111 protein-coding genes, 1 tRNA gene and 1 riboswitch (2 of these 113 only partly in view) are annotated in these 109,728 nt (G+C 69.1%); of the genes, 48 read left to right on the forward strand and 64 right to left on the reverse strand.

Features of this window, described 5'->3' with window-relative positions; translation table 11 throughout:
• Nucleotides 1-248, forward strand: the 3' portion of a protein-coding gene (gene rfbA, locus EOD73_RS05695; RefSeq protein ID WP_127681670.1) for a glucose-1-phosphate thymidylyltransferase RfbA. Its footprint begins 619 nt before the window's first position; only the last 248 of its 867 coding nucleotides appear in the window; its start codon lies beyond the left edge, outside the window; its stop codon occupies nucleotides 246-248.
• Nucleotides 245-802, forward strand: coding sequence for a dTDP-4-dehydrorhamnose 3,5-epimerase (gene rfbC, locus EOD73_RS05700; protein ID WP_127681672.1), 558 nt, complete (start codon nucleotides 245-247; stop codon nucleotides 800-802). Before rfbA ends, rfbC begins: the two co-directional genes overlap by 4 nt.
• 13 nt (nucleotides 803-815) lie before the next feature.
• Here the strand turns inward: rfbC and EOD73_RS05705 are convergent, their stop codons facing one another.
• Complete coding sequence (locus EOD73_RS05705; RefSeq protein ID WP_127681674.1) at nucleotides 816-1,823, reverse strand: NAD-dependent epimerase; 1,008 nt, start codon at nucleotides 1,821-1,823, stop codon at nucleotides 816-818.
• 87 nt (nucleotides 1,824-1,910) lie between these two features.
• Between EOD73_RS05705 and wecB the strand changes: the two genes are divergently transcribed.
• Nucleotides 1,911-3,017: a non-hydrolyzing UDP-N-acetylglucosamine 2-epimerase gene (gene wecB / locus EOD73_RS05710; RefSeq protein ID WP_127681676.1), complete on the forward strand. Its 1,107-nt coding sequence runs from the start codon at nucleotides 1,911-1,913 to the stop codon at nucleotides 3,015-3,017.
• A gap of 3 nt (nucleotides 3,018-3,020) precedes the next feature.
• Here the strand turns inward: wecB and EOD73_RS05715 are convergent, their stop codons facing one another.
• The 4 genes from EOD73_RS05715 to EOD73_RS05730 form a co-directional block, all read right to left on the reverse strand.
• The gene (locus EOD73_RS05715) at nucleotides 3,021-3,875 is read right to left on the reverse strand and encodes an EpsD family peptidyl-prolyl cis-trans isomerase (protein ID WP_127681678.1); all 855 of its coding nucleotides are present in this window, start codon (nucleotides 3,873-3,875) and stop codon (nucleotides 3,021-3,023) included.
• Nucleotides 3,856-4,587, reverse strand: a complete 732-nt coding sequence (gene ubiE, locus EOD73_RS05720) for a bifunctional demethylmenaquinone methyltransferase/2-methoxy-6-polyprenyl-1,4-benzoquinol methylase UbiE (RefSeq protein WP_127681680.1) — start codon at nucleotides 4,585-4,587, stop codon at nucleotides 3,856-3,858. Before ubiE ends, EOD73_RS05715 begins: the two co-directional genes overlap by 20 nt.
• On the reverse strand, nucleotides 4,584-4,973 hold the full coding sequence (locus tag EOD73_RS05725) for a gamma-butyrobetaine hydroxylase family protein (RefSeq protein WP_127681682.1): 390 nt from the start codon (nucleotides 4,971-4,973) through the stop codon (nucleotides 4,584-4,586). Before EOD73_RS05725 ends, ubiE begins: the two co-directional genes overlap by 4 nt.
• A gap of 68 nt (nucleotides 4,974-5,041) precedes the next feature.
• A complete protein-coding gene (locus EOD73_RS05730; protein ID WP_240660608.1) occupies nucleotides 5,042-6,814 on the reverse strand; it encodes a S8 family peptidase in 1,773 nt (590 codons plus the stop codon).
• 400 nt (nucleotides 6,815-7,214) lie between these two features.
• Between EOD73_RS05730 and EOD73_RS05735 the strand changes: the two genes are divergently transcribed.
• Nucleotides 7,215-9,218 (forward strand): M13 family metallopeptidase, encoded by a 2,004-nt coding sequence (locus EOD73_RS05735; protein ID WP_127681684.1) that lies wholly within the window; start codon nucleotides 7,215-7,217, stop codon nucleotides 9,216-9,218.
• On the opposite strand, the gene EOD73_RS05740 is transcribed toward EOD73_RS05735, so the two are convergent.
• Both EOD73_RS05740 and EOD73_RS05745 read right to left on the reverse strand, forming a co-directional pair.
• Nucleotides 9,219-10,406: an MFS transporter gene (locus EOD73_RS05740; RefSeq protein ID WP_127681686.1), complete on the reverse strand. Its 1,188-nt coding sequence runs from the start codon at nucleotides 10,404-10,406 to the stop codon at nucleotides 9,219-9,221.
• Nucleotides 10,403-11,833 (reverse strand): DNA recombination protein RmuC, encoded by a 1,431-nt coding sequence (locus EOD73_RS05745; RefSeq protein ID WP_127681688.1) that lies wholly within the window; start codon nucleotides 11,831-11,833, stop codon nucleotides 10,403-10,405. Before EOD73_RS05745 ends, EOD73_RS05740 begins: the two co-directional genes overlap by 4 nt.
• 58 nt (nucleotides 11,834-11,891) lie before the next feature.
• On the opposite strand from EOD73_RS05745, the gene EOD73_RS05750 reads away from it, so the two are divergent.
• Complete coding sequence (locus EOD73_RS05750) at nucleotides 11,892-12,785, forward strand: alpha/beta hydrolase (RefSeq protein WP_127681690.1); 894 nt, start codon at nucleotides 11,892-11,894, stop codon at nucleotides 12,783-12,785.
• Between the two features lie 5 nt (nucleotides 12,786-12,790).
• Nucleotides 12,791-13,552: a hypothetical protein gene (locus tag EOD73_RS05755; protein WP_127681692.1), complete on the forward strand. Its 762-nt coding sequence runs from the start codon at nucleotides 12,791-12,793 to the stop codon at nucleotides 13,550-13,552.
• Here the strand turns inward: EOD73_RS05755 and EOD73_RS05760 are convergent.
• Genes EOD73_RS05760 through EOD73_RS05775 form a run of 4 tightly spaced genes read right to left on the reverse strand, consistent with a single transcriptional unit; the run spans nucleotide 13,549 to nucleotide 17,520 of the window.
• Nucleotides 13,549-14,502, reverse strand: coding sequence for a 2-hydroxyacid dehydrogenase (locus EOD73_RS05760; RefSeq protein ID WP_127681694.1), 954 nt, complete (start codon nucleotides 14,500-14,502; stop codon nucleotides 13,549-13,551). The genes EOD73_RS05755 and EOD73_RS05760 overlap by 4 nt on opposite strands.
• Entirely contained in the window at nucleotides 14,499-15,896 is a 1,398-nt protein-coding gene (locus EOD73_RS05765) for a sodium:proton antiporter (RefSeq protein WP_127681696.1), read from the reverse strand. The genes EOD73_RS05760 and EOD73_RS05765 overlap by 4 nt, the downstream gene beginning before the upstream one ends.
• Nucleotides 15,896-16,594 (reverse strand): nitroreductase, encoded by a 699-nt coding sequence (locus EOD73_RS05770; RefSeq protein WP_127681698.1) that lies wholly within the window; start codon nucleotides 16,592-16,594, stop codon nucleotides 15,896-15,898. Before EOD73_RS05770 ends, EOD73_RS05765 begins: the two co-directional genes overlap by 1 nt.
• On the reverse strand, nucleotides 16,591-17,520 hold the full coding sequence (locus EOD73_RS05775; RefSeq protein ID WP_127681700.1) for a histone deacetylase family protein: 930 nt from the start codon (nucleotides 17,518-17,520) through the stop codon (nucleotides 16,591-16,593). The genes EOD73_RS05770 and EOD73_RS05775 overlap by 4 nt, the downstream gene beginning before the upstream one ends.
• Nucleotides 17,521-17,636: 116 nt before the next feature.
• On the opposite strand from EOD73_RS05775, the gene EOD73_RS05780 reads away from it, so the two are divergent.
• From EOD73_RS05780 to EOD73_RS05805, 6 genes are all read left to right on the forward strand, one after another.
• Nucleotides 17,637-18,179, forward strand: a complete 543-nt coding sequence (locus EOD73_RS05780) for a phasin family protein (protein ID WP_127681702.1) — start codon at nucleotides 17,637-17,639, stop codon at nucleotides 18,177-18,179.
• Between the two features lie 155 nt (nucleotides 18,180-18,334).
• Nucleotides 18,335-19,387 carry an SPFH domain-containing protein gene (locus EOD73_RS05785; protein ID WP_127681704.1) on the forward strand — a complete coding sequence of 351 codons (1,053 nt, stop codon included), beginning with the start codon at nucleotides 18,335-18,337 and terminating at the stop codon, nucleotides 19,385-19,387.
• A gap of 15 nt (nucleotides 19,388-19,402) precedes the next feature.
• Nucleotides 19,403-20,992, forward strand: coding sequence for a DUF4178 domain-containing protein (locus EOD73_RS05790; protein ID WP_127681706.1), 1,590 nt, complete (start codon nucleotides 19,403-19,405; stop codon nucleotides 20,990-20,992).
• A gap of 24 nt (nucleotides 20,993-21,016) precedes the next feature.
• Nucleotides 21,017-21,235, forward strand: coding sequence for a DUF350 domain-containing protein (locus EOD73_RS05795; protein ID WP_127681708.1), 219 nt, complete (start codon nucleotides 21,017-21,019; stop codon nucleotides 21,233-21,235).
• Nucleotides 21,236-21,358: 123 nt separating this feature from the next.
• Entirely contained in the window at nucleotides 21,359-22,918 is a 1,560-nt protein-coding gene (locus tag EOD73_RS05800; RefSeq protein WP_127681710.1) for a polyamine aminopropyltransferase, read from the forward strand.
• Between the two features lie 235 nt (nucleotides 22,919-23,153).
• Nucleotides 23,154-24,710, forward strand: coding sequence for an FAD-dependent oxidoreductase (locus tag EOD73_RS05805; RefSeq protein WP_240660609.1), 1,557 nt, complete (start codon nucleotides 23,154-23,156; stop codon nucleotides 24,708-24,710).
• 1 nt (nucleotide 24,711) lies between these two features.
• Here the strand turns inward: EOD73_RS05805 and EOD73_RS05810 are convergent, their stop codons facing one another.
• The 7 genes from EOD73_RS05810 to EOD73_RS05840 all read right to left on the reverse strand — a co-directional run bounded on the left by EOD73_RS05810 (nucleotide 24,712) and on the right by EOD73_RS05840 (nucleotide 30,875).
• Nucleotides 24,712-25,020: an ArsR/SmtB family transcription factor gene (locus EOD73_RS05810; protein WP_127681712.1), complete on the reverse strand. Its 309-nt coding sequence runs from the start codon at nucleotides 25,018-25,020 to the stop codon at nucleotides 24,712-24,714.
• 68 nt (nucleotides 25,021-25,088) lie between these two features.
• Nucleotides 25,089-25,466: an adenosylmethionine decarboxylase gene (gene speD / locus EOD73_RS05815; RefSeq protein WP_127681714.1), complete on the reverse strand. Its 378-nt coding sequence runs from the start codon at nucleotides 25,464-25,466 to the stop codon at nucleotides 25,089-25,091.
• 14 nt (nucleotides 25,467-25,480) lie between these two features.
• Nucleotides 25,481-25,729: a MoaD/ThiS family protein gene (locus tag EOD73_RS05820; RefSeq protein WP_240660610.1), complete on the reverse strand. Its 249-nt coding sequence runs from the start codon at nucleotides 25,727-25,729 to the stop codon at nucleotides 25,481-25,483.
• On the reverse strand, nucleotides 25,723-26,940 hold the full coding sequence (locus EOD73_RS05825; RefSeq protein ID WP_127681716.1) for a molybdopterin molybdotransferase MoeA: 1,218 nt from the start codon (nucleotides 26,938-26,940) through the stop codon (nucleotides 25,723-25,725). The genes EOD73_RS05820 and EOD73_RS05825 overlap by 7 nt, the downstream gene beginning before the upstream one ends.
• A complete protein-coding gene (gene thrC / locus EOD73_RS05830) occupies nucleotides 26,924-28,330 on the reverse strand; it encodes a threonine synthase (protein ID WP_127681718.1) in 1,407 nt (468 codons plus the stop codon). The genes EOD73_RS05825 and thrC overlap by 17 nt, the downstream gene beginning before the upstream one ends.
• Entirely contained in the window at nucleotides 28,330-29,646 is a 1,317-nt protein-coding gene (locus EOD73_RS05835; protein ID WP_127681720.1) for a homoserine dehydrogenase, read from the reverse strand. The genes thrC and EOD73_RS05835 overlap by 1 nt, the downstream gene beginning before the upstream one ends.
• The gene (locus tag EOD73_RS05840) at nucleotides 29,643-30,875 is read right to left on the reverse strand and encodes a pyridoxal phosphate-dependent aminotransferase (protein WP_127681722.1); all 1,233 of its coding nucleotides are present in this window, start codon (nucleotides 30,873-30,875) and stop codon (nucleotides 29,643-29,645) included. Before EOD73_RS05840 ends, EOD73_RS05835 begins: the two co-directional genes overlap by 4 nt.
• A gap of 89 nt (nucleotides 30,876-30,964) precedes the next feature.
• Between EOD73_RS05840 and EOD73_RS05845 the strand changes: the two genes are divergently transcribed.
• The 4 genes from EOD73_RS05845 (at nucleotide 30,965) to EOD73_RS05860 (ending at nucleotide 35,636) form a co-directional block, all read left to right on the forward strand.
• Complete coding sequence (locus tag EOD73_RS05845; protein WP_127681724.1) at nucleotides 30,965-31,336, forward strand: Mth938-like domain-containing protein; 372 nt, start codon at nucleotides 30,965-30,967, stop codon at nucleotides 31,334-31,336.
• Nucleotides 31,337-31,464: 128 nt separating this feature from the next.
• Nucleotides 31,465-31,953 carry a peroxiredoxin gene (locus tag EOD73_RS05850; protein WP_127681726.1) on the forward strand — a complete coding sequence of 163 codons (489 nt, stop codon included), beginning with the start codon at nucleotides 31,465-31,467 and terminating at the stop codon, nucleotides 31,951-31,953.
• 483 nt (nucleotides 31,954-32,436) lie between these two features.
• Nucleotides 32,437-33,846, forward strand: a complete 1,410-nt coding sequence (locus EOD73_RS05855; protein WP_127681728.1) for an alpha-amylase family glycosyl hydrolase — start codon at nucleotides 32,437-32,439, stop codon at nucleotides 33,844-33,846.
• Nucleotides 33,847-33,947: 101 nt separating this feature from the next.
• Nucleotides 33,948-35,636, forward strand: coding sequence for a PhoH family protein (locus EOD73_RS05860; protein WP_127681730.1), 1,689 nt, complete (start codon nucleotides 33,948-33,950; stop codon nucleotides 35,634-35,636).
• A 63-nt stretch (nucleotides 35,637-35,699) separates the two neighbouring features.
• Here the strand turns inward: EOD73_RS05860 and EOD73_RS05865 are convergent, their stop codons facing one another.
• Complete coding sequence (locus EOD73_RS05865; protein ID WP_127681732.1) at nucleotides 35,700-36,308, reverse strand: PEP-CTERM sorting domain-containing protein; 609 nt, start codon at nucleotides 36,306-36,308, stop codon at nucleotides 35,700-35,702.
• A 223-nt stretch (nucleotides 36,309-36,531) separates the two neighbouring features.
• Between EOD73_RS05865 and EOD73_RS05870 the strand changes: the two genes are divergently transcribed.
• Complete coding sequence (locus tag EOD73_RS05870; RefSeq protein WP_127681734.1) at nucleotides 36,532-37,218, forward strand: DUF3047 domain-containing protein; 687 nt, start codon at nucleotides 36,532-36,534, stop codon at nucleotides 37,216-37,218.
• Between the two features lie 16 nt (nucleotides 37,219-37,234).
• On the opposite strand, the gene EOD73_RS05875 is transcribed toward EOD73_RS05870, so the two are convergent.
• Nucleotides 37,235-39,136, reverse strand: a complete 1,902-nt coding sequence (locus tag EOD73_RS05875) for a propionate--CoA ligase (protein WP_127681736.1) — start codon at nucleotides 39,134-39,136, stop codon at nucleotides 37,235-37,237.
• Nucleotides 39,137-39,387: 251 nt separating this feature from the next.
• Here EOD73_RS05875 and EOD73_RS05880 point away from each other — a divergent pair, with 251 nt between their 5' ends.
• Genes EOD73_RS05880 through EOD73_RS05895 form a run of 4 tightly spaced genes read left to right on the forward strand, consistent with a single transcriptional unit; the run spans nucleotide 39,388 to nucleotide 42,229 of the window.
• The gene (locus EOD73_RS05880; protein WP_310733054.1) at nucleotides 39,388-40,029 is read left to right on the forward strand and encodes a C40 family peptidase; all 642 of its coding nucleotides are present in this window, start codon (nucleotides 39,388-39,390) and stop codon (nucleotides 40,027-40,029) included.
• Between the two features lie 29 nt (nucleotides 40,030-40,058).
• Complete coding sequence (gene moaA, locus EOD73_RS05885) at nucleotides 40,059-41,165, forward strand: GTP 3',8-cyclase MoaA (RefSeq protein WP_127681740.1); 1,107 nt, start codon at nucleotides 40,059-40,061, stop codon at nucleotides 41,163-41,165.
• A 5-nt stretch (nucleotides 41,166-41,170) separates the two neighbouring features.
• Nucleotides 41,171-41,749 carry a molybdenum cofactor guanylyltransferase MobA gene (gene mobA / locus EOD73_RS05890; protein ID WP_127681742.1) on the forward strand — a complete coding sequence of 193 codons (579 nt, stop codon included), beginning with the start codon at nucleotides 41,171-41,173 and terminating at the stop codon, nucleotides 41,747-41,749.
• Between the two features lie 36 nt (nucleotides 41,750-41,785).
• Entirely contained in the window at nucleotides 41,786-42,229 is a 444-nt protein-coding gene (locus EOD73_RS05895) for a Crp/Fnr family transcriptional regulator (protein ID WP_127681744.1), read from the forward strand.
• Here the strand turns inward: EOD73_RS05895 and EOD73_RS05900 are convergent, their stop codons facing one another.
• From EOD73_RS05900 to EOD73_RS17525, 3 genes are all read right to left on the reverse strand, one after another.
• Nucleotides 42,230-43,132 carry a patatin-like phospholipase family protein gene (locus tag EOD73_RS05900; RefSeq protein WP_127681746.1) on the reverse strand — a complete coding sequence of 301 codons (903 nt, stop codon included), beginning with the start codon at nucleotides 43,130-43,132 and terminating at the stop codon, nucleotides 42,230-42,232.
• Entirely contained in the window at nucleotides 43,132-44,796 is a 1,665-nt protein-coding gene (locus tag EOD73_RS05905) for an NAD(P)/FAD-dependent oxidoreductase (protein WP_127681748.1), read from the reverse strand. Before EOD73_RS05905 ends, EOD73_RS05900 begins: the two co-directional genes overlap by 1 nt.
• 69 nt (nucleotides 44,797-44,865) lie before the next feature.
• Nucleotides 44,866-45,030 carry a hypothetical protein gene (locus tag EOD73_RS17525; RefSeq protein ID WP_164845951.1) on the reverse strand — a complete coding sequence of 55 codons (165 nt, stop codon included), beginning with the start codon at nucleotides 45,028-45,030 and terminating at the stop codon, nucleotides 44,866-44,868.
• Nucleotides 45,031-45,184: 154 nt separating this feature from the next.
• On the opposite strand from EOD73_RS17525, the gene ybiB reads away from it, so the two are divergent.
• Nucleotides 45,185-46,126: a DNA-binding protein YbiB gene (gene ybiB / locus EOD73_RS05910; protein ID WP_127681750.1), complete on the forward strand. Its 942-nt coding sequence runs from the start codon at nucleotides 45,185-45,187 to the stop codon at nucleotides 46,124-46,126.
• Between the two features lie 652 nt (nucleotides 46,127-46,778).
• Nucleotides 46,779-47,651, forward strand: a complete 873-nt coding sequence (locus EOD73_RS05915) for a hypothetical protein (protein ID WP_127681752.1) — start codon at nucleotides 46,779-46,781, stop codon at nucleotides 47,649-47,651.
• Here the strand turns inward: EOD73_RS05915 and EOD73_RS05920 are convergent, their stop codons facing one another.
• A complete protein-coding gene (locus EOD73_RS05920; RefSeq protein WP_127681754.1) occupies nucleotides 47,652-48,728 on the reverse strand; it encodes a fatty acid desaturase family protein in 1,077 nt (358 codons plus the stop codon).
• A 168-nt stretch (nucleotides 48,729-48,896) separates the two neighbouring features.
• Nucleotides 48,897-50,018, reverse strand: a complete 1,122-nt coding sequence (locus EOD73_RS05925; RefSeq protein WP_164845952.1) for a ferredoxin reductase — start codon at nucleotides 50,016-50,018, stop codon at nucleotides 48,897-48,899.
• A 155-nt stretch (nucleotides 50,019-50,173) separates the two neighbouring features.
• On the opposite strand from EOD73_RS05925, the gene fabR reads away from it, so the two are divergent.
• The 10 genes from fabR to EOD73_RS05975 all read left to right on the forward strand — a co-directional run bounded on the left by fabR (nucleotide 50,174) and on the right by EOD73_RS05975 (nucleotide 59,352).
• The gene (gene fabR, locus EOD73_RS05930; RefSeq protein ID WP_127681758.1) at nucleotides 50,174-50,827 is read left to right on the forward strand and encodes an HTH-type transcriptional repressor FabR; all 654 of its coding nucleotides are present in this window, start codon (nucleotides 50,174-50,176) and stop codon (nucleotides 50,825-50,827) included.
• Nucleotides 50,828-50,907: 80 nt separating this feature from the next.
• Nucleotides 50,908-51,891 carry a sulfite exporter TauE/SafE family protein gene (locus tag EOD73_RS05935; RefSeq protein ID WP_127681760.1) on the forward strand — a complete coding sequence of 328 codons (984 nt, stop codon included), beginning with the start codon at nucleotides 50,908-50,910 and terminating at the stop codon, nucleotides 51,889-51,891.
• Nucleotides 51,892-51,895: 4 nt separating this feature from the next.
• Nucleotides 51,896-53,617, forward strand: a complete 1,722-nt coding sequence (locus tag EOD73_RS05940) for a nitrite/sulfite reductase (RefSeq protein ID WP_127681762.1) — start codon at nucleotides 51,896-51,898, stop codon at nucleotides 53,615-53,617.
• An 11-nt stretch (nucleotides 53,618-53,628) separates the two neighbouring features.
• The gene (locus tag EOD73_RS05945) at nucleotides 53,629-54,111 is read left to right on the forward strand and encodes a DUF934 domain-containing protein (protein WP_127681764.1); all 483 of its coding nucleotides are present in this window, start codon (nucleotides 53,629-53,631) and stop codon (nucleotides 54,109-54,111) included.
• Nucleotides 54,108-54,866: a phosphoadenylyl-sulfate reductase gene (locus EOD73_RS05950; RefSeq protein WP_127681766.1), complete on the forward strand. Its 759-nt coding sequence runs from the start codon at nucleotides 54,108-54,110 to the stop codon at nucleotides 54,864-54,866. The genes EOD73_RS05945 and EOD73_RS05950 overlap by 4 nt, the downstream gene beginning before the upstream one ends.
• Entirely contained in the window at nucleotides 54,863-55,828 is a 966-nt protein-coding gene (gene cysD, locus EOD73_RS05955) for a sulfate adenylyltransferase subunit CysD (RefSeq protein WP_127681768.1), read from the forward strand. The genes EOD73_RS05950 and cysD overlap by 4 nt, the downstream gene beginning before the upstream one ends.
• On the forward strand, nucleotides 55,828-57,117 hold the full coding sequence (locus EOD73_RS05960; protein ID WP_127681770.1) for a sulfate adenylyltransferase subunit 1: 1,290 nt from the start codon (nucleotides 55,828-55,830) through the stop codon (nucleotides 57,115-57,117). Before cysD ends, EOD73_RS05960 begins: the two co-directional genes overlap by 1 nt.
• Nucleotides 57,114-57,887 (forward strand): uroporphyrinogen-III C-methyltransferase, encoded by a 774-nt coding sequence (gene cobA, locus EOD73_RS05965; RefSeq protein WP_240660611.1) that lies wholly within the window; start codon nucleotides 57,114-57,116, stop codon nucleotides 57,885-57,887. Before EOD73_RS05960 ends, cobA begins: the two co-directional genes overlap by 4 nt.
• Nucleotides 57,888-57,939: 52 nt before the next feature.
• Nucleotides 57,940-58,263, forward strand: coding sequence for a ferredoxin FdxA (fdxA, locus tag EOD73_RS05970; protein WP_127681772.1), 324 nt, complete (start codon nucleotides 57,940-57,942; stop codon nucleotides 58,261-58,263).
• Nucleotides 58,264-59,352, forward strand: coding sequence for an NAD(P)/FAD-dependent oxidoreductase (locus tag EOD73_RS05975; RefSeq protein ID WP_127681774.1), 1,089 nt, complete (start codon nucleotides 58,264-58,266; stop codon nucleotides 59,350-59,352).
• Nucleotides 59,353-59,414: 62 nt separating this feature from the next.
• Here EOD73_RS05975 and EOD73_RS05980 read toward each other — a convergent pair whose 3' ends face one another.
• Nucleotides 59,415-60,245: a crotonase/enoyl-CoA hydratase family protein gene (locus EOD73_RS05980; protein ID WP_127681776.1), complete on the reverse strand. Its 831-nt coding sequence runs from the start codon at nucleotides 60,243-60,245 to the stop codon at nucleotides 59,415-59,417.
• A gap of 83 nt (nucleotides 60,246-60,328) precedes the next feature.
• Nucleotides 60,329-60,434: riboswitch (TPP riboswitch) on the forward strand.
• Between the two features lie 47 nt (nucleotides 60,435-60,481).
• Between EOD73_RS05980 and EOD73_RS05985 the strand changes: the two genes are divergently transcribed.
• The 3 genes from EOD73_RS05985 (at nucleotide 60,482) to EOD73_RS05995 (ending at nucleotide 63,121) form a co-directional block, all read left to right on the forward strand.
• On the forward strand, nucleotides 60,482-62,602 hold the full coding sequence (locus EOD73_RS05985) for a TonB-dependent siderophore receptor (RefSeq protein ID WP_164845953.1): 2,121 nt from the start codon (nucleotides 60,482-60,484) through the stop codon (nucleotides 62,600-62,602).
• 39 nt (nucleotides 62,603-62,641) lie between these two features.
• A tRNA-Asn gene (locus tag EOD73_RS05990) sits at nucleotides 62,642-62,717 on the forward strand.
• A 62-nt stretch (nucleotides 62,718-62,779) separates the two neighbouring features.
• A complete protein-coding gene (locus EOD73_RS05995) occupies nucleotides 62,780-63,121 on the forward strand; it encodes a zinc ribbon domain-containing protein YjdM (RefSeq protein WP_127681780.1) in 342 nt (113 codons plus the stop codon).
• 16 nt (nucleotides 63,122-63,137) lie between these two features.
• Here EOD73_RS05995 and EOD73_RS06000 read toward each other — a convergent pair whose 3' ends face one another.
• The gene (locus EOD73_RS06000) at nucleotides 63,138-64,112 is read right to left on the reverse strand and encodes an alpha/beta hydrolase family protein (RefSeq protein ID WP_164845954.1); all 975 of its coding nucleotides are present in this window, start codon (nucleotides 64,110-64,112) and stop codon (nucleotides 63,138-63,140) included.
• A 109-nt stretch (nucleotides 64,113-64,221) separates the two neighbouring features.
• Between EOD73_RS06000 and EOD73_RS06005 the strand changes: the two genes are divergently transcribed.
• Together EOD73_RS06005 and EOD73_RS06010 are read left to right on the forward strand one after the other, a co-directional pair.
• Complete coding sequence (locus EOD73_RS06005; protein ID WP_164845955.1) at nucleotides 64,222-65,154, forward strand: LysR family transcriptional regulator; 933 nt, start codon at nucleotides 64,222-64,224, stop codon at nucleotides 65,152-65,154.
• A 58-nt stretch (nucleotides 65,155-65,212) separates the two neighbouring features.
• The gene (locus EOD73_RS06010) at nucleotides 65,213-65,428 is read left to right on the forward strand and encodes a hypothetical protein (protein ID WP_127681786.1); all 216 of its coding nucleotides are present in this window, start codon (nucleotides 65,213-65,215) and stop codon (nucleotides 65,426-65,428) included.
• On the opposite strand, the gene EOD73_RS06015 is transcribed toward EOD73_RS06010, so the two are convergent.
• The gene (locus tag EOD73_RS06015; RefSeq protein ID WP_127681788.1) at nucleotides 65,417-66,268 is read right to left on the reverse strand and encodes an HDOD domain-containing protein; all 852 of its coding nucleotides are present in this window, start codon (nucleotides 66,266-66,268) and stop codon (nucleotides 65,417-65,419) included. The two genes, EOD73_RS06010 and EOD73_RS06015, sit on opposite strands and share 12 nt — an antisense overlap.
• A 36-nt stretch (nucleotides 66,269-66,304) precedes the next feature.
• The gene (locus tag EOD73_RS06020) at nucleotides 66,305-67,243 is read right to left on the reverse strand and encodes a biotin synthase (RefSeq protein WP_127681790.1); all 939 of its coding nucleotides are present in this window, start codon (nucleotides 67,241-67,243) and stop codon (nucleotides 66,305-66,307) included.
• Nucleotides 67,244-67,383: 140 nt separating this feature from the next.
• Between EOD73_RS06020 and EOD73_RS06025 the strand changes: the two genes are divergently transcribed.
• The 3 genes from EOD73_RS06025 to EOD73_RS06035 are packed head-to-tail and all read left to right on the forward strand — an operon-like array spanning nucleotide 67,384 to nucleotide 69,257.
• Nucleotides 67,384-67,974, forward strand: a complete 591-nt coding sequence (locus tag EOD73_RS06025) for a ComF family protein (protein WP_164845956.1) — start codon at nucleotides 67,384-67,386, stop codon at nucleotides 67,972-67,974.
• A 3-nt stretch (nucleotides 67,975-67,977) separates the two neighbouring features.
• Entirely contained in the window at nucleotides 67,978-68,451 is a 474-nt protein-coding gene (trmL, locus tag EOD73_RS06030; RefSeq protein ID WP_127681794.1) for a tRNA (uridine(34)/cytosine(34)/5-carboxymethylaminomethyluridine(34)-2'-O)-methyltransferase TrmL, read from the forward strand.
• A complete protein-coding gene (locus EOD73_RS06035) occupies nucleotides 68,448-69,257 on the forward strand; it encodes a MaoC family dehydratase (RefSeq protein ID WP_127681796.1) in 810 nt (269 codons plus the stop codon). The genes trmL and EOD73_RS06035 overlap by 4 nt, the downstream gene beginning before the upstream one ends.
• Here the strand turns inward: EOD73_RS06035 and EOD73_RS06040 are convergent.
• From EOD73_RS06040 to EOD73_RS06055, 4 genes are all read right to left on the reverse strand, one after another.
• The gene (locus EOD73_RS06040) at nucleotides 69,254-70,261 is read right to left on the reverse strand and encodes an NAD(P)H-dependent glycerol-3-phosphate dehydrogenase (RefSeq protein ID WP_127682442.1); all 1,008 of its coding nucleotides are present in this window, start codon (nucleotides 70,259-70,261) and stop codon (nucleotides 69,254-69,256) included. The two genes, EOD73_RS06035 and EOD73_RS06040, sit on opposite strands and share 4 nt — an antisense overlap.
• A 55-nt stretch (nucleotides 70,262-70,316) precedes the next feature.
• Nucleotides 70,317-70,784 carry a protein-export chaperone SecB gene (secB, locus tag EOD73_RS06045; protein WP_127681798.1) on the reverse strand — a complete coding sequence of 156 codons (468 nt, stop codon included), beginning with the start codon at nucleotides 70,782-70,784 and terminating at the stop codon, nucleotides 70,317-70,319.
• 69 nt (nucleotides 70,785-70,853) lie between these two features.
• Nucleotides 70,854-71,114 carry a glutaredoxin 3 gene (gene grxC / locus EOD73_RS06050; RefSeq protein WP_127681800.1) on the reverse strand — a complete coding sequence of 87 codons (261 nt, stop codon included), beginning with the start codon at nucleotides 71,112-71,114 and terminating at the stop codon, nucleotides 70,854-70,856.
• 11 nt (nucleotides 71,115-71,125) lie between these two features.
• Complete coding sequence (locus EOD73_RS06055; protein ID WP_127682443.1) at nucleotides 71,126-71,536, reverse strand: rhodanese-like domain-containing protein; 411 nt, start codon at nucleotides 71,534-71,536, stop codon at nucleotides 71,126-71,128.
• A gap of 114 nt (nucleotides 71,537-71,650) precedes the next feature.
• Here EOD73_RS06055 and gpmA point away from each other — a divergent pair, with 114 nt between their 5' ends.
• Entirely contained in the window at nucleotides 71,651-72,385 is a 735-nt protein-coding gene (gpmA, locus tag EOD73_RS06060) for a 2,3-diphosphoglycerate-dependent phosphoglycerate mutase (RefSeq protein ID WP_127681802.1), read from the forward strand.
• Here gpmA and EOD73_RS06065 read toward each other — a convergent pair whose 3' ends face one another.
• From EOD73_RS06065 to EOD73_RS06095, 7 genes are read right to left on the reverse strand one after another with little or no spacing between them, the layout of a single operon-like run.
• Nucleotides 72,386-73,123 (reverse strand): lysophospholipid acyltransferase family protein, encoded by a 738-nt coding sequence (locus EOD73_RS06065; protein WP_240660612.1) that lies wholly within the window; start codon nucleotides 73,121-73,123, stop codon nucleotides 72,386-72,388.
• The gene (locus EOD73_RS06070) at nucleotides 73,120-74,400 is read right to left on the reverse strand and encodes a dihydroorotase (protein WP_127681805.1); all 1,281 of its coding nucleotides are present in this window, start codon (nucleotides 74,398-74,400) and stop codon (nucleotides 73,120-73,122) included. The genes EOD73_RS06065 and EOD73_RS06070 overlap by 4 nt, the downstream gene beginning before the upstream one ends.
• On the reverse strand, nucleotides 74,397-75,359 hold the full coding sequence (locus tag EOD73_RS06075; RefSeq protein ID WP_127681807.1) for an aspartate carbamoyltransferase catalytic subunit: 963 nt from the start codon (nucleotides 75,357-75,359) through the stop codon (nucleotides 74,397-74,399). The genes EOD73_RS06070 and EOD73_RS06075 overlap by 4 nt, the downstream gene beginning before the upstream one ends.
• Complete coding sequence (gene pyrR / locus EOD73_RS06080; RefSeq protein WP_127681809.1) at nucleotides 75,359-75,868, reverse strand: bifunctional pyr operon transcriptional regulator/uracil phosphoribosyltransferase PyrR; 510 nt, start codon at nucleotides 75,866-75,868, stop codon at nucleotides 75,359-75,361. Before pyrR ends, EOD73_RS06075 begins: the two co-directional genes overlap by 1 nt.
• On the reverse strand, nucleotides 75,865-76,260 hold the full coding sequence (gene ruvX, locus EOD73_RS06085; protein ID WP_127681811.1) for a Holliday junction resolvase RuvX: 396 nt from the start codon (nucleotides 76,258-76,260) through the stop codon (nucleotides 75,865-75,867). Before ruvX ends, pyrR begins: the two co-directional genes overlap by 4 nt.
• Nucleotides 76,257-76,835: a YqgE/AlgH family protein gene (locus EOD73_RS06090; RefSeq protein WP_127681813.1), complete on the reverse strand. Its 579-nt coding sequence runs from the start codon at nucleotides 76,833-76,835 to the stop codon at nucleotides 76,257-76,259. Before EOD73_RS06090 ends, ruvX begins: the two co-directional genes overlap by 4 nt.
• Before the next feature lie 10 nt (nucleotides 76,836-76,845).
• A complete protein-coding gene (locus EOD73_RS06095; RefSeq protein ID WP_375137428.1) occupies nucleotides 76,846-77,796 on the reverse strand; it encodes an RluA family pseudouridine synthase in 951 nt (316 codons plus the stop codon).
• A gap of 632 nt (nucleotides 77,797-78,428) precedes the next feature.
• Here EOD73_RS06095 and EOD73_RS06100 point away from each other — a divergent pair.
• The 5 genes from EOD73_RS06100 (at nucleotide 78,429) to EOD73_RS06120 (ending at nucleotide 85,127) form a co-directional block, all read left to right on the forward strand.
• Nucleotides 78,429-81,350: an Rne/Rng family ribonuclease gene (locus EOD73_RS06100; protein ID WP_127681817.1), complete on the forward strand. Its 2,922-nt coding sequence runs from the start codon at nucleotides 78,429-78,431 to the stop codon at nucleotides 81,348-81,350.
• A gap of 163 nt (nucleotides 81,351-81,513) precedes the next feature.
• The gene (locus tag EOD73_RS06105) at nucleotides 81,514-82,362 is read left to right on the forward strand and encodes a tetratricopeptide repeat protein (RefSeq protein WP_127681820.1); all 849 of its coding nucleotides are present in this window, start codon (nucleotides 81,514-81,516) and stop codon (nucleotides 82,360-82,362) included.
• A 118-nt stretch (nucleotides 82,363-82,480) separates the two neighbouring features.
• Nucleotides 82,481-82,879 carry a GntR family transcriptional regulator gene (locus tag EOD73_RS06110; protein ID WP_127681822.1) on the forward strand — a complete coding sequence of 133 codons (399 nt, stop codon included), beginning with the start codon at nucleotides 82,481-82,483 and terminating at the stop codon, nucleotides 82,877-82,879.
• Nucleotides 82,876-83,730, forward strand: coding sequence for an ATP-binding cassette domain-containing protein (locus EOD73_RS06115; RefSeq protein WP_127681824.1), 855 nt, complete (start codon nucleotides 82,876-82,878; stop codon nucleotides 83,728-83,730). Before EOD73_RS06110 ends, EOD73_RS06115 begins: the two co-directional genes overlap by 4 nt.
• Nucleotides 83,727-85,127 (forward strand): hypothetical protein, encoded by a 1,401-nt coding sequence (locus tag EOD73_RS06120; protein WP_127681826.1) that lies wholly within the window; start codon nucleotides 83,727-83,729, stop codon nucleotides 85,125-85,127. The genes EOD73_RS06115 and EOD73_RS06120 overlap by 4 nt, the downstream gene beginning before the upstream one ends.
• A 12-nt stretch (nucleotides 85,128-85,139) precedes the next feature.
• Here EOD73_RS06120 and gtfA read toward each other — a convergent pair whose 3' ends face one another.
• From gtfA to EOD73_RS06240, 24 genes are all read right to left on the reverse strand, one after another.
• Nucleotides 85,140-86,597 (reverse strand): sucrose phosphorylase, encoded by a 1,458-nt coding sequence (gene gtfA / locus EOD73_RS06125; protein WP_127681828.1) that lies wholly within the window; start codon nucleotides 86,595-86,597, stop codon nucleotides 85,140-85,142.
• The gene (locus EOD73_RS06130) at nucleotides 86,594-87,904 is read right to left on the reverse strand and encodes an MFS transporter (protein WP_127681830.1); all 1,311 of its coding nucleotides are present in this window, start codon (nucleotides 87,902-87,904) and stop codon (nucleotides 86,594-86,596) included. Before EOD73_RS06130 ends, gtfA begins: the two co-directional genes overlap by 4 nt.
• Nucleotides 87,901-88,830 carry a PfkB family carbohydrate kinase gene (locus EOD73_RS06135; protein WP_127681833.1) on the reverse strand — a complete coding sequence of 310 codons (930 nt, stop codon included), beginning with the start codon at nucleotides 88,828-88,830 and terminating at the stop codon, nucleotides 87,901-87,903. Before EOD73_RS06135 ends, EOD73_RS06130 begins: the two co-directional genes overlap by 4 nt.
• A gap of 7 nt (nucleotides 88,831-88,837) precedes the next feature.
• Nucleotides 88,838-91,177 carry a TonB-dependent receptor domain-containing protein gene (locus EOD73_RS06140; protein WP_127681835.1) on the reverse strand — a complete coding sequence of 780 codons (2,340 nt, stop codon included), beginning with the start codon at nucleotides 91,175-91,177 and terminating at the stop codon, nucleotides 88,838-88,840.
• A 235-nt stretch (nucleotides 91,178-91,412) separates the two neighbouring features.
• The gene (locus tag EOD73_RS06145; RefSeq protein WP_240660613.1) at nucleotides 91,413-92,459 is read right to left on the reverse strand and encodes a LacI family DNA-binding transcriptional regulator; all 1,047 of its coding nucleotides are present in this window, start codon (nucleotides 92,457-92,459) and stop codon (nucleotides 91,413-91,415) included.
• Nucleotides 92,460-92,461: 2 nt separating this feature from the next.
• Nucleotides 92,462-93,535, reverse strand: coding sequence for a beta-N-acetylhexosaminidase (gene nagZ / locus EOD73_RS06150; RefSeq protein WP_127681837.1), 1,074 nt, complete (start codon nucleotides 93,533-93,535; stop codon nucleotides 92,462-92,464).
• Nucleotides 93,536-93,937 carry a holo-ACP synthase gene (gene acpS, locus EOD73_RS06155; RefSeq protein ID WP_127681839.1) on the reverse strand — a complete coding sequence of 134 codons (402 nt, stop codon included), beginning with the start codon at nucleotides 93,935-93,937 and terminating at the stop codon, nucleotides 93,536-93,538.
• Nucleotides 93,930-94,706, reverse strand: a complete 777-nt coding sequence (locus EOD73_RS06160; RefSeq protein WP_127681841.1) for a pyridoxine 5'-phosphate synthase — start codon at nucleotides 94,704-94,706, stop codon at nucleotides 93,930-93,932. The genes acpS and EOD73_RS06160 overlap by 8 nt, the downstream gene beginning before the upstream one ends.
• Nucleotides 94,703-95,446: a DNA repair protein RecO gene (gene recO, locus EOD73_RS06165; RefSeq protein ID WP_127681843.1), complete on the reverse strand. Its 744-nt coding sequence runs from the start codon at nucleotides 95,444-95,446 to the stop codon at nucleotides 94,703-94,705. Before recO ends, EOD73_RS06160 begins: the two co-directional genes overlap by 4 nt.
• A gap of 141 nt (nucleotides 95,447-95,587) precedes the next feature.
• On the reverse strand, nucleotides 95,588-96,556 hold the full coding sequence (gene era, locus EOD73_RS06170) for a GTPase Era (protein ID WP_127681845.1): 969 nt from the start codon (nucleotides 96,554-96,556) through the stop codon (nucleotides 95,588-95,590).
• Nucleotides 96,553-97,248 carry a ribonuclease III gene (gene rnc, locus EOD73_RS06175; RefSeq protein ID WP_127681847.1) on the reverse strand — a complete coding sequence of 232 codons (696 nt, stop codon included), beginning with the start codon at nucleotides 97,246-97,248 and terminating at the stop codon, nucleotides 96,553-96,555. The genes era and rnc overlap by 4 nt, the downstream gene beginning before the upstream one ends.
• Nucleotides 97,248-97,610: a DUF4845 domain-containing protein gene (locus EOD73_RS06180; protein WP_127681849.1), complete on the reverse strand. Its 363-nt coding sequence runs from the start codon at nucleotides 97,608-97,610 to the stop codon at nucleotides 97,248-97,250. Before EOD73_RS06180 ends, rnc begins: the two co-directional genes overlap by 1 nt.
• Nucleotides 97,611-97,655: 45 nt before the next feature.
• Nucleotides 97,656-98,621, reverse strand: coding sequence for a signal peptidase I (gene lepB / locus EOD73_RS06185; RefSeq protein ID WP_127682446.1), 966 nt, complete (start codon nucleotides 98,619-98,621; stop codon nucleotides 97,656-97,658).
• A gap of 38 nt (nucleotides 98,622-98,659) precedes the next feature.
• Entirely contained in the window at nucleotides 98,660-100,468 is a 1,809-nt protein-coding gene (lepA, locus tag EOD73_RS06190) for a translation elongation factor 4 (protein WP_127681851.1), read from the reverse strand.
• 372 nt (nucleotides 100,469-100,840) lie between these two features.
• Entirely contained in the window at nucleotides 100,841-102,277 is a 1,437-nt protein-coding gene (locus EOD73_RS06195) for a Do family serine endopeptidase (RefSeq protein ID WP_205702412.1), read from the reverse strand.
• Nucleotides 102,278-102,368: 91 nt separating this feature from the next.
• A complete protein-coding gene (locus tag EOD73_RS06200; protein WP_127681855.1) occupies nucleotides 102,369-102,704 on the reverse strand; it encodes a hypothetical protein in 336 nt (111 codons plus the stop codon).
• A gap of 12 nt (nucleotides 102,705-102,716) precedes the next feature.
• Complete coding sequence (gene fabF / locus EOD73_RS06205; RefSeq protein WP_127681857.1) at nucleotides 102,717-103,964, reverse strand: beta-ketoacyl-ACP synthase II; 1,248 nt, start codon at nucleotides 103,962-103,964, stop codon at nucleotides 102,717-102,719.
• Between the two features lie 133 nt (nucleotides 103,965-104,097).
• Nucleotides 104,098-104,337 (reverse strand): acyl carrier protein, encoded by a 240-nt coding sequence (gene acpP / locus EOD73_RS06210; protein ID WP_127681859.1) that lies wholly within the window; start codon nucleotides 104,335-104,337, stop codon nucleotides 104,098-104,100.
• Between the two features lie 88 nt (nucleotides 104,338-104,425).
• Nucleotides 104,426-105,157, reverse strand: coding sequence for a 3-oxoacyl-ACP reductase FabG (gene fabG / locus EOD73_RS06215; RefSeq protein WP_127681861.1), 732 nt, complete (start codon nucleotides 105,155-105,157; stop codon nucleotides 104,426-104,428).
• Nucleotides 105,154-106,104 (reverse strand): ACP S-malonyltransferase, encoded by a 951-nt coding sequence (gene fabD / locus EOD73_RS06220; protein ID WP_127681863.1) that lies wholly within the window; start codon nucleotides 106,102-106,104, stop codon nucleotides 105,154-105,156. Before fabD ends, fabG begins: the two co-directional genes overlap by 4 nt.
• A gap of 18 nt (nucleotides 106,105-106,122) precedes the next feature.
• Complete coding sequence (locus tag EOD73_RS06225; protein WP_127682447.1) at nucleotides 106,123-107,073, reverse strand: beta-ketoacyl-ACP synthase III; 951 nt, start codon at nucleotides 107,071-107,073, stop codon at nucleotides 106,123-106,125.
• A gap of 2 nt (nucleotides 107,074-107,075) precedes the next feature.
• Nucleotides 107,076-108,143, reverse strand: a complete 1,068-nt coding sequence (gene plsX, locus EOD73_RS06230; RefSeq protein WP_127681865.1) for a phosphate acyltransferase PlsX — start codon at nucleotides 108,141-108,143, stop codon at nucleotides 107,076-107,078.
• A gap of 107 nt (nucleotides 108,144-108,250) precedes the next feature.
• On the reverse strand, nucleotides 108,251-108,436 hold the full coding sequence (gene rpmF / locus EOD73_RS06235) for a 50S ribosomal protein L32 (RefSeq protein ID WP_127681867.1): 186 nt from the start codon (nucleotides 108,434-108,436) through the stop codon (nucleotides 108,251-108,253).
• Between the two features lie 180 nt (nucleotides 108,437-108,616).
• Nucleotides 108,617-109,186 carry a YceD family protein gene (locus EOD73_RS06240; protein WP_127681869.1) on the reverse strand — a complete coding sequence of 190 codons (570 nt, stop codon included), beginning with the start codon at nucleotides 109,184-109,186 and terminating at the stop codon, nucleotides 108,617-108,619.
• 48 nt (nucleotides 109,187-109,234) lie between these two features.
• Here EOD73_RS06240 and EOD73_RS06245 point away from each other — a divergent pair, with 48 nt between their 5' ends.
• Nucleotides 109,235-109,728 carry the 5' portion of a Maf family nucleotide pyrophosphatase gene (locus tag EOD73_RS06245; protein ID WP_127681871.1) on the forward strand. 97 nt of this gene lie beyond the right edge of the window, so the window shows 494 of its 591 coding nt (coding positions 1-494); the start codon lies at nucleotides 109,235-109,237; the stop codon falls past the right edge of the window.

Here is a 109,728-nt window from a genome sequence, read left to right on the forward strand (position 1 = left end):
CCCAAGGGCAGTTGCACGTCGAGACCATGGGTCGCGGCTACGCCTGGCTGGACACCGGCACGCACGACAGCCTGCTCGATGCGGGGCAGTTCATCGCCACCCTGGAGCGGCGGCAAGGCCTGAAAGTGGCGTGCCCCGAAGAGATCGCCTACGTGCAGGGCTGGATCGACGCCGAGCAGCTGCTGAGGCTGGCCGCTCCGCTGGCCAAGACGCAGTACGGCCAGTACCTGCAAAGGCTGGTGAAGTGAAGGTCGTGCCCACCGCCCTCGACGGGCTGTTGATCCTCGAACCCCAGGTCTTTGGCGACGCCCGGGGCTTCTTCACCGAAAGCTGGAACGCCGAACGCTTCAACGAGGCGGTCGGCCGCGAGGTGCGCTTCGTGCAGGACAACCACAGCCGCTCGCGCCGCGGGGTGCTGCGCGGCCTGCACTTTCAGCGCGCGCCGCATGCGCAAGGCAAGCTCGTGCGCTGCGTGTCGGGCGCCGTGTTCGACGTGGCGGTGGACCTGCGCGCGGGCAGCCCCACCTACGGCCGCTGGGACGGCGTGGAACTGAGCGCCGACAACCACCGCCAGCTCTGGGTGCCGCCGGGCTTTGCGCACGGCTTCTTGGTGCTCAGCGAAAGCGCCGACTTCCTCTACAAGACGACGGACTACTACGCCCCCCAGGCCGAAGGGGCCGTGCGCTGGGACGACCCCGACATCGGCATCGTCTGGCCCGACCTGGGCAGCCCGCCCCAACTGGCGGCCAAGGACGCCGCGGCCGCGGCCTTGAAAGACACCGCGCCGCTGCAGCCGGCCTGAGCCCAGGTCGGGCTCAGGCCTTGAAGTAGTTACGGTACCAGGCGACGAAGTTGCCGATGCCTTGGGGCACCGGCATGGCCGGCTTGAAGCCGGTCCAAGCCTCCAGTTCGCTGACGTCGGCGTGCGTGGCGGGCACGTCGCCGTCTTGCAGGGGCATGAAGTTCTTTTCAGCCACCCGGCCGGTGGCCGCCTCGATGGCCTCGATGAACTCCATCAAGGTCACGGGGTTGTGGTTGCCGATGTTGAACACGCGGTAGGGCGCGTTCGAGCGCGCCGGGTCGGCCTGCACCGGGTCGTAGGCCGGATCGATCTCGGCCGGGCGGTCCAGCACGCGCACCACGCCCTCGGCGATGTCGTCGATGTAGGTGAAGTCGCGCACCATCTTGCCGTGGTTGAACACATTGATGGGCTTGCCCTCCAAGATGGCCTTGGTGAACAAGAACAGGGCCATGTCGGGGCGGCCCCAGGGACCGTAGACCGTGAAGAAGCGCAGGCCCGTGGTGGGCAGGCGGAACAGGTGGCTGTAGGTGTGGGCCATCAGCTCGTTGGCCTTCTTCGTCGCGGCGTACAGGCTCACCGGGTGGTCCACGCTGTGGTGCTCGCTGAACGGCATCAGGGTGTTGCCGCCGTACACGCTGCTGCTGCTGGCGTAGACCAAGTGCTGAACGCCGTGGTGGCGGCAGCCCTCCAGGATGTTCATGAAGCCCTGAACGTTGGCGTCGATGTACGCGTGCGGGTTGGTCAGCGAATACCGCACCCCGGCCTGGGCGGCCAGGTGCACCACGCGGTCGAACTTCTCGGCGGCGAACAGCGCGGCCATGCCCTCGCGGTTCTCGACGTCCAGCTTGACGAAGCGAAAGCCAGCGTGCGGCGTCAGTCGCGCCAGACGGTCGTGCTTGAGTTGCGGGTCGTAGTAGTCGTTGAGGTTGTCCAGGCCCACGACCTCGTCGCCTCGCGCCAGCAGGATCTGGCTCACGTGCATGCCGATGAAACCGGCGGCGCCGGTGACGAGGATCTTCATGGAGGACTCCGCATTCAGGGGGATCAAGGGTCGGGGCGCATTGTCGGCGCGCCACAATGACTGGCCCGTTGCCACCCCCTGATTCCAATGGCCAAACCCCTGCTCCACCTCGTCGCCGGCGCCCGGCCGAACTTCATGAAGATCGCGCCCCTGGTGCGGGCCCTGCAGGCCGATGGCCGCCTGGACTTCCAGATCGTGCACACCGGCCAGCACTTCGACCGCGACATGAACGAGGTGTTCTTCGAAGAGCTCGGCATCCCCCAACCCGACGTGCGCCTGGGCTGTGGTGGGGGCAGCCATGCCGAGCAGACCGGCAAGATCATGCAGGCCTACGAGCAACTGATCGCCACGGCCAAGCCCGCCTGCTGCCTGGTGGTGGGCGACGTGAACTCCACCCTGGCTTGCGCCATCGTGGCCAAGAAGGCCGGCGTGCCGGTGGCGCACGTGGAAGCCGGCCTGCGCAGTGGCGACATGTCCATGCCCGAGGAAATCAACCGCCTCGTCACCGACGCCATCACCGACTGGTTCTTCGTCACCGAGCCCTCGGGCCTGGCCCACCTCCAGCGCGAGGGCAAGCCCATGGAAGCGGTCTTCGACGTCGGTCACGTGATGGTGGACAACGTGCTGTACCAAGCCGCCAAGCTCCAAGACATGGACACCTCGGGCTTGGAGACCGATGCCTTCAAGAAGGCGCATCCACGCTACGTGGCGGTGACCTTGCACCGCCCCAGCAACGTCGACGGCGAGGTCAACCTGCGCCGCGTGGCCGGGGTGCTGCGCCGCGTGGCCGAGCACCTGCCCATCGCGTTTGCGGTGCACCCGCGCACGCGGAAGAACCTGGAAGCCGCTGGCATCGACCTGGGGCCCAACGTCACGCTGATGGGCCCGCAGCCCTACATGAGCTTCTTGCACCTCTGGAAAGACGCAGCCCTGGTGCTGAGCGACAGCGGTGGCTTGCAAGAAGAGACCACGGCCCTGGGCGTGCCCTGCGTGACCATGCGCGACAACACCGAGCGGCCGGTGACGGTGGACGAAGGCAGCAACGTGCTGGCCGGCACCGACCCCGACACCGTGGTGGCCGCCTGCCTGGACGTGATCCAGCACGGCGGCAAGCGCGGCCGCCGACCGGCGCTCTGGGACGGTCAAGCCGCCCAGCGCATCGTCGACCTGCTGGCCTCCCGCCTCGTGGCCTGAGCCTCAGGGCCCGGCCGAGGCCGCGGCGCTGGCCGGGGCGGCCATGCTGCCCAGGTAGGTGACGCTGGCCTTCTCTCGCAAACGGCGCAAGCCGGCTTGCACCTGGGCTTGGCGGCGCTCGGCCCACAGCTGCTGCTCGATCGCCGGTCGCGCCTGGGCCAAGGTCCACGGCGCGGCCTGCGCACCCAGGCGCTGCACGACCCACAGGCCGCCCGGGCGGGCGACCACGGTCCATTGTCCGTCGGCCAGCGCCGGCAAGGCGCCCTGCAAAGCAGCCGGCCATTGCTCGGTGGGCCGCAACACCGACGCAGGTTGCACCCGCAGGCCAGCGGCCTGGGCCTGCGTCAGCCACAGCCCGAAGTCGGCGCCGGCGGGCACCTGCGCCTGCAGGGCGCCCAGGGCCGAAGGCGGGCCGTCGATCAGCAGCTCTTGCGCCCGGAACACTTGGCGCTGCGCGTAGAGCTGGGGCACCGAGGCGTAGTGCTTCGCCACCTCCTCGTCCGTGGGGGCCGGCACGTCCGCAGCCAAGGACTGCGCGTAGGCCCGTGCCATCAACTCGCGCCGGGCCGCGTCCAGTTGCGCCGCCACCCGGGAGTCGCGGTCCAGCTTCAAGGCCTCGGCCTGCTGCAACGCCAGTTCCTGGTCGATCAGGCGCTCCAGCACCTGCGGGGCCAGCGCGGCGCGCTGCTCGGGGCCCAGCGCGCCTTGGCGCTCCAACGCGTCTTGCAACTGGCGCACGGAGATCGTTTCGCGGTTGACCTGCACCACCGGTCGCAGGGCGGGGTCCTGCGGGGTGCAGGCCGTCAGCGCCAGCAGCAGGCCCAGGGCCTGAACGGCCTTAGCAGCGAATGCCGACATGCAAAGCCACCGCGCCCGCGGCCATGTTGTGCACGTCCACGTGGCCGAAACCGGCCGCCTTCATCATGGCCTTGAGCGTGGCCTGGTCAGGGTGCATGCGGATGCTTTCGGCCAGGTACTTGTAGCTGTCGGCATCACCCGCCAGCCACTGCCCGAGCTTGGGCAGCACCTTGAAGGAGTACCAGTCGTAGGCCTTGCGCAGCGGCTCGGCGATTTGCGAGAACTCCAGCACCAGCAAGCGCCCGCCCGGCTTGAGCACCCGCGCCATCTCGGCCAACGCCAAGTCTTTGTGCGTCATGTTGCGCAGGCCGAAGGCCACGCTGACCAGGTCGAAGGACTGCGACGCGAAGGGCAGCTTTTCGGCGTCGGCCAAGAGGCTGGGGGTGAGCACGCCCTCGTCGAGCAGCCGGTCGCGGCCCGTGCGCAGCATGGCCTCGTTGATGTCGCTGTGCAGCACCAGGCCCGTGGGACCCACGCGCTTGGCGAAGGCCTTGGTGAGGTCGCCGGTGCCCGCCGCGATGTCCAGCACGCGCTCGCCACCTTGCAGGTTGGCCACCGCCACCGTGTAGGCCTTCCACGCCCGGTGCAAGCCCCCGGACATGGCGTCGTTCATCAGGTCGTACTTGCTGGCGACCGAGTCGAACACACCGCGCACCTTGCGCGCCTTGACCTGCTCGTCGACGGTCTCGAATCCGAAATGCGTTTGGCTCATCGCGCCACTCCTTCAGGGTCTCGGCTGGCCCCGGCCGCGGCCAAGCGGGCCTCGTACTCGGCCCACAGTCGCGCCTCGTTCTGGCCCAGGTGGTAGAGGTAGTCCCAGCTGAACAGGCCGCTGTCGTGCCCATCGCTGAAGCTCGGCCGCAGGGCGTAGTGGCCCACCGGTTCAAGGCCCAGGATCTGAACCCCTCGCTTGCCCACTTGCAGCACTGCCTGCTCGGGGCTGTGCCCCTGCACCTCGGCCGAGGGGCTGTAGACCCGCAGCAGTTCGGCGGGCAAGGCGAAGCAGGCCCCGTCGTCGAACGCCACCTCGAGGCGCTGCGTGCCCTGGTGCAGGGTGATCGCGCTGGGACGAGGGAACTCGGGACGCAAACCGGCCATGGCCATGCCAATGAAAAAGGGGCCGCCAGTGTAGGCGGCCCCTTGGGCGCACAAGGAAGTGCGAAGGCTTACCAGCTCAGGCCCAGGGTGTAGGTGCCCGCGCCGCCGCTGTAATAGCGAACGCGCACGTAACGGGTGGTCGTGGTCGTGCCGGTGTTGGCCGAGGTGGCCGAATCCACCTGACCCGCACCCTTGGTGCTGGAGGTCAGCTGCGTGCCCGCGCTGTTGTAGATGTACAGGTCGTAGTCCTTGGTGCCGCCGTTGAGCGTGGCGGTCAAGGTCTTGCCGGCCGGCAGGTTGACGCGGAAGTAGTCCGTGTCGGTCGTGGTCGACAGCGAGCCGTTCACCGTGGCCGGGGCGCTGACCAGGTTGGCGGTGCCGGTCGTGTTGTTCGACTCGGTCTCGTTCACGCCCGTCGGGGGCGGCGTGGTGCCACCGACGATGGCCGCGATCGCTGCCGTGGCATTGACGATGCCGGTGCCGCAACCGCTGCAGGTGGCCGGGAAGGCGCGGGCGCTGGACTTCAGGGCCGACTCGATCTGGTCCGGCGTGGCCGTGGGCTTGACCGCGTACATCAGGGCGACGACGCCGGCCACGTGGGGCGTGGCCATCGAGGTGCCTTGGTAGTAAGCGTAGTTGTCGGCGCCCGGCGTGGTCGTGCCGGCATTCAGCGTCGACAAGATGCCGTTGGTCGTGCCGGTGCTCATCTCACCGCCAGGCGCGGCCACGTCCACCAAGGTGCCAAAGTTCGAGTACGACGCGCGGCCGCCCGTCGGGCCCACGGCCGCCACGGCGATCACGCCCGAGCAGTTGGCCGGGTTGCTGTTCGAGACGTTCTGGTTCTCGTTGCCAGCGGCCACCACCACGGTGGTGTTGCGCGAGCGGGCGCTGTTGATGGCGTTTTGCGTCGTGGTGTCGCAAGCGCCGCCGCCGCCCAGGCTCATGTTGATGACCTTGGCCGGGGTCGGGTTGGCGGGCAGGCCACTGACCGTGCCGCCGCTGGCCCAGATCATGCCGTCGGCGATGTCCGAGGTGTAGCCGCCGCAACGGCCGAGCACGCGCACGGCCTGCACCTTGGCGCCGTAGGCCACGCCGATCACGCCGGTGCTGTTGTTGCCCACGGCCGCGATGGTGCCGGCCACGTGGGTGCCGTGCCAGCTGGAGTTGCTGGCCTGCGAGCCCGTGCCGCACTGGCCGGCGGTGTTCCAGTCGCCGGGGTCGGAGGGGTCGCTGTCACGGCCACTGCCGTCGTTCGAGACCGTGGTGTCCACGATCATGTCGTAGCCCGACACGATGTTGGCGGCCAAGTCAGGGTGCGGGCGAATGCCGGTGTCCAGCACGGCCACGGTCACGCCAGCGCCGTTGGTGGTGTCCCACGCGGTGTTGGCACGGATGCCGCCATTGCCGCTGCCCAGGCCCCACAGGCTGCTGTAGTTGGTGTCGTTGGGCGTCAGCAGCGGGTACATCTTGCGATCGGGCTCGGCGTACTCGATGGTCGGGTCCTCGGCCATCATCTTGGCGGCCAAACCGCGCAGGTCGGCGACCGGCATGGCGCGGTTCAGTTGCATCACGTCGGCGCCCAGGCCGTTGCGGCGCAGTTGCGACATGGCCAAGCCCATCTCGGCCGCCAAGCGGCCGCGCACGGCGCTGGCCTGGCTCGAGGCCTCGGCCACCAGTCCGTTGGTGGCGCGGTACTTGATGATCATGCGATCGGTGTGATCGGCCGCCTCGGCCGGCGCGCGGAACAACTGCTGCGCTTGGGCCATGCCCGCACAGGCCGTGGCCACGCACAAAGAAACCAACAACTTCACCGGCAACTGCTTCGAATCCATCCAAGACATGGGAAAGCTCCAGAGATCGGGTTTTGAACGCGCCTTCGGGTGGCGAAGGCGCTTGGGGGGGGAGGCCCGGGGTAACGGGCGGGTCGACAGACGCCTCGGGCGTTGGCCCGGGTGCTGGCTGAAACGGCTGACCCCCTCCTTGCCTGCGGTGGGCAAGTGCTCAGCGGCTTCTTCGGCACAGGGGGAGCGTCGCCCCCTATTTCTTCTTCCATCGCGACGTCCCTTCGGGCCCGGCGAACCGAACCTTCTTGGACGCCGCGCAGTCTAAAAAATGACAAGGCCGTGAAATGTGACCGGTGGCAAAACGACACAACGGACTTTCCCGGTCGGGTGCAACCCTGTGTCGGCACCTGGAGTGCTCGCTCTACGCTGCGCGCCCTTCGGGTTTACCTGCGTCCCCATGACTTCGACGAAACGCCTTCTGCTGCCCCTGTCTTTGGCCCTCCTCGCACTGGGGGCTCGCGCCCAATCCGAGGCCCCGGCGGCCTGCCAAGACTTCTACGGCCACGTGAACGCCGCGTGGCTGGCCCAGACCGAGTTGCCCGCCTCGCGCTCGCGAACCGGCTCGTTCGACGAACTGGCCCGGCGCAACGAAGCGGTGTTGCAAGCGGCCCTGGCGAGTCTGTCGGCCCAGCAGGCCCCGACGGCGGGCTTGCGCCACGCCGCCACCGTGTGGGCCAGTGCCACGGACGAAGCAGCGCTCGAGCGCCAGGGCGTCGCGGCCCTGGCGCCCCTGCTTCAGCCGATCGCGGCGCTGCGCACGCGCGACCAGTTGCCCGCGCTGATGGCCATGCTGGCCCGCGCCCAGGTGGCCGCCCCCATCGCCATCGGGGTGCGCCCCGACCCGATGGACACCCGCCGCTACACGCTGATGCTGGGCCAGGCCGGCCTGACCCTGCCCGACCGCGACGACGCCACGGGCACCGACGCCACCGCCCAGCGCCTGCGCGAGGCCGCGCGGCGCTACCAAGCGGCCTTGCTGACGGCCTGGCAAGGCCAGGCCCCCGACGCCGCCCGACTGGACGCCTTGGCGGCCTTCGAAGCACGGCTGGCCCAGGCCAGCACGCCCCGCACCCAACTGCGCGACCCGCGGGCCAACTACCACCCGCACGTCGCCGCCAGCCTGCGCGCGCAGGCGCCGGAGCTGGACTGGGCCGCCTTGATCCAAGCCCTGAAGCTGCCCGAGCGCGCGCCCGCGCGCTTCGTGGTCGGGCAGCCCGAGTTCCTGGCGGCCGTCGCGCGAGAGGCCGCAAACACCGAGCTGGGTGTGTGGCGCGACTACCTGGCCGTGCGCGTGCTGGACGCCTACGCCCCCGGCTTGAACCGGGCCTTCCAGCAAGCGCACTTCGAGTACCACGGCAAGACCCAGCGAGGCCTGCAGGCCCCCGCACCCCGCAGCGAACGCATGGTCGAGGCCATCGGCGGGCGCTACGGCAACGCGCCGCTGGCGCAGCTGCTGGGCGAGGTCTTCGTGCAGGCCGCCTTTCCGGCCGAAGCCGCCAAGCGCTCTGCCGAACTGGTGAGCGACATCAAGGAAGCCATGCGGGTTCGCGTGCGCGGCCTGCCTTGGATGAGCGAGGCCACCAAGCAAAAGGCCCTGGCCAAGCTGGACGCCATGTCGCTGAAGATCGGCGCGCCGGCCCGCTGGCCCGACTACACCGGCCTCGTGACGCGGCCCGACGACCTGGCCGGCAACCTGCTGCGCGGCGCGCAGTGGGCCAGCGCGCAGCGCTTCAACGACCTGGGACGGCCGGTGGACCGCACGCGTTGGTTCACCAGCCCGCACATCGTCAATGCCTTCGCGGGGGGCTTGAACGAGATCACCTTCCCAGCGGGCATCCTGCAGCCGCCCTTCTTCGACGCCCAGGCCGACGACGCCAGCAACTTCGGGGGCATCGGCATGGTGATCGGCCACGAAATCATTCACCACTTTGACGACCGCGGGCGACAGTTCGATGGACAAGGCAACCTCAACGACTGGTGGACGCCGCAAGACGCCGCCGCCTACCGCGAGCGGGCCGCCAAGGTCTCGGCGCTGTACGGCGGCGTCGAGGCCTTGCCCGGCCACCGCATCAACGGCGACCTGACCCTGGGCGAGAACATCTCCGACCTGGGCGGCCTGCAAATCGCCTTCGACGCCCTGCAGCGCTCGCTGGCGCGGCACCCGGCGCCCCCCCGCGCCGACGGGCGCACACCGGCCCAGGCCTTCTTCGTCAACCAGGCCCTGGTGTGGCGCAGCAAGTACCGCACCGAGGCCATGATCCAGCAGTTGCGCACCGACAGCCACTCGCCGCCGCGCTACCGGGTGCTGATTCCGATGGCGCACACCGAGGCCTTCCAAAAGGCCTTCCAGTGCCAGGCCGGCGACCCCATGGTGGCCGAGGCGCGCCTAACGGTGTGGTGATCAGTCCTTGACGCTTGGCTTGCCACCCGGGCTTTGGCTCAAGGGCCGGGTGGCGGGCCAGCAGGCCGCGGCCACCAGCGCCATCAGGCTCATCGGCGCGGCCGCGCCGGCCAGGCTGCTCACGGCGCCGAAGGCCAGGGGCATCAGGATGGCGGCGCCGTTGGTCAGCACCATGCGCAGGCCCAGGGCTTGGCCGTGGCGCTCGGGCGGCGTGATGTGCGTCAGCGCCGCCAACATGGTCGGCTGCACCGAGCCCAAGGCCATGCCCAGCAGGAAGCTGCCCAGCGCCATGCCCGGCACCCCGGGCAGCCAGGGGTAGGCCCCCAGGGCCGAGGCCGTGACCAGCAGCGCCGCGCGGATGGCCGTGCGGTCGCTCCAGGCCCCCGTCCATCGCACGATGGCCAAGCGCACCAAGGCCACGCCCACGGCAAAGGCCCCGAGCAGCAGCCCGATGGTCGAGGCCGAGTAGCCGCGCTCATGGCCCAGCACGGGCACGACGAAGGTGTGCGCGTCCCAGGCCACGGCCAACACCATGTTCAGCACCAGCAGCGCGCGCAAGGGGCGTTGGCGCAGCAGGTCCCAGGCCGGCATCAGGCTGGCATGGCGCGCCCCGCCCGGCCACGGCCGGTGGCGGTTCGCCCGCAACAGCAGCAAGCCGACGGGGGCGAGCAGCACCCCGGCAAAGAAGCCGTAGCGAAAGCCCAGGTGGTCGATCAGGAAGCCCGCGACCACCGGCGACAGGGTGTTGGACATCGCCGGCCCCATGGCCGCCCAGCTGTAGAGCGCCTGCGAGGGCACGCCCCCGTCGGGCTGGGCCTGGGCGATGAGGGCGATCTCCCGCTGCACCGCCACGGCGGACAAGGCCAGGGACGCCCCGGTGCCCAGCGCGGCCAGGACCAAGGTGGGCACGCTGGGCCAGGCCCAGGCGGCCACGACGCCCAGGCCGGCCAATGCCGAGCCCCCCACCAGCGGTCGCCACAGCCCAAAGCGATCGGCCCAGGCGCCGGCGGGTGCACCCAAGAGCGCGGGCGTGAGCGACACCAAGGCCAGCATCACGCCGACGAGGAAGGCGCTGTGCCCGGTCTTCAACAACCACAGCGTGGAGGTCACCCGCACCACCGCCATCGTGGCGTGCAGGGCCATCAGGGCCCCGATGAGCCGCAGGAAGCCCGCGGGCAAGCGGCTCAAGCCTCGTCGCCCCGCTCGTCGGTTTCGGCCTCAGCGCTCAGCGACAGCAATCCCTGCGCCTGCGGCTCGGGCAGCGACTCCACGCCCTTGAGCTTGCGCGCCATGGCCCGCGTGCGCACCTCGGCGTCGTCGATGGTCTTGCTGGCCTCGTCCAGCTTCTTCTTGGTCTTGGCCAGCACGCCCCCAAACTTGCCGAACTCGGTCTTCACGGCGCCCAGCACGGCCCAGACTTCGCTGCTGCGCTTCTCCAGCGCCAGGGTGCGGAAGCCCATCTGCAGGCTGCCCAGGGTGGCCAGCAAGGTCGTGGGCCCGGTCAGCATGACCTTGTGCTCGCGCTGCAAGGCCTCGAACAGGCCGGGGCGGCGCAGGCACTCGGCGTACAGGCCCTCGGTGGGTACGAAGAGCAGCGCAAAGTCGGTGGTGTGCGGCGGCGCCAGGTACTTGTCGGCGATGGTCTTGGCCTCCAGGCGCAATCGGGCTTCCAAGGCCTTCCCGGCGGCCTCGGCAGCGGGGGCGTCGGCGCGCTCTTGGGCGTCTAGCAAGCGCTCGTAGTCCTCGCGGGGGAACTTGGCGTCGATGGGCAGCCACAGCGGCGCCTCGCCCTGACCGGGCAGCTTCACCGCGAACTCGACGCGCGCCGTGCTGCCGGGCACGGTGACGACCTCGCGGCCGTACTGCTCGGGCGTGAACACCTGCTCCAGCAGGCCTGCCAGTTGCACCTCGCCGAACACGCCGCGTGTCTTCACGCCGGTCAGCACGCGGCTCAAGCTGCCCACGTCGCGCGCCAGGTTCTGCATGTCGCCCAGGCCCCGGTGCACCTGCTCCAGGCGCTCGGCCACCTGGCGGAAGCTCTCGCCCAGGCGCTGCTCCAGCGTGGCGTGCAGCTTCTCGTCCACCGTCTGGCGCATCTGCTCCAGCTTGGCGGCGTTGTCTTGCTGGATGCCCGTCAGGCGCTGCTCCACGGCGTGGCGCAGGTCGGCCATGCGCTGCTCGTTGGCCGTGGTCAGGGCCTGCAGTTGCTCGCGCAACTGGGTGCTGCTGCGCACCAACGCAGCATCTTGCGCCTCTCGGGCCGCGGCCTGGCTTTGGTTCAAGGCCTGGGTGGTTTGGGCCAGGCCGCCCAAGAGGCCCTGCTGCAGCCCGGCCACCTGCACGCGCAGCGAATCGATTTGCTCGTTCTGGGTGCGCGTGGCCTCGCCCGCTTGGCTCAGCAGGCTGCCCTGGAACTGGCCCAGCTGGCCCAGCAACTCTTGGCGCGTGGCCTGCGCCGCCCGCTGGGTGTCATCGCGCAGGTTGCGCTCGGTGGCTTGCAGGGCTTGCTGCAGGGGTTGGAGATCGGGGGCCGGCGCTGGGCGGCGCCAGAGGAGCAGCAGGAGCACCGCGTTCAGCAGTGCCAGGGCCGCAATCAGCAGTTCGAACCAAGGCATTCGCAGATTGTCGCGGCGGGCCCCATGCCGCGCTGCGGGCTGGCCACAATCCCGACCCATGCGCCGATTCCTCTCCCTGCTGCTCGTGTCGATGGGCCTGGCCACCGCGCCGGGCTGCGCCCCCAGCCCAGGGCCGACGACCCGCATCCCGCCCCTGTCCAGCGGTCCCCAAGCGGCAGCGGGCCTGCCGGTGTGCGAGGTGGCCGGCGAGACCCTGCGGGGCGACCTGGTCCGCCCCGACCGAACCACGCACAAGCGCCGCGCGCTGCTCTTCGTGCACGGCGGCGGTTGGCGCGGCGGCGCGCGCGAGGACTTCGCCCCCCTCATGCACGCCCTGGCCGGCCAGGGGTACACCGGGCTGACCGTGGACTACCGACTGTCGCCCGCCGTGCGCCACCCCGAGCACCTTGCCGACGTGAAGTGCGCGCTGCGTTGGCTCAAGGCCCACGCCAGCGAATTGGACATCGACCCCGATCGCATCGCCCTGCTCGGCGGCTCGGCCGGCGGCCACCTGGCCGCGCTGGCGGCCTACACGCCGAACGACCCGCGCTTCGAAGGGCAAGGGCAGCCCCGCGGTGGGGACACCCGCATCGCCGCCCTGGTGACCCACGGCGCCCCAACCGACCTGCGCGACGCCGCCCGCTACAGCGACGAAACGCGCCGCGCGGTGGGCGTCTTGATGGGGCGCGTGCCGCTCAGCGCGGCCATGCTCGACGAAGCCAGCCCGGTGCACTTCGCGCGCCCCGACAACCCGCCCACCTTGATCTTGCACGGCGAGCACGACCCCATCGTGCCGGTGGCCCAAGCCCAGCGCCTGAACGCGGTGCTGTCGGCGGTCAACGCGCCGCACCGCTTGCACGTCATCCCCGGGGCCGGCCATGCCGACTTCGGCAGCGACCCCGATGCCGTCGGGCGCTTGCTCCTTCAGTTTCTTGACACCCACTTGCGTTGATGCCCATGTCCCCTTCCCTTCGTGCCTGCTTCGCCCTTACCCTTGCCGCTGGACTCAGCCTGCCCCTCGACGCCCGCGCCGACGCCCTGAGCGACCTCAAGGCCGCGCTCGTGCGACTGCAAGGCCAAACGCCCATCAAGGGCCAGATCAGCGTCAAGAGCGAAAACCGCCAGAACGAAGGGCAGGACGATGCGCGCAACGACGTCGGCGCGGCCCAAGTCGCGTTTGACGATGGCCCCCAGGGCTTGCGCGTGACCTACCCCCAGCCCGTCTTGGCCAAGGCCTTGCAGGAAGACACGGCGAAGGATGCCAATCCCAAAGCCAGCACGCCGACCGCCACCGGCTTGTCGGGCCTGGCCTACCAGGACGTGCGCCAAATGACCCGCGCCGCCGATGGCCTGCTGCGCACTTTGAACCGCGCCACCTTCAAGAGCGAGCGGGCGGAAGCGTGGCAGGGCCAGGCGGCTCGCGTGGTCAGCTTCGACGTGCCCCTTCGTCAGCCCGACAAGTACGTCAAAAAGTTCAGCAACTTGCTAGAGGTGTGGGTGGCGGCGGATGGCACGCCCTTGGCTGCGCGCCAAACCCAAACCATCTCGGGCCGCGCCATGATGGTCATCACCTTCGAAATGAAGTCCACCGAAGAGACCCATTTCACCGTCGTGGGCGAACGCCTGGTGGCCGTGCGCCGCAGCAGCCAGTCCAGCGGCGAAGGGGCCGGCGAAAAGGGCCGGCAGAGCCGCCAACTGCAGCTCGACCTCGCCTCTTAAATCGGGGTGGGGCCAGGGCGGCCATCGGCCCAGGCCAGGAGGTTGTCCACCGCCAACTGCACCATGGCGCGCCGCGTCGGCAGGGTGCTGCTGGCAATGTGCGGCGTGAGCACCGCGTTCGGGCAGGCCAGCAGCGCCGGGTGCACCTCGGGCTCGCCCTCGAACACGTCCAAGCCGGCCGCCGCCAAGCGCCCTTGCTGAAGCGCCGCGGCCAAGGCGGCATCGTCCACCACGCCCCCACGGGCCAGGTTGACCAGGGTGGCGCTGGGCTTCATCCAGGCCAGTTCTGAGGCGCCGATCAAATGGTGCGTGTCCGGCCCATAGGGCACCATCACGACGACGTGGTCTGCCTGCCGCAGCAGGTCCGGCAGGGGCAGGTGCTGGGCCTGCAGCGCCTCGGCCTCGGGCGAGGTGCTGCGCTGGCTGTAGACGATGCGCATGCCAAAGCCATGGCGCGCCCGCCGGGCGATGGCGGTGCCGATGCGCCCCATCCCGACGACGCCCAAGGTCGTGCCCGCCACCGGTGCCCCGGCGAACTGGTCGATGGCCCAGCCCTGCCACTGCCCCGCGCGCACGAAGCGCTCGCCCTCTCCCACCCGCCGCGCCGCCGCCAGCAGCAGGGCCAGGCCGAAATCGGCGGTGGCTTCGGTCAGCACGCCCGGGGCGTTGCTGAGCCGCAGGCCCCGGGCGCGGCAGGCCGCCAGATCCAGGTTGTTGAAGCCCACCGTGACCAGGGCCACCGCTTGCAGCGTGGGGCAGGCCGCCAGCAGCGCGGCGTCCACCCGCTCGGTGCCCGAGCCGAGCAGGCCCCAGCAGCCCTGCAGGCGCGCGGCCAGGGCGGCCGGCGGCAGGGGTTGGTCGCTGTCGTGCACGTCCAGCTCGTAGGCGGCCGCCAAGGGCGCCAGCACGTCGGGAAACAGGCGACGCGCGACGAGCAGGCGCGGCTTCATCGGAACCAGATCCAGGCCATCAGGGCCAGCACCGGCAGCAAGAGCCCGAAGCTCCAAGCGAGGAAGCCGAAGAAGCTGGGCATGCGGATGCCGCGGTCTTCGGCGATGGCCTTGACCATGAAGTTGGGCGCATTGCCGATGTAGCTCATCGCCCCCATGAACACCGCGCCGGCCGACACGGCGGCGAGGGTGGCCGAGCCGGCGCCCATCAAGGCCTGGGCGTCGCCGCCGGCCAGGTTGAAGAACACCAGGTAAGTGGGGGCGTTGTCCAAGAAGGCCGACAGCCAGCCCGTGGCCCAGAAGTAGGCCATGGGCACCGGCGCGCCCTGCGCGTCCGAGACCGCCCGCACCAGGCCCGCGAACGGGCCGTTCAGCCCGGCTTGCAGCATGGCCAGCACGGGGACCATGGTGAGGAAGATCCCGATGAACAACTTGGCCACCTCTTGCATCGGTGCCCATCCGAACTGGTTGGCTTCGCGCACGCCGGCCGGCGTGATCCAAAGGGACAGCAGGGTCACGCCCAGCAGGCCCAGGTCTCGGACCACGGCTTGCAAGGTGACGGGCGTGCCGGCCACCTCGAAGACGACGCCGGGCTTCCACAGCCCGCTCATCAGCACCAAGCCGACCACCAGGGCCAAGGGCAAGAAGTTGATGGCGCCATCGAGCCCCAGCCGGGGCGAGTCGGGCGTGGGGTCGACGGGCGTGACGCCTTCCTTGCGGTACCAGTACGTGTCAATGGCGAAGAACATCGCCAGCAGGGTGCCGACCACGAACAAGGTCTCGGGGCCCAGTTCGCGCACCGTCCAAAAGAAGCTCACGCCTTGCAGGAAGCCGAGGAACAGGGGCGGGTCGCCCAGCGGCGTCAGCGCCCCGCCGGCGTTGCTGACGATGAAGATGAAGAACACGATGACGTGCACCACGTGCTTGCGGTTGTCGTTGGCCCGAATCAGCGGCCGGATCAGCAGCATCGAGGCGCCGGTGGTGCCCATCACGCTGGCCAGCAGGGCCCCCACGGCCATGATCCCGGCGTTCAGCGCCGGCGAGCCGTGCAGGTTGCCGCGGATGTAGATGCCGCCCGAGGCGGTGAACAGCGCCAAGAGCAGCAAGGTAAAGGGGATGTACTCGGCCAGCAGGGTGTGCACCACCGCACCGCCCGTGGCGGCCAGGCCCTGGGTCAAGGCCAAAGGCACCAAAAAGCAGGCCGCCCAAAAGGCCGCCACCTTGCCGAAGTGGTGGTGCCAGAAGGCAGGAACCAACAATGGCCCCAGGGCAATGGACAGCAAGATGCCCACGAAGGGCAAGGCCCACCAAGGGTTGAAGGCGCTGGCGTCGAGGGCGGCGGCGTGGGCCATCCCCGGCAGGGTCAAGCTCAAGGTGAGGGCAAGTCGGCGCATCAGGCCTCCAGGAAGGTCGTGAACTCGGCGACGGGTGCGCGCTCCGTGCGCAAGCGGTTGACCACCGCCTCGGGGTCGGCATGGCCCAGTGCCATCCCGCACACCAGCATCTCGTTGGGCGCAAAGTCGAGCATCTCGGCCAACTGGCGGTGGTAGTGGATCCAGGCCGCTTGCGGGCAGGTGTCCAGCCCGCGCGCCTTGGCCGCCAGCATCAGGGACTGCATGAACATGCCGTAGTCCACCCAGGCCCCCTGGGTCAGCACGCGGTCGATGGTGAAGATCAGGCCCACCGGCGCGTCAAAGAAGCAGTAGTTGCGGCCGTGCTGGGCGTGCATGCGCTCCTTGTCGCCCTTGCCAATGCCCAGCAGGCCGTACATGTCCCAGCCCACCTTGCGGCGGCGGTCCACGAAGGGCGAGGTCCACTCCAGCGGGTAGTAGGAGTACTCGGCCTCCAGCGCGGCGGCTTGCGCCGGGTCGTTGTGGATGGCCAGGGCCATGTCGACCACACGCTTCAGCGCGGCGCCCGTCAGCACCCGCACCCGCCAGGGCTGGATGTTCGTGCCCGACGGGGCCTGCGCCGCGTCGGCCAAGATGGCCTCGATCGTGTCGCGCGGCACCGGCGTGGGCAAAAAAGCGCGCACCGAGTGGCGGGTGTGCAGGGCGTCGGAAACGCTCATCGGGGGCGTCGTTGCGGTCATGGTCTCTCCACAGGGTCGGCGGCATTCTTCCATCGGCCCCAATGGCCTTGGGCCAAGCGCACGGTTTGCACCTGCACGTCCAGCATGGCGTCCAAGTCCGTGGGGTAACCGCCGGCCATGGTCACCACCGCCGGCACCTGGCGCTGCCACAGCCAGTGCAAGACCGTGGTATCGCGTGCGGCCATGGCGTCTCGGCTCAGGCGCAGGCGCCCGAGGCGGTCGCCCTCATGCGGGTCGGCCCCGGCCAGGTAGAAGGCGAATTGCGGCGCCGGGAAGCGGTGTGCCAGCTCGTCCAGGGCCTGGTCCAGCGCAGACAGGTAAGCCCCATCGCCGCAGTCGTCGGGCAGGTCCACGTCCAGGCTGCTGGCCACCTTGCGGAACGGAAAGTTCTTCTCGCCGTGCAGGCTCAGGGTGAAAACGCGCTCGTCCCCGGCAAAGATCGAGGCCGTGCCGTTGCCCTGGTGCACGTCCAGGTCGATCACGGCGACGCGTTGAACCCAGCACTGCCGCTGCAGCCAGCGCGTGGCAACCGCCACGTCGTTGAACACGCAGTAGCCACCGCCGGCATCGGCCTTGGCGTGGTGGGTGCCGCCGCCCAGGTTCAGCGCCACGCCCTCGCGCCAGGCCGCCTCGGTGGCCGCCAAGGTCGCCCCGACGGAATGCAGGGCCCTCACCGGCATGCCCGGGTTCCAAGGAAAGCCGATCTCGCGCTGCTCTGCCGGCGTCAGCCCGCCGTCGCGCACCCGCGCCATGTAGGCCGGGTCGTGCACCAGGCCCACCGCGTCCCAGGCGGCCGCCGGCGCCGCTTGCAGGCGCAAACCGGGCACGCCCGCCAAGCGCTCGCGCAGGGCGCGGTACTTGTGGTGCGGAAAGCGGTGGCCCTCGGGCAGGTGCAGCGGCTGCGCGTCGAAATGAAAGACCTGCATGCGAAGATTTTGTTGCAGTGCAAAAAAGTGCTTGCCTTTCGGCTTGCCGTCCCTATACTTCGTTTCATGCTGCAGTGCACAAAACACTGCCCTCCATCCTCAACCAGGAGCCTGCCATGATCACCCCCGACCAATTCCTCGCCGCCCAAAAGTCCTACGCCCAAGCCGCGTTCACCTTCGGCGCCACCGCCTTCAGCGGTGCCGAGAAGCTGGCCGAGCTGAACCTGCAGGTCGCCAAGACCTCGCTGACCGAGGCCGCCGAAACCACCGCCGCCCTGCTGTCGGTGAAGGACGCCCAAGAGTTGATCGCCCTGCAAACCGGCCTGCTGCAACCCACCGGCGAGAAGCTGGCCGCGTACGGCCGCCACGTGGCCGACATCGGCCTGAGCACCAGCGCCGAGTTGGGCAAACTGGCCGAGTCGCAGTTCGGTGACGTGAAGTCGAAGTTCGACGGCCTGGTGGAGAACCTGGCCAAGAACGCCCCGGCCGGCACCGAAAACGTCGTGGCCCTGGCCAAGAGCAGCCTGGCCGCCGCCAACAACGCCTTCGAGTCGGCCCAAAAGGCCGCCAAGCAGGTCGCCGAAGTCGCCGAATCCAACTTCCAAACCTTGAGCGCCACGGCGACCAAGGCCACCAAGTCGGCCAAGCGCGCCGCCTGACGATCGTCTCCTCGTCCCCCCTCGGGGGCGATTTGGGCCCACCTGTTCAAGCAGGTGGGCTTTTTTCTTGGCCGTGACCTCCTCCATCCCCTGCGCGGTTTGGGGATACTGCGGCCGCCGTCTCGTGACGGCTTCGTGCAAAAGAGGAACGCACCATGGGCCTGATGGATTTCATCAAGAAACAGTTCATCGACATCCTGCAGTGGACGGAGAGCGGCGACGGCACGCTGGCCTGGCGCTACCCGATGAAGGATTTCGAAATCCAGTACGGCGGTCAGCTCGTCGTGCGCGAGAGCCAGATGGCCGTCTTCGTGAACGAAGGCAAGGTGGCCGACGTCTTCGGCCCCGGCACGCACAAGCTCACGACGCAAACCCTGCCGGTGCTGACCTACCTGAAGAACTGGGACAAGCTCTTCGAGAGCCCGTTCAAGAGCGACGTTTACTTCTTCAGCACGCGCCAACAGATCGACCAGCGCTGGGGCACGGCGCAGCCGATCACCATCCGCGACAAGGACTTCGGCGCGGTGCGCCTGCGCGCTTTCGGCAACTACGCCTACCGCATCGTCGACCCGAAGAAGTTCCACACCGAAATCAGCGGCACGCGCGAGACCTACACCGTCACCGACCTCGACGGGCAGTTGCGCGGCCTGATGCTGCAGCACATCTCCGACGGCATCGCGCAGTCCGGCATCCCCTTCCTGGACCTGGCCGCCAACCAGATCGAGTTCGCCAAGGCCATGGAGGCCGCGACGGGCCCGGCCTTCGAGGCCTTGGGCCTCAAGCTGGAAGCCGTGACGGTGCAGTCGGTGTCCCTGCCCGAGGAGCTGCAGAAGATCCTCGACCAGAAGATCGGCATGGGCATGATCGGCAACAACATGGGCCAGTTCATGCAGTACCAGACCGCCCAAGCCATCCCCAAGATGGCCGAAGGCGTGGCCAATGGCGGCGGGGGCGGCGTGATGGGCGACGCCATGGGCCTGGGCGCCGGTGTGGCCATGGGCCAGGTGCTGGCGCAGCAGATGCAAGCCAGTTTGGCCGGCGTGAACCCAGCGGTGCAAGCGGCCGCCGCGGCCGCTGCAGCGCCCGTGGCCGCCAAGGCCGAGGACGTGATCGCCTTGATCGAGAAGCTCGGTGACTTGAAGGCCAAGGGCATCCTCAGCGACGAAGAGTTCGCCGCCAAAAAGGCGGAGCTGCTCGGGAAGCTGTAAGTCGTCGACCGCGCCTTGGCCGACGACCAAGCCCCTGCGCAACGCCGCTGGCGCGCCGCCTGTCCCAACTGCGGCGCGCCGGTCGAGTTTGCCTCGGCGCACAGTGCCAGCGCCGTTTGCAGCTTTTGCCGCAGCACCCTGCTGCGCGATGGCGATGCGCTGCTGCGCACCGGCGAGAGCGCCGAACTCTTTGCGGACTACTCGCCGCTGCAAATCGGCACCCAGGGCACCTGGCAGAGCGAGCCCTTCACCGTCTTGGGTCGCGTTCAGCTGGCCTACGACGGAGGCCGGTGGAGCGAATGGCACGCCTACTTTGACAACAGCGGCAAGTCCGCCTGGTTGAGCGAGGACAACGGCCGCTTCGTGATGAGCTGGCCGCTGTCCCTGGCGCAGCCGCCCGCCCCGACCGCGCTCGTGCTCGGGGCCCAGCAGGTGGTCGACGGCGAGGGCTACCGCGTGGCCGCCCTCACCCCCGCCACCCTGCACGCGGCCGAGGGCGAACTGCCCCAGCCCCCGAAGCTGGGGCAGGCGGTCTTCGTGGCCGAGCTGCGCTCCAGCCGCGATTCGGTCGGCACCTTGGAGTACGTGGAAGGCGAAGCGCCGCGCTGGAGCGTGGGGCGGCCTGTGGAACTGGGCCAACTCAAGCTGGCCAACCTGCGGGAGGAGTCGGCGGCCGACCTCGGCAAAGGAGGGGCCGGGCGCAGCCTGGCCTGCCCGCACTGCGGTGCCCCCATCCAGCCGCAACTGAACCAGTCCCTGTCGGTCACCTGCGGCCAATGCCAGTCGGTGGTCGACCTCTCGGGCGGCCCCGGCGAGGCCCTGCGCCACCACCAGCAAGCCATCGGCATGGAGCCGCCCATCCCCTTGGGGCGCACCGGCAAGCTGTCGCTGCTCAAGGGCGGCGCGCGCGAGCCGTGGCAAGTGGTGGGCTTCCTGGAGCGCTGCAGCCGGGGCGACGACGAGCAGTACTTCTGGCGCGAGTACCTGCTCTACAACCGCCAGCGCGGCTTCGCTTTTTTGGTCGACAGCGAGGAAGGCTGGAGCTTGGTCTCGGTGCTGACCGGCGCCCCGACCCCGGTGGGCGCGGGCGTGCAATGGCAGGGCCAACAGTTCAACCTGCACGAGCGCTACCAGGCGGTGACGACCCACGTGCTCGGCGAGTTCTACTGGCGCGTCAAGCGCGACGAAGTCGGCGATGTGGCCGACTACCGCCGTGGCGACCAGTTCCTGAGTTGCGAGCGCAGCGGCAACGAGATCACCTGGAGCCTGGGCCGCGCGATGGACGCCGCCGAGGTGGCCCAGGCCTTCGGGCTGAACCCGCAGCAGCAAAAGCAGATCCAGCGCGACGCCTCGCCGCTGAGCAGCGCGGGCGACACCCTGAAGGGCCTGCTCGTGTTCGCCCTCATCGCCATCGCCGTGGTGGTGCTGATGAAGGCCTGCAGCGACGAACCTTGCGACCGAACCAAGCAAACCTTCGGGGCGCAAAGCGCCGAGTACCAATCCTGCCTGGCCAACCAGCGCCGCAGCGGGGGCTACTACGGTGGCTCTGGCAGCGGCAGTGGCGGCAGCTGGGGCGGCGGCTTCGGTGGCGGCGGCCACAAGTGAACGAACGAACCTAGGAGCACGACCATGACCCTCGAATGGCTCACCCCCGCTGCCGTGGGCGGCACCCTGATGTACGCCCTGCTGGGCGTCGCGATCTTCTGGGTCAGCTTCATCGTGGTGGACAAGATCACCCCGTACAAGCTGTGGGAGGAGATCGTCGAACACCGCAACATGGCCTTGGCCATCGTGGTGGCGGCGATGTGCATCTCCATCGGCCTGATCGTCGCTGCCGCGATCCATTGAGCCCCCAGGCTTCGGCTCGGCCTGGACGGCGAGCCTGTGCCACCCCCCGAGGGGGCTGCCGCCCGCTGGGGGCGGCCCGGCGCGGGCGGCGTCCCGCATGGGGCCCATGCAAGCCTTGACACGATGACCCCAAACCCGTCCGACCGCGTCAGCTGGGCCGAGGCCCTGCTGCTGCTCAGCGTCTTCCTCATCGCCGCCTGCGGCCTGGCCTACGAGCTGGCGGCCGGCGCGCTGGCCAGTTACCTGCTGGGCGACTCGGTGCTGCAGTTCAGCACGGTCATTGGCAGCTACCTGTTCGCGCTGGGCATCGGCTCCTTCCTGAGCCGGTTTGTCGAGCGCCAGTTGGTCGCCCAGTTCCTGGGCATCGAGCTGCTCGTGGCCGTGCTGGGCGGCCTGCTGCCCATGGCGCTGTTTGCCGCGCACAGCCTGCTGCCACCCGGCGCCGAGACCGCGTTCCGCGTGCTGCTGTACGCCATGGTGCTGCTGGTGGGCACGCTGGTGGGACTGGAGATCCCGCTCATCCTGCGCATCCTCAAAACGCACGCCGGGGGCGAACGCGGTTCGCTGCGCGAGCTCGTCAGCCAGGTGCTGACCTTCGACTACCTCGGGGCCCTGCTGGTGGCCCTGGCCTTCCCCCTGCTGTTGGTGCCGCACCTGGGTCTGGTGCGAACCGGCCTGTTCTTCGGGCTGATGAACTGGGGCGTGGCGGTTTGGGCTTGGTGGATGTTCCGCGGCCAACTGCGCGCACGCTCGTGGTTGGCCGCCGGCGGGGCCCTGGCCCTGGCCGTGCTGCTGTTGGCCTGGGCGGGGGCCGAGCGCCTGACCAGCTGGGCGGAGCAGCGCTTCTACGGCGAACCCATGGTGCTGCAGCAAAGCAGCCCTTACCAGCGGGTCGTCGTCACCCATGGCCGCACCGGCGTCAAGCTCTACTTGAACGGCAACCTGCAGTTCCACGAGCGCGACGAGTACCGTTACCACGAGGCCTTGGTGCACCCGGCCATGGCCGCGCACGGCGCGCCCAAGCGCGTGCTGGTGCTGGGCGGCGGCGACGGCATGGCCGTGCGCGAGATCCTCAAGTACCCGAGCGTGGAGCAGGTCACCCTGGTCGAGCTCGACAGCCAAATCACCGCCCTGTTCCGGCGCATGCCCTTGCTCACCCGGCTCAACGGCGACGCGCTGAACCACCCCAAGGTGCGCGTGGTCCACGCCGACGCCTACCAGTGGCTGGAAACGCAGCCGGGGCAGGGCTTCGACGTCGTCATCGCCGACTTTCCCGATCCCAGCAACCATGCGCTGGCCAAGCTCTACAGCACCAGCTTCTACCAACGCGTGATGGAGCACCTGAACGCGAGCGGCTACCTGGTGGTGCAAAGCACCTCGCCCCTGGTGGCGCGGCACAGCTTCTGGACGGTGGTCGACACCCTGGAGGCCGTGGGCTTGCGCACCGCCCCGTACCACGCCCACGTGCCCAGCTTTGGCGAATGGGGCTTCGTGCTGGCCGGCCAGCGACCTTGGCAGCCCCCCTCGCAACTGCCTGCGGGATTGCGCTTCCTGAACGCCACCGGCTTGCCCTTGATGCTGGACTTCCCGCCCGACATGGACCGCGTGCCCGGGGGCGTCAACCGCCTGAGCGACCCGGTGCTGGTCGAGCACTTCCAACGCGAATGGGGCGCGGTGCATTGAACCTAACAACGGCCGTTGACCGCTTGATTCCGCATGCAAGTCCTTGATCGCTCCCCCCTCGGCGCTCACGCCCAACTTGACCGTTGGGGTGAGCGCGCTGCACGACCGATTGCACCGCGCTGTGGCGCGCCGGCGGCCTTGCTCAGCCTCGCGGGCATGGGCCCGCAGCGTCTTCGCGCCTTGCTGGCGCACCGCATCACGGCGCACTCGGCCGTGTCCAACCGCCGTTTCTAGGTTGAAGCGCCGCCACGCCCTGGCCCTGCCACTGCTGCCCCTGGCCGCCTGCCAGCGGCCCAGCCGTGGGCTGGACGTGGCCTGGCTCGGCCCCGACCCCGCTCGCGCCCACGCGCTGCGCGCTGCCGCGCCCAAGGGCAGCGCCCGGCAGCGCCGCGCCCAGGTGGTGGTGGTGGGCGCCGGCGTGGCCGGGCTCACGGCCGCCCGCCTGCTGCGGGCGCGGGGCGTGGACGTGGCGCTGATCGAGTGGGACCTGCAGGCCGGCGGCAACAGCCAAGGCGGCCAGGTTCGCGGCCTGCCCTGCCCGCTAGGCGCGCACTACCTGCCCCAGCCCGGCACGGAGCTGCCCGAGCTGCAGGACTTGCTGGTCGAGCTCGGCGCGGCCCAGCGCGTGGCCGGCCGCTGGCAAGCCCACGAGGCGCTGCAGGTGCATGCCCCGTCCGAGCGCCTGTACGACGGCCACGCCTGGCAGCCTGGGCTGCTGCCGCCGACCGAGGACGCGGCCGCCCTGGCCCAGCGCCGCCGCTTTGCGCTTCGCGTGCGCGAGGCCCAACGCCGCATCGGCTTTGGCCTGCCCACGCACCGCGCGCCGTGGACGCCCGCCCATGCGGCGCTCGACGCCGAGCCCTTCGACGCCTGGCTCCACCGGGAGGGCCTCGACGAGCCGGGCCTGCGCTGGTACCTGGACTACTGCTGCCGCGACGACTACGGCGCCGGCAGCGCGACCGTGTCGGCCTGGGCCGGCCTGCAGTACTTCGCCAGCCGCCACGGCTTCCACGCCCCGGGCGACGAGGACGATGACCCCCACGCCGCCGCACCCCCGGTGCTCACCGCGCCCGACGGCAACGCTTGGCTGGTGCGCGGCCTGGCCCGCGAGCTGGGCGAGTCGCTTCATTTGCAGCGCTTGGCGGTGCAACTCGACGAGGAGCGACACGGCGTACGCCTGCGCTGCATCGGGCCCGACGGCCTGGAAGAGTGGCGGGCGGCGCAGGCCATCGTCGCCACGCCCCTGTTCATCGCCCAACGCCTGCTACGCCAGCCCCCGGCAGCGCTCTCGGCGGTGGCGCTGCCACGGGCCCCATGGCTGGTGGCGAACCTGTGGCTCGACGGCCCCCTGGCCCCCCGGGTGGGCGCACCGGCCGCATGGGACAACGTGGTGCGCGACAGCCCCACCCTGGGCTACGTGAACGCGCAGCACCAAAGCCTGGACCCGCGTCCCGGGCCGCAGGTGCTGAGCCTGTACTGGGCCCTGCCCCAGGCCGACCGCCAACGCTTGCTGGACGCACCGGCCTCGGCCTGGGCCGATCGCGCGGTCGCGGCGCTGACCCCCACGCACCCCGACCTCCTGCAACGCCTGCAGGCCGTGCGCTTGACCCGCTGGGGCCACGCCATGGCCGTGCCCGTGCCAGGCGTGCGCGCCCAGGTGGCCCAAGGGGCGCTGGCGGCCTTGCGCAGTGCACGCGGGCGGGTGCGTTTCGCGCACGCCGACCTGGCCGGCTACTCGGTGTTCGAAGAGGCCTTCTACGCCGGCCGGGCCGCGGCCGCCGGCCTGGCATGAGTCAACCGAGGGTGCGCAACTCCTGGGCCCAGCGTTCGATCAACTCGATCGCCGGCTCGGCGGTCAGGAAGTGAAAGTTCTCCGTCCCCTGCTGCCGAACCTCGACCAAGCCGGCCTGCCGCAAGATCTTCAGGTGGTGCGAAATGGCCGGCCGCGACAGGGGCAAGCGCTCGGCCAGTTGCCCCACGTTCATTTCCTGGTGCTCGGTCAGGAGCAGCAAAATCTGCTGCCGAGGCGTCTCCGCCATCGCGAAGAACAGCGGCTTGCAATCGGCAAAGGTCTGGGCGAGCTGCTCAAGGGGTGCGGCCATTCGGTGCGTTCAAAGGTTTGAACGCATTGTGACCCTCAGCTCCGCCGGGTGGGGGGTCTCTGTGGCCCTCAGGCCACCCCGCGGTGCAAGGCCTGCACGCGCGACTTCGCCGGTGCAAACGCCGCCACCAGACGCTCCATCAAGGCCTGGGCCTTGGCCGAGTTGTCTTGGCCGAGGTTGCAGACGTACACGTCCAAGGTCACCCCGCCCTGCTCGGGCCAGGTGTGCACGGCCACGTGGCTCTCGGCCAGCAACACCACGCCGGTGATGCCGGCCGGCTCGCCCGGCTTCGCCGGCTCGAAGGCGTGAAAGCGCTCGGCCACGGAGCAAAGGCCCACGGCGTGTACGGCGTCCACGCACAAGGCCCGCAAGGCGTCCACCTGGGTCATGGCCGCCGCGTGCGGATCGCAGCCACGCAGGTCGGCGCAAAGGTGCAGGCCTTGCATGGGGGCGGCGCGCCTCAACCGCCGGTCACGGGCGGGAAGAAGGCGACCTCGTCCCCGTCCGCGAGCAGCGCCGATTCCTCGGCCATCTGCTGGTTCAGCGCGCACCGCAGGAATTGCGAGCGGTCCAAGGCTTGGGCGTGCGCCCCGCCCTGGGCGATCAAGGCGTCGCGCAGTTGCCCCAGGCTTTGGCCGGGCACGAAAGGCCGCAACTCTTGCGGGCCGAGTTGCTCGCGCAAGCGGGCGAAGTACTTCAGGGTCAGCACGTCAGGTCAGAAAGCCACAGGGCCTCGAGCGTATCGCCCGGCTGCACCGTCTGCCCCGGCGCCAGCACGGCCAGCGCATCGGCGAAGGCCAGGCTGCTGAGCACGCCCGAGCCCTGGTTGGGGTAGAGGGCCAGCGTGCCGCCTTCGCTCAGGCGAACCCGCACGAACTCCTCGCGCTTGGGATCGGCCTTGGGCCAGGCAAAGGCCGCCGGCAAGCGCAAGCGCGCGGGCTCGGCTTGGGCCGCGCCCATGCGCGCCAGCAACAAGGGCCGGGCCAGCAGCAAGAAGGTGACGAAGCTCGAAACCGGGTTGCCCGGCAGGCCGACGAACAGGGCCTCGCTGCCATCGGCACGGCGCACCGCCCCGTGCGCGAAGGGCTTGCCCGGCTTGATGGCCACTTGCCACAGGTCCAAACGGCCCAAGGCCTGCACCGCGGGCTTGACGTGGTCTTCCTCGCCCACCGACACCCCACCGCTGGTGACGATGACATCGGCCTGGGCGGCGGCCCTTTGCAAAGCGTCCTGCGTCGCGTCCAGGCGGTCGGGCACCAGGCCCAGGTCTTGCACCTCCGCCCCGAGGCCTTCCAGCAGCGCGCGCAGGGTGAATCGGTTGCTGTTGTAAATCGCGCCCGGAGGCAAGGGCTCGCCCGGCATGACCAACTCGTCGCCGGTGCTGAACAGTGCCACGCGCAAGCGGCGGCGCACGCTCAGGCGCGCCAAGCCCACCGAGGCCGCGAGCCCCAGCGCGGCCGCGTTGAGCCGCGTCCCGGCTGGCAGCACGGTGGCGCCGGCTTGGATGTCTTCGCCCCGGCGGCGGATGTGCTGGCCGGGGCGCACGTCGCCCGGTGCCTGCACCCAGGACTGGCCGGCGTCGTCGGTGCGGACGTGGCAGTGCTCTTGCATCACCACGGCGTCGGCACCCGGGGGGATCGTGGCGCCGGTGAACACGCGCGCCGCCGTGCCATCGACCAGCGCCTCGGGCCAGTGCCCGGCCGGCACGCGCTGGCTCACGGGGAGTTCGCGGCCGACCTCGGCCGCGCGCAGCGCGTAGCCGTCCATGGCGGCGTTGTCGGCCGGTGGCACGTCCAGCGTGGACGCCACGTCGGCCGCCAGCACCCGGCCCAGGCACTGCGCCGTGGGCAGGGTCTCGACCTCGGCGACCGCCGTCACGCCGGCCAGCAAGCGCTGCAGCGCCTCAGCGCGCGTCAACATGGGCGTCGATGAAGGCACGCACGGCCTGCACGTCGTTGTCGATCACGGTCACGCGCTTGGGCAGGGCCTCGATGCCGTCCAGGCCGGCCGGGCGAGGCGGCTCCTGGCCCGTCGCCTCGCGCAAGGTCTCGGCGAACTTGGCCGGCAGCGCCGTCTCCAGCACGATCATGGGCACGCCGGCTTGCCGGCGCTCCAGCGCCACCTTCAAGCCGTCGGCCGTGTGCGGGTCGACCAGGCGCCCGTAGCGCTGCTGGCAGGTGCGAATCGTGGCCAGGCGATCGGCGTGGCTGCTGCGACCCGAGGCGAAGGCGTAGCGCCCCTCGACCGAGGCCCTCTCAGCCGCACTCAGCTCAAACGAAGGGGACGTGAAGGCCGATTGAACCCGCGCGCCGTCGCGGCCGAACAGGTCGGCGATGAAGCGCTCGAAGTTGCTGGCCTTGCTGATGTCCATGCTCGGGCTGCTGGTCGCGTGCGTTTGCGCCGCGCCGCGGGGCGCGTAGCGCCCGGTGCGGAAGAACTCGTCCAGCACATCGTTCTCGTTGGTGGCCACCACCAGCTGCGCGATCGGCAGGCCCATCTGCCGCGCCACGTGGCCGGCGCACACGTTGCCGAAGTTGCCACTGGGCACGGTGAAGCTCACGCGCTCGTCGTTGGACTTCGTTGCCGCGAAATAGCCCGCAAAGTAGTACACGACCTGGGCCAACAAGCGCGCCCAGTTGATGCTGTTGACCGTGCCGATGCGACGGCTCTTCTTGAACCCCAAGTCGTTCGACACCGCCTTGACGATGTCCTGGCAGTCGTCGAACACGCCGCGCACCGCGAGGTTGTGGATGTTCGCGTCTTGCAGGCTGAACATCTGCGCCTGCTGGAAGGCGCTCATGCGGCCGTGCGGGCTGAGCATGAACACGCGCACACCGGCACGGCCGCGCATCGCGTACTCGGCGGCGCTGCCGGTGTCGCCGCTGGTCGCGCCCAGGATGTTGAGTGCTTCGCCGCGGCGACCCAGCTCGTACTCGAACAAGGCGCCCAGCAACTGCATGGCCATGTCCTTGAAGGCCAGCGTGGGCCCGTTGGACAGCTCTTGCAGGTGCAACCCCGGCTCCAGGGTGTGCAGCGGGGTGATCTCGGGCCGGCCGCCGAAGACCTCGGCGCGGTAGGTCTGGGCCGTCAAGCGGCGCAGGTCCTCGGCCGGGATGTCGTCGATGTAGAGCGACAGGATTTCGAACGCCAACTCGGCGTAGCTCAAGGTCCGCCAGCGCGCCAAGGTGGCCGCATCGATCTGCGGGTAGTGCGTGGGCAGGTAGAGGCCACCGTCGTCGGCCAGGCCTTCGAGCAAGATGTCGCAGAAGCGCTTTTGTGGGCCGCCGCCGCGGGTGGAAACGTACTTCATCAGGCCAACTCTTCCTTGCGGATGCGGGCGATGGGCGCCAGCACCGAGGGCAGGCTTTGCATGAACTCTTGGGCGCGGTTCATGCGCTCTTCCACGGTCACGTGGGTCAAGATGATCAGGTCGGTCTGGCGCTCGCCCTCCAGGCTTTCACGCTGCAGCACGGCGTCGATGCTGATGTCGTTCTCGGCCAGGATGGTCGTGATGCGCGAGAGAACGCCGGTTTCGTCGGCCACGCGCAGGCGCAGGTAGTAGGCGGTGCGCACCCCGTCCATGGGCAAGATGGGGGTGCCCTGCATCTGGTCGGGCTGGAAGGCCAGGTGGGGCACGCGGTGGTCGGGGTCGGCCGTGGCCAGGCGGGTCACATCGACGATGTCGGCCACCACGCTCGATGCGGTGGGTTCAGCGCCGGCGCCCTTGCCGTAGTACAGCGTGGTGCCCACGGCATCGCCCTGCACCATGACGGCGTTCATCGCGCCTTCGACGTTGGCGATCAGGCGCTGCGCCGGCACCAAGGTCGGGTGCACACGCAGCTCGATACCGCCCAATTCATTGCGGCGGCGCGTGATGCCCAAGAGCTTGATGCGGTAGCCGAGTTGCTCGGCGTACTTGATGTCCACCGCCTGCAACTGGCTGATGCCCTCGACGTGCGCCTTGGCGAATTGCACCGGGATGCCGAAGGCGATCGCGCTCAGGATGGTGAGCTTGTGCGCCGCGTCCACGCCTTCGATGTCGAAGGTCGGGTCGGCCTCGGCGTAGCCCAGGCGCTGGGCCTCTTTCAGCACGGTGGCGAAGTCCAGGCCCTTGGCCCGCATCTCGCTCAAGATGAAGTTGGTGGTGCCGTTGATGATGCCGGCCACCCACTCGATGCGGTTGCCCGCCAGGCTTTCGCGCAGGGCCTTGATGATGGGGATGCCCCCGGCCACGGCGGCCTCGAAGGCCACCATCACGCCCTTGTCGCGGGCCGACGAGAAGACCTCGTTGCCGTGCACCGCAAGCAGGGCCTTGTTGGCGGTCACCACGTGCTTGCCCGCCGCGATGGCGGCCATCACCACCTCGCGCGCGACGCCCTCGCCACCGATGAGTTCGACCACGATGTCGATGTCGGGGTCGCGAATGATCTCCATCGGATCGGCGACCACGCGCACGCCCTCGCCCACCTGGGCGCGGGCCGCGGCCAGATCGCGCCGGCACACGGCGGCGACCTCGATGCGGCGCCCGGCGCGGCGGCTGATTTCCTCTTGGTTGCGCGTCAACACTTGGTAGGTGCCGCCGCCGACGGTGCCAAAGCCCAGCAGGCCGACTTTGATGGGTTTCATGACGCGTGTTTCTTTCGGTAGCCAGCGAGGAATCGGGCGATGCGGCCGATGGCCTCTTCCAAATCGTCCAAATGGGGCAGGAACACCAACCGGAAGTGGTCGGGCGTGGGGTAGTTGAAGCCGGTGCCTTGCACGATCAGCACCTTTTCTTCGGCGAGCAGCTCGTAGGCGAACTGCTGGTCGTCGGCGATGGGATAGATCTTGGGGTCCAGCCTCGGGAACATGTACAGCGCCGCCTTGGGCTTGACGCAGCTCACGCCCGGGATGGCGGTGATGAGCTCGTAGGCCCGGTCGCGCTGGCGGGTCAAGCGCCCGCCGGGCGCCACCAGGTCGTTGATGCTTTGGTAGCCGCCCAAGGCCGTCTGGATGGCCAGCTGACCGGGCGTGTTGGCGCACAGGCGCAGCGAGGCCAGCATGTTCAGGCCTTCGATGTAGTCCTTGGCGTCGCGCTTGGCGCCGCTCACCACCATCCAGCCGGCGCGGTAGCCACAGCTGCGGTAGTTCTTCGACAGGCCATTGAAGGTCACGAACAGCACGTCGTCGGCCAGGGAGGCCATGGCCGTGTGCTTGACGCCGTCGAACAGGGTCTTGTCGTAGATCTCGTCGGCCAGGATGACCAGGCCGTGCTCACGCGCGATGTCGATGATGCCGAGCAGGGTCTCGTTCGGGTAGAGCGCGCCCGTGGGGTTGTTCGGGTTGATGACGACGATGCCACGGGTGCGCGGCGTGATCTTGGCGCGGATGTCGTCCAGGTCCGGCAGCCAGCCCGCGCTCTCGTCGCAGCGGTAGTGGACGGGCACGCCGCCAGCCAGCCCCGTGACCGCGGTGTACAGCGGAAAGTCGGGCGAGGGGATGAGCAACTGATCGCCGTCGTTGAGCAGGGCCATCACGGCCATCTGCACCAACTCCGACGCGCCGTTGCCCAAGTAGACGTCGTCCACCGTCACCCCGGCCACGCCCTGCTGCTGCGTGTAATGCACGATGGCGCGGCGCGGGGCGAAAAGGCCCTTGCTGTCGGTGTAGCCCGCGGCCTCGGTGCTGGGCAGGTTGCGGATCATGTCCTGCACGATCTCGTCGGGCGGCATCAGCCCGAACGCGGCGACGTTGCCGATGTTCAGCTTGATGATCTTTTGGCCCTCGTCTTCCATCTGACGGGCTTTTTCCAGCACGGGGCCACGGATGTCGTAGGCCACGTTGGCCAATTTGCTGGACTTGTGCAGGGGTTTCAAAACACGGGCTCCGAGAGGGCACTCTCTATAGTGTGCGGCGCACCAATTTCAACACACGAGACCCTCTAGCCTTCGCCGGCTGCGAATCCATGAAGTTCCAACTCGACACCGCCACCGGCGGCAATGTGATCACGCGGGTGGAACCCGGTTGCGTCTGGGTCAACGGGCAGGCGCACCAGCGTCCGGTCGTGGTGCCATGGGCTGGGCCGGTGGTGCCATGGGATCTGGAGGACTTTGACGCGCTGCGTGCCACGCATTTCGAGGCCTTGCTGGGTCTGAAGCCCGAGTTGGTGCTGCTGGGCACCGGCGCACGACTGCGTTTTGTGCACCCGGCCCTGAGTCAGAGCCTGATGCACGCCGGGATCGGCATGGATTGCATGGACCTCGCGGCGGCCTGTCGCACGTTCAGCGTGCTGACGGCCGAAGGTCGCAAGGCCTTGGGGGCCTTGATTCCGAGCTGAGGCGGGCGGGCTTGACGCTCCCGTATAATCGCGGGCTGCGTCTGGTTCGGTTGACCGGGCGCCCCCTGCAACGGGGGCTGGTGCTGGGTTCAACCGGCGCTGGTTCCCCAACACGAGAAGCCGACCTCATGACGCCAGCGCTCAACAAAGCCCTTCCCGACATCGAGGCCCAAGCCACCGGCGGGCTGAAGTTCACCCAGCATAGCTTTGCCGGGAAGTTCTTGGTGCTGTATTTCTACCCCAAAGACAACACCCCGGGGTGCACCACGGAGGCCATGCAGTTCCGTGACCACCACAAGGAACTCACGAAGTTGGGCGCGGTGGTGATCGGCGTGTCGCGCGACAACCTCGCCTCGCACAACAAGTTCAAGGAAACCCTGGGCTTGCCGTTTGAGTTGGTGGCCGACACCGAAGAGAAGCTCTGCCACCTGTTCGGCGTGGTCAAGAACAAGATCATGTACGGCAAGAAGGTCAAGGGCATCGAGCGTTCGACCTTCTTGGTCGACCCGCAAGGCGTGCTGCGCGCCGAGTGGCGCGGCGTCAAGGTGGCCGGCCACACCGAAGAAGTCGTGGCCGCCATCAAGGCCCTGCAAGCCGAAACCAAGGCCGCGGCCTGAGCCTTCGGCGTCCCCCAAAAAAGCCCGGCACTGCCGGGTTTTTTTGCGCCCGCTCCACGGCGAGCGCCAGCGACGCTGTAGCCAAGCTACAACGCATCTTCAACAGTTTTTGACATTTTGTGCAGCGCACCTACGGGTTAGCGCGCTGCATATGGGCTCGGCGTGTAGTCAAACTACGCCCCATCGCGCACCCCGTCGCCTGCAGTACGACGTCGAGGGATCGGCAGTATTGGATGGCGCGATCGCCCCCAGGGAGACCGACCACCGCCTGCCACGCACGGGCGGGGCCGCATGGAGCCGAACGCGATGCACGACCTCTTGATCCAGCCGCCCGGCTGAGCCTGGCCGCCCGTCCTGGGCCGCCCTTTTTTCTTTCCCCTGCTGACCCCGTCTCGGCGCCCGGCCTTTGGACCGCTGGCGTCGCGGATGCGGCCGCGCCTGCCCGTTCCACACCAACACCGCCCCACCCCGAGGAGACCCCCCATGACCCCGTTCCTGACCCGTTTGCGCCTCAAGCCCGTACTCGCCGCCCTCGCGCTGGGCGCCGCCAGCCTTGGCAGCGCCCAGGCCGACGTGATCCTGCACGCCTTCAACTGGAAGTACGCCGACGTGCAAGCCCGCGCCGCGCAGATCCAGGCCGCGGGTTACCGCATCGTGCTGGTCGCACCGGCTTACAAGTCGGAAGGCACGGCCTGGTGGTCGCGCTACCAACCGCAGGACTACCGCGTCATCCACGGACCCTTGGGGGACACCACTGCGTTCAAGAACATGATCGCGGCGCTCAATGCCAAGGGCATTCGCGTCTATGCCGACGTGCTGCTCAACCACATGGCCAACGAGGCCTACAAGCGCTCTGACCTGAACTACCCGGGAACGGCGGTGCTCAACACCTACGCGGGCAACCCCACCTACTACAACGGCATCAAGCTCTTCGGCACGCTCACCAGCAACTTCCTGGGCGCCGGCGACTTCGGCCAAGCCGCGTGCATCAATAACTACACCGATGTCTGGCAGGTGCAGAACTGGCGTCTGTGCGGCGGCAGTGGCGATGCCGGTCTGCCGGACTTGGTGGCCAACAGCTGGGTGATCAGCCAGCAGCAGCAGTACCTGCAAGCGCTGAAGAACATGGGCGTGAAGGGCTTTCGCATCGACGCCGCCAAGCACATGCCCAACAGCCACATGAACGCGGTGCTCACGTCCACGATCAAGAGCGGCATGCACGTGTTCGGCGAAATCATCACCGGCGGTGGCGCGGGCGAATTGGAGTACGACCGCTTCCTGGCACCCTACTTGAGCGGCACCGACCACGGCGCCTACGACTTCCCGCTGTTCGCCACGATCCGCGGCGCATTCGGCATCAACGGCTCCTTGAGCAGCCTGGTCGACCCGACGGCCGTGGGCCAGGCGCTGCAGCCCTCGCGCGCGGTGACCTTCACCATCACCCACGACATCCCAAACAACAGTGGCTTCCGCTACCAGATCATGGACGCCACCGACGAGAAGCTCGCCTACGCCTACATCATGGGCCGCAACGGCGGCGTGCCCATGGTCTATTCCGACAACAACGAGAGCGGCGACAACCGCTGGGTGAACGCCTACGACCGCGCGGACATCAAGGGGATGGTGCGCTTCCACAACAGCGTGCAAGGCAGCGACATGCAGGTGCTGTCGCACGGCCAATGCCACCTTGTCTTCCGCCGCGGCAACCAGGGCATCGTGGGCATCAACAAGTGCGGCAGCACGGTCAACGCCACGGTGAACATGAACAACAGCGTGCTGTGGTGGAACACGAACTACACCGACACCCTGGGCTCGGGCAATGTGGTGCGCATTTCGAGCGGCAGCTACACCTTTGCACTGCCCGCCCGCACGGCGCGCATGTGGATGCGCTGAGCCCGAGGACCGAGGGCTGGTGCATACTGGCCCACATGCGCAGCAGCCCTGCTTTCTGAACCCAAAGCCGCTCCCCCGTGGGCGGCTTTTTCATTTCTGCCATGCCACTGCCCAAAGCCCCCAGCAAGAAAGCCGATCGCGTCGATGCCAAGAGCGTGTCTTCCGCGCTCAAGCCCATGAAGCAAGCGCCGACGGTCAAGGCCAGCGCGCCCGCCCCCCGCGCGGCACCCCCTGCCCGTCAGGCTGCGGCTCCGGCGCCCCTGCCCCCGCAGACCTCGACCCCGGTGACCACAAGCACCGCGCCGTCCAGCCCCATGGCCCCGCTGGCGGCCCGGGCCAAAGCCGTGACCGGCACCAAGGCGCGCACCAAGTCCCGAACCAAGCCGGGCGAGCCGACCAAGCTCTTCGTGCTGGACACCAACGTGCTGATGCACGACCCGATGTCCTTGTTCCGCTTCGACGAGCACGACGTCTTCTTGCCGATGATGACGCTGGAGGAGTTGGACGGCCACAAGAAGGGCATGAGCGAAGTGGCACGCAACGTCCGCCAAGTCAGCCGCGAGCTGGACGTGCTGGCGGGCGCCATGAGCACCCAATCGCTGGAGGAAATGGCCAAGGGCCTGCCGCTGGACCACAGCGGTCACAAGGAGGCCACCGGCCGCTTGTTCTTCCAGACAGAAGCCTTGGCCACCACGCTGCCATCCGGCCTGCCGCAAGGCAAGGCCGACAACCAGATCCTGGCCGTCGTGCAGGCCCTCAAGGAGCGCAACCCCGGGCGCGAGGTGGTGCTGGTGTCCAAGGACATCAACATGCGCATCAAGGCCCGCGCGCTGGGCCTGCCAGCCGAGGACTACCGCAACGACAAGGCGCTGGAAGACTCCGACCTGCTCTACACCGGCGTGCAACAACTGCCCGCCGACTTTTGGGAACGCCATGGCAAGACCATGGAAAGCTGGAGCGCCAACGGCCTGACCTACTACCGCATCAGCGGTCCGTTGGTGCCTTCGCTGCTCATCAACGAGTTGGTTTACCTCGAAGCCCCGGGCGAGACCCCGCTGTACGCCCGCGTCACCGAGATCACGGGCAAGAGCGCCGTGCTGCGCACCTTGAAGGACTACGGCAACAGCAAGCACGCCGTGTGGGGCATTGCCGCGCGCAACCGCGAACAGAACTTCGCGCTGAACCTGCTGATGGACCCCGAGATCGACCTCGTCACCCTGACCGGCACGGCCGGCACCGGCAAGACCTTGATGGCCCTGGCCGCAGGCCTGTCGCAGGTGCTGGACGACCGCCGGTACAGCGAAATCATCGTCACCCGCGTGACGGTGCCGGTCGGCGAGGACATCGGCTTCTTGCCCGGCACCGAGGAAGAGAAGATGAGCCCCTGGATGGGCGCGCTGGACGACAACCTCGAGGTGCTGACCAAGGGCGATGGCGGCGCCGGCGAGTGGGGCCGCGCCGCCACGCAGGAACTGATGCGCAGCAAGGTGCGCATCAAAAGCCTGAACTTCATGCGCGGCCGCACCTTTCTGAACAAGTTCGTCATCATCGACGAGGCGCAGAACCTGACGCCCAAACAGATGAAGACCCTGCTGACCCGGGCCGGCCCGGGCACCAAGATGGTCTGCCTGGGCAACCTGGCGCAGATCGACACGCCGTACCTCACGGAAGGCAGCTCCGGCCTGACCTTCTGCGTCGACCGCTTCAAGGGCTGGGCGCACAGCGGGCACATCACGCTGGCACGTGGCGAGCGCTCGCGCCTCGCCGACTTCGCTTCCGAAGTGCTTTGAGGCGTCTGCAGGCATGAAAAAGGGCGCCCCAGGGGCGCCCTTTTGCTTTGGCGGGGTGCCTGATCAGGCACGGCGGCGGCGGACCGCCCAGACACCGAACACGGCGAAAGCGGCCAGGCCCAGGGCGCCCGGCTCCGGCACGGTCAGGCTGACCGTGTCGAGCGAACCGCCCAGGCTGTCGTTGCCGCCCACCGAAGCAAAGCGCAGGCTGTTGGCGCCCGCGGCGGCGTAGACGTCGAACGAGAACACGTTCCAGTTGTTCTGGCTGCCGCCATTGCCAGTGAACGTCGGCGCCAGTTGCTGGCCGTTCCAGAACACGTTGATGCCGTTCGAAGCCGCGCCCACGCCGGGGCGGGGGCTGTAGGCAAAGCTCAGCGTGTACGCCGCGCTTGGCACCAAGCTGTTGAACAACTGCTCGATGGTCGTGTTGCCGTTGGTGTCCAACTCGATGTAATTGCTGCCCGTGTGGGCGGCACCGGCCACGTTGTTGCGGATCTCAAAACCCGTGCCCGGGCCACCCACGCGGGTCCAGCCGGCCATCGTGGTGACGTTTCGCCACGTGCCGTTGGCCACGGCCGTGGCTTCGAAGTCGCCATTGACGACGAGATTGATCGGGGCGGCGTGGGCCAGCAGAGGCAGGCTCAACAGCGCGGCGGTCAGCAGTTTGCGCATGATTACGAGGAGTTAACGGGGCCCGGCGGACCCACCGCGGGCGAATGTGCCGCAGCGGGGGCCCCAAGCGCCGTGAACAAATCACACCCACCCATGACGGCCGGTCGGCGCCCCCCCAGGCGAGGGGACGCAGGCGGTCCGATCAACCCAAGCCCTGCGGCCTGCCAACAACAGGCTGCCGGTGCCATGATGCGCGCGCCTTCGCTTGCCCGAGTCGCCATCCATGACCCTGTCCCGCCGACTGCTCCTGTCCGCCGGCGCCGGCACGCTGGCCGCCTGCGCCAGCGCGCCGCCCGCCCCCACCGACCCCGAGCTGTGGCACGACCTGCCCTTGCCGGGCAAGGCGCGCAGCCGCTACCAGCGGGTGTTCAAGGGAGGGCGCTGGGCCTTCGAGGCCAACGCCGAGCGTTCGGCCAGCATGTGGCGCCAGCGGGTGGATGTGGCGCCCGAAGCCGTGGGAACGGTGGGCTTTTCGTGGTGGGTCGATCGCCTGATGCCCCGCGCCGACGTGGCCGACAGCGCCCGCGAGGACGCCGTGGCGCGGGTGATCTTTGGCTTCGACGGCGACGTGCAGCGCTTGCCGGCCCGCACCCGCGCCATGTTCGAACTGGCCCAACTGCTGACGGGCGAGGAGCCGCCCTACGCCACGCTGATGTACGTCTGGGACACCCGCGCGCCCGTCGGCACTTTGGTCACCAACCCACGCAGCGACCGGATTCGCAAGTGGGTGCTGGACAGCGGCCCCGAGCAACTCGGTCGCTGGCGCGACCACCGCCGGGACCTGCGGGCCGACTTCGAGCAGGCCTTCGGCGAGGCGCCAGGGCGCCTGCGTTCCGTTGCGTTGATGACCGATGCCGACAACACCGGTGGCACGGCGCGGGCCTGGTACGGCCCGCTGCAGTGGGGCTGAGGCGCTCAGGCTTGCACTAAGCGGCCGCCACCACCGCCTTGAGGCCTTGGAGGGCGCTGGCGTCCTCGATGGTGGACAGGTCCCCCGTGTCCCGCCCCTCGCACACCGCCTGCATGGCACGCCGCAACAACTTGCCGCTGCGGGTTTTGGGCAGCAAGGGCAGCACCAGCACCCGCGCCGGCCGGGCCACGGCGCCCAGCTGTGCGTCCACGTGGGCTTGCACGCCTTGCGCCAGCCCCTGGCCATCGCCCTTGGGCACGACGAAGGCCCAGGGCACCTGGCCCTTGAGGGCGTCGGCCACCCCCACCACGGCCACCTCGGCCACGCCGGGGTGCGAGGCGATGCACTCCTCGATCTCTCGGGTGCCCAGGCGGTGCCCGGCCACGTTGATGACGTCGTCGCTGCGCCCCAAGATGAAGGTGTAGCCGTCGGCGTCTCGGGTGGCCACGTCGAAGGTGGAGTAACGCTGCGGGCCGGGCAGGCTGCCCCAGTAGGTGTTCACGAAGCGCTGGTCGTCGCCCCACACCGTTTGCAAGCATCCCGGCGGCAGCGGGTAGTCCATGGCCAACACGCCCTTGTGGCCGGGCTCGGTCACGGGCTCTCCGGTTTCGGGGTCGACGAGCACCGCGCGGTAGCCGGGCATGGGCACGCCCGGGCTGCCCAGGCGCTCGTGCATGGGGGCGACGCCCCGGGCCAAGGTCAGGATCGGCCAGCCGGTCTCCGTTTGCCAGTAGTTATCGATCACCGGCTTGCCCAGCGCATCGCGGATCCAGCGCGCGGTCGGCTCGTCCAAGGGCTCGCCCGCCAAGAACAGGCTGCGCAAGCCGCTGAGGTCGCTCTGGGTCAGGTAGGCCGGATCGGCCTTGCGCAGCACGCGCACCGCCGTCGGCGCGCTGAACATCACGCTCACCTTGTGCTTGGCCGCCAAGCGCCACCAGACGCCCGCATCGGGACGCACGGGCAACCCTTCGTACATCAGGGTGGCCATGCCGGCGATGAGCGGGCCGTACACGATGTAGCTGTGCCCCACCACCCAGCCGATGTCGCTGGTGCTGAAGTAGGTCTCGCCGGGTCGCCCGTCGAAGATGTGCTTCATTGACATGGCCAGGGCGACCGCGTAGCCCCCCACGTCGCGCTGCACGCCCTTGGGCTTGCCCGTGGTGCCGCTGGTGTACAGGGTGTAGCTGATCTGGTTGCTCTCCAGGGCCGCGCAGGGCACGGCACGGCCGGCCACGCGTTCGCGCTCCTCGTGCCACACCAGGTCGCGGCCCGCCGTGCGTTGCAGGGGCTGCAGGCCGCGGTCGATCCACAGCACCCGCTCCGTGCGGTGCGTGCTCTGGCGCAGGGCCTCCTCCAGCAGCGGCTGGTAGGCCGTGACCTTGCCGCCGCGACTGCCGGCGTCGCAACTGACGATGAGCTTGGGCTGAGCGTCGTCGATGCGACCCGCCAACGACAGCGAGGCGAAACCGCCGAACACCACGGAATGGATCGCGCCGATGCGAGCGCAGGCCAGCATGGCGAACACCGCCTCGGGCACCATCGGGCAGTAAATCAACACCCGGTCGCCCTCGCCCACGCCTTGGTCTTGCAGCACAGCGGCCATGGCCTGGACTTCACGCAGCAACTCGGCAAAGGTCCAGGTCTTTTCTTGGTCCACCTCGGTCGACGACCAAATGAGCGCCGCCGCGTCGGGCCGGGTGGCGGCATGCCGGTCCACGGCGTTGTGGCACAGGTTGGTGCGCCCGCCCACGAACCACTTGGCAAACGGCGGTTGGCTGCCGTCGAAGACTTGGTGCCACGGCTCGAACCAGTCGATCAAGCCGGCCTGCTCGGCCCAAAAGGCCTCGGGCTCGGCCAGCGAGCGGTCGTAAAACGCGGCGTACTGGCCGGTCGGGTCGGCTTGAGCGCTCAGGGTCATGGCGGGGTCGGTCCAGGGCTGTGGGAGGCCAAGATTGTGAAAAGCGCTGCCTGACGTGGGGCTGACCAGCGCGGTCTTTGCCGCCTGGGGTTTGCCCTGAAATTCGACCGGGATCGCGGGTCGATTGGGTTGACACCCCCTCCGCCCGGGGCCCACACTTCGCGGCTTCGCAAGGCTCCTGGCCCGCGTCAGCGGGTCGCCCGGCAGCTTCGCTGGGCCGAATGCCAACCAATCCCAACGGATCCACACTTTTGACGTCAGTTCTGCGCTTCTTGTTGCCTTTTGCCTGCGCCCTTGCGCTGGGCATGGCACAAGCCGCGCCGGCCGGCCCCGTGGAACCCGACGCCGCCGAAGCCCCCAAGCCGGCGGCCAGCCAGCCGAGCGCTTCGCCCGCCGGGCTGCAGAAGTTCCTCCAAAACCAAGGCTGGATCGGCCCGCCGGCCGAAGGCGAGACCGCGGCCCCGGCGGGCGAGCAGCGCGGTTGGCTGAGCGGCGTGCGCGACGGCGCGGGCGCCATGGTGCGGCGCGCCATGGGTTTCTTGGGCGTGCCCTACGTGCGCGGCGGCAACAACGGCGAAGACGGCTTCGACTGCAGCGGCTTCACGCGCTACGTCTTCGAGCACAGCCTGGGCCTCGTGCTGCCCCGCCGCGCCGACGAGCAAGCCCGCAGCGACAGCCTGCTGACCATCGACCGCGCCGACCTCAAGCCCGGCGACCTGGTGTTCTTCAACACCATGAAGCGCACCTTCTCCCACGTCGGCATCTACTTGGGCGATGGCAAGTTCATCCACGCCCCGCGGGCTGGCGCCGTCGTTCGCGTGGAAGACATGCGCGACGCCTACTGGTCGCGCCGCTTCACCGGCGCCCGCCGCGCCACCCAGCCGGCCTCCTGAGCGCGCGGCCCTGGGCACAATGCCCGGCCATGAACGAGGTCCGCATCCCCCTGCACAGCCTGCGCCCAGCCTCGGCCGTGCACGTGCCTCCGGGGCAAGCCGTCCTCGACGCCCTGCAGCGCCCGCTGCGCGACCTGCGCATCTCGGTCACCGACCGCTGCAACTTCCGCTGCACCTACTGCATGCCCAAGGAGGTGTTCGGCCCGGGGCACAAGTTCCTACCGCACGGCGACTTGCTGAGCTTCGAAGAGATCGCTCGCACGGCCCGTGTGTTCGCCGGCCTGGGCGTGCGCAAGCTCCGCCTCACGGGCGGCGAGCCCTTGCTGCGACGCGGCCTGCCAACGCTGGTCGAGCAACTGGCCCAGCTCCGCACGCCGGACGGGCACCCCCTGGACCTCACCCTGACTACCAACGGCTCGCTGTTGCGCAAGCACGCGCGTGCGCTGGCGTCGGCCGGCCTGCAGCGCGTCACGGTCAGCCTGGACGCCCTGGACGACGCGGTGTTCCGCCGCATGAACGACGTCGGCTTTCCCGTGGCCGACGTGCTGGACGGCATCGAGGCCGCGCGCGAAGCCGGCCTGGGGCCCATCAAGGTCAACGCCGTGGTGCAGCGCGGGGTCAACGAGCAAGAGCTCTTGCCCCTGGCGCGCCACTTCCGCGGCACCGGCGTGGTCATGCGCTTCATCGAGTTCATGGACGTGGGCGCCAGCAACGGCTGGCGCCTGGACGACGTGGTGCCCAGCCAGCAGCTGCGCCAACGCCTGCACGCCGAACACCCCCTGCACCCGCTGGACCCGAGCGAGCCCGGCGAAACCGCCCAGCGCTGGGCCTACGACGACGGGGCCGGTGAGGTGGGCTTCATCAGCAGCGTCACCCAGGCCTTCTGCGGCGAATGCACCCGCGCCCGCCTGAGCACCGACGGCCGCCTGTTCACCTGCCTGTTCGGGCACCAAGGCCTGGACCTGCGCCGTTGGCTGCGCGACGCCAACGTCGACGACGAGACCCTGCGCGCCCACGTGGCCGGTCACTGGGCCCAGCGCCAAGACCGCTACTCGGCCCTGCGCCTGGCCGCCACGCCCGAGGCCGAGTGGCTGCGCACGCGCCAGCGGGTCGAAATGTCCTTCATTGGGGGCTGAGGCCCATGCCCGGCACCCTCGGCCTCGTGCTGGCTGGTGGCCGCGGCAGCCGCCTGGGCGGGGTGGACAAGGGCTTGCAGCCTTGGCGCGGCACGCCCTTGGTGGACGCCGTTCTCGCCCGGCTGGCGCCGCAAGTGGGCGCCGTCGCCCTGAGCGCCAACCGGCATGCCGAGGTGTACGCGCTGCGCGGTTGGCCCGTGCTGGCCGACGCCGACCCCCAAGCCTTCGACGGCCCGCTGGCTGGGATGCTGGCCGCCCTGACCCACGCCGAAGCCCACGGTTGGGACTGGGTGCAACTCGCCGCCTGCGACACCCCCTTGCTGCCGCTGGACCTGTGCGCCCGCTTGCACGCCGCCGTGGGTGCGGCGGACGCCGCCTACCCGATGCCGCCACGCGGCCCCGAGCCCGCGCACGCGCTGCTGCACGTGCGCACGCGCCCGCGCTTGGCGGCGGCCCTGGCGGGCGGCGAGCGTCGCCTGCTCGGCTTTCTGCGCAGCCTGCCGGCCGTGGCGGTGGCCTGGCCGGATGCGGGCCAGGCCTTCGCCAACCTCAACACCCCCGAGGCTTGGCAGGATTTGTGCTGAGTGGCGGGCCGGCCGGCCGGGGCTAGCATCGGCCGCATGGCCCTCGTTCCCGCCCCCTTTGCCGCTCAATTCCCGCAACTGGCCGCGCTGGCGCAACGCGGCATCGCGCGATCGCTGAACGCCGGCGACTTGCTGCTGCGCGAGGGCGACCACGGCGACGCGCTCTACATCCTGCTCAGCGGCCGCCTGCGGGTGTTCGGCCGCAGCGGGCCCGAGGAGCGCGAGCTGTTGTACGGCCACTGCGAGCCGGGCGACTACGTGGGCGAGATGGGGCTCGACGGCGGGCCGCGCATCGCCAGCGTGCAAGCCCTGGAAGCCAGCGAGGTCGTGTGCGTCAACCGCGAAGGCGTGCTGGATTACCTGCGGGAGGACCCCGCCTTTGCCCTGAGCCTGCTGGGCAAGGTGATGCGCCGCATCCGCAGCACGCAATCGGCGCTCAAGTCGCTCCAGGCGGCACCAGCGGCACCCGCCCGGGTGTGATCAACGCGGCGCCACCGCCGCTTTCAGCCGTGGAAGCATGGCCAGCGCCACGGCCCGGCCGGCCGCGATGGCCTGCTTGCGGGCGCTGAAGTCGCTGCTGGCCACGCCGTTCAGGTCGGGGCGCAGCACCACCTCGGCCTCGCGCAGCTCCAGGCTGTTGATGCTGCGGCCCATGATGGCCACCGTTTGCATCAGCATGCTGAAGGGGTCGGTCTTGGTCTTGGGGTCGGGCGGCGAGCTGATGTCGATGGCGATCACCACCTCGGCCCCCATCTGCCGCGCGTAGCGCACCGGCACCGGGGCCACCAGGCCCCCGTCCACGAAGGTGCGCGCGCCGATCTCCACCGGCTGGAACACCGCCGGCACCGCGCTGCTGGCCCGCACGGCCAGGCCCAGGTCGCCGCTGCGGAACAGCACGCCGCTGCCGTCATGCAAATTGGTGGCCACGATGCCCAGGGGCACGGGCAGCTGCTCGATCGTCTTGCCGCCGGTTTGCTGGCGCACGTAGCGGGCCAGGGCCTCGCCCTTGATCAGCCCTTTGAGCGGGAAGCTCCAGTCGGTGATGGCGCCCTCGTCCATCGTCTCGGCCAACTTGGCCATCTCCTGGCCCGACTTGCCGCTCGCGTACAGCGCCGCCACCAGGCTGCCGGCCGAGGTGCCGGCCACCAGGTCTACCTTGATGCCGTTTTCTTCCAGCACCTGGATGACGCCGATGTGCGCAAAGCCGCGCGCCGCGCCACCGCCCAGGGCCAGGGCCACTTTGGGGGCCTTCAGCACGCGCGGGGGCGGCGTGGGGTCGGGCGACGGCGGCCCAGGCTGCGGCGCCGGGGCGGGGCCCATCACCGAACACGCGCTCAACAGGCCGATCAGGCCCGCCAGGGCCAGGGTCCACAGGCGGCGCATCACGCGGCCACGCCCAAGATCGAACGCCCCACCGACTCGGCCACCTCGATGCCGTCCACCCCCGCCGACATGATGCCGCCGGCGTAGCCCGCGCCCTCGCCCGCCGGGTACAGGCCCTTCACGTTCAGGCTTTGGTGGTCCTTGCCGCGCGTGATGCGCAGCGGCGACGAGGTGCGCGTTTCCACGCCCGTCAGCACGGCGTCGGGTCGGTCGAAGCCGCGGATCTGGCGGCCGAAGGCGGGCAGCGCTTCGCGAATCGCGTCCAGCACGTAGTGCGGCAGCACCGGGCGCTCGGGGTCGGCCACCTGGGTCAGGGTCACGCCCGGCTTGTAGGAGGGCTCCACCTCGCCGAACACCGCCGAGCGCTGGCGCTTCAAAAAGTCGCCCACCAAGGCGCCGGGCGCGCGGTAGCCGCCCTCGCCCAGCTCGTAGGCGCGGCTTTCCCAAATGCGCTGGAAGGCCACGCCGTCCAGCGGGTTCACGGGGCCGCTGGACAGGCCGTCCTGCCGGTAGTCCTGCGGGTTGATGCCCACCACGATGCCGGCGTTGGCGTTGCGCTCGGCGCGCGAGTACTGGCTCATGCCGTTGGTGACGACGCGGTTCGGCTCGGACGTGGCCGCCACCACCGTGCCGCCGGGGCACATGCAAAAGCTGTACACCGAGCGCCCGTTGCTGGCGTGGTGCACCAGCTTGTAGTCGGCCGCGCCCAGGATCGGGTGGCCGGCGTTGGGGCCGAAGCGCGCGCGGTCGATGACCGACTGCGGGTGCTCGATGCGAAAGCCGATCGAGAAGGGCTTGGCCTCCATATAAACGCCGCGCTGCTGCAGCATGGCGAAGGTGTCGCGCGCGCTGTGGCCCAGGGCCATCACCACGTGGTCGGCGCGCAGCTGCTCGCCGCTGTCCAGCGTCACGCCGCGGATGTGGCCGTCCTCGATCAGCACGTCCGTCACCCGCTGCTGGAAGCGGATCTCGCCGCCAAGCGCGGTGATGTCGGCGCGCATCCTCTCGATCATGCTCACCAGCCGGAAGGTGCCGATGTGCGGCTTGCTCACGAAGAGGATCTCTTCCGGCGCGCCGGCCTTCACGAACTCCGTCAGCACCTTGCGGGTGAGGTGCCGCGGGTCGGAGATTTGGCTCCAGAGCTTGCCGTCGGAGAACGTGCCCGCCCCGCCCTCGCCGAACTGCACGTTGCTCTCGGGCTGCAGCACGCTTTGCCGCCACAGGCCCCAGGTGTCCTTGGTGCGCTCGCGCACGGCGCGGCCCCGCTCCAGCACGATGGGCTTCAGGCCCATTTGCGCCAGCACCAAGGCCGCGAACAGGCCGCAAGGCCCAAAGCCCACCACCAGCGGGCGCAGCTTCTCGCCGCTGGCGTAGAAGTCCGCCGGCGCTTGCGCCACGTTGCGGTAGGTGGTGTCCGGGCTCGGGCGCAGGTGCGGGTCGCCCTGGGCCAGCAGCGCGGCCTCCTTCGCGGCCTCGGCCAGCTCGCAGTCCAGCGTGTAGATCAGCTGGATGTCGGTCTTGCGGCGCGCGTCGTAGGCGCGCTTGAATACCGTGAATGCCACCAACTCGGCGTCGCGCTTCAGGCCCAAGCGCGCCATCACCGCCGCGCGCAAGGCAGGCTCGGCGTGATTCAAGGGCAGACGAAGGTCGGTGATGCGGAGCATGGCGGAGGCGTCAAGCTGAAAAACCAACGGCGCCCAGGGGCGCCGTGCGGAAGGAGTTCGGAAGACCGATCAGCCTTGGTGCGGACGCTTGCCCGGGTTCTTCTTGCTGCGGGTGTGCGAGCCGCGCTCTTGGCTGCGCTTTTGGCCGCGGGCGGTCGTGTAAGTCACGCCCTTGGGGGCGACGGGACGGGGGGTGGCCTTGCGGTCGGCTTCGGTGCGGATCTTGTTGCCCATGGTGTGGCTCCAGAAAATGAGAGAGGTTGAACGGGCAGAAGCCAGCGAGGGACATCGGCGCATTGCCTGCCACAGGCCTCGCGTGCGGGGCACGCGCGGGCGACAGGAAGGGCGGGAGTTTAGGCGATGCCCGTCTGCCTACACTGAACCGGCCATGAGCCCGCCTGCCGCACCGCCCCTCGACCTCCCCGCCCTGATCAAAGAAATCGGCCGCGGCGCCCGGGGCGCCCGCGACCTGAGCCGCGCGCAAGCCGCCGCCCTCTTCGGCGCCATGCTGGACGGCGAGGTCGACGAGCTGCGCCTGGGCGCCATCGTGCTGGCCCTGCGCGTCAAGGGCGAATCGGTGGACGAGCTGCTGGGCTTTCACGACGCCATGCAGGCCCGCGTGCAGCGCCTGCAGCACCCGAAGCGGGTCGTGCTGCTGCCCACGCTCAACGGCGCGCGCAAGCTCTTGAACCTCATGCCCCTGCTGGCCCTGCACCTGGCCCAGCAAGGCGTGCCCGTGCTCGTGCACGGCCGCAAGGACTTCGGCGCCGCCCGCGGCGACACCTTCGCCCTGTTCGCCGCCCTGGGCCACCCCCTCTGCACCAACCTGGCCGAGGCGCAAGAGCGCCTGAACGCCCAGAACCTGGCCGTGCTGCCCACCGCCCTGCTCTGCCCGGGACTTGACCGCCTCATGGCCCTGCGTCCCCGCCTGGGCCTGCGCAACAGCGCGCACACGATGGCCAAGCTGCTCGACCCCTCCCGCGGCCACAGCGTGCGCGTGGCGGCCGTGACGCATGGCGACTTCCTGGATGCCCTGGCGACGGTGCTGCCTCAACTGGACGGGCCGAGCTTGTTGCTCAAGGGGTGTGAGGGGGAGGCCTATCCGCACCCGCGGCGGCCGGCGAGTTTGCAAGCGTTTGCGGGCGGGAAGCCGCTCGACTTGGCCTTGGCAGAGGCTGAGGAAGCATCACTTTGGGAAAGCTCGGGCAATACCGAAGCGGACGCCGAGGCGCTGCGCGGGTTTTCGCTGGCGGGCCAGCAATCTTGGCCCACGCGAATGCAGGAGATGGCGGCAGTGCTGGAGCAGTTGGTCAGCACTGCGATTCCGTGACCACTCCTCGGCACAGAGAGAAGGAGCCGTCTTGAAGTCAATTCACGCTCAACATTGGACTGCTTCGATGCTTGAAAATGAGTAACCCAGGCATTAAAACTTCATTTCCCGCGCTTTTGCGATGGACTTTAATCACCTCGCCGCTCATTTACTTTGTGCTCGGCATATACATATCCACACGGTTCGATAGCTTTTTACTTTTCTTGATGTCAGTCGGTTTCGGCTCTTATTTTTCTTACGCAGCTTGGCGCCGCACAAAGGAGCTGCCAGCCTCATTGGGCACGCTCAGTCTGAGCTTTGATAACGCATACCTCGCAGATTTTTTTGACAAATTGCTAACGCTGCATGCAATCATTTCTCCGATCTGTATTTTGATTGCCCTGATTGTTTAGCAAGGAATCTGAGCGAGGGCCGTTGAATCCGTAGCACGAATTGCAGACTGACCTTTTTCCCCAGTTACTTGGAGGGGGTGTCACTTGCCCGCTGCCCCAAGATCCAAAACATCTATCCCGCATGACTCAACGAAATGCGCATAGCTCCTTGACCGCGCACGCTCCTAAGTAGCTGTTGTACCAAGTGAAATATCTTTTGGATGTTTCCTGGATCGCACAAGCCTTGCGGCACAGGCCAGGCGACAGGTTTACTGCGGCGCATGACCCCCAGCCGCACTTCGCCCCCCACCCCATTCCCTGACCGCTCCCGTCCGCCGGCCCGCCGCTGGTGGGCCACTTGGGTTGGCACCTTCCTACTGGCCGCCTGTGGCGGCGGTGGTGGCAACACCGCCAACGACAGCAGCGCCAGCGCGCCAACGCCACCGACCACGCTCACTGCCGAGGTCAGCGTGCTGATGATGGGCAACAGCCACACCTCGTCGGCCCGCTTGCCCGAGCAGCTGGCGGCCCTGCTGCGTGGCGGTCTGCCGGGCAGAACGGTGGCCGTTGCGGTGGCGCCAGGTTGGATGTTTTTGGACGAACGCCTGGCCCACGGGCCATCGATGGCGCTGCTGCGCAGCCAGCCTTGGACGGCGGTGGTGCTGCAGGCGCAGAAGTACAGCACCACGGGGCAGTACAGCTACTCCACGCAGGAGGCCGAACTTCTGGTGCAAGCCGCGCGTGGCCAGCGGGCGCTGCCCGTGCTGTTCCCGGAGTGGCCACGGCTGGGGGTGCCGGAGACGGCCCAGATTCACGACTTGCACGTGGGCATTGCGCAGGTGCAGCCAGCCTGCGTGGCGCCCATTGGGCAGGCTTGGGACCTGGCGCTGCAGCGCCACCCCGCGCTGCGCCTGCACAGTGACGACGGCAACCATGCCGACGTACCGGGCGCTTACCTGGCGGCGCTGGTGCTGTACAGCACCATCACCGGGGGCTCGCCGCGCGCGCTGCCGGACATCGACAACGGCTTGGCGCCGTCCGTGCAGGCACAGCTGCGCGCGGCGGCTGCCGACACGCTGCAAACCTGGCCAGCGCGCCGCCATTGCCCGGCGGATGCCGTGCTGGTGAGCGCGGGGCCGCGGCCGCAGGGGTGATCAGGCGGGCACGGCCTTGGGCGGGAACGTGTTCACCCAAATCCGCTTCATCACCGTGCCGTACTGCTTCCACAGGCTGCCGGTGTTGTAGCGAAGGCCGTACTTCGCGCACAGCGCTTGGATTTGCGGCGCCACCTCGGCGTAGCGGTGCGCGGGCATGTCGGGGAACAGGTGGTGCTCGATCTGGTGGCTCAGGTGCCCCGTCAGCACGTGGAACCAGCGCGGGCCGGTGAGGTTGCTGGAGCCGGCCAGCTGGCGCAGGTACCAGTCGCCGCGGGTTTCCTTCTCGCAGTCTTCGGGGCGGTAGATGGCCACGCCTTCGGTGAAGTGGCCGCAAAAGATGACGAGGTAGGTCCAGAGGTTGCGCAGCAGGTTGGCCGCGGCGTTGCCGGCCAGCACGCGCAGCCAGCCGTGCCAGGCCAGCAGCGGGAACAGCGCGTAGTCCTTGGCCCACTGCAGGCCCACCTTGCGGCGGAAGCGCTTCCAGCGGTCCATGAAAACGGGCTTGGGCAGGGCGCCGTGCTTGTAGCGGCCCAGCTCCAGGTCGTGCGAGCCCACGCCGTACTGGAAGCCCAGGGCGAGCATGGCGTTGGCGATGGGCTGCAGCCAGTGGCGGGGCTTCCAGCGCTGCTCGGGCGTCATGCGCAGCAGCGAGTAGCCCAGGTCGCGGTCCTTGCCCAGGATGTTGGTGTAGGTGTGGTGCACCACGTTGTGCGAGTGGCGCCAGCTTTCGCCGTCGCAGGCGATGTCCCACTCGTAGGTTTGCGAATTCAGCGCCGGGTCGCCCGTCCAGTCGTACTGGCCGTGCATGACGTTGTGGCCGATCTCCATGTTGTCCAGGATCTTGGCGTGGGCCAGGGCGAGCACGCCGCCGAGCCAGCTGAGCGGCCCCACGCCGAAGTGCAGCAGCGCGCGGCCCGCCGCCTCGCTGGCGCGGCAGCGCCAAATGATGCGACGCAGGTGGTCGACATCGGCCTGACCGAGGTCGTTCATCACCCGCTCGCGAATGGCGTCGACCTCGGTTTGGAACTGCGCGACTTGTTCGCGGGTGAGGTGGGTGGGGGCGGCGAAGCTCATGGCGTTTCAGAGGGTGAGAGGGGATCGGATATGCCCGAAAGGGCCGCCCAAGCGGCCCCGATCTAGGCGCGAAGCACAGCCGTAGCTCGTGCTACGGCGAGCATTCGCAACGACGAGTGGGGGCGTTTGGGCGGTCAAGGCGGGCATGTGCGATCCGCTTTCACCCTCTCATAGGTCGAGGGTCAGGTCGGAGCGTGCGGCGCTGACGCACAGGCGGATGAGTTCGTTCGGCTCGCTGCTGAGCGCGCCGGTTTGCAGGTTTTGCACCGTGCCGCTGCGCTTCACGCACTGGCAGGAGCGGCAGATGCCGATGCGGCAGCCGTGCTTGGGCGCGAGGCCGGCTTGCTCGGCCTGCTGCAGCAGCGAAGTGGCGCCGGTGCTGGCGAAGCGGCGGCCGGCGCGCTGGGCTTGGACGATCACGGGCGCTTCCAAGGGCTGGGGAGGCGTCCACGCCGGCGCAAAGCGCTCGCGGCGCAGCGGGGCCCGCGCGCCGTGGGCGGCCCAATGGGCGTCGACGGCGTCCATGAAGGCGGCAGGCCCGCACAGCCAGGTCGGGCGCCCAGCCCAGTCGGGCACGGCGGCGGCCAGCTCGGCGGGCGTCCATCGCCCCGCGCTGGCGCTGAAGTGCAGGTGCACGCGCAGGCCGGGCAGTTCCGGGCACCCGCTGGCCAGGGCGCGCAGTTCGTCGCCAAAGATCAGGTCTTGCGGCGTGCGGCAGACGTGCACGAAGTCGACCGCACCGGCATGGCCCAGGCGGCGCAGCGCGCGCAGCAAGGCCATGACGGGCGTGATGCCGCTGCCGGCGCTGAGCAAGGCGAGCCGCGCGGGCGGCACGGCGGGCAGCACGAAGTCGCCCTCGGCGGCACCCAGCGCCACCACGTCGCCCACGCGCAGGGCGTCGTGCAGGTGGTTCGACACCAGCCCGCCCGGCTGGCGCTTGACGGTGATGGCCAGGGGGCCGTCGTCCGGGGCGCTGGAGAGGCTGTACGGGCGCTGCACGCGCCGGCCGTTGCGCACGGTGCGGACGGTGACGTGCTGGCCGGCTTGGTGGCCGCGCCACAAGGCGTTGGGTTGCAGCAGCCAGGTGCGGGTGTCCGGGGTTTCGTCGCGCACGGCCAGCACGCGGGCGCGCACCTCGGTCAGGGAGGCGGTGGGGCGCAGCAGCTGCAGCGCCTCCTCGATGGCACTCAGACGCACCACGTTGTCCACCAAGGGGTGGCGCAGCCAACGCACCAGGGGCTGGCTGAGGCGCTCGGCCAAGGGGCGTGCGGGGGTGGCGGTGCTGGGCATGGGGGTTCCTGGACACCCGACGGGGTGCGGCGCCCGCATTGTGTACAACTGTCCACCGACATGGTTGGACTCGAGCACTCTTTAGAGGACAGCACCCAAGAACATTCGTCAATCCACCCCGAAGCCCCGAAGGCCGGGACAGGCAGAATGGCCGCATGACCGATGCCAGCCTCCGCAAGGACAGCCTGTCGCGCGCCGAGCGCAAGGACCTGACGCGTCACGCGCTGATGCAGGCGGCGCTGACGCTGATCGCCGAGGGGCGCAGCTTCACCAGCCTGGCGCTGCGCGAGATCGTGCGCGAGGCTGGCGTGGCCCCCAATGCCTTCTACCGGCACTTCCGCAACACCGACGAACTCGGGCTGGCCCTGGTGGAAGAGGTGGGCATCACGTTGCGGCGTCTGCTGCGCGAGGCCCGCGAGATGGGGGCCAGCCAAGGCTCCACCGTGCGCCGCTCGGTCAAGGTCTACCAGGAGTACGTGAACGCCAACCGCCCCACCTTCTTGTTCATCTCCAGCGAACGAGCCGGGGGCAGTCGCATCCTGCGCTTGGCCATCCGCAACGAGGTGGCGCACTTCACGAACGAGATGGCGCAGGACTTCCGGCGCCTGGGCGTGTTCCCGGACATGCCCACGACGAGCCTGCAGATGGTGTGCGGCCTGATCGTCACGACCATGCTGGCCGCCGCGCCCGAGATGCTGGACCTGCCCCCCGAGCAAGCCCTGCTCGAAGCCGAGATGACCGACACCTTCGTGCGGCAACTGCGCGTGGTGCTGCTGGGGGCGGCGGCCTGGCGGGAGCCCAGTCGCTGACTCTTATTCTTCATTTGAATATGAAGAGAACGAATATTTCGTTGATGGAATAAGCAGCCGTCTTTAGAGTCGCGCCTTCCATGAAGATCCGCGACCTCGACCTCAGCGACAACCCGGTGAACGCCGAGCACGCCGCGCTCGGCCTGCCGCCGCTGGAGAACGCCGTGACGCACGCGGGCGACCCGCACCAGCCGGTGCTGCGCTTCGCGATGTGGTCGGTGGTCTTCCTGCTGATGGCCGTGACCATCGCCCTGGCCACGCGCTTGTTCACCCAGCCGGGCGCGGGCCACAGCGGCTTCGAGCTGATCGGACAGGCACTGAGCAGCCGCGAGTTTTGGCTGGCCGCCGCCGTGGGCCTGCTGGCCCAGACGGTGGACGGTGCGCTGGGCATGGCCTACGGCATCACCAGCACCAGCTTTCTGCTGGCCACGGGCACCAGCCCGGCGGTGGCCAGCGCGTCGGTGCACATCGCCGAGGTGTTCACCACCGGCGTGTCGGGCATCTCGCACATCAAGCTGGGCAACGTGAACAAGCGCCTGTTCTTGCGCCTGCTGGTGCCCGGGATGATCGGCGCGGCCGCCGGCGCCTGGCTGGTGTCGAGCATCGACGGCAAGGCCATCAAGCCCTTCATCGCCGCCTACCTGCTGCTGATGGGCCTCTACGTCATCAGCAAGATCTTTCGCAAGATCAAGCCGCGCCGCGAGGAGCCCAAGCACGTGGCCAAGCTGGGCCTGTTCGGCGGCTTCGTCGACGCCGTGGGCGGCGGCGGCTGGGGCCCCGTGGTGACCACCACGCTGGTGGGCACCGGCAACGACCCCCGCATGACCATCGGCTCGGTGAACCTGGCCGAGTTCTTCCTGACCTTCATCAGCGCCGGCGTGTTCGCCGTGCTCGTGGGCGAAAGCCCCTGGACGACGGTGGCCGGCCTGGTGGTCGGCGGCCTGTTCGCCGCCCCCTTTGCCGCCCTGCTCACCAGCAAGCTGCACACCAAGGCCTTGCTGGGCCTGGTGGGCAGCGTCATCGTGCTGATCAGCGCCTTCAACATCTGGAAGGCTTTGAGCTAATCCTATGTACCGCTACACCGACTTCGACCGCCAGTTCGTCCACCAGCGCGCCGCGCAGTACCGCGACCAGCTCGAACGCCACCTGCGCGGCGAGCTGAGCGCCGACGACTTCCGCCCGCTGCGCCTGCAGAACGGCTGGTACGTGCAGCGCCATGCGCCCATGCTGCGCGTGGCCATTCCCTACGGCGAGCTGAGCAGCCGCCAGCTCCGCCAGCTGGCCAAGATCGCCCGCGAGTACGACGTGGTCAGCAGCGGCCCCTTCGCCGGCCAAGGCGGCTACGGCCACTTCACCACGCGGCAGAACCTGCAATACAACTGGATCCCGCTGGACAAAAGCGCCGACGTGATGGATCTGCTGGCGGCCGTTGACATGCACGGCATCCAGACCAGCGGCAACTGCATCCGCAACATCACCAGCGACGCCTTCGTGGGCATCGCCCCTGACGAGATCGTCGACGCGCGGCCGTACTGCGAAATCCTGCGCCAGTGGTCGACGCTGCACCCCGAGTTCGCCCACCTGCCGCGCAAGTTCAAGATCGCCGTCAGCGGCGCCGAGGAAGACCGCGCCGCCATCCTCTGGCACGACATCGGCCTGCAGCTGAAGAAGAACGCCGCCGGCGAGGTGGGCTTCCAGGTCTTCGTGGGCGGCGGCATGGGCCGCACGCCCATCGTCGCCACCGAGATCAACGCCTTCGTGCCCTGGCAGCAGATCCTGGTCTTCATCGAGGCCATCGTCCGCGTCTACAACCTGGCCGGCCGCCGCGACAACCTCTACAAGGCCCGCATCAAGATCTTGGTGAAGGCCGAGGGGCAGAAGTTCGTCGACGCCGTGAACGCCGAATTCGCCGCCATCCTGGCCGATGACGCTGGCGGCAACGAGCACCTGATCCCCGAGGCCGAGCTGGCCCGCGTGAAGGCCGGTTTCGTCGACCCCGAGGGCGTGAGGCCTGCGCCCGCCATCGACGTGGCGGCGCTGAACGCCGAGCCCGCCTACCAGCGCTGGTTGCAGCGCAACGTGCACGGCCACCGCGTCAGCGGCCACCGCGCCGTCACCCTGAGCCTCAAGCGCGTGGGCATCCCACCGGGCGACACCACCGCCGACGTGATGGACACCGCCGCCGCGCTGGCCGACCGCTTCAGCCACGGCGAGCTGCGCGTGAGCCACCGCCAAAACCTGGTGCTGCCCTGGGTGAAGGAGGCCGACCTGCCCGATCTGTTCCAAGCCGCGCGCGCCGCCGGCTTTGCCACGCCCAACGCCGGCCGCCTGACCGACCAGATCGCCTGCCCGGGCGGCGACTACTGCGCGCTGGCCAACGCCCGCTCGCTGCCCATCGCCGCCGACATCGCCGAGCGCTACCAAGACCTCGACGAGCTGGAAGACCTGGGCGACATCGACCTGCACATCAGCGGCTGCATCAATTCCTGCGGCCACCACCACAGCGGCCACATCGGCGTGCTGGGCGTCGACAAGGACGGCACCGAGTGGTACCAGCTGACCTTGGGCGGCAGCGACGGCTCCACCCTGAGCGGCCCGGCCGTGGCCGGCAAGGTCATCGGCCCGAGCTTCGCGGCCGACGAGATTGCCGACGCCATCGAGGCCGTGCTGGACACCTACAAGGCCCAGCGCCTGAGCGGCGAGCGCTTCGTCGACGCCGTCAAACGCCTCGGCCTGGACCCCTTCAAGGCCGCCGCCAACGCCGTGCGCGTGGCCACCGCGCGAGCGTGATCGGAATTGCCATGAAGTACATCGACCCGCACCACGACCTTTGGCAGCACGCGGTGGGCGAAGACGGCCCCAAGCCCGACCCGGACCCCGCCCCCAACCGCCTGCTGAGCCTGGAGCAATGGCACGCCGTGCGCAGCCACTGGCCGGCGGACCTGCCCGTGGCCATCGAGTTCCCCAACGACGCCGACATCGCGCAGCTGGCCCCCGACCTGGACCGCATCGCCCTGGTGGTGCTGGACTTCCCCAAGTGGACCGACGGCCGCGCCTACAGCCAGGCTCGATTGCTTCGCGCCCGCTACCGCTTCGCCGGCGCCATCCGCGCCAGCGGCCAGGTGCTGGTGGACATGATGCAGCTGCTGCACCGCACCGGTTTCAGCGAGGTGCAACTGCGCGGCGACCAAAGCCAAGCCGCGGCCGAGCGCGCGCTGGCCTTCTTCCCGCAAGGCTTCTACCAAGGCGACGTGCACGCCACGGCACCGGTGTTCGCCCGATGAGCAGCAGCGCCCTGCCCTGGGCCACCCCGGCCGCCGCGACCGCGGGCAATGCCATCGCGTTGTACGCGCGCTGGAGCCCGGCGCTGGACGCCAAGATCGAGGCCGCCGTGCAGCGCCTGCGCGAGGCCAGCATCGCCCACGGCCAAGGCCTGGTGCAAAGCAGCAGCCTGGGCGTGGAAGACATGGTCGTCACCGACCTGATCGCCCGCCACCAGCTGCCCATCGACATCGCCACGCTGGACACCGGCAAGCTGCACCCGGAAACCCTGGGCCTGCTGCCGCGCATCCAGGCCCAGTACGGGCGGGACGTGGCCGTGTTCCAGCCCAAGCAAGAACACGTCATCGCCTTTGTACAGCGCGAGGGCGAGGACGCCATGTTCAAGTCCATCGAGCTGCGCAAGGCCTGCTGCGGTGTGCGCAAGCTCGAGCCCCTGGGCCGCATGCTGGCCGGCCGCAGCGCCTGGATCACCGGCCTGCGCCGCGAGCAATCGGGCGCCCGCGCCGAGGTGGCGTTTGACGAGGACGACGGCCAGGGCCGCCGGAAAATCAGCCCCATCGCCGACTGGACCTGGGCCGAAGTCTGGGCCTACGTCGAGCGATTTGCCGTGCCCACCAACCCGCTGCACGACCAGTTCATGCCCAGCATCGGCTGCGCGCCTTGCACCCGCGCCATCGCCGTGGGCGAGGACTTCCGCGCGGGCCGCTGGTGGTGGGAGGATTCTTCGAAGGAGTGCGGCCTGCACGCCAAGTCATGAACGCCGCGACCAACCCCATGAGCCTCATTCCCGACGTCGACCACGCGCACCTCGATGCGCTGGAAGAAGAAGCCATCTTCATCTTGCGCGAGGTGGCCGCCAGCTTCGAGCGCCCGGCCCTGTTGTTCAGTGGCGGCAAAGACAGCTGCGTCGTCCTGCGCCTCGCCGAGAAAGCCTTCAAGCTGAAGGACGCCAGCCACCCCAGCGGCTTCCGCGGGCAGCTGCCCTTTCCGCTGGTGCACATCGACACGGGTCACAACTTCCCCGAGGTCATCGCCTTCCGCGACGAGCGCGTGGCCACCATGCAAGAGCGCCTGGTGGTCGGCCACCTGGAAGACAGCATGGCCAAGGGCACCATCCGCCTGGCCCACCCGCTGGAGAGCCGCAATGGTCACCAGACGGTGACGCTGCTCGAGACCATCGAAGAGCACAAGTTCGACGCCCTCATCGGCGGCGCCCGTCGCGACGAAGAGAAGGCCCGCGCCAAGGAACGCATCTTCAGCCACCGCGACAGCTTCGGCCAATGGCAGCCCAAAGAGCAGCGCCCCGAGCTGTGGACCCTGTTCAACACCCGCATCCGTCCGGGCGAGCACTTCCGCTGCTTCCCCATCAGCAACTGGACCGAGCTGGACGTGTGGCTGTACATCGCCCGCGAGAGCATCCCGCTGCCCCCCATGTACTACGCCCACCCGCGCCAGGTGATGCGCCGCAAGGGCCTGCTGGTGCCGCTGACCGAAGTGACGCCGCCGCAAGACGGCGAAACCGTCGAAACGGTGGAGGTGCGCTTCCGCACCGTGGGCGACATGACCTGCACCTGCCCGGTGGAAAGCCCGGCCCGCAACGCCACCGAGGTGGTGGCCGAAACGCTGACCGTGACCGTCAGCGAGCGCGGCGCGACCCGCATGGACGACCGCACCAGCGAAGCCTCGATGGAAAAGCGCAAGAAAGAGGGCTACTTCTGATGCAAGCACTTCGCTTCCTCACCGCCGGCTCCGTCGACGACGGCAAAAGCACCCTCATCGGTCGCCTGCTGTTCGACAGCCAGGCCATCCTGGCCGATCAGCTCGACGTGCTGGCCCGCCGCGCCGCCGGCAAGCCCCTGGACCTGAGCCTGCTGACCGACGGCCTCGAGGCCGAGCGCGAGCAAGGCATCACCATCGACGTGGCCTACCGCTACTTCGCCACCAAGACGCGCAAGTTCATCATTGCCGACGCCCCGGGCCACGAGCAGTACACGCGCAACATGGTGACGGCCGCCGCAGGCAGCGACGCCGCCGTGGTGCTGGTGGACGTGACCAAGCTCGACCTGAGCCAGCCCGAGGTGGCCCTGCTGCCGCAAACCCGCCGCCACAGCCTGCTGGCGCAGCTGCTGCGCGTGCCCAGCATCGTGTTCGCCGTGAACAAGATCGACGCGCTGGCCGAGCCCGGCCCGGGCTTTGCCAAGGTCAAGGCCGCGCTCGAGGCCTTCGCCCAGGCCGCCGGCCTGAACGTGGCCGCCACCGTGCCGGTGAGCGCGCTGCGCGGCGACAACGTCACCCAGCCGCTGGACGCCCCTTGGTGGGACGGCCCCTCGCTGCTGCAGGTGCTGGAAGGCCTGCCCACCACGCAAGAGCGCACCGACGCCCCCTTGAGCCTGCCCGTGCAGTTCGTGCAGAAAGACGCCTACCAGACCGAAGGCGCCGGCTTCCAGCCGCGTGTGCTGTGGGGCCGCATCGCCCACGGCGGCGTGAAGGTGGGCGACGAGGTCGAGGTGCTGCCCAGCCGGCAGCGCGCCATCGTGGCCGCCTTGCGCCGTGCCGGCGACGAGGTCGCCGACGCCAAGGCCGGCGAATCGGCGGGCCTGATCCTCGACCGCCAGCTGGACGTGAGCCGCGGTGACTGGATCGTCACGCCCGAGACGGCCGACAGCCGCACCCACTTCCCCGCCACCCTGGCCTGGCTGGACACCGAGCCCGCCAAGGCCGGCCGCAAGTACTGGGTGCGCCACGGCAACCGCTGGGTGCAGGCCCGCATCAGCAGCATCGACTCGGTGCTCGACATCCACACCTTGCAGCCGCAGGACGCGCACGAACTGCCGGTCAACGCCATTGGCCGCGTGCAGATGGAGGTGCAGCACGCCCTGCCCGTGGAGCCCTTCGCCGACAACCGCGTGGGCGGCGCACTGATCGTGGTCGACCCGGCCAGCCACCGCACCAGCGGTGCGTTGCTGGTCGACGCCATCCCTGCCCCGGCCGAGGACGACGCGTGGTGAGCGTGCGGGTCAGCTTCGTCAGCGCCGGCCCCGGCGCCGCCGACCTCATCACCCTGCGTGGCGTGCAACGCCTGAGCCAGGCCGAGGTGGTGCTGTTCGACGCGCTGACCGACCCGGCCCTGCGCGCTTTCGCCCCCCAGGCCACCTGGGTGGACGTGGGCAAGCGCGGCTTTGACCACGCGGCCAAGCAAAGTGACATCAACGCCTTGCTGGTGCAGCACGCCCAAACCGCCACCGGCTTGGTGGTGCGCCTCAAGGGCGGCGATGCCTCGGTGTTCGGACGTCTCGAAGAAGAACTCGAAGCGCTGGCGCAGGCCGGCATCGCCAGCGAGGTGGTGCCGGGCGTGACCGCCGCCTCGGCCGCCGCCGCCGACACCCAGCGCCCGCTCACCCGCCGCGGCAGCGGCCGCACCGTGGCCCTCACGACGGCCATGACCCGCGAGGGCGATCTGCATGCTGGTAAGGCTGCCGACACCGAAGTGTTCTACATGGCGGGCAAGCAGTTACCCGCCTTGCGCCGCCGCCTGCTGGCGGCCGGCTGGCCCGCCGAAACGCCCACCTTGGTGGTCAGCCGGGCCGGCTGCGCCGACGCCCTGCACAGCAGCCACGCCCTGGCGAACTTGGCCGACGCGCAGGCGCTTCACGCCGGCCGCCCCACGGTCGTCACCGTGGGCGTGGGGGCCCAAGAAGTCGGCGCGGCTGTGGCAAAGCCGGTACACGCCGCTGCGGCTTCCCAGCCCCTCCCCAGGAAAACCCCCGCCCCCACCTAAAATCGCGCGCTTTGCCTTTTCTGGCGTCAACCCTCGCGCGAGCCTTGCCACCATGACCCACGTCGTTACCGAAGCCTGCATCCGCTGCAAGTACACCGATTGCGTCGACGTCTGCCCTGTCGATTGCTTCCGCGAAGGCCCGAACTTCCTGACCATCGACCCGGACGAGTGCATCGACTGCGCGGTCTGCATCCCCGAGTGCCCGGTCAACGCCATCGTGCCTGAAGAGGATGTGCCCGGCGATCAGCAGCACATGATCAAGCTGAACGCCGACCTGGCCAAGAAGTGGCCCTCGATCACCAAGCGCAAGGCCCCGCTGCCCGACGCCGACGACTGGAAAGACAAGACGGGCAAGCTGCCCGAGCTGATCAAGTAAATGACCCAGAACCAAACCCCCGCAGGCGTCATCGAGACCGACGCCGTCATCGTTGGCGCCGGCCCCGTGGGCCTGTTCCAGGTGTTCGAGCTCGGCCTGCTCGAGATCAAGGCCCACATCATCGACAGCCTGGCCTACCCCGGTGGCCAGTGCATCGAGCTGTACCCCGACAAGCCGATCTACGACATCCCGGCGCTGCCGGTGGTGACTGGCAAAGAGTTGACCGACAACCTGCTCAAGCAGATCGAGCCCTTCGGCGCGACCTTCCACCTGGGCCAGGAAGTCACCACCGTCGAAAAGCAAGACGACGGCCGCTTCTTCGTCGCCACCAGCAAGGGCACGCAGTTCTTGACGAAGACCATCTTCATCGCCGGCGGCGTGGGCTCGTTCCAGCCGCGCACGCTGAAGGTCGACGGCATCGACAAGTACGAAGGCAGCCAGGTGCACTACCGGGTGAAGAACCCGAGCCAGTTCGCCGGCAAGAACCTGCTGATCGTGGGCGGCGGTGACTCAGCGCTGGACTGGGCGCTGAACTTCTGCGCCGGCAACGCCGACGGCAACCCGCACAAGGCCGAGTCGGTCATCTTGGTGCACCGCCGCGACGGCTTCCGTGCCGCCCCCGCCAGCGTGGCCAAGATGCGCGAGCTGTGCGACGCCTACGAGATGCAGTTCATCGTCGGCCAGGTCACCGACCTGGACGAGACCGAGGACGGCAACCTCAAGGGCGTGAAGGTCACCGGCGGCGACGGCGTCACCCGCGTGGTGCCTTGCGACGAGGTGCTGGTGTTCTTCGGCCTGAGCCCCAAGCTCGGCCCCATCGCCGAGTGGGGCTTGGCCCTCGAGCGCAAGCAGATCTTGGTGGACACCGAGAAGTTCAGCACCAGCGTGCCGGGCATCTTCGCGGTGGGCGACATCAACACCTACCCCGGCAAAAAGAAGCTCATCCTGAGCGGCTTCCACGAAGCCGCCCTGGCCGCCTTCGGCGCGATGCCCATCATCAACCCCGAAAAGCGCGTGCACCTTCAGTACACGACCACCAGCCCCAAGCTGCACAAGGTGCTGGGCGTGGAATCGCCGGTGTTCGACTGAAGCGTCGATGGCCTCAAGCAAAAACGCCACCCTCGGGTGGCGTTTTTGTTGGGCGCTGGGCTTCAGTCTTTGAACGTGGGCGCGCCGCCCTTCTTGCCGCGCATCATCACCGCCATCAGGTCTTCCGACAGCAGCATGGCCGCGTTCCAGGTGGCGATCTGCTCCAGGCCCTCGGCCACCGAGTGGTCGCGCGCGTAGTTCAGCGCCTGCTTGGTGCCCCGGATCGCCAGCGGCGACTTGGTGGCGATGTCCTGCGCCAAGGCCAGCACGCCCTCGTCCAGGGCCGCGCGGTCGGCGAACACCCGGCTCAGCAGGCCACGCTGCAGGGCCTCGTCGGCGCTGACGCTGCGGCCGGTGTAGGCCAACTCGCGCACCCAGCTCTGGCTGCCCACCAGCTTGGGCAGGCGCTGCAAGGTGCCCACGTCGGCCACCATGCCAATGTCGATCTCCTTGATGGCAAAGCTGGCGTCGGCGCTGGCCAAGCGCAGGTCGGCGCAGCAGATGAGGTCGATGCCCCCGCCCAGGCACAGGCCGTGCACGGCGGCCAGCACCGGCTTGCGGCAGCGCTCCAGGCTGGTGAGCGTGTCCTGCAACTCCAAGATCAGCCCGCGCAGCTTCTCGCGCATGCGGGCTTCGCAGTCGTCGGCGATCTGGCCTTGCAGGCCGGCCATCATGGCCAGATCGATGCCGGCGGTGAAATGCGCCCCCTCGCCGCGCAGCACCACGGCACGGACTTCCGGCGTGCGGTCGGCCCACTGCATGGCCGCGCGCAGCGACTGCCACATCGGCCAGTGCATGGCGTTGAGCTTGTCCGGCCGGTTCAGGCTGACAACGGCCACCGCGCCGTCCAGGCGCAGGTGCAGGGCTTCGAGGTCGGGAGGCGTGGCGCTCATGGGGTCAAAACGGGCAAGCCAAAGACCGCAGTCTGGCACGCTGCCTAGAATGCCAACCTGCCGCCCCGGATCCTTTGGGGCGGCATCCACGCTAGGGGTGCTGGCGCGTTCACGGACGCGGCCGGCTGAGAAACACCCTTGGAACCTGACTGAGGTAATCCTCGCGCAGGGAAGCGTGGTCACCCCGGCCGCCACGGCCGGGGTGCCCGCCGACCTGCCATCCACCGCCGATGGCAATGCAAACGAATCGACTCTTCCCCCTGTCTCTCTTGGCCCTGGCCGCGCTCGTGCACGCCCAGGAGGCCGCGCAAACCCAACTCCCTGCCGTCACCATCACCGGACGCAACTTGAATGCGCCCGTGAACGTGGGCGGCTTTGGCGACACCCCCAACGCCCGGCTGCCCCTGCAGGCCCTGCGCGTCGACGCCGAGCGCCTGAGCGAGCTCGGTGCCACCGGCCTGAGCGCGCTGCCGCGCCTGGACGCCTCGGTGAGCGACGGCTACAACAGCCTGGGCTACATCCCGCAGCTGAGCGTGCGCGGCTTCGAGCTGGACACCCGCTTCAACCTGCGCCGCGATGGCCTACCCCTGAACGGGCAAACCGCCTTCGACTTGAGCAACAAGGCCGCGGTGGAACTGCTGAAAGGGGCCAGCGGCCTGCAAGCCGGCACCAGCGCGCCCAGCGGCCTGCTGAACCTGGTGGTGAAGCGCCCCGAAACCGCCCCGCGCTTGGACCTGAGCCTGGGTTGGGAATCGGCCAACACCTGGACCGCCAGCGTCGACGCCGGCACCCGCACGGCCGCCGGGCTGGGCCTGCGCGTGAACGCCAGCGCCACGCGCCTGTCGCCCTGGCTGCGCAACACGGAAGGCGAGCGGCAGGCCGCCGCCTTCGCCAGCGACTGGCGTGTGGGTCCGCAGGACTTGTTGGAGCTCGAAGGCGAGTGGAGCCGTCAGTCCCAGCCCAGCCAACCGGGCTTCAGCCTGCTGGGCAACCGCCTGCCCAGCGCCGGCGAGATCGACCGCCGCCGCAACCTGGGCGACACGCCTTGGCAGTTGCCGGTGGACTTCGACAACCGCATCGCCAGCCTGCGCTGGACGCACACAATCAGCCCCGACTGGCGTTTGGTGGTGCACGGTGGCCAGCAACGCGCGGTCAACGACGACCGCGTGCCCTTCCCCTTTGGCTGCTACGACGCCGCCGCCGACGTCTACTACGCCGACCGCTACTGCCCCAACGGCAGCTTCGACCTGTACGACTTCCGCAGCGAGGACGAGCGCCGCACCAGCACCGCGCTGCGGGCCACCTTGGAGGGCAAGCTGCAGTGGGGCGGTCTGACGCACCAGTTGCGCGTCGACGCGCTGGACCACCGCCTGCGCGCTGACTTCCAGCGCCAGGCCTACAACTACGCCGGCACCGGGTCGGTGTTCGGCTCCAGCGTCAGCACGCCCGACCCGGCCTTGACCGACGAGAACACCAACCGCCGCGAACACAGCCGCGAAATCGGCATCAGCGACCAAGTGCAGTGGGGCGACTGGGAGTTGTTCGCCGGCCTGCGCCACACGCGCCTGCAACGCGCCGCCGTGCGCACCGACGGCTCGCGTCCCACCGACTACCCGCAATCGTTCACCACACCCTGGCTGGGCCTGACCTGGGCGCTGGCCCAGGACCTGCGGGTCTACCTGAGCACCGGCGAGGGCGTGGAAAGCGAAGTCACGCCGAACCGCAGCCGCTATGTCAATGCCGGCCAAGCCTTCACGCTCAAGAGCCGCCAAACAGAAGTCGGGCTGAAGAGCGGCAGTCAAACCGTGGACTGGAGCCTCGCGGCCTTCGACATCCGCCGCCCGGCTTGGCGCGACATCGGCGCCTGCGGTGCGGCCGGCACCTGCGTGCGTCGCATCGACGGCGAGGCCCAGCACCGTGGCCTCGAAGCGCAGGCCGACCTGAAATGGCGCGGCGGCGGGTTGCTCGCCTCGGCCCAGTGGCTCAATGCCAAACGCCAAGGCTCGTCGGACGCAGCCGCCAATGGCCTGCGCAGCGTCAACGTGCCGCAAGACAGCCAGCGCCTGAGCCTGCGCCAGCAACTGCAAGACGGCCTCATGGCGCAAGCCAGCCTGGTGCGCGAAGGCCGCCGCGCCGCGCTGTCCGACAACAGCTTGTGGCTGCCCGCCTGGACGCGCCTGGACTTGAGCGCTCGCTACGTCACGCAGGTGCAAGGTCAAACCTGGACGGCCATGCTGGGCGTGGACAACGCGACCAACGCCAAAGCCTGGCGCGAAGCCCCCAACAGCTTCGGCCACGTCTACCTCTTCCCGCTGGCACCGCGCACCTTCAGCGCAAGAATTTCGGTCAGCCTCTAGACAACACCGAAAAATCTCGTCTATACTCTTTGGCTCTGTTCCCCGATAGCTCAGTCGGTAGAGCGCCGGACTGTTAATCCGTAGGTCCCTGGTTCGAGCCCAGGTCGGGGAGCCAAGAACAGGAAGCCCCAGCACTGCAAGGTGCTGGGGCTTTTTCCTTTGCCCGGAACGAATCGCATGAGCACCCTGCCCCCTTGCCCGACCTGCCAATCGGCGTACACCTACGAAGACGGCACGCAGCTGGTTTGCCCGGAGTGCGGGCACGAGTGGGGCCGCTCGGCGGCGGCGGAAGTGGCCGAGGCCCCACGCGTCGTGCGCGATGCAGTGGGCAAGGTGCTGCAAGACGGCGACACGGTCACCGTGGTCAAAGACCTGAAGGTCAAGGGCTCGTCCTTGGTGGTCAAGGTCGGCACCAAGGTCAAGAACATCCGCCTCACCGACGGCGACCACGACATCGACTGCAAGATCGACGGCGTGGGGGCGATGGGGCTGAAGTCCGAGTTCGTGAAGAAGGCCTGATCCGCCGTCGACCGACTTAAGGCGCGCCTCGCAGCGCCGGCACCGCCGCCTCCAGCCGGTCGAACACCCGCGGCCACAAGCGCTCGCCCACGTGGCGTGCAAACGGCGCAAAGTGCCCCAAGCGCCGACGCCCCACGTCTTGCGGGCGCAGGCGGTGCAGCTCAGCCACCCCCGGCGCGCCGTCAAAGGCGTCCACCAAGGCCTGCACGGCAGGCTCCGGACCAAAGACCCAGTCGTCGCTCACGCACCAGAAATGCGCCACGCCTCGCCAGTCCGGCACCCGCAGGCGGACGGCCATGTCCGGGTCGCTGGCGTAGTAGTTGGGCAGTTGCCCCCATCGCGACCAGTCCATGGCGGCTGCAGCCGGCAAGTCCTCACCGCCGCCCAAGGCCCAGCGCGGCAGCCGCCCTGTCCAGCGCACCAGCCAAGGCACGTAGCGCTGGAAGAAGAAGCGGGCGCCCCAGCGGCGGTGCCCCGCCGGCCAGCGATGAAACGCCGGCAACTGGGCGCCGATGCACAGGGCCGCGTCGATGCCCTGCAAGCCCGGCTGGAGCGGCAAGGCATGCCCGCCGAGCGAGTGGCCGATCCAAACGACCGGCACCTGCGCCTCGCGGGCGCGCGCCTGCACCTCGTCCAAGGCGAGTGGCAGGTCGCGCAGCATCCAGTCGCGCATGCTGGCGCCCTCGGCCACCGCCGCCCTCGAGGCCGAGAGCCCCGCGTAGTCCAGCGTCAAGGTGGCGTAGCCGCGGGCGGCCAACCAGCGCGCCAGCCCGGCATAGAAGCGCTGCGGCACGCCCGTGGCCGGTGCGATGAGGGCGGCCGCCCGCAAGCGGCCGCGCGGCGCGTACCAACGCGCATGCAGGTGGTGTTGGCCGCTCAAGGGCAGGAGCACCGGGTGCTCGTCGTGGACGGCGGCCTCGTCGGCCAGGCCCAGGCTGGCGTGCAGCAAGGCGAGGTTGGGGGAACGGGGCGCTTGCAGGGTGGCGGACATGCGCAACTCCAGAGGAACGATCTGGGTCGGCATGCTAGAAAGTCAATCTTGGATTGACTAGATTCGTCAAATGCCACAAACCGGTTCTAAAACCTCAACAATTCGAGGCTTGCCTCGCTCGTTCCAGGCCGATCCGGGCTTGGACGCCAACGCGTTGGAACTGTTCGCCCGCGTGGTGCAAGCCGGGAGCTTTGCCCAGGCGGCGCGCCAACTGGGCCTGACCCGCGCTGCGGTGAGCCGCCGCATCGCCAGCATCGAGGCCCAAGCCGGTCAAGCGCTGTTGGCCCGCACCACCCGCTCTTTGGGGCTGACCGAGCCGGGGCGCCGCTTGGCGCAGCGGGCCAAGGCCGTCCTGGAGGCCAGCGACGCGGCCCGCGCGGCGCTGCGGGCCAGCAGCGCCGCCTTGGCCGGCCGCCTGCGCGTCACGGCCGTGCCCAGCTTCGGCCGGGCGGTCTTGGTGCCTTTGTTGGCGGCGTTCCGTCGAGCGCACCCGGGCGTGCAATTCGAACTGCTGTTCACCGACCGGCGGGTGGACCTCTTGCGCGAAGGCGTGGACGTGGCCTTTCGCATCACGCGCTCGCCCCCCGACGATTGGGTGGCCACCGCCCTCATGCCCTTCCGGGTGGGGGCCTACGCCACACCCGATTGGACGCCCCGCCCCACGCAACCGGCGGCCCTGCAAGCCCAACCCCTGCTGCTGCTGGGACAAGCCCGCGACGCCCTGCCCTTGGAGTGGCGTTCGGCCCAGGGCCAAGCGCAGCGGGTGCTGCTCGACGGCCTGGGCTGCACCTTCAGCGAGGACATGGACAGCCTCGTGGGCTTGGCGCGCGCCGGCAGCGGCGTGGTCTTGGCCCCGGATTACTGCGTGGCGCAAGACCTGAAGGCAGGCAGCTTGGTGGACCTGATGCCGGGCTGGACCCTGCCCGTCGTGGAAGGCAGCGCCGTCATGGCCTTGACCTTGCCGCATCCCCTGGCGGGAGAGGCGGCACGCACCCTGGTGCGCTTCGTGCGCGAGCACCTCGCCCCACCTCCCTCCAACTGAGGGGGCACCCGCTTTCAGGGGGTGTTACCGATGGTGACATCTGCGCAAGATGCAGGGTATGAACTTCACCCGCCGCAGCATCTGGACCCCGTCCTCGCGGACGGGCTCGACCACCCCCCAAACCCCATCGGCTGGGCCGACCGAACGGGCCGACCTGAGTGGCTTGGAGGTCAGCGATTCCAGCTGGGACGAGTGGGTGCTGGTGCAGCAAGAAGTCCAAGCGCGACGCGCCGCCGTGGCGCAGGGCACGCCGCGCAAGAACTCACTGCAGTAGGGCGTCGACGTCCTGCGCCGGGTCGCCGGCCGCCGCCACACGGGCGCGCAGGTCGTCGAGGTCCAGGTGCACGTGCTGCACCAACTCGGGCACCGCGGCTTGCAGCGCCGCCACCGGATCGGCACTGCCCGCGGCATCGGCCAGAACCTCCGCCAGGTGCAACACGGCGGCCATCAAAGAGAAGGGCCGAACCTCGAGGGGTTCGTTGGCGTCGGTGAAGGCCTGCACCATGGCCGCCGGGAAGTGCCAATGCGCGGCCAGGGACGCGGTCACATCCGCATGGGTGCAACCAAAGCGGTGCTGCTCCAACGAGTAGCGGCTGCCGGGTTCGGTGGCCATGCGCTCCACCTCGGCGACCTGATCGGGCTCGCTGATGGCCATCAGCAGTTGGCCAGTGCGCAGCATCATGCCGGCCACGTACACCTCGTCGGCGTCGAGCCGCAGCAGCTTGCCCAAGGTGCGCGCGTGCGCTGCCGTGGTGGCGGCATGGCGCCACACGGCACGGCGGTCCAATCCCTTCAGGTCGGGGAAGCGCCCGCTGATTGCGGCCGCCATGCTGAGGTTGCGCAGCATGTCCAGGCCCAGGGTGTTGGCCGCGTCGATCAAGGTGGCCACGTTGTGCGAAGGGCTGAAGCGCGCGCTGTTGGCCAAGCGGAGCACCCGGGCGCTGAGCGTGGGGTCCTTCTCGATCAGGTCGGCGAGCGAGCGCAAACTGACATTGGGGTCGTCAAAGCTCTTGATGAGCCGCGTGGCCACTTCGGGCATGGGCTGCAACTGCCCATGGTTGGCGAAGAATCGCTCGGCGGCAGCGGGGATGGCGTGGGGCTTGGCTGGCGTCATGGAACGGGTCCTTTCTGCCGCCCACGCTACCCCAACTTAGCCGCGTGGTTTGCGCAATTCGTCGCGCATTCGATCCAGGCTAACCCGGGTCTCGCTGGCCACCTCCAAGCGCGGCACCGGCTTGATCGCGTGCCCCACCACGAACTCGAGCGTCAGGGCCAAACGGCCGTCGGCCCGGCGCAAATGCCGCTCGGCCGCCGCGAACCATGCGGCTCGCCAGGCGCGGGACCGGCAGCCCGCAAACCGCTGGGCGTGCAGGTTCCCCCCCAGGGCCGCGAGGTCGCGCCACAGGGCCTCGGGCTCGGTCCAGGTGAGCGTCAGCCGCTCTTGGTCCATCACCGGTTCGGCGAAGCCGCCTTCGACCAAGAGGTCGCCGAGGTCGTGCAAATCCACCCACGACGGGGTGACCGGCCCCCAGCCCTCGGCCTCGTACATGCGCCGCAGTTCCACCAGGCTGTCCGGGCCCCAGCAAGAGAAGAGCACAAAGCCGTTCACGGCCAAGGCCGCGTGCCATTGCGCCATGCGCGCGCTCAGGTGCGTGCAAGCGTGCAGCCCATGGCCGGCCCACACCAACTGCGCTTGGCCCACCGGAACCTCGTCGGGCGTCACCACGGTGGCGCGCGGCGCCTGCCAAGGCTTCCACCAGGGCACTTGCAGCTCCTGCTGGGCGCGCTCGAAGCCGAGGTCCTCCACCCAGGTGTGCTGGGCTTGTGGGTAGCGTGCGCGCAGGGCCGCGTCGCCCCCACTCCATCGCGGCTGCCACTGCACCACCTGCTGAACGTCCAGCTTGATCCAGCCCAAGCGCTCGGCCATGCGGTCGGCCAGCTCGGCGTGCAACCACGGCGTGGCACCCCCGCGCAGCAAGCGCCGCGCCTGACGCGCCACCGCCCGCGGGTCCAGGCCCGTGGACTGGAGCAGGGTCGGGTCGGCGGCTTCGCGGTCGCGCTCGGGGACGGTCGAATGGGGCTCGGTCATGGGCCGCGCAGTATCGTGTGGCCATGTGGCGCGCCTGCCTTGACCCCACCCAATGGCCCTGGCCCGGGGGCTGCCAAATTTGCCTGGCCTGGGGGACCGAGCGCCTGTGCAAGGACTGTCTGGCGCGGTTCTGCCCGGCCGTGCTGCGCTGCCCTCGCTGCGCACAGCGCCTCTTCGGGCCCCACTGCGCCGACTGCCTGCGCGAGCCCCCGGCTTGGGACGGCGCGGTGTGCGCCGTGGATTACGCGCCGCCCTGGGACCGCCTGCTGCACGGGTTGAAGTACCACGAACAAATGGGGGCCGCCCCGGCCCTGGGGCACTTGCTGGCCTGCGCGGTTCGGGCGGCACAGGCGCCCACCGATGCCCTGTGCCTGCTGCCCGTTCCGCTGCACCCACACCGCTTGGCGCAGCGTGGCTACAACCAAAGCCAGCGCCTGGCCTCGGTGTTGGCCGGCCAACTCGGCGTGCCCTTGGCCCCGGGCTGGGTCCTGCGGGTGGAGGACAGCCTGCCGCAGGCACAGACCGAGTCCCGCGACGCCCGCTGGCGGCAGATGCAACGCGCCTTCGCCCTGGCGCCAAAGGCCGACGTTCGTGACCGCCACATCGCGCTGGTCGACGACGTCATGACCACGGGTGCGACGATGTCGGCTTTGGCCACGCTCTTGCGCCGGCACGGCGCCGCGTCCGTCCAGGCCTGGGCGGTGGCCCGCACCCCGCGTCCTCACGACTGATCCATGTTCAACATCGTCCTCGTCCAACCGGAGATTCCTCCCAACACCGGCAACGTCATCCGGCTCGCGGCCAACACCGGCTGCCGCCTGCACCTGATTCGCCCCCTGGGTTTCAGCCTGGAAGACAAGCTGCTGCAACGTGCTGGCTTGGATTACCACGAGTACGCCGACCTGCGCGTGCACGACGATTGGGACGCGTTTCTGGCGCAAGAGCGCCCGGTCGCCGAGCGCCTGTTTGCCTTCACCACGCGGGGGCAGCGGGGCTTCCACCAGGTCGCCTGGCAGGCCGGCGACTGGTTGGTGTTCGGCCGCGAAAGCTCCGGGCTTCCCGAGGACCTGCGGTCCCGCATCCCGTCCGAGCAATGGCTGCGGCTGCCCATGCGCCCCCAACAGCGCAGCTTGAACCTGAGCAATGCGGTGGCCGTGTCGGTGTTCGAAGCCTGGCGTCAGCAAGGCTACGACGGGGCCGTGGCATGAACGCACCGGCCCTGCCGCGCCATGCGTGGTGGCTGATGCTGCGCGCCGGCTTGTCGCGCCCGCGCGCTGGGGGCGCCGTGCCCGAGGCCCCGGCCCACTGGCAGGCGCCCGCGTTGAGCGCGCGGGAGCGGTCGGCGTTCAAGGCGCACCTGGGCTTCGGCCCCGAAACCGAGGTGCCCTTGAGCTTGCACTACCTGGCGCTGCAGCGCGCCCAGTTGGAGTGGATGCTGCGGCCGGCATTTCCCTTCCGCCTGCTGGGCATGGTGCACATGGCCCAGTCCTTGACGCGCTTGGCACCCTGGGAGGTGCAAGCGCCGTTCGAGATCGGCCTTCAGGCCGCCCTTGAGGGCAAGCGCAACGTGCGCCTGGAGGCCGAACTGCGCCAGGCCGGACGCCCCGTGCTGCGGGCGAGCAGCCTGTACCGCCCCCCTCGCGACCCCGGCGCCCGGCCCTTGCGCGAGCGCGCCGCCGAGCCCCCACCCGAGGGCGCGCCATTGGCCGAATGGACGCTCCCGGCCCACGCCGGTCGCGCCTACGCCCGGCTGTCCGGCGACGCCAACCCCATCCACCTCTGGCCTTGGACGGCGCGCTACTTCGGTTTGCCCCGGCCCATCGTGCATGGCATGCACACGCTGGCGCGCTGCGAAGCCGAACTGGCCCGTGCCCGCGGCGAGGCCTTGAGCCACATCGAGTTGCAGTTCCTGCGGCCGATCGCCCTGCCCGGTGCGGCCCGCTTGCACGGGGACGCCGCAGGCTTCGAGGTGTTCAGCGCCGCCGGCCGCTGCGCCACCGGCTCGGCGCGCTAAATCTCGGCCCGCGGGTCGCGGTTCATCAGCAGCGCCAAGCCTTGGGCCGGCGCCAGGCGGCCTTCCAGCAAGGCCACCACGGTGCGGGTGATGGGCAGGTCCAGGCCCAGGGCTTCGCCGCGGGCCAGCACCGTGCGCGCGCTGTACACGCCCTCGGCCACGTGCCCCAAGCGGCCCAGCACCTCGTCCAGCGCCAAGCCTTGGGCCAACAGCAGGCCGACCTTGCGGTTGCGGCTCAAGTCGCCCGTGGCGGTGAGCACGAGGTCGCCCAAGCCCGCCAGGCCCAAGAACGACTCGGCCTTGGCCCCCAGGGCGACGCCCAGGCGCGTCATTTCGGCGAGCCCCCGCGTCAGCAGGGCGGCGCGCGCGTTCAGACCCGGCGCGTTGGCCCAGTCTTGGGCGGCTTCGGCCTGCTCGCGCAGGCCGTCGGCCACGCCGGTGGCAATGGCCATCACGTTCTTCACCGCCCCGCCCACTTCGACGCCCACCGGGTCGGTGCTCGTGTAGACGCGCAAGCGCTCGCCATGGAACGCGCGCACGGCCAACTCGGCCACCGCCGGCCATTCGCTGGCCGCGACCAAGGCCGTGGCTTGGCCGCGGGCCACTTCCTGCGCGAAGCTGGGGCCGCTCAAGACCCCCACCTGCCGGCGCCCCAACTCGCGCGCAATCTCGTGGCCCAGCCGCCCCGTGCCGGCCTCGAAACCCTTGCACAGCCAAAGCAGGGGCACCTCGCCCGGGCAGGCCGCCAACAAGCCCCGCAAGCCCGCCATCGGCGAGGCCACGACGATCAGCTCGGCCGCTGCCAAGGCAGCGTCCATGTCGGCCGTGACGCGCAGGCGCTCGGGCAGCGCCACCTCGGGCAGGTAGCGGTCGTTGCGGCGCGCGGCTTGCAAGGCCTTGGCCTGTTCGGCGTCGCGCGCCCAGAGGGTGACGGGGTGGCGCTGCGCCGCCTGAATGGCCAGCGCCGTGCCCCAGGCTCCAGCGCCTAGAACGGTGAGTTGCATGGGCATGAAAAAAGCGCGCCGGGTGGGCGCGCTTTCATTGTGACCGCCGGGGCGATCAGTTCGGCTGCTGGCCGGCCTCTTGCTGGGCGCGGGCCTGCTGCTGCGCTTCGAACATGGCTTGGAAGTTCACTTCCGTCAGCAGCACCGGCGGGAAGCCAGCGCGGGTGCAGACGTCGCTGACGATGGCGCGCAGGTAGGGGTAGATCATCTGCGGGCACACGACGCCCAGGATGCCTTCCAGCTGCTCTTGCGGGATGTTGCGGATCTCGAAGATGCCGGCTTGCTTGGCCTCGACCAAGAACAGGGTCTTCTCGTTGACCTTGGTGTTCACCGTGGCGGTGACGCTGACCTCGAACAGGCCTTCTTGGATCGGTTCGGCCGCCAGGGTCAGGTTGATGTCCACCTGGGGTTGGGCGTTCTCCAACAGCACCTGGGGCGAATTCGGCTGCTCCAGCGACAGGTCCTTCAGGTAGATGCGCTGGATGTTGAAGGTCGGGACGGCTTGGTTTTGTTCGTCGGCCATGAAGATCTCAGAAAGCGGTGGGTGAAAAAAGGCCCGCAGGGGTGCGGGCCGGTCGATGAAAGGATTGTCTCAGGCCTGCAGCAAAGGCATCAGGCCGCCGCGTTGGTCCAACGCCACCAGGTCGTCGCAGCCCCCCACATGGGTGTCCCCCACGTAGATCTGCGGCACCGTGCGCCGCCCGGTGCGGGCCATCATGGCCTCGCGCTGAACGGGGTCGAGGTCGATGCGGATCTCGTCGATCTCGGCCACGCCGCGGGCCTTCAACAACTGCTTGGCACGCACGCAGTACGGGCACACCTGCGTCGTGTACATCGTGACTTTGGAGGCCATGTTTCTCTCCTTCAGGCGGCCGACTTCTCGGTCGGCAGGTTGGCTTCGCGCCAAGCCGCCAAGCCACCGCTCAAGACCACGGCCTTTTCGTAACCCAGCTTCTGCAGGGCGGACACGGCCCGGCCGGCGCGCGCCCCCGTGGGGCAGACCACCACCAACGGCAGGGTCTTGTTGGTCGGCAGCGCCTTGGCACCGGCTTCGATCTGACCGAAGGGCAGGTTGCGCGATCCCGCCGCATGGCCCGCGGCGAACTCGGCCGGCTCGCTCACGTCGAGCAGCACGGCCTTTTCGCGGTTGATGAGTCGCACGGCTTCCGCGGACGACACCCCGGCGGTTTTGCCGCTCAAGCTGGGCCACAGCAGCATCAGGCCCGAGCCCACCGCCATGACCACCAGGAACCAGTTTTGAGTAAGGAAATCCACCGCAAGCACCGTGATTCAGGAAACCCGGCATTCTAGGTAGCGACGAATGCTGGCTTTCCAAGCCCGGGAATCGGCCTTCCTAGAATGCGGCTCCCCTTCTTGCTGCACCGCACCATGTACAAGCTCGTTCTGCTCCGCCACGGCGAATCCACCTGGAACCTGGAAAACCGCTTCACCGGCTGGACCGACGTGCCCCTGACGGCCACGGGCGTGGCGCAAGCGCAGGCCGCGGGCCGACTGCTCAAGGCCGAGGGCTACGACTTCGACGTGGCCTACACCTCGGTGCTGAGCCGCGCCATCTGGACCCTGTGGCACTGCCTGGACGGCATGGAGCGCACCTGGCTGCCGGTGAAGCACCACTGGCGCCTGAACGAGCGCCACTACGGCGCCCTGCAGGGCCTGAACAAGAGCGACATGGCCAAGCAGTACGGCGACGAGCAGGTGCTGGTTTGGCGCCGCAGCTACGACACGCCGCCGCCGGCCCTGGAAGCCAACGACCCCCGCACCGAGCGGGGCGACCGCCGCTACGCCGGCGTGGACGTGCCGCTGACCGAGTGCCTGAAAGACACCGTGGCCCGCGTGCTGCCGCACTGGGAAGGCGAAATCGCCCCGGCGATCAAGGCCGGCCAACGCGTGCTGATCGCCGCGCACGGCAACTCCATCCGCGCGCTGGTCAAGCACCTGGACGGCATCGCCGACGACGCCATCGTGGGCGTGAACATCCCCAACGGCGTGCCGCTGGTCTACGAGCTCGACGCCAACCTGAAGCCCATCAAGAGCTACTACTTGGGTGACGCCGAGGCCATCGCCGCGGCCGCGGCGGCCGTGGCGAACCAGGGCAAAAAGTAATCAGTCGGCCAGGGCGGCCTGGACGCGCTCGCGCGCCAGGTCGGCCAGCGCCCGACGGTCCATCGCCTGGGTGTCGATGGCGGGCAGGATCGTGAGGTCGGCCGCCAAGTCGGGGGCGCTGACGATGCGCCACACCGACTGCAGCAGGCTCGTCTCGCCCACGTAGGCCGCCGCGCTGGCGAAGCGCTCGCCCGGGCGGTGGTAGCGCAGCGCCAGCGGCAGCAGCGGCGCGTCCACACTGACGGCCGACTGCAGCAGGTTGGCGTGAAAGGGCAGCAAGGTCGGTCCCTCGCCGGTCGTGCCCTCGGGGAACACGGCGACGGTGTCGCCCACCTTCAGCGCTTCGGCGCAGTGGTGCACCACGCGCAGCGCGTCGCGCTTGCGCTCGCGCTCGATGAACAGGGTGCCGGCGGCGGCCACCATCCAGCCGATGAGGGGCCAGGCGCGCACGTCGGCTTTGGACACAAAGCGCGCCTGCGGCAAAGCCGCGTGCACGCAGGCGATGTCCAACCAGCTCACGTGGTTGGCCACGATGAGCGCCACCGGCGGCACCGTGCCTTGCTGGTGCACGGTCAGCCTCAAGCCCAGGGCCTTCAGCAAACCGGCGCTCCAGCGTTGGATGTGCCACTGCCGCCCCACCGCGTCTCGCCGCGGGAACAACAGGGCCAAAACCAGCAGGCCCTGCAGCACGTGCGCCAGCACGCGCAGCAAGCGCCAAGCGCCGCGCAGCGCGTTCACCCGTGCACGCGGCGGCCGCCCACCCAGGTGCCCAACACGCGGCCGGGCAGTTCCAGGCCGCTGCGCGCAAAGGCGAAGGGCGTGCACTTGCCCTTGCTGACGAGCGCCTCGGGCGTGACGCCCCAGCGCTGCGCCGGATCGAACAGCACCAAGTCGGCGGCGGCCCCTTCGGCCAGCCGGGCCTCGCGACCAGCGACTTGCGCGGCGCGTTGCGTGACCGGCGCCAACGCCTGCGACAGGCTCAATCCGGTCTGCTCGCCCCAATGCAAGGCCAGGCCCAGCAGCAACTCGACGGCAGTAGCGCCCGGCGCGGCTTCGGCGAAGGGCAGGACCTTCGAGTCGGCGTCGATGGGCGCGTGGTCGCTGACCAACGCGTCGACCGTGCCATCGGCCAGGGCAGCGCGCAGCGCGTCGCGGTCGCGCGCCTGGCGCAAGGGCGGCTCCAGGCGGGCGGCGCTGTCGAAGTGACCGATGTCCACGTCGGTGAGGTGCAGGGAGTGCACCGACACGTCGGCGGTGACGGCCAAGCCCTCGGCCTTGGCAGCGCGCAGCAAAGCCACGCCCGCCGCGCTGGAAACCCGCTGCAGGTGCACGCGCGCGCCGGTGGCGCGCATCAACTCGAACACCGTGTGCATGGCGATCGTCTCGGCCATGGCCGGCACGCCGGCAAGACCCAGGCGCGTGGCCAAAGGCCCGCTGCCGGCCACACCGCCGCCCAGGAACGCGTCCTTGGGGCGCAGCCAGACCGTGTGGCCGAAGCTGGCCGCGTACTGCAGCGCGCGCCACAGCACCGCCGTGTTGCGCACGGGCTGCTCGGCCTGCGACAGGCCCAGGCAGCCCGCTTCCACCAGGGCACCCATCTCGGCCAGGATCTCGCCGCCCAAGCCCCGCGTCAACGCGCCCAGGGGCAGCACGTGCGCCAGCGCGGCGCGTTCGCAGCGCCAGTGCAGCATGTCCACGAGGCCGGGCTCGTCCAGCACCGGGTCGGTGTCGGGCGGGCACACCAAGGTGGTCACGCCCCCGGCCGCGGCCGCGCGCAGCTCGGTTTCGATGCCGCCTTCCAACGAAGCGCCGCTGGCGCGCAAGCGGGCGTGCAAATCCACCAAGCCCGGGGCCAGCACCGCACCCTGGGCGTTGATCGTGTCGGTGGCGGCGAATCCCGCCGGTGCAGCGCCCACGCCCACGATGCGGCCATCGGCCACCGCCAGGTCGCCCACCCGGTCCAGACCGCTGGCCGGGTCGACCAAGCGCGCGTTTTGAATCAGAAGGTTGCTCATGCTTCGTTTCCTGCCAGGATGGCCATGACCGCCATGCGCACCGCGATGCCGAAGCTGACCTGCGGCAGGATCACGCTGTGCGCGCCGTCGGCCACGCGGGAGTCGATTTCCACGCCGCGGTTGATCGGGCCGGGGTGCATCACGATGCAGTCGGGCTTGGCCAGCGCCAGCCGCTCCTCGGTCAAGCCGTAGTGCTGGAAGTACTCGCCCGAACTGGGCAGCAGCGCCCCGCTCATGCGCTCGTTTTGCAGACGCAGGGTGATCACCACGTCCGCATCCTTGATGCCCTCTTCCAGGTCGTGGCACACGCGCACGCCCATCTCCCGCAGGTCGCCGGGCACCAGGGTCTTGGGGCCGACGGCACGAATGTCGGGCACGCCCAGGATGCTCAGCGCATGGATGTCGGAGCGGGCCACGCGGCTGTGCACGATGTCGCCCACGATGGCCACGGACAGCTGCGTGAAGTCGCGCTTGTAGTGGCGGATCGTGTACATGTCGAGCAGGCCCTGCGTCGGGTGCGAGTGCCGCCCGTCGCCCGCGTTCACCACGTGCACGTGCGGCGCGCAGTGCTGGGCGATCAGGTAGGGCGCACCGCTTTCGCTGTGCCGCACCACGAACATGTCGGCGTGCATGGCGCTCAGGTTGGCCACCGTGTCGAGCAAGGTTTCGCCCTTGGCGGTGGAGCTGCGCGCGATGTCGAGGTTCAGCACGTCGGCGCTCAGGCGCTTGGCGGCGATCTCGAAGGTGGTGCGCGTGCGCGTACTGTTCTCGAAGAACAGGTTGAACACCGACTTGCCGCGCAGCAGTGGCACTTTCTTCACGTCGCGGTCGCTGACCGAGACGAAGGTGCTGGCAGTGTCCAGGATGTGCGTCAGCACGGCCTGCGGCAGGCCCTCGATGGAGAGCAGGTGGATGAGCTCGCCGTGCTTGTTGAGTTGGGGGTGGCGTTTGCTGAGCATCAGACGGTCTCCACGTCCAGGGTGAAGGCGTCGCCCTCGCGACGCAGGTGCAGGCGTTGGTTGGCCGCCAGGCTGATGCGGGCGGCGGCGAGGTCGGCCGCGATGGGCAGCTCGCGCCCGTTGCGGTCCACCAGCACGGCCAGGCCCACGCGGGCCGGGCGGCCGAAGTCGTACAGCTCGTTGATCACGGCGCGCGTGGTGCGGCCGGTCCACAGCACGTCGTCCACCAGCAGCACGGGGGCGCCGTCGATGGACTCCGTCAGCTTGGTCGCGTCGGCCGTGGCCGACAGGCCGCGGGCCCCGAAGTCGTCGCGGTGCAAGCGGCTGCTGATCACACCCGGGCTGCCGCTGCGACCCAGGTCGCGGTGCAGGCGCTCGGCCAACCAGGCGCCGCCGCTCCAGATGCCCACCAGCTGGGCGCCCACCCACTCGGGGCGGCTCAACAAGGCGCGGGTCTGCGCCAGCAGCTCCGCGTACAGGGTTTCGGCGTCCAAGGCCAAGGCGCTCATGGCGAACTCTCTCGGTAAAACTGGTCCAGGATCAGGGCGGCCGCGGTGGCGTCCACGTCACGCGCGCCCATCGCTTCGGCCTCCACGCTGGTGTAGCGCTCGTCGACCTCGAACACCGGCTTGTGGAAGCGACCGCGCAGGGAGGCGGCGAACTTGGTGGCCGCCGCCGTCATGGCGTGGGGCACACCGTCGGGATGGCGGGGCACGCCCACCACCAGGGCGTCGGGTTGCCATTGGATGAGCAAGCGCTCGATGGCCGGGAACACGGCCTTGCCCGGCTCGTTCAGCGTCGTCAGCGGCCGGGCCCCGGCCAGGCGCGCACCCGTGGCCACGCCCACGCGGCGCAGCCCGAAATCGAAGGCCAGCGCCGCTTGCACGTCTTCAGGCTTCAAGCGTGACCCGCCTCTTGGCTGAGCATGCGCGGGTCGATGCCCAGCAGCGCCAGCGCGCGCTCGTAGCGCTGCTCCACCGGCGTGTCGAAGATCAACTCCGGCCGGGCATCCACGGTGAGCCAGCCGTTGCGGCCGATCTCTTCCTCCAGCTGACCCGCCGACCACCCGCTGTAGCCCAGGGTGACGAGCAGCTTGCGCGGCCCCGCCCCGTGGCTGAGCGCTTCGAGCACGTCGCGGCTGGTGGTCATCTCCAAGCCGCCGGGAATCGGCAGGCTGGCGTTGTAGTGGCCGCCCTCTTCGTTGAGCCGCTCGTGCAGCACGAAGCCGCGTTCGGTCTGCACCGGGCCGCCGAAGAACACCGGGGCGCCCTGCAGGTCGTCGCGGTTGAGTTGGAGATCGACCTTCTCGAACAGGCCGTTCAGGTCCAGGTCGATGGGCTTGTTGATGACCAGCCCCAGCGCGCCTTTGTCGTTGTGCTCGCACAGGTAAACCACGGCGCCGGCAAAGGTGTCGTCGGCCATGCCGGGCATGGCGATGAGGAACTGGTTGGTGAGGTCCATCGAGGCCTTGGGCATGGCCCCGATTCTAGGTGGGGGGGGTGCCGGGCGACGCCAGGGCTAGGCACTCGGCCGGCAATGCAGCCTCGCAAACCACCTCGGCCCCGGTCACCGGATGTGCGAACACCAGGCGGCGGGCATGAAGAAACATGCGCTCGAAGCGCCGGGGGCCGCGGGCGAGGTCGCGGTTCTTCGCAAAGTCGCCGTACTTCGGGTCGCCCACGATCGCGTGCCCGGCTTCGGCCAGGTGCACGCGGATTTGGTGCGTGCGGCCGGTCTTGATGGTCACGTCCAGCAGGCTGGCCCAGCCCAGGCGCTGCGCCACCTTCACCAAGGTGATGGAGCGCTTGGCCTGCTCGGCCGCCGGATCGTGCGAGGTGGTGACCTGGCGCACCCGGCGCTCGCCGTCGGCGTCCAGGTACTTGTGCAGGGCCACGTCGATGACCTTGAGCTTCTCGGGCCAGTCGCCCCACACCAGGGCGGCGTAGGTCTTGCCGGTGGAGCGCCCGCGGAACTGGTCTTGCAGGTGAGTGAGCGCTGACCGCTTCTTGGCCAGCACCAGCACCCCGCTGGTCTCCTTGTCCAGGCGGTGCACCAATTCCAAGAACTTGGCCTGGGGCCGGGCGCGGCGCAATTGCTCGATGACGCCAAAGCTCACGCCCGAGCCGCCGTGCACGGCCACGCCGGCGGGCTTGTCGATGACAAGCAGGTGCTCGTCCTCGAACAGCACGGGGAACTCGCGCGGCGGCGCGGCGGGGGCGGTGTCGGCGGCGCGCTCGGGCAGGCGCACCGGGGGGATGCGCACCACGTCGCCCAGGTTCACGCGGGTGTCGGCCTGGGCGCGGCCCTTGTTGACCCGCACCTCGCCGGCCCGGATGACCCGGTAGACATGGGTCTTGGGCACGCCCTTGAGTTCGCGCAGCAGGAAGTTGTCCAGGCGCTGGCCGTCGCTGCCTTCGTCCACGGTGACGTGTCGCACCGCAGCATTTGGGGTTTGGCCGGAGGGCGGACGGGCCGTTGCCTTGGGTTTGGCTTCTATAATGCGGCCTGTCATTGGTGTTGTAAGTCGTTGATCTTCAAGATTTTATGCGCCGACACCCTTGGCACCCGTGATGCCACGACCCGCCAACGACGCAGGCCGCACCCCCAGGTGGTGCGCGCGGCGACGGCGGCGGGTTGGTTGTGCAGTGTGAATGAACCGCGCCAGGCCGCTCGTGATTGGACACAGCGACCGGGCAACCCGAACAAGGTTTTCTGCGCACTTGACGCCCACCCCGGTGGCAAGTGCGCCTCGCGCTCCAAGCGCAAGCTCCGCGTCATGTCGCTACCCCTCCCCGCTACGGCCTGCAGCCGCCGCCCCGACCACGCCGCCCGCTCGACGCGGCGTTGGGCCGGGCGTTGCCGCTGGGCGGTGCCGGGAGATGCGTCGGCTTGGCCGAGTGGCTTGTCCTTGGGCGCCCGTGCCAACGTGCTCCCGGCCAGCCCACAAAGCTGAGCCTCCTGCACCCAGGGCGATTCCTTTCCCTTCGGTTCACTCCACCGCACGGCGTCGTTTGCCGCTGGCCCTGAGGCCGGTGGCGGCCCCGTTGTGAGTACAAGGAGAAACCGACGATGAAGCGCATGCTCATCAATGCGACGCAGCCCGAAGAGCGTCGCTTGGCCGTGGTCGATGGCCAGAAGCTGATCGACTTTGAAACCGAAATCGAAGGGCGCGAACAGCGCAAGGGCAACATCTACAAAGCGGTCGTCACCCGCGTGGAGCCCAGCCTCGAAGCCTGCTTCGTCGACTACGGCGAAGACCGCCACGGCTTCCTGCCGTTCAAAGAAATCGCCAAGTCCTACTTCAAGGAAGGCGTTTCGGCCCGCGACGCCAAGATCCAGGACGTCATCCACAACGGCCAAGAACTGTTGGTGCAGGTCGAGAAGGAAGAGCGCGGCAACAAGGGCGCCGCCCTGACCACCTTCATCAGCCTGGCCGGCCGCTACGTGGTGCTGATGCCCAACAACCCGCGCGGCGGTGGCGTGAGCCGCCGCATCGAGGGCGAAGACCGCGAAGAGCTCAAGGAAAACCTCGAGAGCCTCGAGTACCCCAAGGGCATGAGCCTGATCGCCCGCACGGCCGGCATCGGCCGCTCGGCCCCTGAACTGCAGTGGGACCTGAACTACCTGCTCAAGCTCTGGACGGCCATCGACGAGGCCGCCAAGGGCGGCAAGGGCGCTTACCTGATCTACCAGGAAAGCAGCCTGGTCATCCGCGCCATCCGCGACTACTTCCACGCGGACATCGGCGAGATCCTGATCGACACCGACGACATCTACGAGCAGGCCAAGCAGTTCATGGCCCACGTGATGCCGGAGACGGCCAACCGCGTGAAGCGCTACCGCGACGACGCGGCGCTGTTCAGCCGCTTCCAGATCGAGCACCAGATCGAAACGGCCTTCAGCCGCACGGTGAACCTGCCCTCGGGCGGCGCCATCGTGATCGACCACACCGAGGCCCTGGTGTCGGTGGACGTGAACTCGGCCCGCGCCACGCGCGGCAGCGACATCGAGGAAACCGCCACCCGCACCAACCTCGAAGCCGCCGATGAGATTGCCCGCCAGTGCCGCTTGCGCGACCTGGGCGGCCTGATCGTCGTCGACTTCATCGACATGGAAGAGGGCAAGAACCGCCGCGAGGTGGAGACCCGCCTGCGCGACGCCCTGCGCCACGACCGCGCCCGCGTGCAGTTCTCGTCCATCAGCAAGTTCGGCCTGCTCGAACTGAGCCGCCAGCGCCTGCGCCCGGCGCTGAGCGAAGGCAGCCACATCACCTGCCCGCGCTGCAACGGCACCGGCCACATCCGCGACACCGAAAGCTCCGCGCTGCAGATCCTGCGCATGGTGCAAGAGGAGTCGATGAAGGACAACACCGCCGCCGTGCACGTGCAAGTGCCGGTGGAAGTGACCTCCTTCCTGCTCAACGAAAAGCGCGCCGAGATCAGCAAGATCGAGCTCAAGCAGCGCGTCAACGTGCTGCTGATCCCCAACCCGCACCTGCAAACCCCGAACTACAAGCTGGAACGCCTGCGCCACGACGACCCGCGTCTGGACGCCTTCAAGGCCAGCTACACCATGATCGAGGAGCCGGCCGACGAGGTGGGCATCACCCGCCGTGAGAAGGCCAAGCCGCGCCAAGAGCCGCTGATCAAGGGCGTGCTGCCTGACCAGCCGGCCCCGGCCGCCCCCGTGGCTGCCCCGGCCCCCGCCCCCGTGGCGGCTGCCCCGGCTCCTGCCGCCCCCGCGGCGGCGCCGGCCGCCGGTGGTGGCTTCTTCGGCTGGATCAAGAAGCTCTTCGGTGGCGCGCCCGACCTGGTGCCGCCCGTGGCCGCACCGGCCGCGACCGACAGCAAGCCGACCGACGCCAAGCCGGGCGAACGCCGTCCGCGTGGCGAACGCGGTGAGCGCGGTGAACGTGGCGAAGGCCGCCGCGATGGCCGTGGTGACGGTCGCCGTGGCGAGCGCAACGACGGCCGCCGCCGCGACGGCAAGCCCGAAGGCCAACGCGACGGCCAGCGCGCCGAGCGCCCGGAACGCGCCGAGCGGAGCGACAAGCGCGAGCCCCGCGCTGAGATCGCCGCCGACGGCGAGCAACGCCCACAAGGCGAAGGCCGTGGCGACCGCGGTCCGCGTGGCGAGCGCGGCCCCCGCCGCGAACGCGGTGAGCGCGCTCCGCGCCGGGAGCACAGCGAGGACCAAGCCGCCCAAGCCCAAGAGCTGATGGCAGCGGACGCCGCGCCGGCCGACCTGCACGCCGCGCCGCCGGCCTTCGTGGCCGACGCCGCCGTGGACGCCAACGAGCGCATCGAGCCGCTGCACGGCGAGCCGACCAGCAACTCGCTGGCCGAAGAGAAGCAAGGCCGCCGCCGCCGCCGCCGCCGTGGCGGTCGGGGGGGTGAAGGCCAAGAAGGCGACACCGGGGCCGACGAAGCCCAAGGCCAAGACGCCGCCGAGCCGGTGAGCGACGCGGCCGCCAGCGACGCCGTGGCCGCGCCCGCGGCCGCGGTGGACGCCGAGGCCGACGACCAAGGCGAAGGCCACTCGCAAGAGGAAGGCCGTCGCCGCCGCCGTCGCGGCCCCCGCCGTGAACGCGGGGCCGACGAGGCCGTGCCGGTGGACGGTGCCGAGGCCACGGTCGCGGCCACCGAGGCGGCGCCCCAGCAATTGGCCCTGAGCGAGGCCCCGGCCGACGCCCTGGTGCCGCCTCAAGCGGCTGAGCCGATCGTGGTCGCGACGAGCGAAGCCCCGGCGGCACCGGCGCCCTTTGTGCTGCCGCTGACCGACCTGCAACAACTGGCGCAAGGCGCTGGCTTGAACTGGGTGCACTCCGACGCCGACAAGGTGGCCGCGGCGCAAGCCGCCATCGCCGCCGAGCCCAAGCCGGTGCGCGTGCCACGCGAGCGTCCGCCCGTCGTGCAACTGGACGAAGGCCCGTTGGTGCTGGTCGAAACCAAGAAGGACCTGTCGCAGGTCAAGCTGCCCTTCGACCAGTAAGCTCCGCCGTCCCTGACGGCACCCAGGCACCCAGGCACCCAGGCACCCAGGTCCCCGGGCCCCAAGGCCGCCGCCCCCGCACCCCGGGGCCGGCGGCCTTGTTGCTTTTGGAGTCCGTCCCATCGGGCGCCCTACCATCGGCGCCCCAAGGAGAAGTCGCCCCATGCCGCCCACCCTGCTCCACCGCACGCCTGCCCTGGCCCTGTTCATCGCGCTGCTACTGGCCCTGAGCCTGGGCATGGCCCGCGCCGACACCAAGGCCGACATCGAGGCCGACCTGCGCGAGGGCCGCTACACCCAAGCCGACCAGCGCCTGCAAGCGGTGCGGCAGAAGCACCCGGACAACGCCCTGGCCGCCTACTGGCACGCCCAGGTGCTGCACAAACTCGCCCGCGATGACGAGGCCCGCGCGGCCCTGCAGCGGGCGGTCCAACTCGACCCGAGCCTGGCCTTTGCCGCGCAGAAGGCCACCCTGAACACGCTCGCCGCGCAGTTGCGGGTGCCTTTGGCGGCCTCGGTCGCCGGGGCCGCCCGCGGCGACGATGCCACCGTGACGGCCGCCCCCGTTCCCGACGCCCCGCGTGCCGCTACCCCGCCTGCCCGCAGCGGCTCGGTCTGGCCCTGGGCCTTGGGCCTGGGCGCCCTGGGGTGGCTGCTGTGGCGCTGGTCGCGCCGCCGCGCCGCCGAGGCCTCGCAAGCGTTCGCCCAGCGCCAAACGTCGGCGCAGGGCTACCAGCAAGCGACTTGGCAGGGCCACCCAGCGCCGGCACCGGCCGGCGTCTCGGGGCTGGGCGCCGCCGCCATCGGCGTGGGCGCGGCCCTGGCCACCGGGGCGGTGCTGGCCGCGGTGAGCCACGGATCGCACGACCACGACGACGGCACCGGCCACTTGGGCGGCGGGGGCGACGACGGCCGCGGCGACGCCAGCCCGGACTTCGACCTGGGCGGCAGCGGCGGCGACTTCGACGGCGGGGGCGACTTCGGCGGCGACAGCGGCGGCGCTTTCGACTGACGCGCCACCCTCCCCCGGCTTCACGCCGCCACGCCCCACGGGCTGGCGGCGTTTTGCTTTTGGTCCCCTCGTTCATGGGTTGGCTTTGTGTATTGTTCAAGTAATACACTAATGCACCATGTTCGACATCCAGCCCAGCAGCCCCACGCCGATCTACCGCCAGGTGATCGACCAAGTGCGCCGCCTCGTTGCGGGCGGCCAGCTGCGGGCGTGTGACGAGCTGCCCAGCGTGCGCAGCGTGGCCGAACGCCACGCCATCAACCCCATGACCGTGAGCAAGGCCTACAGCCTGCTGGAAGCCGAAGGCCTGCTCACCCGCCGCCGTGGGGTGGGCATGGCGGTGGCCGAGGGCGCGCGCCCTGCCCACCCCCCTTCCGACCGCTTGGCCTTGCTGCAGCCTGCGCTGGACGCCGCCGCGCAACAGGCCGCGCAACTGGGCCTGCCGCGCGAGACCGTCTTGCAGGCCTTTGACACGGCGCTGCGCGCCCTCCTCACCGACCCCAAGTCCACCCCATGACCGCCGCCATCGACATCCAACACCTGAGCCTCCGCCGCAGCCTGGGCTGGCGCAAACCTGAGGTGAACGTCTTGAACGACCTGTGCCTGCGCGTGCCGGAAGGCGCCGTGGTGGGCCTCGTCGGCCGAAACGGCGCGGGCAAGACGAGCTTGATCCGATGCCTGGTGGGTTTGGAACTGCCCAGCGCGGGCACGAGCCGCCTGCTGGGCGAAGACAGCCGCACCTTGAGCGCCGACACCCTGGAGCGCCTGGGCTACGGGCCGCAGTCGCCCGAGCTGCTGGGCTGGCTGGACGGCCACGCGCACCTGCGCAAGTTCGCCACCGGTTACCGGCGCTACGACGTGGAGCGGGCCCACCGCATCGCCCGCCAGCTGGACCTGCCCATGCACACCGCGGCGGCGAAGCTGTCGCTGGGCGACCAGCAAAAGCTGTCGGTGCTCTTGGCGCTGGCGCACGACCCGAACCTCTTGATCTTGGACGAGCCGGTGGCCAGCCTGGACCCCTTGGCGCGGCGCGAGTTCATGCGTGCCTTGTTCGCCGAGCACGACGACGGTGAACGCGCCCGCACGGTGCTGCTGTCCAGCCATTTGCTGAGCGACTTGTCGCGCGTGGTGAGCCACGTGGCCTTCTTGCACGAGGGGCGCGTGCAGCTGTTCGGGGCCTGGGACGAGTTGTCGGAGCACCTGCGGGCATGGCCCTGCCCCACGCAGCCGGAACCGGGTCTGGCCGGGCTGGTGCACTGGAGCGCGGCCTTGCGGCAGGCGGTGGTGGACGTGCGGCAGTGGGCGGGACCCACGAGCGAGTTGCAGGCCATGGACATGGACGGACTGTTCGAGGCCTTGAACGCATGAGCGGCGATCTCGTGCGGGCCCGATCGGCGTCGGTTGCGGACGCGCTCGGCGATGACTTTTGGGCGTGGTGGCGCACCGCCATGGTTGCGGGCTTGTTGGCCATGCTGGCGGCGCTGCTGGCCATGGGCACGCTGGCGCCATCCGACGCCACCTGGTACTTGGAAGCCCTGCTCTTCACCGTCGCGTGGCTCTTGGGGACCTGTGCCACGGTGGTGGCGTATGTGGCCGCGCTGCGATGCCGGCGCTGGGGCTCGGTGCACCGCGAACGTCGTCTGCCGGTCACGCAGATTCGCCAGCGCTGGGACGCTGTGGGGTACTTGGTGATGGCCACCGTGGTTTGGGTCGCGTTGGCCCTGTGGGCCGTAACCGCAGCCGCTTACCCCAACCGAAACGGGCTCTCCACCGCGTCACCTTGGATCGTGGCCGTGTTGGTGGCCGCGAGTACCGCCGGCTTGGTGGCGAAGGCTGGCCAAAGCCTTAGTAGCCAGGCGCTGTCAGCGGCGCTCATGGTGACCATCTACTTGGGGCTTGGTCCGCTCCTGCGCGAGTGGCAAAACATCCCTGGGTCGGCCTTGAGCGCCGCCGCGATTGCCGCCATCGGATTGCTGCTTTGGTCTTTTTGGCAACAGCCCAATGCCAGTCGCGTCAAGGTGGCAGGCCGCACCTGGGCCAGCCTGTGGAAGGACCGCGCCGCCGCACCGCGGTCAGCGTGGTCCGCGTGGGCGACCCACCACAGCGGCGCCTTCTTCACGATGGCGCCGATGGTGGCCATGTCGTCGACCCATCTCGCCAAGGTCTACATCGAAGGCCAGTCCCAGCCGTCCCCCATCATGCTTTGGTTGGGCTATCAGCTCTCTGTGTTTTTCATCCTGGCCTTCATGTGGCAGACCCCAGAGCACCACTGGCGCATCCGACTGTCGCCCCTTGCTGCTCGTCAACGAAGCAGGCTCGCGCTGCGACTGTGGCGTGCGCACTGCATGCGCGCTCTGCCCCTCCTTGCCTTTCTGCCGGTGCTGACCAGCCCTTGGATGCTGTCTTGGCCCTATGCCGTCAGCGAAACACAGGCCATGCTCCACGCCGTCAGGGCCTTGCCGTGGTTGATCGCCAACGGCGCACTGCTGATGGCCGCGGTCACCCTCTGGGTGGGTGTTCGGCGCGCGCAACTCGGGTGGGACTTGCTTCCATTTGCAGCATGGCTCGTGTTGATGTGGAAGGGGATGGAAACCATTGGCACGGAGGAAGCCCAACGGCTCTCTTGGGCGGGCCGATGGGACGTGCTGGCCGGTCTCGTGGCAGCAACAGCGTTGCTGTTGGCCCTGGCGTGCTGGGCTTGGTCCCGCGGCAGCTTGACGGGCATGGAGCGCTGGGGCGCAATAGGACGGCACGCCAAGCGCTGAACGGATCGACGTTCAAGCCCCTGTCAAGCCACTCCCTCGCAGCGCCATCGTCCGCGCCGCCAAGTCGGCCTCCAACACGATCTCGTCCCCCGACTCGGTCGACCATCGCAGGTGCAGCTGGTGCGCGCCACTGGGCAGCACCTCGAAGCGCCCGTTGAACGCCGGGTGGGTGTTGCGCAGGCGGATCAGCTCGAACAGGCGCTGCACCACGGAGCGCAGCGAGGCCGAGGCGATTTCGGCCGGCGTGTAGTGGTGGCGGTTGATGTCGCGGCCCACGCGGCTGCGGGCCAGCAGGTCCATGTCGTTCTCGCCGGCCAGCAGGCCGACGTAGTAGACCTGGGGCACGCCGGGCAGGAAGAACTGGATGGCGCGGCCCAGCAGGTAGGCCTCGTCGTCGCGGCCCAGGGCGTCGTAGAAGGTGCAGTTGACCTGGTACAGGTCGAGGTTGCTGGCCGCCGCGCCCGTGGCCTGGCGGCTTTGGCCTTGGCTGTTGGCGTGGATGCGCTCGACCAAGGCGTCCAGTTCGGCCGGGGGCACGAGGCCGGGCTTGCCGGCGCGGTCGCTGGCGTCGGCGCCGATGTCGATGATGCCGATGCCGTCGTGCGTGTCCAGCACCGTCAGGCTGTTGGCCGGGCGGATGCCGATCCAGCGCTTCAAGGGCTCGGCCGTGCCGTTGAACAGGGCGTGCAGCACCAGCGGTGGCAGGGCGAAGTCGTACACCCAGTCGACCTGCGCGGCGATTTCAATTTGGCGCTGGTAGTAGCTGTGGATCTCGACCAGCACCTCGATGCCCAGCGCACGCGCTTCGGCCGCGAAAGCGGCGATGAAGTCGAAGGTGTCAGGCTCCATGAAGCAGCTGCTGCCGGCCTTCTTGAGCGCGTAGCCCACGGCGTCAAGCCGGACCATGCGGATGCCGGCATCGGCAAAGCGCTGCAGGATGCTGCTGAGGTAGGCCTTGCCCTGCGGGTGGGTGACGTCGATGTCGAGCTGCTGCGGGGTGAAGGTGGTCCACAGCAGCTCGCGGCGGTCGGCCACGGGATAGGGCGTGAACGGCAGGCCGGGGCGCGGGCGGTAGATGCCGAGCAGGTCTTTCTCGCGCGCGCCGTGCGGAAACACGGTGTCCATGCGCAGGAACAGGCCGGCGTAGGGGCTGGCGTCGCCTCTAGCCTGGTAGTCCAGGAACTGCGGGCTCTGGCTGCTCATGTGGTTGACGATGACGTCGCCCATGACGTCGACGGTCTGCGTCAATGCTTTGACGTCGTCCCAGTCGCCCAAGCGGTGGTCGACGCTGAGGTGGTCGATGGGGTCGAAGCCGGCGTCGGCGCCATCGATCGGGTGGAAAAACGGCAGCAGGTGAACGCCGCCGAACAGGCCCTTCAAGCTGCCGTCGCGCAGCAAGGTGTGCAGGGCCCGAAGGTCGCCGCCCCCCAGGCGGTCGACGTAGGTGATGAGCTGGACTTGGTTCTTCATGCGGACTTCTCCACCGGCTCGGCCTTGACGAAGCACACGGCCACGGCGGCGCAAGCCAGCAGCACGCCGGCCAGGCGGATGACGTTCTCGGGCCGGCCGCCGAGCAGGGGTTCGTAGACGAGGGGCAGCGTGACCATCTGGATCAGCATGGGGATCACGATGAACATGTTGAAGATGCCCATGTAGACCCCGGCCCGCTCGGGCGGGATGCTGCCGGCCAGCAGCACGTAGGGATTGCCCATGATGGACGCCCAGGCCAGGCCGATGCCGACCATGGGCAGGAAGAGCCAGGCCTTGTCGCGGATGCCGGGCAGCGCCCACATCGCCGCCGCTGCCGCGGCCAGGCAGAAGGCGTGCACCCACTTGGCGCCCAGGCGCCGCGTGAAGGGCACCATGGCGAAGGCGGCGACGAAGGCAATGGCGTTGTAGAAGCCGCCGATCTGGCCGTTGGTCAGCACGGCCTCGACGAAGCCGGGGCTCTTGGGGTCGGTCGTGCCGTACACGCTGCTGGCCAGGCTGGGCACGATGTAGATCCAGTAGCACATCATTCCGTACCACTGGAACAGCGCCATCCACCACAGGCGGCGCATGGTGGCGGGCATGGTTTGGATGGCGTCCACGATCTCGGCCAGCGTCGCGCCCACGCCCCGGGGCTTGGCGGCGAGCGCGGCGCGCTCCTCGTCGCTCAGCGGCAGCTCCGGCACCTGTTTGATGGAGTAGTACACCGTGGTGAACGACAGCAAAGCGCCCACCATGAAGGCGGTGGTGACGACCAGCGGGATGCCGTTGGCGCCCAAGGTGTCCTTGCTCATGCCCAGCCACACCAGCGCGCTGGGCGCGAGGTAGGCCATGGTTTGCGCCAGCCCGGTGAAGGCCGATTGCGTGAGGAACCCGGGGGCGTGCTGCTCGGGCCGCAGGCGGTCGCTGACGTAGGCGCGGTAGGGCTCCATGGTCACGTTGTTGGCCGCGTCCAAGATCCACAGCAGCGAGGCGGCGAACCACAGCGCCGGGCTGAACGGCATGGCCAACAGCCCCAAGGAACACAGCAGCGCGCCGAACAGGAAGTACGGCGTGCGGCGGCCCCAGCGGTGCGTGGTGCGGTCGCTCATGGCGCCGATCAAGGGCTGCACCAACAGCCCGGTGACAGGCCCGGCCAGCCACAGCAGGGGCAGGTTCTTGCCCTCGGCGCCCAGCATTTGGTAGATCGGGCTCATGTTGGCCTGCTGCAGGCCAAAGCTGAACTGAATGCCGAAGAAGCCGACGTTCATGTTCAAGATCTGCCACGGGGACAGGAGCGGTTTGCTCATGGGGCGCCTTCCGGGCGGCTGGGCAAGGCGGCCAGGGCCGCTTGCCAAGGGGGATAGAAAGAAGCCGGGTCTGACGGGGACGCGCCGGCTTGGCCGCAGAGTGCGGCCGCAAAACGGTTGGCCAGGGCCAGGGCGGGTGCCCAGGCCTTGCCTTGCAAGTGGGCAGCCAGCAGGCAGGCGCTGAAGGCGTCGCCGGCACCTACGGTGTCCACGAGATGGGGCACGGGCACGCCCGGCCCTTCGGCAAGCAAAGCGCCCTGCGGCCCGAAGCTGGCATAGCCCTCGGGGCCGCGGGTGACTATCAAGCGCTGAAGCCGGTAGCTGACCATCAGCGCGGCCACATCGGCCGCACCCGACCAGCGCAGCACGGTGTCCAGTTCTTCGTCGTTGACCTTGACCCAATCGGCCATGGCCAGGGTGTCGAGCGCGAGCTGGTCGCCCACGCCCTCGCGCAGGTTCAGGTCCAGGTAGCGCAGGGCACCCGGGCGGCCGGCCACGCGGCGGATGGCCTCGCGGCCGACCGGGTGGCGCTGGGCGAGCGAGCCGAAGTAGACGAGGGCCGGAGGCGCGGCGTCCACCGCGCGCAGCGCCAGGTCGGCGTCGATGAAATCCCAGGCCACGTTGGGTTGGATGACGAAGCGGTGGGCGCTGCCGGTCATCACCACGTCCACCGTGCCCGTGGGGTGCTGCGCGTCGAACTGCAGGCCGTCGGGTCGCAGGCCGGCCCCCACCACCGCCGCCAGCACCTGCGCGCCGGCTTCGTCGGCCGGGTTGATCCGGCTGACGAGCAGGGGTTCGCACCCCAGTGCATGCAGGTGGCGGGCGGCGTTGAGCGGCGCCCCGGCCGCCACCGGCCCGGAGGGCAGGCGGTCGACCAGGGCCTCGCCCAACAGCGCCAGCACGGGCGCGTTGGCGGAGGCGGTCATGCCAGGCTCAGAAGCTGTACTTCAGCGTGGCTTTGGCCGTGCGGCCGTTGAGCGCGCGGGCGATGTACAGCGGGTTGTCGACCAAGTTGCCCTGGCCCTCGGCTTCCGTGTAGGCCAGCTTGTTGAACGCGTTGTTCAGGCTGAGCGACAGCGAGAGCTGCGGCGTGATTTGCCAGTTGGCGTAGGGGTTGACGACGAAGTACGCGGGCAGCACGACCTGGTTGTCGTTCTGCGCGTAGCTCTTGGTGGTGCCCACGATCGCGGCGCCGAAGTCCCACGCGCCCATCGCAACGCTGGGGTTGATTTGGTACACCAGCGTGGCCTGACGGCGCGGCGTCTTGCCGTTGGTGGCGCCCGGCGTCGTGATGCGCGCGTGCGTCCAGGTGGCACCACCGGTGACGGTGAAGGGGCCCGAGCTCCAGCTCACCTCGGCCTCCAGACCGCGCGAGCGGTAGCTGTCCTTCAGGTAGCTGCGGGTGGTGACTTCGAAGCCGCCGTCTTCCTTGGTCTTGGCGTCGAACAGGGTGAAGAAGCCGTTCCAGTCGCCGCTGCGCAGCTTCACGCCGGCTTCCAGTTGCTTCAGCTCGTTGATCGGGTAGGCCTGGGTGCCACCGGCCACGGCGCCATCCCAAATCACGCGGTCGGGGCTGGCCCAGCTGGAGCCCTTGCTGTAGCGGGCGAAGGTGGCCAGGTCCTTGTCCACCGCGTAGTTGCCGCCCACCGAGTACGAGGTGGACGAGGTGCGGTAGTTGACCTTGGTGCGGCCGGCTTGGTCCCAGCCGGTGAAGGCGCCGCCGGCGCCCGGCGTGTTGTCGAACTGCTGCCAGCCGGTGGCACGCTGGCTGTCGCGGCGCACGCTGGCGTCGATGGACATCGGGCCGGCGTCGTAGGTCAGGGCCAGGAACGGGGCCTTGGCCGTCAGGTCGACATCGATGGCCCGCACGCAGCAGCCACCCCAGGTGGTGGTGGCGTTGCCGACCGGCAGGCTGGTGGGGTTGCCGGCGTTGTCGAGGAGGCGGGCGCCCTCGCCCTTGAGCTCGACGTTGTAGCGGTTCCAGTACCAGGTCTGGGCCACGGACTGCTGGCCCCAGAACAGGCCACCGGTGGTCGTCAGCTTGGCGCCGCCGCCCAGGTCGACGACCTTGGCCAGGCGGGTTTCGCTGAAGGTGTTGCCCATGTCGTCCAAGGAGGTGTTGAACACGTGCATGGAGAACACGGGCGTGCTGCCGGTGTAGCGGTCGGCGCCGTTGCCGGCGGCGGTGGGGGCAGAGCCGGCCGGGAAGGCGCCGATGAAGCGGCCGCTGATGTCGCTGGTGCGGAACTTTTGGTTCAGGGTGAAGCCCTGGCCAACGTCGGCCTGCACCTCCACGCCAAAGGACTTGTTCTTCACCGACAGGCCGTCGCCGGGGTTGGTGAGCACGGCGTTGCCGTTGCGGTCGAACACGCGGTCCTGGGCGAAATTGCTGTTGATGAAGAAGGCGGTGCGCGGGTCGATGCCGGCAATCTGCTGGATGTTGTTGCCACTCAAGCGGACCGGCACCGGCAGGTAGGTCGGGGTGCTGTCATCCAGGGACTTGGCGCTGAAGCGCACGTAGCCCCCCTGGAAGCTCTGGGTCAGGTTCAGGCGCAGTTGGCCGCCGTTCTCCAGGCTGACGTCGCTGGGGCGGGCGCCCTCGCCCACGCGGTGGTAGCCGCCAACCTGGTAGCGCAGGCTGTCGGTGATCTTGCCGCCGGCGTCGAAGTCCAGCCGGGTTTGGCGGTGGTCCAGGCCCATGGTCAGGCCAACGCTGCCGCCCTGCTGGCGGCCGGTCTTGCTCAGGAAGTTGACGATGCCCGCGGGCGAGTTGGTGGCCGTGGTGCTGGCCGAACCGCCGCGCACGACCTGCACCGACTCGGTCATGCCGTCGGCGCGCAGAAATTGGTCGGCCGTGGCGAAGGAGACGTCACCGACGAGCAGGATGGGCAGGCCGTCTTCTTGCAACTGCAGGTAGCGCGAGCCGCCGGCGCTGATGGGCGCGCCGCGCACCGTCATGTTGGCGTTGCCCTCGCCGCCGCTGCTTTCGGCGCGCAGGCCGGGCACGCTGCGCAGCACCTCGGCGGCGCTGGCGGCGCCCGTCTTGGCGATGCTGTCGGCGCTCAAGGTGGACACGGACACCGACTGCAGCATCTTGCTGCGGCCGGTGGTGGTGCCGGTGACGACGACCTTGTCCAACTGCAGCGAGGCTTTCTCTTCTTTGGTCTCGGGGGCGTCGGCGGTGCTTTGCGCCTGCACGGCCGAGGCCGACAGGGCCAGGCCGATCAGCAGCGACAAGGGGTGACGACGGGGGGCGAAGGGGGCGGTTTTCATGTGGGTCTCCGGGGCGGGCTGCACGCTGGGCCCTGCTCGTCAGGCCGGCCAGCGTTGCGGTTCGGGGCTGTGTCGTCAACCGGCCTCGGGCGCCGCGCTTTTGCACGGGCGCCTCGGGCAGGCACATGGGTCCAACTGTCGGCCTGTGTTCAGGCTCTGGGCCGCATTGTGACCGCAATGCAATCGATTGCATTAGGGGAAACGCGAATCTTGTTCGTTCCGGTGGCGACCGGTTTCAGGCGTCGGGGGCTTGGGTCGAGCGCCGCGCCACCAGGTGCACGGGCAGCGTGAAAGCGGCAGGGGCCTGCCCGTCCAGCAGCGCAAGCAGGCGCTCGACCAGGACGCGACCGGCCTCGGGCACCGGCTGGTGCACGGAACTCACCGGGGGGTTGGAGAGGCTGGCGATGGGCATGTCGTCGAACCCCACCACCGCCACGTCCTGCGGCACGCGCAAGCCGCGCGCGCGCAGCACTTGGATGGCGGTCAGCGCCAGCAAGTCGGAGCAGGCTTGGACGGCATCGACCGGCAGGCCCTGGTTCAGCACCTCACCGAGTTGTTGGGCGGCCGTGAGCGTGTCGAAGGGCACCGCCAGCAAGTGCTGGGGCGACGGACTGAGGCCGGCCTCGGCCAAGGCCTCGCGGTGCCCGCGCAGGCGCTGCTCCACCTCGGGCAGCTCGGGGTCGCCCATGAACAAGATGCGCGAACGCCCCTGCGCCAGCAGGTGCTGGGTGGCCAGGCGCCCGCCCATGACGTTGTCGCCGCCCACACTGGCGTAGCGCTGGGCGGCGCCCATGTCGGCCCCCCAAACGATCAATGGCAGCCCGCTGTCGGCCATGGCGTTGAGCCGCTCGTGCTGGTGCCATTGGCCGATGAGCACCAGGCCCTTGGCGCGACCGCCGCGCACCAACTCGCCAATCCGCTCGATCTGGGCGGCGTCGATGCGGGTGAGCAGCATGTCGAAGTCGCGCCGCACCAGCTCGTCGGCCAGCGCGCCGATCATGCCGAGGAAGAAGGGGTCGCTGAGTTGCTGGTGCCGCTCCCCCTCAAAGGGCACGACCACCGCGATCGTTTGGTTCAGGCCCAAGCGCAGGTTGCGCGCGCCCAGGTTGACTTGGTAGTGGTGTTCGCGCGCCAGGGCCTGGATTCGGCGGCGGGTCTCCACGTTGATGAGCGGGCTGTCCGCCAGCGCGCGCGACACCGTGGCCTTGCTCACGCCGGCCAACTTAGCCAGGTCGGCCATCTGCAGGCGCTTGCCCTCGGGTTTGGCGGGGCCGTCTTCCATGGTCAGGCCGGCAGCTGTTCGAGCGCCGCGTGGTAGCTGGGGTCGGCCATGAGCTCGTCCCAGGTGAGCGGTGCGGCCTGCGGCAGCAGGGCCAGGCGACGGTGCTCGCTGTCGTCGTCGGGTGTCCACAGGCCGCTGGCGTGCGCCGCCTGCAGCCCCCCCAACAAGTCGTCAAGCGCCGCCCCACCGTTGATGGGCGACTCGTTGCACAGCAGCACCAGGTCGCAGCCGGCCTGCAAGGCGGCCACCGCCGCTTCCGCGGGCGACACGCGCTGGCCATCGATCTCGCGCGCCCCGGCCATGGACAGGTCGTCGGAAAAGATCGCGCCGTGGAAACGCAGGCGTTCGCGCAGGATGTCCTGCAGCCACACCTTGGAAAAGCCAGCGGGCCGGCTGCACACCTTGGGGTAGACCACGTGCGCCGGCATGACCGCGCCCATCACCCCCCCCAACCACCCGTAAGGCGCGGCGTCGTCGGCCAAGATGGCCTTGAGGCTGCGCTTGTCCACCGGGATGGCGTGGTGGCTGTCGGCCTCCACGTGGCCATGCCCCGGGAAGTGCTTGCCGCAGCCCTGCATGCCCCCGCGCAGCAGGCCGTGCATGAGGCTCTTGGCCAGCAGGGCCACCACCCGCGGGTCGCGGTGGAAGGCGCGGTTGCCGATGACGGCACTGCGCCCGTAATCCAGGTCCAGCACCGGCGTGAAGCTGAAGTCCACGCCACAGGCCCGCAACTCCAACGCCAGCACTTCGCCGCACGCGCTGGCGGCGGCGGTGGCCTTCATGGCGTCTTCCATCCACAACTCGCCCAGCACCCGCATCGCCGGCAAGTGCGTGAAACCGTCGCGGGCGAAGCGCTGCACCCGACCGCCTTCGTGGTCGATGGCGATGAGCACGTCGGGCCGGATGGCCTTGATCTCGGCCGTCAGCGCCGTGATCTGGGCGCGGCTTTCGCAGTTGCGGGCGAACAAGATCACGCCGCCGGTGAGGGGGTGCTTCAGGCGATGGCGATCGGCGCTGTCCAGCGTGGTGCCCGCGATGTCGAGCACCAGGGGCGCATGGGGGGTGGCTTCGAGCACTCAGTTCTCCTTTTGCAGCAGCACCGTGGCACTGGCCAGGGTGCGTTCGTCGCTGACGCTGACCAGCGCGCGCCAGCCCCGCATCTTCATCAGTTCTGCCAGCGCGCCGTGCCAGTGCCACTCGGGTTGCCCCGCCTCGTTGGGCAGCAATTCACAGGCTTGAAAGCCCATGGGCGGTCGCATGCCCGTGCCCAGGGCCTTGGCCAGGGCCTCTTTGGCGGCAAAGCGCGTGGCCAAGAAGGCCGCGCCCCGCGCGGGGGCCCGGGCCCGCCGGGCGGCAAACAGCACCAGCTCTTGCGGGCCCAGCACCTTTTCGGCGAACCGATCGCCATGGCGCGCCAAGGCCTCGGCCATGCGCGAGATCTCGCACAGGTCGGTGCCCAAACCCACCACCTCAGGCATAGGCGGCTTGGATGGCGCGCAGGTAGCCGCGCACCGTCTCGGTGTAGCCCGCCTCGAGCGCGTCGGCCACCAGGGCGTGGCCGATCGAGACCTCTTGCACGCCAGGGACAGCGCGCAAGAAATCGGTGAGGTTGCGCTGGTTCAGGTCGTGGCCCGCGTTCAACCCGAGCCCCACCTGGAGCGCCGCCTGCGCAGCCGCGGCGTAGCGCTGGAGTTGGGCGCCCTGGTCGGCGCCACCGTGCGCGGCGGCGTAGGGCTCGGTGTAGAGCTCCACGCGGTCGGCACCGAGCGACGCGGCATGGGCCATCGCCTCTGGCAGCGGGTCCATGAAGAGGCTGACGCGCACGCCCAGGGCCTTGCACTCCGCGATCAAGGGGCGCAAGCGCTCGCCATCGGCGGCCAAGTCCCAGCCGTGGTCGCTGGTCGACTGCTCGACGCTGTCGGGCACGAAGGTGGCCTGGTGCGGGCGCGTGGCGCGCACCAGTTCCATCAGGTTGTGCGTGGGGTTGCCCTCGATGTTGAACTCGGCCTGGGGCCAGGCTTTCAGCAGCGCGGCCAGCTCGTGCACGTCGTGTGCGCGGATGTGGCGCTCGTCGGGCCGCGGGTGCACGGTGATGCCCTGGGCCCCGGCCAGCAAGCAGGTCTCTGCCGCCTTCACCACGCTGGGGATGCCCAGGTGCCGCGTGTTGCGCAGCAGGGCCACCTTGTTGACGTTGACCGACAGGGCGCAGCGCGCATCGTGGGCGAAGGGGGCAAGCAAAGGGTTCATGTCGAGAGCAGGTCGTGCGCCTGGTGCAGCACCGCGCGGCTGCGCAGCGGCTGGTGGCCCAAATGGTAGTGGAGCACCCCCCGCAACGCCGCCTTCAACGCGCTGCGCTCCCCGCTGCCGGTCAGGGCGCTGGCCCGCTGCGCCAGCGAGCCGCGCAGCGCCAGCCACAGCGCGCCGCTCACCCCCTCGTCGCTGCCCACCAGCCCCAGTTCGGGCGACAGGGCATAACGGCGGGCGGGTTGCACGCTTTGCTGGGTCACGGAGTCGGCGTCCAGGGCGGGGAGCCAACCGAGCTCGTCCAGCAAGCCCAGTTCAAACGCGCGCAACCAAGGCTCGGCGGCCTGCCCGGGTCGGGCCAAGGCCTGCAGGGTCTCGGCATAAGCGTCCCAAAGCAGCGGGTGGGCTTGCGAGCGCACCAACAGGCGCATCAGCAGTTCGTTGACGTAGTAGCCCGCCAGCAAGGCGCCGCCCGCCGGCATGGGGTGCTCGGCCCCCCACTCGGCATGGCGCAGGTTGTGGATGTCGGCCGCTTCGTCGGCCTTGGCCTTGGCCAGTTGCAGGTGCAGGCGCTGCATCGGCAGCAGAACGGCACGCAGTTGCGACGTCGGCCGCTTCGCGCCCTTGGCCACCACCGCCAAGCGCCCAAGCTCGCGCGTGAACACGTCCAGCACCAGGCTGGACTCGCTCCAGTCGTAAGCGTGCAGGACGAAGGCGTGGAGGCCGGGGGATTTGGAGACCATCACATGCTTTGTACAGGTGCCAGGGACGGCGGGGCCAGAGGCCGTCGCGAGCGGTAGCAGGGAGGGCGCGCCGCCGTACACCGGTACGACGAGTACCGAAGGCCCGCCCTGCGGCCGCGCCGCAGGCCGTTGCCGCTCCCGTCACTCGTAACCGTAGGAGCGCAGGTGTTCCTCGTTGTCGGCCCAGCCGCCGCGCACCTTGACCCAGAGCTCCAGGAAGACCCGGCTTTCGGTCAGCTTCTCGAGCTCCTGGCGCGCCTCGCTGCCGATGCGCTTGAGCCGCTCCCCGCCGTTGCCGATCACCATGCCTTTGTGCGCTTCGCGCTCCACCACGATGGCCGCCGCGATGCGACGCACCGGGGCCTTGGGCAGGCGCAGGCCGCTCGACGGGGCCATGGCCGGCTCGGCCTCCGTGTCCTCGTCCCATTTCTCGATGACCACGGTGCAGCTGTAGGGCAACTCGTCGCCCGTCAGGCGGAACAGCTTCTCCCGGATCAGCTCGCTGGCCAGAAAGCGCTCGCTGCGGTCGGTCAGCGCGTCTTCCTCGAAGAACCAAGGCTGCTGCGGCAGGTGCGGCGCGATGATGCCGAACAGGCGCTCCACGTCCGCCTGCTTGCGCGCGCTCAACGGCACGAACTCGGTGAAAGGGTGCCGCTCTTGCATGTCCTTCAGCCAGGGCAAGAGGTCGGCACGGCGGTGGATGGCGTCGAGCTTGTTGGCCACCAGCAGCACGGGCTTGTCCCGCGGCAGCAAGGCCAGGACCTTGGCGTCGTCCAGGCCGAATTTGCCGGCCTCGACCACCAGCAGCACCATGTCGACGTCGCTCAGGGCGCCCTGCACCGTCCGGTTCAGGGTGCGGTTCAGCGCATTGCTGTGGCGGGTTTGGAAACCCGGCGTGTCGACGAACACGAACTGCGTTTCGCCCACGGTGCGCACGCCGGTGATGCGGTGCCGCGTCGTCTGGGCCTTCTTGCTCGTGATGGACACCTTTTGCCCCACGAGCGCGTTCAACAGGGTGGACTTGCCGACGTTGGGGCGCCCGACGATGGCGATCAAGCCACAGCGCTGCTCGGTGCTGTCGTTCGGGGTGGGCGATTCAAGGGGGGTCATGCGGGGGCTCCACGCGACGGGTCGAGCATCGCGAGCACTTGGGCGGCCGCGTCCTGCTCGGCGGCCCGACGAGACGCACCGCGGCCGGTGGCTTCCACCGCCAAGGCCGATACGGTGCAAGCAACTTCAAACTCTTGGCGGTGCGCTTGGCCTTGCGTGGCCACGATGCGGTAGGCCGGCAGCGGGTGCTTGCGCCCCTGCAACCACTCTTGCAAGGCGGTCTTGGCGTCCTTGGCCCAGCGGGCATCGCTGGGCGCCGCCTGCACCAGCGGCGTGAACAATCGATCCACCACGCCCTGTGCCGCGGCAAAACCACCGTCCAAGTGGATGGCGCCGATCAAGGCCTCCAGCGCATCGGCCAGGATGGACGCACGCTGGGCACCGCCCCCGCGCGCCTCGCCTTCGCTCAAGCGGACCCATTGCGGCAGGCCCAATTGCAGCGCCAAAGCATGCAAGCTCGCTTCCCGCACCAGGTGCGCGCGCATCCGGGAGAGCTCGCCCTCGTCCGCCGAACGGGCCTGGGCGTACAGCAGTTGCGACACCGCCAGGCTCAGCACGGCATCGCCCAGGAACTCCAGGCGCTCGTTGTGCGTCGCCGAGTGGCTGCGGTGGGTCAGCGCCCGGGTCAGCAGTTGTCGGTCTTGGAACCGGTACCCCAACCGCTGCGCCAGCACCTCGGGCGCGTCGTTCATCAGCGGGACTGGCCTTCGTACTTCAGCACGATGTAGGCCGGCCCGCCCAGGTGGATTTCGCGTTGGTAGGCGAAGGAGATCACCACCTTTTCGTTCTCCTTGGTCACCACCAAATCGGCTGGATCAATTTGAATCGAGTACTCAACGTCCTTGATGCGCTGGAATTCAGTTCGCGCCGCAGCCACCGTGGCGGGGTTGCCTGCCGCGATCTTGTTGACGGCCTTCTGGATGGTGAAGAACTCCATCGTCGTCGGCACGACCTTCATGCCAACCACGGCAAAGAACGCGATCAGGACGCCCCAGAACAGCAATCCGATCAAGGTGACGCCGCGCTGCTTGCGTGCACTGCCTGCTGCCTGCATGGTCCTGCTCCTAGTGAATGAGGGCGCTAGCTTACTCAAGGCCGTTCAGCGAATGCCGCCAATGCGGCTGAAGTCCCAGAAGTGCATCCACACCGCTGACGCCTTGCCCACGATGTTGGCGTCGGGCACGAAGCCCCAGAAGCGGCTGTCTTCGGAGTTGTCGCGGCTGTCGCCCATCATGAAATAGTGGCCCGCGGGCACCTTGCAGGTCACGCCTTCGACGCTGTACTGGCACTGGTCGGCAAAGGGCATGGTGGGGTCCGGCGGGATGATCGGCAACACGTCGCGCTCCACCAGCATGTCGTGCGCCACCGCGCCCAAGGACTCGGTGTAGCGGGTGCGCGAGCGGGTGCTGCTGCGGTCGTAGAACGGCCCTTGCACCGCGGTCGGGACTTCCTGGCCGTTCAGGTACAGGCGCTGATTGCGCCAAGCCACCACGTCGCCAGGCACGCCGACCACGCGCTTGATGTAGTCCACCGACGGATTCTTGGGGAAGCGGAAGACGATGACGTCGCCGCGCTGAACCTCGTGGTTGGCGATGATCTTCTTGTTGATCACCGGCAGTCGGATGCCGTAGTGGAACTTGTTCACCACGATCAGGTCGCCCACCAACAGGGTGGGCACCATGGAGCCCGAGGGGATGCGGAAGGGCTCGAACACGAAGGATCGCAGCAAGAACACCAACACGATCACCGGGAACAGGCCCGCGGTCCAATCCAGCCACCAGGGCTGGCGCAGCAGCGCTTGTCGGGCCGACTCGACGTCGTGAACGTCGGCCTTGAGCCCCTGCGCCGCCCACTTGGCGCGGCGCTCGGCGTCGGCGGCCACCAAGGCCGCGGCGGCACGCTGACGCTGAGGCAAGAAGTGGAAGCGCTCGGCCAGCCAATACACAAAGGTGACCAAGGACAGGATGAACAGCAGCAGCGAGAAGTTGCCGCTCCACTTGTCCAGGTACCAACCCACGGCATAGGCCCCGAGGGCCAGGAACAGCGCGCCGGTGACCGCGTTCATCGTCGCGGCCAAGCGGTTGGCATCGGAGGGGCTGTCGCTCATTCTTCCACCTGAAGGATGGCCAGGAAGGCCTCTTGCGGGACCTCCACCGAACCGATTTGTTTCATGCGCTTTTTGCCGGCCTTTTGCTTTTCCAGCAGCTTGCGCTTGCGGGTGATGTCACCGCCGTAGCACTTGGCGATCACGTTCTTGCGCAAGGCCTTGATGTCCTCGCGGGCGATGATCTTGACGCCGATGGCCGCCTGAATGGAGACGTCGTACATCTGGCGCGGGATGATCTCGCGCATCTTGGCCGCCACCTGGCGGCCGCGGAACTGGCTTTGGCTGCGGTGCACGATGATGGCCAGCGCGTCGATGCGATCGCCGTTGATCAGCATGTCAACCTTCACCACGTCCGAGGCCCGGTACTCCTTGAACTCGTAGTCCATCGAGGCGTAACCGCGGCTGACCGACTTCAGCTTGTCGAAGAAGTCCAGCACGATTTCGGCCAACGGCATTTCGTAGGTCAGGTGCACCTGCTTGCCGTGGTAGCTCATCTGGATCTGAACCCCGCGCTTTTGGTTGGCCAGGGTCATCACCGCGCCGACGTACTCCTGCGGCTGGTACAGGTGCACGGTGACGATGGGCTCGCGAATCTCCTGGATCTTGCCCGGCTCGGGCATCTTGCTGGGGTTCTCCACCTCGAGCACGGTGCCGTCGCCCAGCACCACCTCGTAGACCACGCTGGGCGCGGTGGTGATCAGGTCCTGGTCGAACTCGCGCTCCAGTCGCTCCTGCACGATTTCCATGTGCAGCAGGCCCAAGAAGCCGCAGCGGAACCCAAAGCCCAAGGCCTGGCTCACCTCGGGCTCAAAGCGCAAGGACGAATCGTTCAGTTGGAGCTTTTCCAAGGCGTCGCGCAGCTGGTCGTACTCGCTGGCCTCGGTCGGGTACAGGCCAGCGAACACCTGGGGCTGGATTTCCTTGAAACCCGGCAACGCGGACTCCGCCGGCCCGAGGTTGTTCGGCAGCTTTTTTTCCAGCGTGATGGTGTCACCCACCTTGGCCGCCGCCAGCTCCTTGATCCCGGCGATCACGAAGCCGACCTCGCCGGCGTTCAACTGCTCCCGCGACTCGCTCTTCGGGGTGAACACCCCCAGCTGGTCCGCGGGGTACACCGCATGGGTCGCCATCATCCGGATCCGCTCGCCCTTCTTCAGCGTACCGTCGACCACGCGGACGAGCATCACCACGCCCACGTAGGCGTCGTACCAGCTGTCGATGATCATGGCGCGCAGGGGTGCTTCGACCACGCCCCGGGGCGGTGGCATGCGGGTGATCACCGCCTCCAAGATGTCGTCGATGCCCATGCCGGACTTGGCCGAACACGGGATGGCGTCGGCGGCATCGATGCCGATGACGTCCTCGATCTCGGCCTTGGCGTTGTCGGGGTCGGCCGCGGGCAGGTCCATCTTGTTCAAGACGGGCACCACCTCCACGCCCAAGTCCAGCGCCGTGTAGCAGTTGGCCACGGTCTGGGCTTCCACGCCTTGGCTGGCGTCGACCACCAAGAGCGCGCCTTCACAGGCCGACAGCGAGCGACTGACTTCGTAAGAGAAGTCGACGTGGCCCGGGGTGTCGATCAGGTTCAGGTTGTAAACCTTGCCGTCCTTGGCCTTGTACTGCAAGGCCGCCGTTTGGGCCTTGATCGTGATGCCGCGTTCGCGCTCGATGTCCATCGAGTCCAGCACCTGGGCCTCCATCTCGCGATCGGCCAGGCCGCCGCAGCGCTGGATGAGTCGGTCGGCCAGGGTGCTCTTGCCGTGGTCGATGTGGGCAATGATCGAGAAATTGCGGATGTGATCCATGCAGGCGGACGCGCAACGAGCGCAATGCGGCAGCGGCACAGCCGCTGCATTGGCGACGCCCGATCGCTGAGGAGGCCATCGGCGTCGAACACGGGGGCGGCACAGGCCGCACCGAGACTAAAAAAAAGGCACGTCCAAGGGGCAGACGCGCCTTCCAACAAAACGTATGGCAACTGCTTGTTGGGTTGCCGATTGTAGCCAATTCACCCGGTCAGGGCAGCCTAGGGGCACTCCCCAAACCCGCGTGGCAAGGCCCCAACAAGGCACTTATCCACAGTTTGATCACAAGCTTCCCGCAGGTTTGTCCCGTCATTCAACTCGCGAGAGTGGCAATTCATCCGAATTGGAGACTAATTGCCGCTGATTTTCGCATCAACGAGCCGGCCGCACCAAGACGATGGTGGACTCCTCGTCGCGGCGCACCTTCATGCTCACGACCTTGGCCTTGTCGAGCTTGGCCAACAAGGCGGTCGCTTGCTTGGCCTGGGTCACCTCGGTGTTGTCGATGGCCACGATCACGTCGCCCTCGCGCAGCCCGGCGCGCGCCGCCGGGCCTTCGGCACGCTCCACACGCACGCCCGCGCGCAACTTCAGCGCCTTGCGCTGCTCGGCCGGCACGTCCCCCAGCGTCAGGCCAAAGGCATTGCCTTGGGGGGCCTTGCCCTCACTCCCCTCGCCCGCGCTGGCCTGCTCTTTCAACTCCCCCACGACGACCGACAGGTCCCGGAAGGTGCCGTTGCGGAACACCTGCACCGAGGCCTTGGTGCCCGGTTTGGTGGCCCCGACGATCCGGGCCAGGTCGGTGAAACGTTCCACCGTCTTGCCATCGAACTTGGTGATGACGTCGCCGCCCTCGATGCCCGCCTTCTCGGCCGGGCTCCCTGATTCGACGCGCCGGATCAAGGCCCCTTGTGCCTTGGGCAGCTTGATGGCGTCGGCCACTTCCTTGGTGACGACGTCGGGCTGCACGCCAATGCGCCCCCGAACCACGCGGCCGGTCGTGCGCAGTTCGGTGGCCACGCGCATGGCGTCGTCGATGGGGATGGCGAACGAGATGCCGATGTAGGCCGGGCTTTCAGGATCGTTCCCCAACAAGCGGGAGTTGATCCCCACCACCTCGCCCCGCATGTTCAGCAGGGGGCCACCGGAATTGCCCGGGTTGATGGCCACATCGGTTTGGATGAAGCGCTGGAAGGCCCCGGTGTCGCGGGCCTTGGCACTCACGATGCCCGCCGTGACCGTGTTGTCCAGGCCAAAGGGCGAGCCGATGGCCACCACCCAGGCGCCGACCTTCAGTTGGTCCACGCTACCAACCTTGACCACTGGCAAGCCAGCCGCTTCGACCTTCAAGACGGCGACGTCGGTGCGCGGGTCCGTCCCCAGCACCTTGGCTTTGAACTCGCGCTGGTCTTGCAGCGTCACCAAGACTTCGTCGGCCCCGTCGATCACGTGGGCGTTGGTCAGCACCACGCCATCGGCGCTCACCACGAAGCCGGAGCCCACCCCCCGCTGCTGCAGGCCGTCGTCGTTCGACCCCCGCTGGCGCGGGGCATTGCGCGGCACGGGAATGCCATTGCGGCGCATGAACTCTTGGAGTTGGGGGTCCAACTCCTGTGCCGAGGCGCTCGCGCGCGGGCGCTCCAGTGTGCGGATGTTGACCACGGCGGGACCCACCCGCTCCACCAATTCGGTGAAATCGGGCAGGGACGCGGGCTGGGCCTGCACCGCAGGCGGCGCGATGGCCCAGAGGGCGGACGAGAGGAGGCCGGCCAAGGCCAGGCTTTGAACAGAGGCAACCAGGGTGCGCATGGGAAGTTCCATCCAAGTTCTTGCGTTCAACGCGGGCAGCGCGCAAATGGGGTCGAGATGTTGGCGCGCAAGCCCCCGCAACGGCTGAAAGTCACCCAGGGGTTGACGATGAGCGGCGGGCATCGCCCAACCAGCGGCGCTGCAGGGCCAGTGCAGCCCGCAGCACGGGCCAGTCCACGGCCACGCGACCCCGCCTCAGCCACAGGTGCTGCTCACCGGGCCACCAAGCCCATCGCCCCCCATGCCACTGAACCCGCAGCCAAAGCGTCGACCCGGTGTCCAAGACGACCGCCACCGCGCTCAGCGGCAGTTCGTCGGCCCCGGGGGCCCGGGGCAGCAAGAACCAAGACTCGCCGTCGAAACGAAGCGCCTGCCACCGCCGGTGCGTCAGCGGGCAGTGACAGGCTGGCAGGGTGCGGCGAGCCATGGCCGCCAAAGTTCAGCCGAAGCGCTTGAACAGCAAGGTGCCGTTGGTGCCACCGAAGCCAAAGTTGTTCTTGGCGGCCACCTCGATGCGCATCTCCCGCGCCTGGTTGGCGCAGTAGTCGAGGTCGCACTCGGGATCGGGGTCGGTCAGGTTGATGGTCGGGGGGGCGATTTGGTCGCGAATGGCCAGCACCGTGAACACCGACTCGATGCCGCCCGCGCCACCCAGCAAGTGGCCGGTCATGGACTTGGTCGAGCTGATCACCAGGGACTTGGCGTGATCGCCAAAGGCCTTCTTCACGGCGTTGGTTTCGTTCACATCGCCCAACGGCGTGGACGTTCCGTGCGCGTTCAGGTACTGAACGGCGTCGGCGTTCAAGCCCGCGTCGCGCAAGGCGGCCTGCATCGAGCGCTTGGGCCCATCGACGTTCGGCGCGGTCATGTGGAAGGCATCGGCGCCCATGCCGAAGCCGACGAGCTCGGCATAGATCTTGGCGCCCCGCGCTTGCGCGTGCTCGAGGCTTTCCAGCACCAGCACGCCAGCACCTTCGCCCAGCACGAAGCCGTCGCGACCCTTGTCCCAGGGGCGCGAGGCGGTTTCGGGGCTGTCGTTGCGGGTGGACAGCGCGCGGGCCGCGGCAAAACCGCCGATGCCCAAGGGCGACACGGTCGACTCGGCGCCACCGGCCACCATCACGTCGGCGTCGCCCGACTGGATCAACCGCGCGGCCAAGCCGATGCAGTGCAGGCCGGTGGTGCAGGCCGTCACGACCGACAGGTTCGGACCTTGGTAGCCCAGACGGATCGAGAGCTGGCCCGAGATCATGTTGATGATCGAGGCCGGCACGAAGAAGGGCGACACGCGGCGCGGGCCCTTGTTCACCAGGTCGGCGTGGGTTTCTTCGATCAGCGGCAGGCCGCCGATGCCCGAGCCCACCAGACAGCCGATGCGCTCGGCTTGGGCTTCCGTCAGTTGGTCGCCCTGCGGCAAGCCAGCGTCCGCCACGGCTTGCAGGCCGGCGGCCATGCCGTAGTGGATGAAGGTGTCCATGTGCCGGGCCTCTTTGGCCGGCATGTAGTCTTCGACGTTGAAGCCCTTGACCTCGCCCGCGAAATGGCAGGCCAGGTTGGAGGCGTCAAAGCGAGTGACCGTGGCAATGCCGGAGCGGCCGGCCAAGATGTTGGCCCAGCCCTCGGCCACGGTGTTGCCCACCGGGGAAACGAGGCCCAAACCGGTGACGACAACGCGACGACGGGTCATGCAGATCTCTCAGAAAAGCGAGGGGCTGCACCCAGACGGCCGAGCCCCCAAGGGCAAGGTGCACGGACCGGGCCCGTGCACCACTGCAGAAACGACAACGCGCCCAGCGCGGGCGCGTTTCAGGGCCTGAGACTCAGGCCTTTTGGTGCTTGACGGCGTAGTCGATCGCCAGCTGCACCGTCGTGATCTTCTCGGCCTCTTCGTCCGGGATCTCGATGCCGAACTCGTCTTCCAGGGCCATCACCAGCTCCACGGTGTCGAGCGAATCGGCGCCCAGATCGGCCACGAAGGCCTTTTCGTTGGTGACGTCCGCCTCAGGCACGCCGAGTTGTTCGGCAACGATCTTTTTGACGCGGGCTTCGATATCGCTCATGACTCCTCCGGGAGGGGTTTTCAAACAAACAGCCCATGATTCTAAGGGCTCTAGGGCGGCACCCCTAAATCTTGGGGCGCCGGGGGGATCAACACATGTACATGCCGCCATTGACGTGCAGCTCGCTGCCCGTCACATAGCCGCCGTTGGGGCTGGCCAAGAAGGCCACGGCCTCGGCCACCTCCCGGGCTTCGCCCAGGCGACCCAGCGGAATCTGCGCCATCAGGGCCGCCTGCTGCGCCTCGGGCAACACGGCGGTCATGTCGGTGGCGATGAAGCCGGGGGCCACGCAATTCACCGTGATGCCGCGGCTGCCCACCTCGCGGGCCAATGCGCGGCTCATGCCGGCCAGACCCGCCTTGGCAGCGGCGTAGTTCGCCTGCCCGGCGTTGCCGGACGCCCCCACCACCGAGGTGATGCTGACGATGCGCCCTTGGCGCTGCTTCATCATCGGCTTGATGGCCAGGCGGCAGAGGCGGAACACGGCCTTGAGGTTCGTGTCCAGCACGGCGTCCCAGTCCTCGTCCTTCAAGCGCAGGGCCAAGGTGTCGCGGGTGATGCCCGCGTTGTTGACGAGCACGTGCAGGCCGCCTCGCTCGGTCACGATCTGGTTGACCAGGGCCTCGCTGGCGGCGGCGTCGGTGACGTTGAGCACCACGCCTTGCCCGCGGTCGCCCAACGCGGCCTGGATCTTGGCGGCGCCTTCGGCCGAGGTGGCCGTGCCGACGACGAAGTGACCAGCCTCCACGAGGCGGGCGGCGATGGCGGCGCCGATGCCGCGCGTGGCACCGGTGACGAGGGCAATGCTGGGGGTGCTCATGCAGTGGCTCCAATCAGGGCCCGGGCTTCGGCCAGGCTGGCGGGGTCGAACACGGTGGTGGTGACCAGGTTCGCGTCAATGCGCTTGACCATGCCCGCCAGCACCTTGCCCGGACCGCACTCGATCACGTGCGTCAGCCCGCGGCCGGCCAAGGCCTGCACCAACTCCACCCAGCGCACGGGCTGGTAGGCCTGGCGGTAAAGGGCGTCGCGCAGCGCTTCGGCGGCGTCGGGCGTGGCCACGTCGACGTTGTTGATCACCGGGAATTGAAGGGCCTGGAACGGCACCTCGGCCAGCGCGGCCTTCAGGCGTTCGGCGGCCGGCTTCATCAGGCTGCTGTGGAACGGGGCCGACACGGGAAGCGGCAGCGCGCGCTTGGCGCCAGCGGCCTTGAGCAGATCCATGCCCTTTTCGACGCCGGCCTTGGAGCCGGCGATGACGGTTTGCTTGGGGTCGTTGAAGTTCACGGCCTCGACGACTTCGCCGCTCTCTGCCCGGGCCTGGGCGCAACCGGCCTTCACGGCCTCGCCGTCCAGGCCAAGAATGGCGGCCATGCCGCCCTGCCCCACGGGCACGGCCTCTTGCATGGCCTGGGCACGCAGGCGCACCAGCGGCAGGGCTTGCGCCAGGCTAAGGCCCCCCGCGGCCACCAGGGCGCTGTACTCGCCCAGCGAGTGACCCGCGGCGATGGCCGGCGTCAGGCCGGTTTCCTGCAGCCAAGCGCGGTAGCAGGCAATGCCCGCCGTCAGCATGACCGGCTGGGTGTTCGTGGTCAGGTCGAGCTGCTCCTTGGGGCCCGCTTGGATCAGCGTGGCCATGTCCAGGCCGAGCGCATCGCTGGCCTCTTGCAGGGTGGCGCGCACCGCGGGGTGCTCGCCCCAGGCGTCCAGCATGCCCACGGCCTGCGAGCCTTGGCCCGGAAAAACAAAAGCAAAGGGAGTCGTCATGCGGCTTCTTCTTTGGGTTCAGTAAACAACGAGCGCGGCGCCCCAGGTGAAGCCGCCGCCCACGCCTTCCAACATCAAGGTCTGGCCGCGCTGCACACGGCCCTCCCGAACGGCGGCATCGAGCGCGAGCGGCACGGACGCGGCCGAGGTGTTGCCGTGCTCGTGCACGGTGACCACCATGCGCTCCTCGGGCAGGCCCAGCTTCTTGGCCGTGCCCTTCATGATGCGCAAGTTGGCTTGGTGCGGAATCAGCCAGTCGATGCTGTCGGCCGTGCGGCCGGCCTTCTCAAGCACCTCGTGGGCCGCCTTCTCCAGCGCGCCGACGGCGAGCTTGAACACGGCCTGGCCGTCCATGTGCACGTACTCCCCCTGGGGCACGCACAGCACGCCGGCTTGGCGGCCATCGGCGTGCAGGGCGGTGGCCAAGATGCCGGGCTCTTCGGACGCCCCCAGCACCACCGCGCCGGCACCGTCACCGAACAGCACGCAGGTCGTGCGGTCCTTGAAGTCCAGCAAGCGCGAAAACACCTCGGCACCGATCACCAAGGCCTTGCGGGCATTGCCGGCGCGGATCATCGCGTCGGCCACGCTCAGGGCGTACAAAAAGCCCGAGCACACGGCCTGCACGTCAAAGGCGGCGCAGCCATGCACGCCCAGCTTGGCCTGGAGCAGTGCCGCGGTGGACGGGAAGGTCATGTCGGGCGTGGTGGTGGCCACGACGATCAAGTCGATGTCGGCGGCCTCCACCCCGGCGGCCTGCAAGGCCGCTTGGGCCGCAGGCAAGGCCAAGTCCGAACTGCATTGGTTCGGTGCCGCGAAGTAGCGCGCTTGGATGCCCGTGCGCTCTTGGATCCAAGCATCGGACGTCTCCACCCCGTCGGCCGCCAACTGGGCCGCCAAATCGGCGTTGGAAACGCGGCGCTCGGGCAGGTAACTGCCCGAGCCCAGGATGCGCGAGTACGCAGGCAAGCTCATTCAGCGGTCTCCGCAGCCGGCGCGCCGGTCTGCAAGGTGGCGGCCACGCGCTCGTGCACGCGGTCCAGCAGTTGGTGACGGGCCGCCTCGTAGGCGCGCTCCAGCGCGCGCTCGAAAGCGAAGGCATCGGCCGACCCGTGGCTCTTGAACACCAGGCCGCGCAGGCCCAGCAGCGCGGCGCCATTGAAGCGGCGGTGGTCCATCGCGGCTTGGAAGCGGTTCAGCACCGGCAGGGCGAGCAAGGCGGACAACTTGGACAGCCAGGAGGCCGTGAACTCGGCCTTGAGCTTGCCCTTGACCATGCTGCCCAAGCCTTCGGCCGTCTTGAGCAGCACATTGCCCACGAACCCGTCGCAGACCACGACGTCGGTGGTGCCTTTGAAGATGTCGTTGCCTTCCACGTTGCCGTGGAAGCGAATCTGCCCAGCGGCATCGGCCGCGCGCAGCAACTCGCCCGTGCGCTTGATGACCTCGCTGCCCTTGATGACCTCTTCGCCCACGTTCAGCAGGCCCACGGTCGGCGCTTCGTTTTCGGTCACAGAGGTCACGAGGGCGCTGCCCATGACCGCGAACTGCAACAGGTGCTCGGGCCCACAGTCGACGTTCGCACCCAAATCCAGCACCGTCGTGAAGCCGCCGGTTTGGTTGGGCATGGACGCCGCGATGGCCGGCCGGTCGATGCCATCCATCGTTTTGAGCAGGTAGCGGGCCAGCGCCATCAAAGCCCCGGTGTTGCCGGCCGACACGCACGCATCGGCGCGCGGGAGCTGGGCACCCTGCCCCTTCAGCAAGCCAATGGCCACCCGCATCGAAGAGTCCTTCTTCTTGCGCAGGGCCACCTCCACCGGGTCGTGCATGGCCACCACCTCGGAAGCGGGCACCAACTGCGTGCGAGGCCAATCGGCCGCCGCCGCCAAGGCGTCAGGGTGCCCGACGAGGAGCAGTTCGACCTCGGGATGTCGCTTCAGGAAGGCTTGGCAAGCCGGCAGCGTGACGCTCGGGCCGTGGTCGCCCCCCATCACGTCCACCGACACACGAACCCGGTTCAAGACAGGCAGCGTCATGGGCAGGTCAAGCACAAAAGCCCGAGGCTGCGCTGCAGCGTCGGGCTTTGGGATTCGAATCGATCAAGCCAGGAGACACGCGTGCGCGTGCACCCAAACCCAATGGATCAGGAGGCGTCCGCCTTGGTCTTCAAGACCTTGCGACCACGGTAGAAGCCGTTGGGGCTGATGTGGTGACGCAGGTGGATTTCACCGGTGGTCGGCTCGACGGCGGTGCCCGGGTTGTTCAGGGCGTTGTGCGAGCGGTGCATGCCGCGCTTCGACGGCGACTTCTTGTTTTGTTGAACGGCCATGGTCGGCTCCAGGTCGGTAAGGGTGGGTGGCGAAACGTCCCGCCCGCCTGAGCGGTTTGGGGCCTGCTGCGCCATCGCGCCAACCCCTCCAAACCCAAGCAAAAGCGCAGCGCAAGGCTGCAGGGTCAAAGGGCTAACGCCGGAAAAGCCCACGATTCTAGTGCAAACCCGCTCGTTCGATCAAGCCGAACCCGAACTGCCTTTGTCGCCCTTCAGCGCCTGCAGCACCGCAAAGGGGTTGGGCTTGGCCGGCTCGTCGGACTCTTCGGGCTCAGACACCATGGGCAAGGGGGCCGGGCAGACGTCGTGGAAGGGCACGATGGGCAAGGCCAGCAGCAGCTCGTCCTCCACCCAGTCTTGCAGGTCAAAGCGCCGGCTCATCACCAGCACGTCGTCGTCACTGTCGGCGTCCAACTCGGCCGCTTGGGCCTCGTCCCGCACGAAACGGAACGACCGTTCCACCACCACGTCCAAGGCCGCGGGTTGCAAGCAACGCTGGCAAGTCTGATGGACTTGCGCTTGCACCGACAAGGCGAGCCACACCTCCGCGTCCCCGCCCAGCACCGGCTTGACCGAGCCCAACACCCGCCAGCGAACGGGCGGCCAAGCGGCTGCCGGGCTCTCGGGAGCCCCAGAGTCGGCCAGCCGCGTCAGCGCCGCCGCAGGCCACTCGCCCGCCAACTCAGCCCCAGCCTGGGCAAAAGCAGCCACGTCCAGGCCGCGAGGGGAAAACGTTCGATCGTTGCTCATGGCGCGAGTGTAGAAAGCCAGCGCGGGCGGGGTGGAACAATCCATGCCATGCCCAATGCCCCCCTCATCCTGGCGTCGACTTCCCGCTACCGCCGCGAACTCTTGGAGCGCCTGCGCGTGCCCTTCGAGGTGGAATCGCCCTGGGTCGACGAAACCCCCCAAGAGCGCGAACCGCCCGCCGCCTTGGCGACGCGCCTGGCCCTGGCCAAGGCCCAAGCGGTGGCCCAGCGGCACCCGGCCGCCTGGGTCATCGGCTCCGACCAGGTGGCCGACTTGGACGGTCAGCCGCTGGGCAAGCCTGGCAACCACGAAGCCGCGGTGAGGCAGTTGCGTAGCATGCGCGGTCGTCAAGTCGTTTTCCAGACCGCCGTGGCCGTGGTCGGCCCCGGCCATGCCCAGGCGCAGACCGTGCCGGTGCACGTGCGGTTCCGCGAGGCGTCGGACGCCGAGATCGAGCACTACCTGCGGTTGGAACAGCCCTACGACTGCGCCGGCAGCGCCAAAAGCGAAGGTCTGGGCATCAGCTTGCTGGAGGCCATCGT

Origin of the sequence: Inhella crocodyli (assembly GCF_004004565.1) — a bacterium.
GTDB classification, from domain to species: domain Bacteria; phylum Pseudomonadota; class Gammaproteobacteria; order Burkholderiales; family Burkholderiaceae_C; genus Inhella; species Inhella crocodyli.

Coding starts and splice junctions, on each gene's coding strand:
- secB (WP_127681798.1), bottom strand. CDS start 70,784: ATGGCCGACGAACAAAACCAAGCCGTCCCGACCTTCAACATCCAGCGC.
- EOD73_RS05795 (WP_127681708.1), top strand. CDS start 21,017: ATGACCCTCGAATGGCTCACCCCCGCTGCCGTGGGCGGCACCCTGATG.
- EOD73_RS05845 (WP_127681724.1), top strand. CDS start 30,965: ATGAAGTTCCAACTCGACACCGCCACCGGCGGCAATGTGATCACGCGG.
- recO (WP_127681843.1), bottom strand. CDS start 95,446: ATGGTCTCCAAATCCCCCGGCCTCCACGCCTTCGTCCTGCACGCTTAC.
- rnc (WP_127681847.1), bottom strand. CDS start 97,248: ATGAACGACGCGCCCGAGGTGCTGGCGCAGCGGTTGGGGTACCGGTTC.
- EOD73_RS05920 (WP_127681754.1), bottom strand. CDS start 48,728: ATGAGCTTCGCCGCCCCCACCCACCTCACCCGCGAACAAGTCGCGCAG.
- EOD73_RS06090 (WP_127681813.1), bottom strand. CDS start 76,835: ATGCCCAAGGCCTCGATGGACCTCACCAACCAGTTCCTCATCGCCATG.
- EOD73_RS06075 (WP_127681807.1), bottom strand. CDS start 75,359: ATGCTCAGCAAACGCCACCCCCAACTCAACAAGCACGGCGAGCTCATC.
- EOD73_RS05825 (WP_127681716.1), bottom strand. CDS start 26,940: ATGTTGACGCGCGCTGAGGCGCTGCAGCGCTTGCTGGCCGGCGTGACG.
- EOD73_RS05705 (WP_127681674.1), bottom strand. CDS start 1,823: ATGAAGATCCTCGTCACCGGCGCCGCCGGTTTCATCGGCATGCACGTG.
- EOD73_RS05735 (WP_127681684.1), top strand. CDS start 7,215: ATGACTTCGACGAAACGCCTTCTGCTGCCCCTGTCTTTGGCCCTCCTC.
- lepA (WP_127681851.1), bottom strand. CDS start 100,468: ATGGATCACATCCGCAATTTCTCGATCATTGCCCACATCGACCACGGC.
- EOD73_RS06120 (WP_127681826.1), top strand. CDS start 83,727: ATGAGCGGCGATCTCGTGCGGGCCCGATCGGCGTCGGTTGCGGACGCG.
- ubiE (WP_127681680.1), bottom strand. CDS start 4,587: ATGAGCCAAACGCATTTCGGATTCGAGACCGTCGACGAGCAGGTCAAG.
- wecB (WP_127681676.1), top strand. CDS start 1,911: ATGGCCAAACCCCTGCTCCACCTCGTCGCCGGCGCCCGGCCGAACTTC.
- EOD73_RS05895 (WP_127681744.1), top strand. CDS start 41,786: ATGGCCCTCGTTCCCGCCCCCTTTGCCGCTCAATTCCCGCAACTGGCC.
- EOD73_RS06145 (WP_240660613.1), bottom strand. CDS start 92,459: ATGGAAGACGGCCCCGCCAAACCCGAGGGCAAGCGCCTGCAGATGGCC.
- EOD73_RS06035 (WP_127681796.1), top strand. CDS start 68,448: ATGAACGCACCGGCCCTGCCGCGCCATGCGTGGTGGCTGATGCTGCGC.
- fabR (WP_127681758.1), top strand. CDS start 50,174: ATGACCGATGCCAGCCTCCGCAAGGACAGCCTGTCGCGCGCCGAGCGC.
- EOD73_RS05950 (WP_127681766.1), top strand. CDS start 54,108: ATGAGCAGCAGCGCCCTGCCCTGGGCCACCCCGGCCGCCGCGACCGCG.
- EOD73_RS06180 (WP_127681849.1), bottom strand. CDS start 97,610: ATGCAGGCAGCAGGCAGTGCACGCAAGCAGCGCGGCGTCACCTTGATC.
- gpmA (WP_127681802.1), top strand. CDS start 71,651: ATGTACAAGCTCGTTCTGCTCCGCCACGGCGAATCCACCTGGAACCTG.
- EOD73_RS06135 (WP_127681833.1), bottom strand. CDS start 88,830: ATGACCGCCTCCGCCAACGCGCCCGTGCTGGCGCTGTTGGGCGAGGCC.
- EOD73_RS06020 (WP_127681790.1), bottom strand. CDS start 67,243: ATGACCGAGCCCCATTCGACCGTCCCCGAGCGCGACCGCGAAGCCGCC.
- EOD73_RS06240 (WP_127681869.1), bottom strand. CDS start 109,186: ATGAGCAACGATCGAACGTTTTCCCCTCGCGGCCTGGACGTGGCTGCT.
- EOD73_RS05775 (WP_127681700.1), bottom strand. CDS start 17,520: ATGCAGGTCTTTCATTTCGACGCGCAGCCGCTGCACCTGCCCGAGGGC.
- mobA (WP_127681742.1), top strand. CDS start 41,171: ATGCCCGGCACCCTCGGCCTCGTGCTGGCTGGTGGCCGCGGCAGCCGC.
- EOD73_RS05755 (WP_127681692.1), top strand. CDS start 12,791: ATGTCCCCTTCCCTTCGTGCCTGCTTCGCCCTTACCCTTGCCGCTGGA.
- EOD73_RS05915 (WP_127681752.1), top strand. CDS start 46,779: ATGACCCCCAGCCGCACTTCGCCCCCCACCCCATTCCCTGACCGCTCC.
- EOD73_RS06140 (WP_127681835.1), bottom strand. CDS start 91,177: ATGAAAACCGCCCCCTTCGCCCCCCGTCGTCACCCCTTGTCGCTGCTG.
- EOD73_RS05905 (WP_127681748.1), bottom strand. CDS start 44,796: ATGCTCCGCATCACCGACCTTCGTCTGCCCTTGAATCACGCCGAGCCT.
- EOD73_RS05940 (WP_127681762.1), top strand. CDS start 51,896: ATGTACCGCTACACCGACTTCGACCGCCAGTTCGTCCACCAGCGCGCC.
- EOD73_RS06200 (WP_127681855.1), bottom strand. CDS start 102,704: ATGGCTCGCCGCACCCTGCCAGCCTGTCACTGCCCGCTGACGCACCGG.
- EOD73_RS05770 (WP_127681698.1), bottom strand. CDS start 16,594: ATGACCGCAACGACGCCCCCGATGAGCGTTTCCGACGCCCTGCACACC.
- EOD73_RS06115 (WP_127681824.1), top strand. CDS start 82,876: ATGACCGCCGCCATCGACATCCAACACCTGAGCCTCCGCCGCAGCCTG.
- EOD73_RS05985 (WP_164845953.1), top strand. CDS start 60,482: ATGCAAACGAATCGACTCTTCCCCCTGTCTCTCTTGGCCCTGGCCGCG.
- grxC (WP_127681800.1), bottom strand. CDS start 71,114: ATGGCCTCCAAAGTCACGATGTACACGACGCAGGTGTGCCCGTACTGC.
- EOD73_RS06195 (WP_205702412.1), bottom strand. CDS start 102,277: ATGCGCACCCTGGTTGCCTCTGTTCAAAGCCTGGCCTTGGCCGGCCTC.
- EOD73_RS05850 (WP_127681726.1), top strand. CDS start 31,465: ATGACGCCAGCGCTCAACAAAGCCCTTCCCGACATCGAGGCCCAAGCC.
- EOD73_RS05765 (WP_127681696.1), bottom strand. CDS start 15,896: ATGCGCCGACTTGCCCTCACCTTGAGCTTGACCCTGCCGGGGATGGCC.
- EOD73_RS05875 (WP_127681736.1), bottom strand. CDS start 39,136: ATGACCCTGAGCGCTCAAGCCGACCCGACCGGCCAGTACGCCGCGTTT.
- EOD73_RS06010 (WP_127681786.1), top strand. CDS start 65,213: ATGAACTTCACCCGCCGCAGCATCTGGACCCCGTCCTCGCGGACGGGC.
- EOD73_RS05900 (WP_127681746.1), bottom strand. CDS start 43,132: ATGCGCCGCCTGTGGACCCTGGCCCTGGCGGGCCTGATCGGCCTGTTG.
- EOD73_RS05760 (WP_127681694.1), bottom strand. CDS start 14,502: ATGAAGCCGCGCCTGCTCGTCGCGCGTCGCCTGTTTCCCGACGTGCTG.
- EOD73_RS05935 (WP_127681760.1), top strand. CDS start 50,908: ATGAAGATCCGCGACCTCGACCTCAGCGACAACCCGGTGAACGCCGAG.
- EOD73_RS05995 (WP_127681780.1), top strand. CDS start 62,780: ATGAGCACCCTGCCCCCTTGCCCGACCTGCCAATCGGCGTACACCTAC.
- EOD73_RS05835 (WP_127681720.1), bottom strand. CDS start 29,646: ATGAAACCCATCAAAGTCGGCCTGCTGGGCTTTGGCACCGTCGGCGGC.
- moaA (WP_127681740.1), top strand. CDS start 40,059: ATGAACGAGGTCCGCATCCCCCTGCACAGCCTGCGCCCAGCCTCGGCC.
- EOD73_RS06015 (WP_127681788.1), bottom strand. CDS start 66,268: ATGACGCCAGCCAAGCCCCACGCCATCCCCGCTGCCGCCGAGCGATTC.
- acpP (WP_127681859.1), bottom strand. CDS start 104,337: ATGAGCGATATCGAAGCCCGCGTCAAAAAGATCGTTGCCGAACAACTC.
- EOD73_RS05730 (WP_240660608.1), bottom strand. CDS start 6,814: ATGTCTTGGATGGATTCGAAGCAGTTGCCGGTGAAGTTGTTGGTTTCT.
- EOD73_RS05800 (WP_127681710.1), top strand. CDS start 21,359: ATGACCCCAAACCCGTCCGACCGCGTCAGCTGGGCCGAGGCCCTGCTG.
- EOD73_RS05785 (WP_127681704.1), top strand. CDS start 18,335: ATGGGCCTGATGGATTTCATCAAGAAACAGTTCATCGACATCCTGCAG.
- EOD73_RS05980 (WP_127681776.1), bottom strand. CDS start 60,245: ATGAGCGCCACGCCTCCCGACCTCGAAGCCCTGCACCTGCGCCTGGAC.
- fdxA (WP_127681772.1), top strand. CDS start 57,940: ATGACCCACGTCGTTACCGAAGCCTGCATCCGCTGCAAGTACACCGAT.
- EOD73_RS05945 (WP_127681764.1), top strand. CDS start 53,629: ATGAAGTACATCGACCCGCACCACGACCTTTGGCAGCACGCGGTGGGC.
- EOD73_RS06040 (WP_127682442.1), bottom strand. CDS start 70,261: ATGCAACTCACCGTTCTAGGCGCTGGAGCCTGGGGCACGGCGCTGGCC.
- fabD (WP_127681863.1), bottom strand. CDS start 106,104: ATGACGACTCCCTTTGCTTTTGTTTTTCCGGGCCAAGGCTCGCAGGCC.
- EOD73_RS06070 (WP_127681805.1), bottom strand. CDS start 74,400: ATGAGCAACCTTCTGATTCAAAACGCGCGCTTGGTCGACCCGGCCAGC.
- EOD73_RS05855 (WP_127681728.1), top strand. CDS start 32,437: ATGACCCCGTTCCTGACCCGTTTGCGCCTCAAGCCCGTACTCGCCGCC.
- EOD73_RS05780 (WP_127681702.1), top strand. CDS start 17,637: ATGATCACCCCCGACCAATTCCTCGCCGCCCAAAAGTCCTACGCCCAA.
- EOD73_RS06105 (WP_127681820.1), top strand. CDS start 81,514: ATGCCGCCCACCCTGCTCCACCGCACGCCTGCCCTGGCCCTGTTCATC.
- EOD73_RS06100 (WP_127681817.1), top strand. CDS start 78,429: ATGAAGCGCATGCTCATCAATGCGACGCAGCCCGAAGAGCGTCGCTTG.
- EOD73_RS05975 (WP_127681774.1), top strand. CDS start 58,264: ATGACCCAGAACCAAACCCCCGCAGGCGTCATCGAGACCGACGCCGTC.
- EOD73_RS05715 (WP_127681678.1), bottom strand. CDS start 3,875: ATGTCGGCATTCGCTGCTAAGGCCGTTCAGGCCCTGGGCCTGCTGCTG.
- acpS (WP_127681839.1), bottom strand. CDS start 93,937: ATGCCTGAGGTGGTGGGTTTGGGCACCGACCTGTGCGAGATCTCGCGC.
- lepB (WP_127682446.1), bottom strand. CDS start 98,621: ATGAACGCGGTCACCGGCGCGCTGTTCCTGGCCCTCGGGGCCTATGCC.
- EOD73_RS05870 (WP_127681734.1), top strand. CDS start 36,532: ATGACCCTGTCCCGCCGACTGCTCCTGTCCGCCGGCGCCGGCACGCTG.
- EOD73_RS06000 (WP_164845954.1), bottom strand. CDS start 64,112: ATGTCCGCCACCCTGCAAGCGCCCCGTTCCCCCAACCTCGCCTTGCTG.
- pyrR (WP_127681809.1), bottom strand. CDS start 75,868: ATGAGCGCCTTGGCCTTGGACGCCGAAACCCTGTACGCGGAGCTGCTG.
- EOD73_RS05865 (WP_127681732.1), bottom strand. CDS start 36,308: ATGCGCAAACTGCTGACCGCCGCGCTGTTGAGCCTGCCTCTGCTGGCC.
- EOD73_RS05960 (WP_127681770.1), top strand. CDS start 55,828: ATGCAAGCACTTCGCTTCCTCACCGCCGGCTCCGTCGACGACGGCAAA.
- era (WP_127681845.1), bottom strand. CDS start 96,556: ATGACCCCCCTTGAATCGCCCACCCCGAACGACAGCACCGAGCAGCGC.
- fabF (WP_127681857.1), bottom strand. CDS start 103,964: ATGACCCGTCGTCGCGTTGTCGTCACCGGTTTGGGCCTCGTTTCCCCG.
- ybiB (WP_127681750.1), top strand. CDS start 45,185: ATGAGCCCGCCTGCCGCACCGCCCCTCGACCTCCCCGCCCTGATCAAA.
- EOD73_RS05750 (WP_127681690.1), top strand. CDS start 11,892: ATGCGCCGATTCCTCTCCCTGCTGCTCGTGTCGATGGGCCTGGCCACC.
- EOD73_RS05725 (WP_127681682.1), bottom strand. CDS start 4,973: ATGGCCGGTTTGCGTCCCGAGTTCCCTCGTCCCAGCGCGATCACCCTG.
- rpmF (WP_127681867.1), bottom strand. CDS start 108,436: ATGGCCGTTCAACAAAACAAGAAGTCGCCGTCGAAGCGCGGCATGCAC.
- EOD73_RS17525 (WP_164845951.1), bottom strand. CDS start 45,030: ATGGGCAACAAGATCCGCACCGAAGCCGACCGCAAGGCCACCCCCCGT.
- plsX (WP_127681865.1), bottom strand. CDS start 108,143: ATGACGCTGCCTGTCTTGAACCGGGTTCGTGTGTCGGTGGACGTGATG.
- EOD73_RS05925 (WP_164845952.1), bottom strand. CDS start 50,018: ATGCCCAGCACCGCCACCCCCGCACGCCCCTTGGCCGAGCGCCTCAGC.
- thrC (WP_127681718.1), bottom strand. CDS start 28,330: ATGAAGTACGTTTCCACCCGCGGCGGCGGCCCACAAAAGCGCTTCTGC.
- cysD (WP_127681768.1), top strand. CDS start 54,863: ATGAACGCCGCGACCAACCCCATGAGCCTCATTCCCGACGTCGACCAC.
- trmL (WP_127681794.1), top strand. CDS start 67,978: ATGTTCAACATCGTCCTCGTCCAACCGGAGATTCCTCCCAACACCGGC.
- EOD73_RS05745 (WP_127681688.1), bottom strand. CDS start 11,833: ATGCCTTGGTTCGAACTGCTGATTGCGGCCCTGGCACTGCTGAACGCG.
- EOD73_RS05860 (WP_127681730.1), top strand. CDS start 33,948: ATGCCACTGCCCAAAGCCCCCAGCAAGAAAGCCGATCGCGTCGATGCC.
- fabG (WP_127681861.1), bottom strand. CDS start 105,157: ATGAGCACCCCCAGCATTGCCCTCGTCACCGGTGCCACGCGCGGCATC.
- gtfA (WP_127681828.1), bottom strand. CDS start 86,597: ATGAAGAACCAAGTCCAGCTCATCACCTACGTCGACCGCCTGGGGGGC.
- EOD73_RS06110 (WP_127681822.1), top strand. CDS start 82,481: ATGTTCGACATCCAGCCCAGCAGCCCCACGCCGATCTACCGCCAGGTG.
- EOD73_RS06130 (WP_127681830.1), bottom strand. CDS start 87,904: ATGAGCAAACCGCTCCTGTCCCCGTGGCAGATCTTGAACATGAACGTC.
- EOD73_RS05810 (WP_127681712.1), bottom strand. CDS start 25,020: ATGGCCGCACCCCTTGAGCAGCTCGCCCAGACCTTTGCCGATTGCAAG.
- speD (WP_127681714.1), bottom strand. CDS start 25,466: ATGCAAGGCCTGCACCTTTGCGCCGACCTGCGTGGCTGCGATCCGCAC.
- EOD73_RS06160 (WP_127681841.1), bottom strand. CDS start 94,706: ATGAACCCTTTGCTTGCCCCCTTCGCCCACGATGCGCGCTGCGCCCTG.